This is a genomic window from Pseudoalteromonas sp. MMG007, assembly GCF_018100985.1.
GTDB lineage: Bacteria > Pseudomonadota > Gammaproteobacteria > Enterobacterales > Alteromonadaceae > Pseudoalteromonas.
In genome coordinates this window covers 1-115,343 of the sequence record NZ_JAGJEI010000010.1, presented here as the reverse complement: position 1 = coordinate 115,343, position 115,343 = coordinate 1, and the positions used below count along the sequence as shown (strand labels likewise).

Below are 115,343 nucleotides of genomic sequence, written 5' to 3'. Positions count from 1 at the left end.
GTATTTATATCTCAGCTACACGTCGACACAATTATTGGAGTGTACGACTTTGAAAAAGAAAGTAAACAAAGCCTTTATTTTGATATTGAAATGCTCAGCAATATAAAACCTGCAGCTGCAAGTGATGACATTAATTTAGCGCTCGATTATGCAAAAGTAAGTGAGCGTGTAATAGAGCACACAACAGCTAAGCCCGTTGAATTGCTCGAAACGTTAGTTGAGCAATTAGCTAAAATTATACTGACTGAGTTTAATACGCCGCAGGTAACAATTAAAGTGAGCAAGCCCGCAGCTGTTGCCCAAGCCAATACGGTGGGTGTTGAAATTACTCGCACTAAGGCCATGAGCTAAATGGCGCAAATTTATATCAGCTTAGGCTCAAATATAAATAAAGCACATTATATTCGCTGTGCGCTTGTGGCGCTTGAACAGCACTTTTCTGATTTAGTGCATTCTTCTGTTTATGAAAGTGAGGCAGTCGGCTTTGCAGGCAATAACTTTTATAACTCGGTAGTTGCTGCGTCTACGTCAATGCCACTTGAAAATGTATGTAAGTTATTAAAGCAAATAGAGCGAGATAATGGGCGTAACGCAGATGATAAAAAGTTTAGCCCTCGTACTCTCGATTTAGACTTATTATTTTACGATGATGTTATTTGCGACTCTCCAGCACAATTACCACGTGACGAAATTACAAAAAATGCATTTGTTCTTCAGCCATTGTCTGAAGTGGCGCCAAACTTTTATCACCCTGTAGCTAAGCAAACCATAGCCAAGCTTTGGAGTGAGTATAACAACCCTAAACAAAAGCTATGGAAGGTGGAGTTTTCTAACCCATGAGTATTATAGAAATAATTGTTTTAGCCCTGATACAAGGGTTTACTGAGTTTTTACCTATCTCAAGCTCAGCACATTTAATTTTACCTTCGCAAATATTAGGCTGGGAAGATCAAGGTTTAGCTTTTGATGTGGCAGTACATGTAGGTACATTAATCGCCGTAGTCATTTATTTTAGAAAAGAAGTTGCCGATATACTGGGTGCTTGGTTTAAATCGTTTGGTGAACAAGGTACTACAGATGATAGTAAATTAGGTTGGTGGATTATTCTTGGTACTATTCCTGCTGCTATATTGGGCTTGCTTTTAAAAGACTTTGTTGAGCTTTATCTTCGCAGTGCTTGGGTAATAGCAACCACCACAATCGTATTTGGTTTATTGCTTTGGTACGCAGATGCTAAGGGCAAGCAAATTAAAACGATTTATCAGCTTAACTGGAAAACGGCACTTATTATCGGCTTTGCACAAGCTGTTGCCATGATCCCAGGAACTTCTCGCTCAGGTATCACCATGACTGCTGGTTTAATGCTAGGCATGAATAAGCAAAGCGCTGCGCGCTTTTCATTTTTATTAGCAATACCTATTATTTCTATGATGGGCCTTTATTACACTGCTGAGCTTGCACTAGGTGACCACGTAGTTGATTGGAGCACATTATTACTAGGTGTAGTGCTTTCGTTTTTATCAGCTTATGCATGTATATTTATGTTTTTAAAAATAATCGAGCGAATGGGAATGTTGCCATTTGTGATTTACAGGTTGTTACTTGGTGTAGGGTTAATTGTATTTTTAACGTTATAAAAACATTAATTGAACTGGTATAAACCAACCAAATTAGTAAACCAAAAAAGCACCTAAGGTGCTTTTTTAATTGGCGGATTTTAGTTTATAAATTTAGTAAATAAGATTTGATAAACTCGCCTTGGTTAGGGGCTTTTGGGGCTGTTTTAAATATTATTGTATTACCATTTTTTCGCAGCTTTAATTCATCTGTGAATTTGCATTCTATGTTATTAAATTGTGCTATATCGTTTTTAAAGTTTTTAAAGTTTTTACTGTTCTCACACATATAGGCCATTTCTTTAGCAACTTGTGCGCAATAGGACCCAACTGCATATTCCTTAAGATTAGCATCACTAATGCTTTCCCAATTAAGGTTTGTTTTTATCTTTAGCCCGCATTGTTTATTTACCAGATCATTAGCAGCAGAGATATTTTTCTGCTGGTATTTTAGATGTTTTTCACGATTAAAATTAGCTAATTCCACTTGAATGCCTTTAGTTAACTGTTGTTCGTATTGGGCTTTTAAATCTTCAACTATTGCAGGATTTGATTCTTCTTTTTTTGATAAATATGTACCATCGCGTGTATCTGGAATATAAAGAGTATAGGAGCAACAGCGATACCCATCATCAACACTAACTAGACTTCGCTCTGTACCATCAAATGTGTATTTATAGGCACTATTACTGCCATGAGGTTTTAAGTCGGTTAGGAAAACAATGCCATCAATATCGTGATTTATACCAGTAACCTTCACTAAAGCTTGTTTTTTATCTGTTGTAGGAGCGATGATTACATTAGTGCCTTGCCCGGAACTCAGTTCAATAGGGTATTTAGCAAGCTCTAAAGAAAAGCTTTTATGTGAAATAAAAATACAGGCTAAAAGTAATAGTTTATTCATTATAAGTCCTTTTAAAAATTAAATGGTTTGGTGATTTATAACATTGATAATAATTGAATAAAAGTAATACACAGTCAATATATGTATTCGCTGTAAAGATTTACAAATAAATATAGATTTTCCGTATTTAGGCATTAGTGAATTGTGTATACGTGCATAGTAACTAAGCGCGAAGTTTGGCATTATAGCGCCATTAAATTTGCAGACGTGCAAAGCAGTGAAGGATTAAATAAAAGTTATGCATATACATATTTTAGGCATTTGCGGCACCTTTATGGGCGGTATAGCAGCTATAGCTAAATCACTTGGCCATAAGGTAACTGGGTCGGATCAAAATGTTTATCCGCCAATGAGCACGCAACTTGAAGAGTTAGGTATTGAGCTGACTCAAGGTTACAACGTAAACCAGTTAGAGCCCAAGCCAGATATGGTGGTAATTGGTAATGCAATGAGCCGTGGTAACCCGTGTGTAGAGTATGTGTTAGATAAAGGCCTACCTTATACATCAGGACCTGAGTGGCTTAAGCATAACTTACTGCAAGACTCTTGGGTGCTTGCGGTTGCTGGTACGCATGGCAAAACTACGACAGCGAGTATGCTGGCGTGGATACTTGAATATGCAGGTTTAAAACCAGGTTTTTTAATTGGTGGCATAGTTCAAAATTTTGGTGTGTCGGCCAAAGTGGGCGAAACTCCATTTTTTGTAATTGAAGCCGATGAATACGATACCGCCTTTTTTGATAAGCGTAGTAAGTTTGTTCATTATTTACCGCGTACGCTAATTTTAAATAATCTAGAATTTGATCACGCAGATATTTTTGAAAATTTAAATGCAATTAAAAAACAATTTCATCACTTAATGCGTACATTACCCCAAAGCGGCAAAGTTATTTGGCCACAGCAAGATGTAGCACTTAGCGATGTTATTAACCAAGGCTTATGGAGTGAAAGTGAAACACTTGATGGCGATTGGACGTACGAGTTATTAAAAGCTGACGGTAGTGAATTTAATGTATTGTTAAATAACGAAAGCCAGGGCACTGTTAATTGGCAGGCAATTGGCGAGCATAATGTAAAAAATGCGATTATGGCTATCGCTGCTGCGCGCCATGTAGGTATTGCTATAGAGCATGGTATTGCAGCGCTTGGGGAGTTTATTAGCCCTAAAAGGCGAATGGAGCTCAAAGCAGATATAAGTAACATTAAAGTTTACGATGATTTTGCGCATCACCCAACCGCCATTAAGACCACACTTGCTGGGCTTCGAGCAAAAGTAGGCGATGAAAAAATTATCGCTATTTTAGAGCCCCGTTCAAACACCATGAAAATGGGCGTGCATCAGCATACATTGCTAGATTCGCTACGCGATGCTGACGATGTGCTTTTATTTGAGCCAGATAACTTAAGTTGGTCACTGAAAGAGCAAGCAGATAAAGCGGGTATGCAATGCATTAACAGCACAAAAGCAATTGTTGATATAGCGCTTGAAAACATACAGCCTAATCAACACATTTTAATTATGAGTAACGGCGGTTTTAATGGTTTACATCAACAACTAGTTGACGGTTTATCCAATAAATTCAGCGGAGAATAGTGTGCAATTTAAAGATAAAATTACCCTCGCATTTAGTGGTGCCTCAGGTGCCCCTTACGGTTTAAAATTGTTAGAAGTATTGATTGAACAGCAATTTCAAGTATATGTACTCATATCAAGTGCAGCGCGAGTGGTACTTGATACTGAATCAAACATTAAATTATCAGGCAACGAAGACAAAGCAACAGAGCAGCTAAGCACGTTATTTAACGCTAAAGCTGAGCAATTAAAAGTATTTGGTAAAGATAACTGGTTTAGTCCGGTAGCCTCCGGCTCTGCAGCACCTAAAAAAATGGTAGTATGCCCATGTAGTGCAGGCTCTGTTTCGGCAATTGCAGTAGGCGCATCAGATAACTTATTAGAGCGTGCTGCCGATGTGGTTATTAAAGAACGCGGACAGCTAATTTTAGTACCTCGCGAAACGCCATTCAACGAGATCCATTTGGAAAATATGCTTAAGTTATCTCGTTTAGGAGTGACTATTATGCCCGCTGCGCCTGGTTTCTATCATAAACCGCAAAGCATTGAAGATTTAGTTGATTTTATGGTGGCGCGAATTTTAGATCATTTAAACATTGAACATAACCTAACAAAACGTTGGGGTTATGGTGAGGGTAAATAATGAGTAAGCAAAATATTGCTTTAAATATAGAAGGCCTGACCAAGGTTTATAAAAATGGCGTAGAGGCTATTAAAGGTGTTGATTTACAAGTTAATGAGGGCGATTTTTTTGCTTTATTAGGCCCTAATGGCGCGGGTAAATCGACCACCATAGGTGTTATATCGTCTTTGGTTAATAAAACAAAAGGCAATGTTGAGGTATTTGGGCACAATATTGATACAGACTTAGAGGCAGCTAAAGCGCATTTAGGGCTAGTTCCGCAAGAGTTTAACTTTAGCCAGTTTGAAACGTTAGGCCAAATACTGGTTAACCAAGCCGGTTATTACGGTGTTACTCGCAGCGAGGCGCACAAACGTGCTGATAAGTATCTAAAGCAACTAGGCTTACTTGAGAAAAAAGACAAGCAGGCACGCACGCTTTCAGGTGGCATGAAGCGCCGATTAATGATTGCTCGCGCACTTATGCACGAGCCAAAGTTACTTATACTAGATGAACCAACAGCGGGGGTTGATATAGAGCTTCGTCGTTCAATGTGGGATTTTTTACGTCAAATTAACGAGCAAGGCGTTACCATTATTTTAACAACCCATTACCTTGAAGAGGCAGAGCTGTTGTGTAAAAACATTGCCATTATTGATACTGGTCGCATTGTTGAAAACACGACGATTAAAGCGCTGCTTGCAAAGCTTGATAAAGAAACCTTTATTTTAGATTTAAAAATGCCAGCCAACCCAGTAACGCTTGCAGGTTATAAATTTACAATGACGGACGATCATACAATGGAAGTCGAAGTAGCTAAGTCACAAGGCTTAAATGCAGTATTTAGTGCGCTTACTGAGCAAGGTAATACGGTATTAAGCATGCGTAACAAAGCAAACAGATTAGAAGAGTTATTTGTAGGATTACTAGAGCAAGGGCGGGGCGAATAAATGTTTAAGTATGGCGTAGCGCTAAAAAGTTTATGGATTAAAGAGTGTATTCGTTTTTTACGTATTTGGGTGCAAACCCTAGTACCGCCAGCAATTACGATGAGCTTGTACTTTGTTATTTTTGGTAATTTAATTGGCTCACGCATTGGCGACATGGGCGGCTTTAGCTACATGGAGTTTATTGTACCTGGGCTTATAATGATGTCGGTCATAACTAACTCGTACTCCAATGTGGCCTCTAGTTTTTACTCCACTAAATTTCAAAAAAGTATAGAAGAGCTACTTGTTGCACCTGTACCTAATTATATTATTGTACTTGGCTATATGGGCGGCGGTATGACACGAGGCATGATGGTTGGCTTTATAGTGACCTGTGTATCGCTGTTATTTGTTGATATTCAAATACACAATATATTCGTAATTATGGCGACGGTTATTTTAACGTCAGCTGTATTTGCATTAGGTGGTTTAATTAACGCGATTTACGCAAATAGTTTTGATGATATCAGCATTATCCCCACCTTCATACTAACGCCATTAACTTACTTAGGCGGTGTATTTTATTCGATTACACTATTGCCTGAATTTTGGCAAAATGTGTCACAAATCAACCCCATTATATACATGGTTAATGCGTTTCGTTACGGTTTTTTAGGTGTGTCAGATGTTGATTTAAGCGTAGCACTTGGGGTTATTTTAGTGTTTATTACGGTGTTATTTACTTTAGCGCTTACTTTAATTAAAAAAGGTGTGGGGCTAAGACACTAATGAGCGATGCAAATTCACGCAGTATTGTATCTAACCAAGCGGGTATTCACGAAAAGCTTGATGAAATAGTAAATAAACATTTAAACGCTGAGTTTAAAAAGCCAATTGCTGAGCATACTCAAAAAGCGTTTGACGAAGTAAACGCCAAAGTGCAGGGCTTTAATGGCCCGCTTATTTTAGACTCGTGTTGTGGAGTAGGTGAGAGTAGCGCGAACTTAGCTAAGCGCCACCCCGATGCACTGGTTATTGGTATTGATAAATCGTCACACCGATTAGATAAGCACGATGTAGAATACAAGCAAACAGATAGCGGGCAGTATATTTTAGTGCAAGCCGATTTGAACGACTTTTGGCGTTTAGCGGTTGCAGCTCACTGGCAGCCTACACATCATTATTTGCTTTACCCTAACCCATGGCCTAAATCTAAGCATATCCAGCGCAGGTGGCATGGTGCGGCTATTTTTCCGTTTATTGTTAAACTAGGCGGACAATTAGAAGTACGCAGTAACTGGGATATTTATGTTAAAGAATTTGCAAGGGCCCTTGCATTAACTGGCAACCCTTGCGATGTAACATTGTATGAGTCAGATGATGCAATTACACCCTTTGAGCGTAAATACTGGGCCAGTGGCCAACAAAGTCACCGCTTAGTTATTGGCCTTTAGAGTATTGTTTCTTCTTCCGTTATAGTATTAACGTGTGGCGCTGGTTGAGCAAAGTAATTACCTTGCATCAGCGTCACATTTGCTTTTTTAAGTGCTGTGACTATCGTGGTGTTTTCAACAGACTCAGCGACTAGTTTTAGCCCTAATTTGTTTGCAAAACTTGCTATATGTTCGATGAATAAGTAAATATCTTTATCGTTCACTATTTGCTTTATTAATGCACCGTCTAACTTAATGCCATCTACTTCAAGTTTTAGTACATTTGATATATTTGAATAGCCGCTACCAAAGTCATCAATAATTACTTTTACACCTTTTGCTTTAACCATACCAATAAACGCTTTTACTTCTGAAAAGTTAGCAATAGCTTGGGTTTCTAAAAGCTCTAGGGTGATATTGCCTGGATGCGGATAACGTTTAAGTTCATAAGCAATGAATTCGCTTAAATTAGGGTCAAGCATATCTTGCGCGGTTATATTTAGGCTCCAGCAAATGTTGGTTTTTCTAAAGCGGCTAATGCACTGAGAAAATATAGTACGAGTTAGTAAGCCATCCATTCTTGAGCGAGTAACTACATTCAAAAATGCATCTGGTTTTAGTATTTCTCCCTGCGCCGTTACCATGCGTGCTAAACATTCATATTGGATAACTTTATCTGTAGTTGTATCAACTATTGGCTGAAAGTGCGGCACTATACGGTTGTTATCAAATGCTTCGCGTACTTCTTTTGCCATTTCTACATTGTACTGATATTGAGTTTTTACATCGTGCAGGGCTTTTGAGTAATTAACGATACTGTGTCGGCCCTGTTTAGCTTGTAGTGCTGCAATATGGGCATTTTCAAGTAGTAATGATTTGTTACCGCTGGCGATCCCAGCACATAAAGTTATATAAATAAAAGGGTCGGTTAAAACGGGCGTATTAAAGTTATAGGTTTTAACAAATTCAGTGAACTCGTCATTGCTCATCTCTTTAGGTGCAAGTAGTACAATTTTATTGGTAGCTAAACGATATATATAGCAATTTGCAGAGCTGCGCAGTTTAAAGTGAGTGAGCAAGTTTTTCATCACTCTATCACCCACTTCGGTGCCGTAAAAACTATTTATATCTTCTATTTCATTAACCCAAATTACGGCTAATTGCATGTGATGAGCATTGCTTTTTTTTATGTAGTATTCAAGCGCTATATGGTTTGAAAAGCCAGTACTTGAATCCGTCGCTAGCGAGCGTTTAAGTAAATAAACATATATAGCGGCCACTAAAATAGCGATAAAAAAGAAAAAACTCGCCATAGCAGCGGCTTTCGATACACTTTCTTTAAGTTGTTGGTTTAAGTTATAGATAGTTATATCGGCACCGGTCAGGTAGGTTTTGCCGTTAACTGGGTCAACAAAAGGGATAAAAATGGTTTTGAAATGTCCCCACTGGTCGCTCGAAATTTCAAACACGGGTTCAGTAGAATAAAAAGCGCTAATGTTAGCGTCGGTAGCTTCAGGGTAGAGATCTAAAAGTTGAGTTACTTTGCCGTCATTTTGATCGTCTTGGGTATAGCTTGATGAGCTAAAATATACTTTGCCGTCTTTTAGTATCATTGAATAAACATAGGCAATATCAAGTGCGCGAGAAAATTCAGAAAGCTGTTTACTTTTAGTTTGGTACTCAGCAAAACTTATATTAGCACCTTCGTTTACAGCAATTAAGTATTCTTCGCCTAGAATATGTTTAACGCTGGTGGCTGCATTTAGTAAACGATTATCGACCGATTGCATTATTTCAGCACGTGTAGTTTGGTAGGTGTAGTAAACATAGGTAAGCAAGCTTATTAAAAATAAGCTAAATCCGGCCATAATCCAACTAACTTTCACTCTTCCTTTAAGCATACGTGTCCCTTTTTTGTTATCAAATTTATTATACGCAAAATGAAAAAATGCCCAATAAATAATTCGCTTTAGTAGGATATTAATTAAATTATCATTTTTTTACCTCCGCTTTGATTGCTTTTATGGGTTTAAACGAGACATTTTAGTTATATTGCAGTAAAGTTAGCGCAATTTTTAAAGAAACACTGTTGCTTAAAATAACGTCTCAGTTTGACATTTTTAATAGATAAACACGTGTTTTAGCTACACACACACTAGGTATAAAGATGGATCAAAAGCGTTGTGCCGTCGCCTCTAAAGAAAGCCTTAAGCGTATATTTACTGTACCTGAAGCGCCAGACTCAACTTTAAGCAAAATTGAGCTTGAAATTTCGAGTAATTTAGCAGGATTTCTAAACGAAAATATTGCGGCAATTGAGAAACCATTACACGAGATTGAAAAAGACTTTCAATCGGCAGTGATCCCAGAAGATCCAACGTTTGTATCTGCCTATGCACAAGACATTATGGAGCAATTAGTTGCCCATTCTGTGCATACGGCTGCGCCAAGCTTTATTGGGCATATGACCTCGGCATTGCCGCACTTTTTATTGCCCCTTTCAAAATTAATGGTTGGTCTTAATCAAAATTTAGTAAAAATAGAAACTTCAAAAGCGTTTACACCGCTTGAACGACAAGTACTTGGGATGATGCACCATTTAGCTTACGGGCAAGATGATAGTTTTTATTCTAAATGGATGCACAGCGCTAAAACATCCTTAGGTGCTTTTTGCTCTGGTGGCACAGTAGCTAATATCACAGCGCTTTGGATTGCACGAAATCGCTTATTAAAGCCTGAAGGTAGTTTTAAAGGAATTGGTGCGCAGGGCTTAATTGCTGGCATGCTACATTATGGTTATAAAGGATTGGCGGTATTAATTTCTGAACGCGGACATTACTCTCTCGGTAAGTCGGTTGATTTGCTGGGCATTGGCCGTGAAAATTTAATTGGTATTAAAACCTGCAAAAATAACAAAGTTGACGTTGCTGCTATGCGTGAAAAAGCTTTAGAGCTTGAAGCGCAAGGTATTAAAGTCATGGCAATTGTGGGTGTAGCTGGTACTACCGAAACCGGTAATATAGATCCACTTGATGATATGGCCGACTTAGCACACGAAATTAATTGCCACTTTCATGTGGACGCTGCTTGGGGTGGGGCGACGCTTTTATCACAAACACACCGCCCACTTTTAAAAGGGATTGAGCGCGCAGACTCTATTACCATAGATGCACACAAACAAATGTATGTACCCATGGGCGCGGGTTTAGTGCTGTTTAAAGACCCTGCGGCTACCGATGCAATTGAGCATCATGCTGAGTATATATTGCGTAAAGGTTCGAAAGATTTAGGTAGCCATACGCTTGAAGGTAGCCGACCAGGTATGGCTATGTTAGTGCATGCTTGCTTACGCGTTATTGGCCGTAAAGGCTATGAAATGCTAATTGATCGCAGTATTAAAAAAGCGCATTACTTTGCCGATTTAATAAAAGCAGATGAAGATTTTGAGCTTATCTCAGAGCCAGAACTGTGCTTGTTAACCTATCGTTATGTGCCTAAAAAAATAAAGCAAGCCATTACACAGGCTGATGAAAAAACACGGATTGATATTTTTGCATCGCTCAATCGTTTTACTGCTAGTATGCAAAAACGCCAGCGTGAATCGGGTCGCTCGTTTGTATCGAGAACGCGTTTAACACCCGCTCAATACGATAATCAGCCTACAGTTGTATTTAGGGTGGTACTTGCTAACCCACTTACCTCAGGCAAAATTTTGAAAGAAATTTTAGCTGAGCAAAAAGAGTTAGCAAAATCAGATCCGGTTTTTAAAAAGTACCTAAGCAAATATATGCAGTAACTTTTAGAAGTTGCTAAAACAAAGGCGCCAATTGGCGCCTTTGTTATTTTTAAAGCGTAATTATTTTAATCGTTAAAGCAATTAGCCTTTATAATATCGGTGATAATCTTTTGCGATGGGTTTATTTTTTCCATTGCTAAAAACTCATCAGGTTGATGGGCTTGATTAATTGAGCCCGGCCCCATAACGATTGTTTCACAGCCAAGCTGTTGTATAAAAGGTGCTTCAGTACAATAGTTTACTGCAACCGCTTTTTGTCCCGCTATTTTTTCTGCCATTTTAACTAGGGCGCTGTCGGTGCTGCCGCTAAACGCAGGTATAGGATCGTGTAAATCTATAACGCTCACTGCATTAGGGTATTGATCATTAATCTCTTTAGTTGCATCTATAAGCAGTGCTTGTAAGTCTTTTATACTTAACCCTGGTAGTGGGCGCATGTCTATGTGCATTTCGCAGCAGCCACAAATTCTGTTGGCGTTATCGCCACCATGTATATGACCTAGATTTAATGTAGGGTAAGGGATTTCGAAGTGCTCAACTGAATATTTATTCTTTAATTGCTCTTTTAAATTTAGTAATTTTGTAGTTACTTTATGCATGACTTCAATGGCGTTAAGACCACGTTCGGGATCGGAGCTATGACCAGAGCGACCAACCACTCTTATTGCAGTACTCATGTGACCTTTGTGCGTAAATACTGGCGTCATATTAGTAGGTTCGCCAATTATACAGCGTGCAGGTTTTAAATTTGGGTGCTTACAAATTTGCTGTGCCCCTGCCATTGTGGTTTCTTCATCGGCAGTGGCAAGTATCAAAATTGGCTGTGTTTGTTGCTTTTCATCAAGTTCACTAATCGCTTGCAGTACGAAAGCAAAAAAACCTTTCATATCAATACTGCCTAGTCCATACAGTTTATTATTATGCTCTGTTAATTTAAATGGATCGTGGTTCCAGCGGCTGTCATCAAACGGTACTGTATCGGTGTGTCCTGCAAGCATTAAACCGCCATCACCTTGTCCGCGTTTGGCTAATAAGTTATAGCGGCCTTTACCACCTTCTAACTCTATAATTTCACAAGTAAAGCCTAAGCTTTCACACCACTGTGCAAGCAGTTCAATTACGTTTTTATTACTCATACAAAGCGTATCTTCTATTGCGCTAATAGAGGGAGCTGCAATGAGCTGTTGGTACATAGAAATAAACGAAGGCAAAGGCATAAAAAAATCCAAAATTATTATTCAATTTAATTGCATAACAATATAAAAGTATTTATGATGAATATCAATTCACTTTTTAAGCATAAATATATTAAAAGTAACGCCATGATAATAATGCGACGATAATCTACAAATTCATTAAATTAAGTCTTAATTTAGCGTCTAAGCTAATTTAAGCGAACAACATATTTATTAATCACACATTTTAAAATAACGAGTAATCAATGAATGTAGTAATTATTGGCGCAAGCGGTTACAGCGGCGCAGAGTTAGCAAGCTTAGTTGCTAATCACCCACATCTTAAATTAGCAGGTTGTTATGTATCTGAAGGTAGTTTAGATAAAAATAAACTACTAAGCGATCTTTATCCTGAGCACCTAGGTTTACTCGATAAGCCTTTACTTCCTCTTAGCGCTTCAGCATTTGATGACATTAATAATAGCGCTGACTATGTCTGTTTATGTACAGATCATAAGGTTAGTGTAGATTTAGCCCCCCAATTTTTAGCTATGGGCAAAAAGGTATTTGATTTATCAGGTGGCTACCGCCTAGCAAGCAACGACGATTACGTTACTTACTATGGTTTTGAGCATCAACATCCTGAACTATTAAACGAAGCGGCCTACGGCTTAGCGGAATGGAATAGTGATGCTATAGCAAATGCACAACTCGTTGCAGTTGCAGGTTGCTATCCAACTGCGGCACTTAATGCACTAAAGCCTCTTAAACAAGCCGATTTATTAAGTGATGAAAATATTATTATTAATGCTGTATCAGGGGTAACGGGAGCAGGGCGTAAAGCAAGCGTAGGCACTCACTTTTGTGAAGTATCACTGGCTCCTTATGGGTTATTCAACCACCGCCATGGTCCAGAGATTGAACAGCACTTAGGTCATAAAGTGTTATTTACTCCGCATTTAGGTAATTTCCCGCGCGGTATTTTAGAAACTATTTATGTACAACTTAAGCCAAACGTTACCAAGGAAAACGTTTTAGACGCTTATAAAGTACTTGCTGATGAGCCATTAATTCGTTTGTTAGGCGATAAAATACCGTCTATTAAAGGTGTTGCAAAACAACCGTATGTGGATATTGGTTGGCAACAACAAGGAACGCAGTTAATCGTTATGTCTGCTATTGATAATTTATTAAAAGGCGCAGCAGGCCAAGCATTACAGTGCATCAACTTATCAATGAATTTAAAACATACTACTGGTTTAAAAGGAGCGTTTTAAATGAGCAAAAAAACGTGGGTAATTAAATTGGGTGGTGCTGTACTTAATATAGAAAATGCAGCTAAAGCTTTATTTGATGTTTTAAATGAACAGCAAAATGATGAGTTTGTCATTGTGCATGGAGGCGGCTCTTTAGTTGATACATGGCTAAAGCAGGCAGGCTTTGCTAGTGCAAAACATCAGGGCCTGCGTATTAGCCCAAAAGAGCAAATGCCGTACATTGTAGGCGCACTTGCTGGCTGTGCTAATAAACAACTTGTAAGCCAAGCAATAAATGCTGGGCACAAACCAGTTGGGCTAAGTCTTTATGAAGCTGGGGTTATGGCCTCGCAAAAGTTAAAAGCACTTGGCCAAGTAGGCAAATGTAAAAGTAATGATGACTCTATCGTTACCGATTTACTCAAAGTTGGCCGTCTACCTATTGTGAGCTCAATCGGATTTGACGAGCAAGGTAATTGGTACAACGTGAATGCCGATGAAGCTGCAGCAGCGATTGCCAGCAACTTAAACGCAGAACTTATATTTATGACAGATGTAGAAGCAGTGCTTGATAAAAATAAGCAGCCGTTACATCAACTTGACACAAAACACATTGATACTTTAATTAATGAAGGAGTAATTTTGGGCGGAATGGAGGTCAAAGTGAAGACCAGCCTACACGCTGCCCAACATTTACGACGAGGTGTGTATATTTCCAGTTGGCAAAAGCCAGAAAACTTAACTGCTTTGCTACAAGGCGAGCATGTCGGAACAAAGATTACACCATAGGGTTACCATGTTAGATAATTTTTTAACGGGTCTAGAATTAGACCAAGAAGGCGCACTTAACTTACTAAAGCTAGCGCGTGATTTAAAAGCAAATCCAGAAAAATACAGCCAAGTATTAGCGGGCAAGTCAGTTGTTACGTTATTTGAAAAACAAAGTTTACGTACGCGTTTATCGTTTGATATTGGTATTAATCGTTTAGGTGGTCACGCTGTATATTTAGATCAGCAAAACGGCGCTATGGGCGCACGTGAGTCTGTAAAAGATTTCGCACTTAATATTTCTACATGGGCTGATGGTATTGTCGCGCGTGTTAATCAGCACAGCACGTTAACAACACTAGGTGAATACTCTTCTGTACCTGTGGTTAATAGCTTATGTGATTTATATCACCCATGCCAAGCATTGGCTGATTTTTTAACGCTTCAAGAAGTACATGGCGATGTGAGCGAGCTTAAAGTCGCTTATTTAGGTGAGGGCAATAATGTAACTCACTCACTTATGCTATTAGCGGCAACGCTTGGTACTGATTTTGTGGCAGTAACGCCAAAAGGCAGCTCGCCTGATTCGCAAATTCTTAAAAAGGCTGAACAAATAGCAGCAATGAATGGCGCATCAGTAATGGTAAGCGACCGAGTTGAAGCGGCTGTTGGCGCAAACGTTGTTTACGCCGATACGTGGGTTTCAATGGGGGATGACACGCCACTTGAGCTTGTAAAAGAAAAGTATATGCCTTATCAGTTAAACCAAGCATTGCTAGATCAAACAGGTGCGACTACGGTATTACATTGCCAACCGGCACACCGTGAGTTTGAAATTACCTCTGAGGTAATGGATGGCCCAGCATCTAAAATTATTCAACAAGCAGAAAATCGCATGCATGCGCAAAATGCTCTGCTAGTTACATTACTAAATCCAAATTTTGTTAAGGAACACCTATGAGTTCAATTAAAAAAGTCGTTTTAGCCTATTCAGGTGGTCTTGATACGTCGGCTATCGTGCCATGGTTAAAAGAAAACTACGGCTGTGAAGTAATCGCGTTTGTTGCTGATGTAGGCCAAGGCGCTGAAGAGCTTGAAGGCGTAGAAGCTAAAGCAATCGCATCAGGTGCATCTGAGTGTTACGTAGTTGACTTAAAAGACGAAATGGTAAGTGAATATATTTACCCAACGCTTAAAACCGGTTCTATTTACGAAGGTACTTATTTATTAGGTACCTCTATGGCGCGTCCAATCATTGCTAAAGCGCAAGTTGAAATTGCACGTAGAGTAGGTGCCGATGCCCTTTCTCATGGTTGTACTGGTAAAGGTAACGACCAAGTACGTTTCGAATCGTGCTTTGCAGCACTTGCACCCGATTTAAAAGTAATTGCGCCATGGCGTGAGTGGGACTTATCGAGTCGTGAATCATTACTAGATTACTTAGCTGAGCGTGATATTCCGTGCTCTGCTTCTGCAACAAAAATATACAGCCGTGATGCTAACGCATGGCATATTTCGCACGAAGGTGGCGAGCTTGAAGACCCATGGTGCGAGCCGAGCGACCAAGTATGGACTTGGACTAACTCTCCAGAGCAAGCACCTGATAAAGCAGAGCATGTAACGCTTACTGTTATTGAAGGTGAAGTGGTTGCGGTAAATGGTGAAGAGCTTAAACCTTACGACTGTTTAGTTAAGTTAAACGATATTGCAGCACCACATGGTGTTGGCCGTGTAGATATTGTAGAAAATCGTTTAGTCGGCATGAAATCGCGCGGTTGTTACGAAACACCAGGTGGCACCGTTATTATGGCGGCACTGCAAGCCATTGACGAGCTAGTACTTGATAAATCTAGCCGTAAGTGGAAAGAAGTACTGGGCGGTGAGTTTTCACACTTAGTTTATGATGGTCGTTGGTTTACACCTCTTAAAGATTCTATTTTAGCGGGCGCAGAAGCACTGTCTACACTAGCAACGGGTGAAGTTGTACTTAAGCTTTACAAAGGCCAAGTGACAGCTGTCCAGAAAAAATCACCTAATAGCTTATACAGCGAAGACTTTGCTACCTTTGGTGAAGATGATGTGTATGACCAATCGCACGCTGAAGGCTTTATTCGTTTATTCTCGCTTTCGAGCAGAATTTCAGCAATGGCTAAAAAGTAAATTATTTATAGCCCCTTGTAAAAGGGGCATTACAGGGTTTGGAGAGATTTCATGGCATTATGGGGCGGACGTTTTTCTACGGGTCCAGATGAGGCGTTTAAACAATTTAACGACTCACTTCCGTTCGATTACCAGTTAGCAGAGCAAGATATTATTGGCTCTGTGGCATGGGCAGGCGCACTTGAGCAAGTGAATGTGCTTTCAAGTGACGAGCATACAAAATTAGTAGCAGCATTAAGCGAACTACTTGAAGAAGTAAAAGCAGATCCACAAGCTGTAGCAACCTCAGGTGCTGAGGATATTCACTCGCACGTTGAAGCTGCACTAATCGAAAAAGTAGGCGATTTAGCTAAAAAGTTACACACAGGCCGAAGCCGTAATGACCAAGTAGCCACCGACTTTAGATTATGGTGCCGCGATACTGCCGATCATTTGCTTGGTTCTATTGCCGGATTAAAAGCTGAATTTGTTGCCCTTGCAGAGCGTGAACTGGGTACTATTTTGCCTGGCTACACTCACTTGCAACGTGCTCAACCTGTATTGTTTAGTCATTGGTGTATGGCCTACGTAGAAATGCTTGAACGTGATGAAAGCCGCCTACAAGATGCCAAAGCACGTTTTAATTTTTGCCCGCTTGGCAGTGGTGCATTAGCCGGTACAGCTTACCCAATTGATCGCCAAGCTTTAGCGCATGGCTTAGGTTTTACAGGCGCGACAAAAAATAGCCTTGATGGTGTATCTGATCGAGACTTTGTAGTCGAGCTTTTAAGTTGTGCGTCTATTTCGATGATTCATTTATCACGTATGTCTGAAGATTTAATTTTTTATAACTCGGGTGAAGCCGGCTTTATTGAGCTTGCAGATAATGTTACCTCAGGCTCATCTTTAATGCCGCAGAAAAAGAATCCAGATGCATTAGAGCTTATTCGTGGTAAAACTGGCCGTGTATTTGGCGCTTTTAGTGCCATGATGATGACCCTAAAAGCACTCCCTCTTGCGTACAATAAAGATATGCAAGAAGACAAAGAAGGCTTATTTGATGCTATGCCAACATGGCTTGCATGTATTCATATGGCACAAGCATGTATTAAAGGCGTAAAAGTAAACGGCGATAAAACGTTGGCCGCGGCAAAAGGTGGCCACGCTAATGCAACAGAACTCGCTGACTACTTGGTTGCTAAAGGTGTGCCATTTAGAGAAGGTCATCACATTGTTGGTGTGCTGGTGCAACTTGCCATTAGTGAAGGTAAAACCTTAGAGGAGCTTTCACTTGAGCAGTACAAATCGGTTAATGACGTATTTGAAGATGACGTTTACCCAGTACTTGAAATAGATGCCTGTATTAAAGCACGTCAAGCGCTTGGCGGTACCTCTATTGAACAAGTAACGAATGCTGTTAAAGAAGCCAAAAAAAAACAGCAAATAACGGTTCGTGATGCAAATTTAGATGATGTTGAAGATATTGCTAGGCTTATTCAGCACTGGGCAACCGTAGGTGAAAACCTACCTCGCGCTAAAAGCGACATGGTGCACTCTATTAACGAGTTTGCGGTAACTGAAATAAATGGAAAGGTGTCTGGCTGTGCGTCGTTATATATTTACGACACTGGCCTTGCTGAAATACGCTCTTTAGGTATAGACCCTAAAAGTGCTGTATCTGGGCAGGGCAGGCAGCTTGTAGATCACTTATTAACAAAAGCCAAAAAATTGGCGCTTAATCGCGTGATTGTATTAACGCGAGTGCCAGACTTTTTTGAGCAGCAACGTTTTACTTTCTGTAGCAAAGAATCATTACCTGAAAAAGTAATGAAAGATTGCGAGCTTTGCCTTCGTAAAGAAAACTGTGACGAAGTTGCGATGGAATATATTTTGAAGCCAAGTACACGTGCGGAGATCCCGTGTAAATACGTGGCTTAAACTCCCTGGATACAAAAAACGTACGGTTACCCCTGTGCGTTTTTTTATGTGTATAACGCGTTGGTCAGGTTGGATTGGGGTTTAATTAAGGTTTTAGATTAGTTTTAATAAATGGATGTTATTAGCGTGTTTTTTTAGATGTCAAAAAATATTGGCACGTTGGTTGCTTTTTATTAAGTAGATAGCAAAAAATAGCTATCACCGCTTAAAACAGGTAATGCAATTACCTACATGATGGCGTGACTATAAGTTGCACCAAAAGATATTAAAAATTTATAAGGAACAATTACATGCAAATTTCAGCTAATAACCAACTGCAAATGCAAGCATACAATAAAACACAACAATTACAGCCTGCAACGGAACAAACTGCTAGCCCTAAAACCCTGCAATCTGATACAGTGAGTATCTCTCAAGAAGCAAGAGCCGTTAGTGGTGCTGAGTTAGAGCGTGGCAATACAATTTTGAAACCTCGCCCTAAATGATTATTAAGGTAATAAATGTTTTTAGCTGAATTTTTTGGTTACTTCTCTCTATCAGCCCTCGTTACGTGGGCTTTTTTGATGGCTTTTTTCTTTAATTTATTCGTTTATAGCTTGGGAGTTAAAAGAGAAACTACTTTATTATTTAGCTCATTTATAATGATGGCTTCATATACTGCCACCGATTATTTTTTTACTTGGATATCTTACTATAATACGACATATCTTGATTGGGCATTACATGATTTTATTACTATTTTATCTCTTATATTTGCTTTAAAGATATTTAGTAAAACAACAGCTTCTTTTTTGTATTTAATTCTTGGTTTATCGATAAATATGATTTTAGCTGCGTTTATGTATTTAGATGTATTTATATATAATAACCAAAAACCTTGGCTTTTTTGGGATATATATACATTTTCTGTAACAGCAAATGACTTACTAATGGTTGTAGCTCTTATCGTTGATAGAGACTTTCTTGGTCTTCACAAGTTAAAAAGCAAAGTCCTCAACTACTTCAAGTCAAACGATACCCGCAAAGCAACTTAGCTCAAATGTACTTATCTGAAGCCCTGATGGATTATGTAGCGGCTTTCTCTCAATGGGGCTTTTTAATGGCCTTCCTTTTTTGTTTAGTCTCCAGCATAAACAAAGAAAATAAGTATCCTGTTTATTTGTCTGTGCTAATGCTCTGCTCATATATTGTTAGCAGCTATGTAAAATTGTTAGATAACTTATATCTTAATTGGGCTTTATACGACTTTGTTACAATTATTGCGCTGTTCACTTTACAACACTTTATTGTTTTACAACGTACTAAAGTTTTTCAGTTCCTCGTTCTGGCTTTAATAAGTAATGCTGTACTTACATTGATTTTGTATTATGACATATACGTTTTGTATACCTATGAGCCATGGTGGTACTGGAGTGTCTACTCCATCGGTGTGAATATTATTGATGTTTTAATGATGCTTTCGCTAGTGTTCAATCAACTAAAGATTAATCGATTTAGTGAGAAGCTATAAGTGTGGTTGAGCTTTAATAACAAGGCTATTTTTGATGTAACCTCTAACTTCGATTTCGCTTATGTATTAAGCTTCATTGTGCAGTGGGGGTTTCTTATGGCCTTTTTATACTCATTCGTATCCTCAATTAATAATTCCTTCAAAGACTTTGTTGTACTTTCGAGTATAATGGCTATGGGTTGCTTACTTTGGATATTCACAAACTTTCAAATGGTTACTTATTTAGATTTTGCCCTTTAACATATAGCTATTTTAGTAGCAGTTTATGTAACCCTTCGTTATTTTATTAAAGAGAAAACGACAGCTTATGCTTACTTAATCATCGGCCTTAGCGTTAACACCTTTTTAGCCCTAAGCATGTATCTAGATACCAATATTTTATATAATTAAACCTATTGGTGGCTTGGGAGGTTGTATTCATCAGTTGTGGCCATCTCTGGCTTAATCATGATTTTAGTACTGTTTATAAATAAAGATTTTTAAAAATTATTTATTTCAAAAACTTTATCCGCTTGCTATGTGCTGAGGAATTACACTGATGGATAATCTTTTAATCTCTCCAGAAGTATCAATTTATATCGGTGTGTTTGTGCAGTGGGGTTTTTTAATGGCTTTTTTGTATTCATTAGCCACTAGCATAAATAATCCACAAAAACAGGCTGTGTGGCTATCTTTAGTTATGGTGGTTTCTTACTGCTTAAGTACAACTATAAATATTTACAATTTTAGTTACATAGAGCTATTTTGCTATGATGTAATCACTTTATTTTTTATTTTATTTCTGCGGTATTATCTACCTGAAAAGCGCATATCTACTTACCTATTATTTGGCTTGAGTATCAATTCGTTGTTATTTTTAGCTATGCACATAGATGTGTTTGTACGTGGTAATTACACACCTTGGTGGTTTTGGTCTTTTTACACAGTTGTTATCAATATTATGGATGTCATTATGGTTAGTATTTTTTTTATTAAAAAAGATTTTTTAATGTTAGTGCATGTTACTGATAAGTTGGTGAGCCGTGTTATGAGATTCGAACAAAGTGACTGATATTCTTTGGGGGCATAAGATTTAGGGTACAACGTAGGTGGTTTTTTCTTATTGTCTTTTTGTACAACTTATCAACCAGTATTAATAAGCCGGATAATAGTAGGCACAGCTTTCATTTATTATGATGGTTCACATACATTAAGTATAGTTATGGACCCTCTAACAGAAACACCTCACTTATACCTTTTAATGCCGCTGCTATATCCACTTTGATGATATGAATGATTTTCTTACCAAAAGCTAAATCAACTGCTTTTATTACTTAATATTGGGCAAGTTATTAGCGATTCAATAATGGTGATTGTTTTATTTACAAACAAAGATACTTTAGGCTTAGCAAAGCTTTAAGGTATTCAGTTTAGCCGTAGTGGATTAAAAACCATGGCTAAAAAGTAGTTATGTATATTAGCGCACCAAAGTGCGCTTATTATGTTTAATTAGCTTATGTCGCCGCCTAATTTTTGCTTTAAAGCATCAACTACAAGTGGGCTTACAAATTCGCTCACATCGCCATTATGGCGGGCCACTTCTTTAACCAGTGTTGACGATATAAATGAATTACGCTCTGAAGGTGTTAAAAACACACTCTCTAAATCTGGATTTAGGCGACGGTTCATGTTTGCGAGCTGAAACTCGTAATCAAAGTCAGACACTGCTCTAATACCACGAATAAGCACGTCAGCTTTATGATCGAAGGCTAGATCAGCAAGCAACCCCGAAAAACCAATTACTTTTACGTTATTTAAATGACCTAAAATGTTGTTGGCTAAATTCACTCGCTCTTCAAGGCTAAAACATGGTTGTTTAGATGGATTGTGAGCAATTGCTACAATCACAGTGCTAAACATTTTAGCTGCGCGCTGAATAAGATCAGTGTGGCCATTAGTTAAAGGATCGAATGTGCCAGGATAAATTGCCGTAACGTTCATAAGTTTCACTAACTATTATTTTTTCAGTAGTCTATCAGTGTTTGCAGTACAAATCAGCTTAGCTCGTTTTTAAAATAGTAAATTATGATGGTATTTAAACCAGCCCGATTTGTTTATACTGCAAAGATTGTATTTATCGTAATGTAGTTTATAAGTTAATTTGAGTAATCGTATATGAATACTAAGGAAAAAATAATACACACCAGTATTTCATTGTTTAATGAACATGGTGAGCGTGCAATATCAACAAATCATATTGCATCGCATTTAGGGATGAGCCCAGGTAACCTTTACTATCATTTTAAAAATAAAGAAGACATTATTCGTCATATCTTTGCGCTTTACAGCGAGCATTTAAATACTCACTTTAAACCGATACATGCAAACGATGATGCGTTTGAGCACCTAACAGCGTATTTAGACTCGTTATTTGAATTGATGTGGCGTTATCATTTTTTTTACGACAACTTGGGCGATATTCTCTCAAGGGATGATAGCTTAAAACAAGCGTATATTGGTTTTCAGTCAGCATTATTAGAGCAGGTTCGCCAAGTTATATTGGGCCTGCGTGATAACGAAATGATAGCAATAGAGGAGCAAGATGCGTTAGAGCTTGCCCATACTCTCAAACTTACCGTGAGTTTTTGGACACCTTACATCAAAGCGCGTAGACCTAGTGGCGCACTTGCCGAGCAAGATATCTACCATGGTATTTTAAAAGTGCTGACTTTATTCAGAGCTTATAGTACTGATAAAAGTCTCAATAAAATGAATCAACTGCGTGAAAAGTACACCGAGCTTGCACAACACGCCCCAAGTGTTGCTTAGCGCCATTTTTCTGGTTAGTTCCTAGACGCAAAATTTTTTGATATAATCGCGCGCCCAATGCCTGGGAGCGCGAATTCCCGCAGTCTAAGAGTGAACTATGCTTAAATTTATCGTCAAACTACATCCTGAAATTGCCATTAAAAGCCGTTCGGTACGTAAACGCTTTACTAAAGTGTTAGAAAATAACATTAAAATTGTATTGCGCCGTGTTGACGAAAAAGTACAAGTTAGAAATAACTGGGATAACATTTCAGTTGTTACTAAATTGGTAGATGATCAAACGCGCCTAGACTTTATTGACAGCCTCCAGCGTATTCCTGGCATTGTGCAGTTTATTGAAGTGACCGAAACTGACTTCACTACGCTTGACGATATCTATAAAAAAACCGTAGACCTAGTAGGGCATACCATTGTTGGCAAAACATTTTGTGTTCGCGCTAAACGTATCGGGCAACATGATTTTACTTCAACAGATTTAGAGCGTTATGTGGGTGGTGGTTTAAACCAGCACGTAGAAGGTGCGCGCGTTAAGCTAAGCCGCCCAGAAGTTACTATTCGCTTAGAAGTAAAAGATGATAAAGCTTACATAGTTACGCAAACCCATCTGGGTATGGCGGGCTTCCCACTGCCAACTCAAGAAGACGTGCTTTCGCTTATGTCGGGCGGTTTTGACTCTGGTGTAGCAAGTTATCAAATGATCCGTAAAGGCGCTCGTACGCACTTTTTATTCTTTAATTTAGGTGGTGCAGCCCACGAAATTGGTGTTAAGCAAGCAAGTTACTATTTATGGAAAAAGTTTAGCTCTACTCATAAAGTTAAATTTGTAACTGTTGATTTTGAACCTGTTGTTGCTGAGATTTTAGAAAACGTCGAAAACAGCCAAATGGGTGTTGTACTAAAACGTATGATGATGCGTGCAGGCAGCCAAGTGGCTGAAAAACTAAACATTCAGGCACTTGTAACAGGTGAAAGTATTGGTCAGGTTTCAAGTCAAACACTGGCTAACTTAAGTGTGATTGACCGCGTAACCGAAACGCTTATTTTGCGCCCGTTAATTCAGCATGATAAACAAGAAATTATTAATATTGCGCGCCAAATTGGTACCGCAGAAATGGCCGAAACGATGCCAGAGTACTGTGGCGTAATTTCTAAAAAGCCAACGGTTAAAGCTAAAATTGATGTTATTAAAGGCGAAGAAGAAAAGTTCGACTTTGATGTGTTAAATACCGTAGTAGAAAATGCCCGTATTATGGATGTGCGCGACATTGACGTAGAGGCTAAGCAGGAGCTTAAAGAAGCTGAGTCGGTTGCTGATTTACCAGCTGGCGCAGTGGTTGTTGATATTCGTTCTCCAGAAGAGGAAGACGCAGCACCACTTGAAGTTGATGGCATTGAAGTTGTGCATTTACCGTTTTTCCGACTAGCGACTAAATTTGGTGATTTACCAAAAGGCAAAGATTACTACCTATATTGCGATAGAGGTGTAATGAGCCAGTTACAAGCGCTTATTTTGCATGAGCAAGGCTTTGACACAGTTAAAGTTTATCGCCCATAAACAACAAACCTTAAGTAAAATATTTATGTAGGCGTGGTTTATACCACGCTTTTTTTTGCCTCAATTTTAGCAAGTAGCTCATTATTATAAGGTGTTTTAATATTATAAAGTTTGCCTTGCTGAGCGATATAGCCACAAATGGCTCTAATTTCGGTTGTTCTGTTATGAACAACATCTTGTTGCATAGATGAGTAATTATCGCAGGTTAGCTCCATTATTTTATAAGCGGTGTTTAAAGCTTTAATTAATGGAATATTAAGACCTTGGGCCCTAGCTATGTTGCAAGCTTCATTGAGAGCGTTAAAAATTACAGCATTGAATTTGGGTGCACGTAGCTCACCATTTTTAACATTGTTTAGGGCGCTCAGGGGATTAATCGCAATATTAACAAGTAGTTTTTCAAAACGAAGCTGATGAATGTTATCAGTCCATTTAACGTTAGGTACTGCTTTGAATGCATTAGTGATGACTTCGTTATCTTGAAGCGCTAGGTTATTACAACCGCCAATAATACTTTGCCCCTCACCGGTATGTTGCACAATATACTGGTTAGATTTATACCCAGCCATGCTGGTGGTTAAAAAGTAGAGTGCTTGGTTACTATTGAGCTGATTACTTATTTCGTCAACATTTCCCATTCCATTATGCGAAAGAACGACAGAGCAACCTTTAGGTAAAAAAGGTTTTACTTGAGCAAAGGCATCGGGTACCTGAAAGGCTTTAACCGTAAATAATACAAGATCAAATTCACTGTTTTTATTTAGCTGATTTAAAGAAATAAACTGTGCGTTGATTTTTTTAGACGCATTATTGCCACGGCTATAAAAACGTGTGTTTGTAGAGGGGTTACGAGTTAATACCGTTATACGGTTAGATGCGCTTAAAAAATGGCTCAGTAATAAGCCTATAGCGCCATCACCAACAATTAAAATATTAGCCATAAGGATTCTTTTTTCGAGGGGTAAAAATAATACGAATTAAAAAGTAGCTAGCGGCACCAGCGAAGTCAGCTAAAAAATCTCCCAGTGATGCTTGCCTGTAGGGAAGGGCATCTTGCATAATTTCTATAGAAGCACCATAACCCGCCAATAGCATTATTTGGACGTATAAAGGCAGTTTAAACGCTTTATCCATAATGATCGCTAAAACGAAAAAAATCCCGAAGTGGGCGACTTTATCAACATGTGGAAATAAATTAACTACTCCCCCTTTTACTTCCTTTGCAAATAAAAAAGTAAAAGCCACTATGCTGATTAGAAAAATTGCTTGATAAACACGCCTTGTCACGACAGATCCTAAAATCGCTTAAAAAAGAATCGCCAGTATATCAAACTAAATTAGTATCGCACCTGAACAACACGCAGAAAAATGTAAAGATTTATAATTTTAGCGTTATAATTGCCGCATTAAATTAAGATTAAATAGTTAGGAGAAATCAATGCCTTCATTTGATATTGTATCTGAAGTAGAAATGAACGAAGCAAAAAATGCGGTTGACAATGCCAATCGAGAGCTAGAAACGCGTTTTGATTTTAGAGGCGTAGACGCATCAATAGAGCTAAATGACAAAACAATCAAACTAAAAGCAGAAGCTGATTCACAAGTTATGCAATTGTTTGATATTTTAGCCGGTAAAATATCTAAACGTGGCATGGATGTAGCGAGCTTAGAGCTTCAAGATATTACACGTGCGGGTAAGAATGTTTTTCGTAACGTTGCCCTAAAGCAAGGTATTGAAAAAGACATGGCAAAAAAAGTAGTTAAAGCCATTAAAGATTCTAAAGTAAAAGTACAAGCTGCAATTCAAGGTGAAGAAGTACGTGTAACAGGTAAAAAGCGCGACGATTTACAAGCAGCTATGCAAGTAGTGCGTACTGCTGATTTAGGTCAGCCTTTTCAGTTTAAAAACTTCCGTGACTAATTATTTAAAACGTTTTTGTTATAAATAAATCCTTTCTAACCTGAGCTAAATATAAGCTCAGGTTAAACAAACTTTTAAAATTTCTCTAAAGCCCTTAAAAACCTACTGTTATAAACAATTAAGTGACTATACTTATTAGTATTATTAATGTTTTGGTTTGGATGTATTGATGAATTGTTACAAATTTTTCTTATTTATTGTTTTTGTACTTTTTAGCAATTCGAGCCTAAGTAAAGCAATTGATGTAAACGTATTAGTTGAAGATGGCTACTTTCCTATCATTATTAATGCTGAAAAACAGCAAGGTCTGGCGCCAGAGTTTATTAAAATATTAAATAGCACGCAAAATGATTACAACTTTATACTCACGTCATTACCTGTAAAGAGGTTAAGCAAGTCAGTTGAACAAAGTAAATTTGATGTTTTATTTTTAATGGCACTGCAATGGCTTCCGCCAGAGGCTCGAGAGGGTATTACTCAAAGCAAGTTTTATGTCATTACTAAAAATGAATTATATGCACTTAAAAAAAACGCAAAAGATCAAAGCTACTTTGATGATTTACAGTCATTATCTAAAGCGGGTGTATTAGGCTATTCGTATCATTTTGCAAAGTACAATACCGATGCATATTACTTAAGCCAAGAGCATAATGCTAGCCTCACAGTCGATGAATTCAATGTAGTAAAAATGCTGTTATTGCAGCGATCAGATGTCGGTGTTTTAAATAATATTGCTTATCAATATTTTAAAAATAAAAAAATCTTCGATATGAGTTTGTTATATAAAAGCGAAACACCCGACGCCGTGTTTGACACTCATTTTTTAGTAAGTCGCAAGCAAAGCAAAATATCTGCATCTAAAATAGATTCAATACTTAATTCAGCAGCTACAAAGCCCCGCATTATTGAGTTACTAAATAAATATTCTGTATCCTCTAGTATTAATACCTCTCAATAATAATTGTTTTTAGCTATATAGACGTCCGTTGACATTTGTAAACAAAATGCTCACAATAGCGGCATATTTTTAAGGTGCTTGCTTAGTGCTTATGCATTGGTTTTAAGGTATTGAAACTAACAGCAAGATAATCGGGAAGTTGGTGCGTATTTATGACAAAAACAATCCCAACACTGCCCCCGCAACGGTAAAGTACTTACACTTTTTAAAGGTGTTTACTGAGTCCGGAGACCGGCCTTAAAGTAATCTTAATTACTTAAATCTTTGCGGTGGGCAAAGATAGGGAACATCATGCTAAATAAAACTACTTTGGGCCTTGCTATTACTGCTGCGCTGTCATTTTCTGTGTCTGCTGCAGATAATTCAATTGAAAAAATTACCGTTACCGCCAATAAATTTGAGCAATCAATCAATGATGTTTTAGCAAGCGTAAATGTTATTGATCGTGCTGAAATAGATGCAAGCAACATACGCGACTTACCAACACTGTTAAGCAAACAGGTTGGTTTTCAGATTAACCCTAATGGTGGTTTTGGCCAAAACACGGGTGTATCTTTACGTGGTACAGGTTCTGGTGATACGTTAATTTTAATTGATGGTGTAAGAACAGGCTCTGCAACACTTGGCCAAAAAGCACTAAGTAACGTTCCTTTAAATAGCATTGAGCGTATCGAAATTATTAAAGGCTCACGTGCTGCTGTTTATGGCTCAGACGCACTAGCGGGTGTTATTAATATAATTACGCGAGAAGCTGATAATTTATCTTTAGATGCTACTTTTGGCTCAGACGCATACCAAAACTATCAAGTTGCGGGTTCTGTTAAATCGGCTGATGTGACCACCGCTTTTAATGCAGGTTTTGAAAAAACAGATGGCTTTGATGCATTACAAGGTGTAGCGCCCGATGACGATGGCTATGAAAATAAAAACCTTGGTTTTAAAGTAAATTACGCCGACGCGCATTACGGCGACTTTAAGTTGCTTGGTCAATACAGCGAAGGTTACGCAGATTACGATAGCCGCTTTAGCCCTGCAACGAGTACTGTGGAAACTAGTGATTTTAAAAATTATCAGCTTTCTGCTGGTTGGAATAAAAACTACATTAGTCAATCACACAGTATTGATATTGCTATTTCAACAGATGATTCACACGATATTTCAGCATATGGCGAAAATGATTTTATAACTAAGCGTGTGCAATTGGATTATAACGGTCAGTATAATTTATCAGAAGTACTTAATATTAGTGGCGGTGTTAACTGGTATAATGATGATGTAAGCCACAGTTCAACACAATATGATGTACAAGAACGTGATGTGTTAGCTGTATTTATTGGTGCATATTACAACGCTGAGAAAGTGTTAGCTAATTTAACTGTACGCCAAGATGATGATGAGCAATTTGGTGACGAAACGACTTACACTGTGGCAGCCGGATATCACTTATCTGAAGATGCAACCTTTAGAATAAGTCAAAGTACTGGTTTTAAAGCGCCTACCTTTAACGATTTATATTTTCCAGCCTTTCCAGGTTTTCCACCTTCATCTAACCCTGATTTAGAGCCTGAAAAATCATTAAATCGAGAGATCGGATTAAATGTAGATTTTGATGTAGCAAGTGTTGACGTTGCTATTTTTAGAAATGATATTGAGGATAAAATTTCTTTAGACACTAATTTCTTTCCTATTAACTTAAACGAAGCACGCTATGAAGGGGTTGAGTTTAGCCTTTCTCAGCAGTTTTATGGGTTTGATAGCAATATTAACTTTGCTTACTTAAGTGCAGAAAACAAAGAAACAGGCGCAGAATTACGTAACGTTGCTAAACGTACATTCAATTGGGAAGTAGCAAAACAGTTTGGTGCATTTGATGCAACACTAGATATGCAATACCGTAGTGACCGCCAAGGCGCTGTGACACGTTTAGGTTCTTACACACTTTGGAACTTAGCGGGTAATTACCAAGTAAATGAGCACATTGAAGTATCACTTCGTGTAGAAAATTTATTTGATAAAGAGTACAACGCAGTTGATTCAAACACCGATTTCACAACAGGTGAAGTGTATTACTACAACACGCCTGAACGTCGCTTTTTTGCTGGTGCTAGCTATCAGTTTTAATGGCGTTTTTTAATATACGAAAGCCCGATTTATATCGGGCTTTTTGCTGTGTAGCCAAGTTTAACTACTCAAATTAGCTAGTCAGTTAAAAATTCTTTAAATACAGTTTCAAACTTGTGTAATTTAGGCGCAATTAAGATACTACAGTAACCCTGCTGTGGGTTTTCGTTGTAGTAATCTTGATGATAATGCTCTGCGGGGTAATACGTTGTAGCTGGGCTAACCTCTGTCACTATTGGCTTGCTAACATGGTCTTGTAGCTGGGCTATCATATTATTGGTTTGCTTTAACTGTGCGTCGCTATGGTAATAAACAACGCTTCTGTATTGGGTGCCTATATCGTTACCTTGGCGATTTAATTGCGTTGCATCATGCAAGGTAAAAAACATTGCTAAAAGTGTTTCAAAGCTCACTATAGCGCTGTCAAATTCAATCTTAACAACTTCTGCATGCCCGGTAGTACCTGTACAAACTGATTGGTAAGTTGGCGTGTTTGTTTCGCCGCCAGTGTACCCAGAGCTTACGCTTAATACGCCATTTACACGTCTAAATGCAGCATCTATACACCAAAAACAGCCGCCACCAAATGTTGCTACTTGCTTTGCTGAGCTCATAAATTATTCCTAAATGTGTATGGAGTTTAAAGGCGAGCATAAAATGAATGCGCCGTAACAACAAGGTTACGGCGCAATTAAGTGGTTAGATCTCTTCTAAAGGTTTAGCTTGTGCTTGTTTATCAAGTTTTTGTTGTAAAAACTCAGGCGATTGTGTGTTACGTGCTAATGCATAATATGCAGCTGGCACTACGAAAAGCGTTAATAGCGTTGATACTATAACGCCGGTAAATACAACAACACCAATTACCATTCGGCTTTCAGCACCAGGACCTGAGGCAAGTACTAAAGGTACTGAACTCATAACCGTGGTTAGCGAGGTCATAATAATAGGGCGTAAGCGCTGAGTTGCTGCTTGCAAAATAGCTTCGCTAAATTCAACGCCTTTATCACGCAGTTGGTTAGTAAACTCGACTATTAAAATACCGTTTTTAGCGCTTAAGCCTATGAGCATTACAATACCAATTTGGCTGTAAATATTCAGTGTAAGCCCTGTAGACCATAAGCCAAACATCGCACCCATTAAGCCAAGCGGTACAGTTAGCATAATCACAAACGGGTGCATAAAGCTTTCAAATTGCGCAGCAAGTACCAAAAAGGTCACTGTTAGTGCAAGTATAAATACGTAGGTCATCGCGGATGCACCTTCGTAATAAAGCTGGGATTCGCCTTTATAATCTATTGCGCCATCAATATCATTTTCCTGCGCAGCAACTTCATTTAAAAAACTAAGTGCTTCCTCTAATGTGTAGCCTTCAGCTAAATTAGCGCTCAATGTAATAGCACGCATACGGTTATAGCGGTTCAAACGCGATGCAGTTGCTTCTTCTTTTAAACTAATCAGGCTATCTAATGGCACGAGCTCGTCGCTTCGCGATTTCAGATAAATATTTGAGATGTCTGTAGGATTCGTAAAGTCTTCTTTAGTACCCTTTAAGATTACATCGTATTCTTCACCACGGTCAATAAAGGTGGTAACACGACGCTGACCGAGCATCGTTTCAAGGGTTGTGCCTACATCTGATACAGACACGCCTAAATCAGCCGCCTTATTTTTATCAATACTGACTAAAAACTGTGGAAATGTTTCTTTATAATCGTGATCGAGTTTTAGTAATCCAGGGTTTTGTTCTGCACGTTTAATAATACGGTCACGCCAATCAGCAAGTTGGTCGTAGTCATTGCCTTGTAATACAAATTCAATTGGCTGAGATATACCTCTGCCGCCAATACCACGTCGCATAATGGCAAATGCGCGTACATCGGTAACTTCTTGCATTTTACCGCTTATTTCATCCATTACTTCCCAGGTAGAGCGTTTGCGTTTATCCCAATCAGCCATACCAACAATTGCGACACCACCGCTGCTACCAAAACCGGGTACTCGAACAAGTACACGGCTTAGTTCACCTGCTTCAGAATAGGGCATTAAGCGTTCTTCAATTTTTGCCATGTTAGCGGCATTGTTTTCGTAGCTTGCACCCTCTGGACCATTCATAAGTACAAAGAAAGTTCCACGGTCTTCTTTAGGTGTAAGCTCAGAAGGAACTTGTAAAAATAACGAGTAACTTACAAAGCCTGCTAATAATAGGCTTACCATTAAGCCCCATTTACGGGTTATATTGGTAGATAACGATTTGCGATAGCTAGCCTCTATTTTTGTAAACTGACGGTCCACCCATAAGTTAAATTTATTTGGTTTGTCAGATACTTTAAGTACTTTAGAGCAAAGGGCTGGGGCAAGGGTTAACGCGGTCACACTTGAGAAAAACACTGCTGCACTTACCGCCATCGCAAACTCTGTAAATAAAGCACCTATACGGCCATCCATAAATACCAGTGGCACAAACACCGATATAAGTACTAACGTGGTTGCTATAATTGCAAAACCTACTTCACGCGCACCTCTAAATGCAGCCAACAATGGTGGTTCGCCAAGTTCGATACGACGGTGAATGTTTTCAAGCATTACGATGGCGTCATCTACCACTAAACCAATTGCCAATACTAATGCAAGTAGGGTTAGTAGGTTGATTGAATAACCCATCGCAAGTAAAAACATAAAACTACCAACTAGTGCAACAGGTACAGTTACCGCCGGAATAAGTGTTGCTCTTATATTGCCTAAAAACAAAAATATAACCAGTACAACTAGCCCCATAGATATAGCTAGTGTGCTGTAAACTTCACTAATTGATTCTTTAATAAATACAGACGAGTCGTAGCTGTCCTGAATAGTTGTACCTTCGGGTAAATTACGCTTTATTTTTTCAAGCTCGCTGCGCGCATTATCAACTACTGTTAATGTATTTGCTTTGGCTTGTTTTACAATGCCTAAGCCAATCATGTTGCGACCATTACCGCGAAACAAGCTCTCGTCATCTTCAGCTTCTAGTTGTACGTCAGCAACTTCACCTAAACGTACTAAGTAACCTTCTTCACCGCGTTTTATTACAAGATTTTTAAAGTCGCGTTGATCTTTATAACTACGCGCAGTACGCACGGTAAAGTCGCGATCTATCGATTCAATTTCACCTGCTGGAAGTTCAACGTTTTCAGTACGTAGCGTATCTTCAATGTCGCTTGAGGTAATGCCGCGTGCAGCCATAGCTTGGCGATTTAGCCATATTTTCATGGCGTATTTACGTTCACCACCAATACGTACATTTGAAACACCATCAACTACAGCTAAGCGGTCAACAATAAATCGTTGTGCGTAATCAGATAGCTGCAATGAGTCCATTGAGTCACTATTTAATACAAACCATACAATTGGGCTTTCATCACTATTTGACTTAGATACCTCTGGTGGACGTACTTGATCAGGTAAGCTATCTAGTGCGCGCGCAACACGCTCACGTACATCGTTAGATGCAGCATCTATGTCGCGATTAATATCAAATTCAATTGTAATGTTTGAGCTTCCATTACGACTCGATGAATTAATACTTTTTATACCTTCAATGCCTGATATACGGTTTTCAATAATTTGCGTTATTTTAGTTTCTACGATTTCAGCGGAAGCACCTGTGTATTCAGTACTAATGTTTACAATAGGGGTTTCAATATCTGGGTACTCTCGAAGTGGCAGCATAGAAAAAGCAACCAAGCCAAAAGTTAACAGCAGTAAGTTAATTACAATGGCAAAAACGGGGCGTTTAACGCTTGTATCAGTAATCTTCACGTATTACCCCTTTATGCTTACTTTACTACCAGAGCGAATTTTTATTAGCCCTTCAGTAACAATTTGCTCGCCATCCGTTAAGCCTTCGTCGATAGCCACCCAGCCATTGTTTCTACCGGCAACATGTACTTCAACTCGATTAGCTACACCATCAGTAATTTGAAATACAAAATGCTTGTCTTGAAGTGGTATCACGGCCTTTTCTGGTACCATTAATGCTTGATTACTACTCAACTCAAGAGCTGTGTTAAGTAACATACCCGGTCTAAGCAGACCTGATTTGTTTGCAAAGCTTGCTGTAACTTCAACGCTGCGTGTTACAGAATCAATACGCGAGCTAATATGGGTTACTTTTCCCGTAAAAGTTTGATCCGGGTAGGCATCATTTTGAGTAAGTACTTTCATACCTACGTTAAGTTGAGATAAATATTTTTCTGGTACTTTAAAATCAACCTTAATGATGCTGATATCATCAAGAGTGGTAATAATCGTATCGTTATTTACATACGCACCCACTGATATTTCACGTTTACCTAGTAAACCTGAAAAAGGCGCTGTGATTGTCATTTCGTTTAGTTTAGTTTTTGCGCTTTCTAGCTGTGCTTGTGTGGCATCAACACGAGAAAGCTGCTCTTCTAATAATGACTTCGCTGTAGATTGCGTACGTGAGAGTTCTGTGAGACGGTCCAATTGGCGTTTTTCTTCACGCAGGTTTATACCAAGCTCTTTAACTGCAAGTTGTTCTTGTTGGTTTTGTAATTGTACTAATTTTTGACTTTTACTGACTAAGTCACCATCTTTAAAGTATATATCTGTAACATAGTCGTTTTGTGCACTTTTGATATAAATAGCTTGGTTTGCACGAGCACTACCAATAGCTTCTATCATCACTGCGTTTTCTTGAGAGGTAACTGTGTGCGCTGTTACCTGAGTTGACATTTTTGATAAATCGGCCTGTTCACCGTGGCTAGCGGGTAAATATAAGTAAACGCTAAATATTAAAAGTAGAGTAATAATAAATGGAAAGAGAGCTTTGCCTGATTGTCTTGAGTGCATTGATTTCATACCTGAAAATGAATTGTAAGTATTGTACGAAATAAGACCGGGAAAAGACGGTTATGTATCTCATAAATTTGTGCGTTAAGCGTAAAAATAAATAAGATTTATTCACTGTTCCTATTTTGTTTTGAAAAAACGGTAAATCTATGAAATTTAAAACCACTTGTAGTTTTTGTTTAACCACCAGAAAGGTCATTCTTTGGGCCGTTATTATGTTTGTATTTTATATGGTGTTTTATCAATATGGCTAAACCTAATAAAGCAATTAAATATCGTGCTCAGGGCGCCCGATATGCAATAGAAATTCTTATAGTAGGCGCAGTAGGGCTTGCCTTTATTATGCTGTTTAATTTATTGCGGCCGGTCGAAATTAGCATACTTGAAATATTTTTAGTCAGTTTGTGTATAGCAGCTATTTTTGTTGGTTTTTTAAAGACTCAAGAGCCTTATTATAGCCTTGTTTTAAGTGACTCTGAGCTAACATATCACCATAAATATGGTCAGTGGAGTATGTCTTGGGGTAACTTTCATCACAGTGGGATCCCAAAGGTCGAGGATGGAGTTGATTACTTAGAGCTTAATGCTGTTGGCGTTAAAGTAAACGATATAGATGAGTTTTTATCAAACATAGCCCCGCGAATTGCAGGCAAACTATTAATAGAACAGCGCAATTTATTTATGCAAGTTGTTCAAAAGCATTGCAAAAATGGCAATTGCCCGTCAGAATGGTTGATAGAGGATACACATTATATTTCCTTAAAGGGAAAGAGCTATACTGGACTTATAGCTATGTTTGCTAATAGAACTAAGCACCTTCAACTGTTAACAGGTTATGATTTATTATTACCTGCCAGTGTTTTAGATAGAGATATTTGGGCATTTAGTGCTAACTTAAATAAATGGAAGCGCCAGCCAAGTCAGTTTATAGCGTCGCAAATTAATAATTAAATTGCGAGTGTAGGAAAGAAGATGAGCCAAGACAGAGCCTTTTTAAAAAGTGGTCGAAATACCATTATACATAAAGACAAAAAACTTGATTTAGTCGTAGTTAACTCTGAGATACACCCTAAAATCAAAGTTACTCAAAGTGGCCTAGAGCCGTTTAAAGAGGAGCTTCCTAAAAATCGTCGTGATGCAAAAGACCGCTATCTCGAAATGGTTTATGTAGGAAGCCCCGATGTCTTTGGTGAAGAAAAACAGCTGCTTTTTATTCAGGCTTTAGATGGGCGAGAATATAAAGTAGATTACAGTAAAATAGGCACTAAGCTATTTGTGCGTATCCATCAGGATACTTATATGTAGCTATTTAATGGCATCTTTATTGCTTACGATTACACTATAGTAATTATTTGACACAAAAGGTGCTTTGTATGAAAGCGTTTGCTTTAATCCCTCTCATTTCTTGCAGTTTATTGAGTGCGTGTGGAGGCGGTGGTGGTAGCGATGATACCGGTATAGAGTCATCTGTAAATGCCGGTTCTGATTTACAAATTATCGAAAAAACTGAATTTACTGTTACAGCTCAGGGCTCTCCTGCAGACGGTACATTTACGTGGCAACAAGTAAGCGGTCCAAGCTTAGATGGGTTCCCGCTAGATGGCGCCGAGCAAACTCTTACTGCACCCGATGTTAAAGGTGACAGCGATATTATTTTAAGAGTTAGCTATCAAAGCACAGGAAGTAGTGCTGTTAGTGACGAGATTACAATTTCTGTTAGTTCTAATAATCAGTTACCTCTTGTGGTAGTTACACAAACCTTGCCTGAAACACTTCCCTCCGTTTACAAAGATACAATCACTCTTAGTGCGCTTGAATCCACCGATCCTGATGACAATGGCCAAATAGATACTTATTTATGGGAACAGTTAACAGGTCCAGATCTTGATATAACAAGTTTTGATGAATCAACGCTCAGCTTTTCTCATCCGTTACTTGAAAGTAATACAAATTTATCTTGGAAATTAACAATTACCGACGATGAAGGTGGGCAAGCAAGTACGCAATACGATATGACACTCAACAAAACAAATGAGCTGGTGGATGCCAATGCTGGGGATGATCAAACTGTGGAAGAGTTTGAGTTAGTTACCTTAGATGCAACTAGCAGTGAAACAGTGACAGATACGTATGCGTGTAGCTGGCAACAACTTACCGGTAATGCCGAAACGCTTAGTAGCACCAGCCAATGCACAACCACATTTACTGCATCTGATGTAGATACAGATACGACATTAAGCTTTGAAGTGACAGTAACAGATTCAAAAGGGCGTACCGATACTGACTCTTTATTTGTTGATGTAACACCTAAAGCGCTAGGACTTATAAACGATAGCGGCGTAGGTGAGTGTTATAACAATACCCAACGAATAAACTGCGCCAGTGACGACTTCCCAGAGCAAGATGCTGAGCTCGGTCGCGATAGTTACGCTAATAGGCTGGATAAAGTTGGAAAAGGTAATTTGGCATTTGATTATACTAAGCTGAATAAGTTTGCCGATGAAGTCGCTGATGACAGCAGTGACTTTTCCTGTGTTCGCGATAATGTGACCGGTCTAGTGTGGGAAGTAAAAAGTGCGCCTTCAGGTGTTGTGCCAGACACCTCATTGCGAGATGGGCAAAATCATTACTTTTGGGATATAGGAGAAACTACTTTTACAGATACAAGTACGGCCAATAGCACGTGTCCTAACGATACAAGTTGTGGTGTTCAAAGTTATATAAACGAAGTGAATGCGTTAGATTTTTGTGGTGGTACTAATTGGCGCTTACCAACGTACACTGAGCTTTTAGGTTTAATTGACTATGGCAAGCAAGGACAAAGGGTACTGATAGACGAATCGTTATTTCCTTACATTCCTCAAGCGGGAGAGATAGAAGATGTAGATTTACCTTATTGGACATCGCAAACAGCTGCTGATGGGACAAGTCTATCGCAAGCTTATATTATAGATATGAGTAGCGGGAATGACCTTGCTTACCCTAAAGAAAACACCGCTTATGTACGCTTAGTTAGAAGTCGTTAGGAGAAAATGATGAAATTAAAATTACTCTATGTACTCGCTGCTACCGCGCTTAGCTTTAATGTTGTAGCTGAGCAAACATGCTACGCAGGTGCAGACACAACCACCGCAACAGATAGGTTCACTATAAATACAGACGGTACAGTTTCTGACAGTGAAACAGGCTTAATGTGGCAACGATGTAGTTACTCGCAAACTTATAACGCAGAGAATGAACTTTGCGAAGGGTCGACACCTTCAATTACTTGGCAAGAGGCACTTCGTGGTGCAAAAAATGATACAACTGCTGATTACGATGATTGGCAAGTGCCTAATATTAAAGAGTTGGCCAGTATTTTAGAACACAGCTGTACAGAGCCCAGTATTAATGAAGAAGTCTTTTTAGGCACTGAGTTACAAAACTATTGGTCTAATACATCAGGTGTAAGCACAATGAGCTCAGCGTGGGTATATCAGTTTGATAGCGGGTTAAATAGTTTACATGCTAAAACAAGCAATGTGTATTTACGCTTAGTTCGTTACGAAAAATAATATAAAGCACAATTTAAATGATGCAGTATTTGCTGCTACTGTAATAAAAAGCACAGCTTTAACGCTGTGCTTTTTTGTTTTACATAAATTTACGTTATTTCACCAATAAAGTGCTTATAAGATTGTTACTTAGCGTGTTTTTTTGCCATTATAGGCCGTGATTTAATTACGAAGGAACATCACGGTGTATTTAAGCTATTTTGGCCTTAGCGAAAAACCTTTTTCGATCTCGCCTAACCCTCATTACTTATTTTTAAGTGAACGCCACAAAGAAGCATTAGCACACCTAACCTATGGATTGGGTGAAGATGGCGGCTTTGTATTATTAACGGGCGAAGTAGGCACAGGTAAAACTACAATTACGCGCAGTATGTTAGAGCAGCTGCCAGAAAATACGCAGGTAGCAATGATCCATAACCCTGCGTTATCAGAGCTTGAACTTTTAGCGAGTATTTGTGATGAGCTAAAAATTAGTTACGACTCGCAAAATGCCACACTAAAAAGCCTAACCGATATTATTAAACGCCATTTAGAAATGAATAATAAATCGGGTGGCCACACCATACTTATTATTGATGAAGCCCAATTATTAGCACCTGATGTACTAGAGCAGCTGCGGTTATTAACTAACATCGAAACTGATCATAAAAAGTTACTGCAAATAGTGCTCGTAGGCCAACCTGAGTTGCAAGAGCTATTAAAACGAAATGAATTAAGGCAACTAGCTCAGCGTATTACTGCTCGATATCACTTATTACCGTTAACGCCAGGGCAAACTGTGGCCTATATTAAGCACCGTTTACATATTGCAGGCTGTGATAAAGGAATATTTTCAATGGATGCCATGCAAACAGTCCATCAGTTAACTGGCGGAGTGCCTCGCTTGATGAACTTAGTATGTGAGCGGGCATTAGTAGGAGCTTTTGCAAAGCAAAAGCTAATAGTTGATAGCGATATAATAAAAAAATCAGCGCAAGAATCATTACCTATGGATTTTATAGCAACTGATGATAACGCTTCAAAACCAAGTGGATACACCTCTTACGGCTTTGCCTTTGTTGCATTGTTTGCAGCAGGTGTTGGCCTTTCATTTATTATATAGTTAGGTGATTAATGTCTTATTTATTAGATGCATTAAAGCAATCACAGCAAGCAGATATGAGCGCTGAGCAGTACGACATGCAATCAGAGCAATTAAAACAACAAAAAGCACTCAAGCGCTATCGTAAAATAGCTTGGGTACTAGGTAGTAGTATTGTTGCTTTTATAGCTGTCGCTGGTGGGTTTGCCACTGGTAAGTGGCTACAAAGTAGCACTTTGCTTGAAAAGCCGGTACTTAGCGAAGCTATGAAAACGAAAGCGGATATTAAAGCGCCTGTAAAAGTAAGCGAAGAAGAGCAAACCGCATCTTTGAACTCAGTAAATAAATCGGCACCTTCGGAGTCTACTAAAACTTCAGACGGCACTAATAAGGCGTCTATTGAAGGTCAGCTTGTATATGTACAAACACAAACTGGTGTGCAAAAAATGTTGCTGACCCCACAAGGGCAGTATATTCCAATGATTGACAGCCCAGTACAAACTCAGCAAGGTTATAATGTTCAAATGCCTTTAAATGCAAATGGATATAGTCAAAATACGTTTAATCAGCCTGTGCAGAACTACAACCCCAATGCGTATAATGCACAAGGGCAAAGCTCATCGTTTATGCAGGCCCAAGCGCCCAATACAAGCTCTGCAGGGCTCGATATGAGCAAATACAAAGTGCTGGGTAAACCTGTTAATAGTAATGTAGGGCAAAATACATCAACGGCTCAAAGCGATCCTGAGTTAGATGCAGTGCCTACTAAATTAAAAGACGCGTTTGCACAAGCAATAAAAGATTCTGAACAGGAGCAAGACTACGAAGTAACTCAGGGCTCACGTACATCTTCTCGCGTTGACCCTATAGAGCTGTTACCTGATGGTCTGCAAGCGATGCTGCCAAGTATAAAATATCAAGCACACATTTATTCATCAAGCGCAGATAAGCGCTGGATAAAATTAAATGGACGAGAGCTTTATGAAGGTGAAAGTATTGGTGCTCTAACAGTTATAGAGATCACGCCTGAGCAAAGTGTCCTTGATTTTGACGGGTATGAATTTAGTTTAAAAGCACTTCAAGATTGGCCTCAATAATGTGAGGTTTGTAAATATAAAGCCGCATAATGCGGCTTTATATTTGATTAGTAAAAATTAAGACCTTTAAGGTAAAATAGAATTTTTATAAAAACGTTCTAAATCAATATTATATTCTTTTGGTTTTATGGCCGACTCCAAGGTGTCAGACGTTTTTTTATTCGATAAATCTATATCTTGTACTTCGGTGTAACGGCCGTGTTTAGCACTATAAAATGTTTTAACAATCGGTTTTAACGGTGTTTCGGGATTACTTTCGGTTACTAAGCCCACTTTTTGGCTCGATAACCGAACAAGTGTGCCTACCGGGTGAACGCCAATACATTGGATAAACTTAGTTAATAGCTCAGCATCAAAGCTATCAGGGCATCCGTCTTTAAGTATTTTAAAAGCTTTAATTGGCTCCATCCCCGATTTGTAGACTCGCTCTGCGGTTAGTGCATCATATACGTCAACAATAGAAGCCATGCGAACGTATAAGCTGATTTCGTCGCCTTTCTTGCCAAACGGGTAACCTTTGCCATCTAATCGCTCGTGATGCATACCTGCTATATCTACAGCAATACCTGTTAGCCCAGCCTCTTCTAGTATTTGCTTAGAATGGAGCGCATGCAACTTCATCACTTCAAATTCAGCTTCTGTTAAACGTCCAGGCTTATTGAGCACTTCATCAGGAGTTTTTATCTTTCCAATATCGTGCAATAGTGCACCAGTGGTTAGTTCAACGATAATATCTTTGTCTATACCTAAGTGTTTCGCAAAAATACCCATTAAAATAGACACGTTTATTGAATGTTCGAGTAGGTAGGCATCTTTTTGGCGCATCTGTGTTAAGCATGCAAGAGAGTCTTGGTTTCTGAAAACAGAATCCATAAAGCCACTAGCGAGCTCCCTAAATGGCGCTATATCTATATCGCGACCCGCTTTTATCTCTTTAAATGCTTTTAACTGTAAAGTTTTAGCTTCATCGTAAAGCTTTTTGGCTTTTCCCATCTCTTGTTCACTGCTGTGGGTTTTTTGCCAAGGATTACGTTTTTTTGCTACAGAAGGGGGAGCTGATGATTCCTTTTCAGGTACTGATTCAACAAGGGTCTTATCCGGATCTATTTCGACTTCTAAAATACCGGCTTTTTTAAGTTTATCAATACCGACCTGAGTTTTAACCCAGCCTTGGTTTTTGATTTTTATCCGTCCAGTTTGCTTAGTAACGCTTTGTACAAACATACCTGGGAGCAGCTTTGAAATGGGGATAATTTTCAATTTTAAGACTTCTGTTGTTAACCTTTAAATAAATTAGCAAATATATACGTCACTGACTAATAAAAAAGGCACTTTACAGTGCCTTTATTTTATTACTTACTGAAAAAGTATGTGTTAATTATTCATCATCTTCAACAAGCGTCATAAGTGAAGTATTACCACCAGAAGCAGTTGTATCAACACTAATGGTCTTTTCAGTAATCAAGCGTTTAATTAATGTATCGTAATACTCAGAACTGATTACCGGCAAAATAGCACCTTTACGCTGTGCAAGTTGTTGGCTGAAGTAGCCTAAACGAGACGAGCGAGCTGCAACTACGGCACCTGCTAAATGAGGATGCGCCAAAATAGCTTGTAACTGGTTAGGTTTAGCTACTTGGAATACGCCTTCAGCAACACCTGTAGAGATAAACTTATCTTTAAAGGCAACTGCTTCATCATAAAACAGTTCAGACGCTACAGTAATTACTGTATTACCGGCTGCAATAGCTGTAATTATTGAAAGAGCCCAAAAGTTAAATGAAGTACTCTTATCGGCGTAGCATACTACACAACCACGTGCTTCTAGGTGAAGGGTATTTGATTCACCTGTTGGCCCCGGAAGGGTAGTAAATTTACGCATGTGTTTTTCAAGGCGATTCAGCTGAGCGCGCGCTTCTGATAGAGTTAATGCTAAATCATCAGCTAAATCATCAATAATTTCTACTGTTGCGACTTTAGCTAACAGCTGACGCACAGCCGAAACTCTGTCATTTAATGGTGTTGCACGCCAAATTTTTTCATCGCGCATTGAATTAGCCATTAGCTTTTTAACTTGCTCATTTGCACCACTGTAATGGTGTAAATCAAGCTCGTCTGGCGTCAGGTTAGTCATTTGCACGTTATCTGGCGATGCTTTTTCTTTCACTAAACGTTGAAGGTAGTTAGGACCACCTGCTTTAGGACCCGTACCTGATAAACCACGGCCACCAAATGGTTGCACACCAACAATAGCGCCAATCATGTTACGGTTTACGTACACATTACCTGCGCGTGACATTTTGGCTAGGTACTCACAGCGCTCTTCAATGCGTGAATGTACACCCATTGTTAAGCCGTAACCTGTGTTATTTATTTGGTCAATTACGTTATCAATATCGTTTGATTTAAAACGTACAATATGAACACATGGTCCAAATACTTCACGCTTAAGTACTGATAAATCTTCAATCTCGTATAAACGAGGCGCGAAGAAGTAAGCACCATTTTGCGTGTTATCCGAAATTTTACACTCGTAATGAAGTATAGAATTACCTTTTAAGTACTCAACGTGGTCGTTTAAGTTTTTAAGCGCTTTTTCGTCAATTACTGGGCCAACATCAGTTGAAAGTAATGAAGGATCGCCAATGTGTAACTCAGCTAATGCGCCTTTAAGCATTTCAATAATGCCATCAGCTACGTCATCTTGAATAAACAGCACACGAAGAGCAGAACAACGTTGTCCAGCACTTTGGAAACCCGAACTAATTACATCATCAACAACTTGCTCAGGGAGCGCTGTTGAGTCAACAATCATACAGTTTTGGCCACCTGTTTCTGCAATTAACGGTACTTGAATATCGTTACGTGCAGCAAGTGTTTGAGAAATAAGTGTGCCTGTTTCTGTAGAGCCGGTAAACATAACAGCTTGAATACGCTCATCAGGAACAATTGTTTTACCCACTTCTGAACCACGTGCGATAACAGGTTGCACAACATGCTCAGGCAAGCCAACAGATAACATTAGCTCTATAGCGCGAAGCGCAATTAAGCTTGTTTGCTCAGCTGGTTTTGCAATGACAGTGTTACCAGTAACAATCGCAGCAGCCACTTGGCCTAAGAAAATCGCTAGAGGGAAGTTCCACGGGCTAATACATAAAATAACGCCACGGGCTTCAAAACGCTCATCTTGAGAAAGCTCTTCAGCGCGGGCTGCGTAGTAACGACAAAAATCAACGGCTTCACGTACTTCATCAATACCGTCTTGCGCAATTTTACCCGCTTCTTTAATACAAATAGCCACTAGCTCATCGTGATGACGCTCTAAAATATCAGCAACACGGCGTAATAGGTTAGCACGCTCTTTTACTGATGTTTGCGACCATGACTCAAATGCAGCTTCTGCATTTGCCAGTATATCTTTCATTTCATCGCCAGACTGTAACTTAACGTGGCCAATGATTTCTTGATGATTTGCAGGGTTTTTAACTGCAAGTGAGCCTTCAGGTACTTGGCTTTGCTCAATTAGATGTTCATTGAACCAGCTTTCAAGATTTTCTTTGAATGGAGTAATAACGTTTATATCCGTTAAATCCATACCTTTAGAGTTAGCACGCTCTTCGCCGTATAAGTCAATTGGCATTTTAATTTGCGTATTGTACTTATTTCGTAGGCCTTGTAGCGTCTCAACAGGGTCAGGTAATAAAGATTCAACCGGTTTCGTTGTGTCTACTATCGCATTCACAAATGACGAGTTAGCGCCATTTTCTAATAAACGACGAACAAGATACGCAAGTAAGTCTTCGTGCTGACCTACGGGGGCATATACGCGACACTGAATTTTTTCTTCATTTACGATTTGGTCAAATAGAGATTCACCCATACCGTGCAGGCGCTGAAATTCAAAGCCTGTGTTATCGCCTTTAGCTACTTCTAAAATAGTCGCCGCAGTGTAAGCATTGTGAGTAGCAAATTGTGGGTATAATACATCGCGTGCTTCAAGCATTCTAATCGCACACGCTTTGTAAGAAACATCGGTTGTTGCTTTACGCGTAAATACTGGGTAGTGGTCCAAACCATCTTGTTGAGTGGTTTTGATTTCTGTATCCCAATAAGCGCCTTTTACTAGGCGAACCATCATCTTACGCCCTACACGGGTAGCAAGTTCGGTAACCCACTCAATGACGAAAATAGCACGCTTTTGATAAGCTTGAACCGCTAAGCCAAAACCTTGCCAGTTACCTAATTCTTCATCGCTAAATACGGCTTCAATAACATCTAAAGAAATATCTAAACGGTCTGCTTCCTCAGCATCTACTGTAAAACCGATATCGTACTTTTTAGCTGCCAGCGCAAGTTCTTTAAGTTTAGGTACAATTTCTGCCATTACACGTTCTTTATGAGTGAACTCATAACGAGGATGAATAGCAGATAGTTTAACTGAAATGCCTGGACTTTTTATTGGACCACGGCCATTTGCTGCTTTACCAATAGAATGTATGGCGTTCATGTAGCTGTCGAAGTAACGCTTAGCATCTTTCATAGTGCGCGCACCTTCGCCTAGCATATCGTAAGAATATACATAGCCTTTTTGCTCTGTCTCGGCAGCACGTTCAATGGCTTCGTCAATGGTACGGCCCATTACGAATTGCTTACCCATAATTTTCATAGCAAAGTTTACAGATTTACGAATAACAGGCTCGCCTAAGCGACCAATGGTCTTTTTAAGCATGCCAAACTGTTGTTCTTTCGTTTTGTCTGTGTAGTTAACCATTTTACCGGTAACTAATAATCCCCAAGAAGATGCGTTTACAAATAATGAATCGCTGCTTCCTAAGTGAGAGCTCCAATCGCCTTTAGCTAGCTTGTCGCGAATAAGCACATCTTGAGTTGCTTTATCTGGTACGCGAAGCAATGCTTCGGCCAAACACATTAGTACAACGCCTTCTTCACTTGAAAGTGAAAATTCGTTTAAAAGTGCATCAACACCGCTTTGACCATCTTGGTCTTTACGTATGTTTAAAACAATCTGACGGGCCCTTTCCCACGCACGGCTTCGTGCTTTTACGCCAACCTCAGCAAGCGGTAAAATATGATCAATAACCGCATTTTCATCGATGCGGTAAAAGTCACGGATTCTTTGTCTAATAGGACAAGTCGTTGTTAAATCGCCGTTGAATAACATAAGCAACCCTCAGGAGTGTTAAGATTTAAAGTAAAGTTAATTACCAATAAATTACCAGTGATATTGTGAGTGCATTCTAAATAAAATTCAGCAGAATATGCTGGTTAAATTTCACGATTTACGATAATTTACAGGGTATAAATTTAACTTATCCGCATAAAATTCTGTTATGAGCATTCCAAATAGATTACGCATGCTTGATCGTATCGATTTAGCAATATTAGACGTTCTTCAAAAGAACGGCAGAATTTCTAATGTTAACCTCGCAAAACAGGTTAATTTAAGTGCCAGCCCATGCCTTGATCGTGTAAAGCGTTTAGAGCAAGAAGGCTATATTGAAGGCTACTATGCTAAGCTTAGCGAAGCGAAGCTTAATCAGAGCTTAGTGGCCCATGTTCAAGTATCACTTGTTGCTTCAAATACTCCTGTATTTAAAGTATTCAGAGAACATATATTAAAGATAGAGCAAGTCGTCGAGTGTGACATGGTTGCTGGGGGCTATGACTACCTTTTAAAAATTCGTGTGTCGAACATGGAAGAGTACAGGCAAGTACTAGGTGACTTAGTTGATATACCAGGAGTAGGGACTCATCACACATATATGGTTATCGAAAAGATCAAAAAAGATAAAGGCTTAATAATAGACTTATAAGCCTCATAAATAAAAAACCGCTAAATGCGGTTTTTTATTATCAGCATTTTAAGCTAAATATCGTTTTGATTTATGGTTACTACGCGTTGTGGGAACGGTATTTCAATATCAGCGTTATTAATAGCTTTATAAACCCCGCCGTTAATAGCGAGCTTTGTTTCTATTATTTTTGTGGTAGGCACCCAGTAGCGGTAGCTAATAGTGACGCCGCTATCGGCAAAGCGCTCTATACCTATTTGAGAATGAGGGTTTTTAGCTACTAATTCATGTGCCTTAAGTACGTCTTCAATAAGGCCAATTGCAGTATCAGCACATGCACTATAGGCAATATCTATCTCACCTTTAACTAACGAATAACTAAATGAGTTATGAATTATCTCGCCCATTATATGTTTATTAGGAATAGTGATTTCTACTTTTTCTTCATCTATTAAAATGGTGTAACCAAGCTCTATGGTTTTAACTTGGCCACTTACATTTTTAACTTCAATGGTATCGCCAACCACAAAAGGGCGTGTGGCTATAATGGCAAGACCAGCACCATAGTTTGATAGCATGCCTTGCAAAGCTAAACCTGCGCCTAAAGAGGCCGCACCTATTGCAGCTACAAACGGGGTAACACTTATCCCTATTTTGCCAAGCGCTATAATAACGACCATTACTATAAGTAAAACTTTAACAAGATTGCTTACGAAGTTAGTTAACGTGACGTCAATATTATGGCGAGTCATTAAACTCGCAACCACATTAGCTATTTTTTTTGCTATCCAAAGGCCTAATAATAATATAAAAATAGCGCCTACAATTTGCATACTGTAGGTAACTAAATACTCGGTGAGCATGGTGTAGTATTTTTCAAATTGTTCTATTTCAGAACTGATCATAATAGGCTCTTTAAATATAGGTAATGCGATTTTTGCTAACTATAGCAAAGTGTTGACTAAAAAAGGATACAGTAGAGGGACTATAATCGCTGTTAGTAAGGCGCTTAACGCCATAGCAACAGACGAAAATGCGCCTGTCTTTGGGTGTTCAGCAAGTGCGGCTGCGGTTCCAATTGCATGACAGGCGGTACCCATTGCAACACCTTGTGCTTCGTGATTATAAATTGTAGCCAGTTTAAATAGCATAAAACCAAACAAGCCTCCAAGTAAGCCTATAAAAATAACTAGGACGGCGGCGAGTGAACTTATTCCTCCTAAGGAGTCCGTCACGATTAAAGAGATGGGCGTTGTAACACTTAAAGCTGCAACCGATGCACTCAAGTGGGTAGGTGCGTCGAATAATATACTCAGAACAAATGCAACCACCGTGGCGTTAACAATCCCTAAACTGCAGGTACTCACTATGAGTAGTAAATTTTTTCGTACATGAACAAATTGTTGATAGAGAGGCAGTGCTAAGGCAACGATTGCAGGCTCTAACAACCAGCTAAGTAGTTGACTGTGAGAAGCAAATTGAGAGTAGGGTAGATTTAAATTAACGAGCAGCAAAGCAATAATAGCAATACTTAAAAATACTGGGTTAGTAAGTGATTTTAAAACACCATTTTGTACTTTCTTGTTAAAGGCTCTAAGCACTAAGAACAAGACAACAATAAAGGGGATGCTCAACCACCATAAATCAGGGGTTAGTTCAGTCATTATTTTCTTTGCCTTTAAAGTAAGCCATAACCGCACTTACCAGCAGTAAAGTAGTAGCAGGGACAAGTAATACAACAGAGGCTAAAAAAGGCCAGTTTGATTTTATAAGGCCTATATGCTCAATAAAGCCGACGCCAGCCGGAATGAAAAATATTGGCATAATATTCAATATGGGTGATGCGCAAGGTTTTACATGATGCTCTTTTAAAGCGCCAGAGAGTAATAAAATAAGTAAAAAAACCATTGCAAGAAGTGGCGCAGGAAAGCTGCCACCAATAAAATGTATAACTAATTTTGCTAATGCTAAACACAGTAAAATAATAGCGCTGCTGAGTAAGTACTTCATTTAAGTAACTTAAAATAAAATGAGGATATAACTTTAACAAATTTTTGTATGCGGTGCATAGAGCATTAGTATTACCAAGGCTTGGCATTATTGTAGGTTATATCCGCTTTACCCTTAGCTTTAGCTATTGCTTTTTTAGTGTTGGGGCTTAGCAGTAATCGCACTTGGCTAAATGTTTCTTTAGCTAATATTTTACGTTGATTAAGCTTATAGCTTTGCTGTGTTATACGTTTAATTGCAGCTAATGTATCTGGCGAGCGCTCAAGTAATGTGTTTAACATATTGTGTGTTGTTGCGTGTGTATCGTCGGTGAGTTGAGTAACTAACCCTAATTGTTTCGCTTGTTGAGCACTAATAGGGTTTGCATGACTTGCAAGCCATTGCGCCTGATCGCGTTTTACAAGCCCGCTTAGTACTACATTTGCGCCCATATCAGGGCAAAGTCCCCAACGAGCTTCCATAATTGCCAGTTTTGCATTGTAATTAACAATTCTGTAGTCGGCTCCTAAGGCTATTTGTAATCCCCCTCCTAAGCAGTTGCCATCAATTTGAGCAATAACCGGAATACTTAACGATTGCCAGCCAAGGGTGACCTTTTGCGCTAAATTTTGATTACCCGGCAGCCACTTAAATAGTAGTTTTACAATGTTAAAGGGGGATGCCATAACAGCAGCTACATCAAGCCCTGCACAAAAGTGGTCACCTTCGCCTTTAATAACTACAGCTCTAATGCTGCGATCTTGTTTGATGTTATTGATTATTTTTTTTAACTGTACAAACATCTCAAAGCTTAGAGCATTTTGTTTATCTGCTCTGCAAAGTGTGACAGTCGCAATATTATTTTGCTTTTCTAATTTTATCATCGTGTACTCCTCTGACCTCTTTTGAGCTTAAGTTGTTATAAACGCTAAGTACATATTTATAAAAATTAAATTGAATTATTTAGTAATCTTTTAGTCATAATGAGCTGATTTAGCATGTATTAATTTTTTACCGAGACCAGAGTTAATAGGTTACTGTTAACAATAAATATAGTTAACGTTTTTATTCAAAGGCTTAGCAGATTCACCAAGTGGTGAAGTTGTTAGATGCTGAATTAAGTATGACTCGGTAACAAAAAAAACTGTTTTTTAAGCGTATTTTTCTCAAACTTGTTTCTAGTTTTGATATTATGACACCACTTTAAAGCTTAAGGTTAAGCACTATGTCGGGTCCACGTTTATATACAGAAGAAGAAGCTACTCACCAAGCCTATGATATTTTTTTAGAGTTGGCGCCAAATAACCTTAGCGATAAAGACGTTGAGGACTTTAACGAATACCGAGAAGAGCTTGGTTTCATTGAAGAAGGTGAACCTGACGAACAATGGCAAGACTTTGTAGCACTTGAAATAGAGCCTGAACACTTTATTCAAGTATTAGTGGGTTTAGAGTTTGAAGCCGACGATGTGCTATTTGCAAAAATTTTAATCAGCCGTGATAAAGATGCACCGTTTTGTCATATTTTATGGAAAGAAACAATGTAAGCATTACGCTTACTTGTTCTAATTGTGTATCAGAGAGAGTTCTGTGCGTAAGTATTTACTTTTAATTCTTTTGATGATTAGTAGCTCAAGTTGGGCGGTTGATCCATTTGAGGATTTTAATGAATATGGCAAGCTTTCAGATGAAGAAATTCATGAGTTACACAAAGGTGAAATGTTTTATGGTGATACCGAATTTGGCTTAATTTTGAGCAAAGGTAATATCAACTCTACAAGCTTTAAATTCAAAGGTAATTTATACCAAGACTTTAAGAAGTGGCGAAATCAATTCAAAATAGATTCCCTTTACAAACGCGATGATAATGACGAAACGGGCGAGACAGATGTTACTGCAAACCGTATATTTGTATCAGCTCAAGGTAATTACAAAGTAGGCGTAAAAAACTCTTCACTTTTTATTTATGGCGATTACGAAGAAGATGAATTTAGTGGCCTTGATTTTAAAAGCACGCTAGCGACCGGGTACGGTGCTCGAGTATATCAAGGGGTTAAAAACAAAGTTGATATTGATATTGGTCCTGGCTTGTATCGCTCAGTTGCTGATGATGAGTCGCAAGTGAGCGAAGATGAAAAAAATAAGACCGGTTATCTGGTGCGGGTAGCAATGCAATGGGAAAGGTTAGTTTCCAAACGTACTCGTTTTAACCAATACTTGAGTATTGAACAATCACTTTCTGGGTTAAACTCACGTTTAAAATCAGAAACCTCACTGATTAGCCAAGTGATTGGTGCCGTATCACTTAAATTTGCCTATATGTATCGTTATAATTCAAAACCAGAAGACGATAACCTCAAGCACGATACTGAGTTGAGCGCTACCTTAGTATACAGCTTTTAATATTTTTTAATTTAGAGATAATTATGTATCAGCATAAGCAGTACGCAGTGTTTATATTTTTTGTATTGGCGTGGATTGGTGGTTTTGTTTCACTGGCATGGAATTTAATAGGGGCTGATGCTCCTTTAATGATATTTGCCGGTATATTAGTGCTGGTGGGTTTTTTATTTCATGGCTTAACAATTAAAGTAAATGATAACGCTATTAGTTGGGCGTTTGGCCCAGGCGTTGCAGGGCAAAGTGTTCAGTTGAGCGAAATTATAGAAGCGAAAGCAGTTCAAAATTCTTACAGACATGGTATTGGTATGCGTATTACGCACGACGGCTGGGTATATTCTGTGTCGGGGTTTAGTGCAGTACAATTAACGCTTAAAGATGGCACTATGTATCGTTTAGGAACTAACGATCAACAAGGTTTATTAAGTGCCCTTAAACAAAATAATGTATCAATGGCAGAGCCTAAAAAGCAACAAAGCGAGCCCAAAGTGGTCAAGCGTAATAATATGATATAAAAAAAGCGCCTTAGGCGCTTTTTTTATAGGTGTTTATCTAGTGGTCGTGACCACAGCCACCTTCACCATGAACGTGTCCATGTGATAATTCTTCTTCACTTGCATCACGTACTTCTAAAATCTCTACATCAAAGTTAAGTGTAATACCTGCAAGCGGGTTGTTACCATCTACAATCACTTCTTCATCTTGAATATCGATGATCATTACAGATTGGTCGCCATCATCAGTTGATGCACGAAATTGCATACCTACTTCAATTTCCATGCCTTCAAACATTGACTTAGGTACTGCTTGCATTAAGTGGTCGTGGCGCTCGCCGTAACCATCTTCTGGTTCTACTTTTACGCTTAGCGTATCGCCAGCTTGTTTACCTTGTAACGCGTTTTCTAGGCCTGAAATTAAGTAGCCAGTGCCAACAATAAAAACTAACGGTTCACCACCGAACGAGTTATCAATACTATTGCCATCATTATCCATTACTGAGTAATGCATTTTTACTACTTTATTTGCCGCAACGATCATAGTCATTCCTATTTATTCATCTTCAAGAGAGTATGGTAGAGGCAGAATGCTTAGCTCTACCTGAGGTGTGTGTTTTGCACGAAGTACCTGAGTTACATCGGTATCGTTAGGCAACACAACAAGGCCCGTTAATTTATTAGATTGCTCATCAAAGCTTTGTGCAATCAGTTTACCTGCACGTCGCCAGTTTTCACCTAACTGAGTTTCTAAATCTGGCTCATCCAGCAAGCCTTCGCTCTGCCCAGAAACGATATACATAGCACGTTTGTTTTTACCTAAGTATTTCATACGGGCTACGGTTTCTTGGCCTGTGTAACAACCTTTTTTAAAACTAATACCGCCAATAGCTTGTAAGTTCACCATTTGTGGTACGTACTCACCTACCGCGTCACTGCTTAATTGAGGCTCGCCAGCGAGCATTGCTGCTTGCTGCCAAAGTGCCTCGTTATCAAGGGTTGATACGCTATCAGGCATGCTAAATTGGCTATCTACCATTAACAACACACGATTAGTTTCTAATTTAAGTGCTTTACCGTTATCAAAATCGCATGCGTTCGCATCGCCTTCAAAATGAATACCAAGCTGTGTAAGTATATTGGTAAGGTCATCGCCAATTAAACCAATTAAGCGTTTAGAGCATTCGCTAATTTCGACTTTAGCAAACACAGCATACTTTTTAAGTTCAGCTAACGATTTTTCTACTTCGGCTTCGCTACCAGCTAGGTAATAACTATCTTGATAAGAAAATAATTTAAATACGCCCCAAAGTTTACCTTTAGCGCTGCAATGGCCAGCCCATAAATAGTTATTGCTGGTTAATTTATTGAGATCTTGAGTGATTTGCCCGTGCAAATAAGATAATTTATCAGCACCTGTAAGGCTAATAAGCTGATGAGATAACGGACATGCATAAACGCTCGACATAAAAACCTTCTTTGCAATACAAATGAAGTGACATAATAACGCAGTTGTTACGTATGGTACAGGCAAGCAACTATAACGATTAGTTTATTATTTAATGAATGATTAATAGCTGCTAAGTACACCTGATTTTGGTAAACTCAGGTTAATTAAGTATGAGGTTTAAAATGGTTGAAATTCATAGTAAAGCACGTATTCGTTGGGCCTGTCGTCGTGGCATGTTGGAGCTAGATGTTTTGTTTATGCCGTTTGTAGAAGAAGCATATGACTCGCTGAATGCAAAACAACAAGCTATTTTTCAGCGTTTACTAACGCAAGAAGACCCTGATTTATTTGCATGGTTTATGGGCCACGAAGAATGCAAAAATGAAGAGCTTAACAGCATGGTTACTCTTATCTTAGACCGAGTTCGTGTATAGGTTTTTAGTTACAAATAATAAAGCAGACCACAAACCGATTGTGGTCTTTTTTTGCGTGCTCACTTTACTATTTTGTTTGTTTTTAGACACGGTATTAGCAGTACTGTTTTGTGTGATAGTAAACGCGATGGCTGCTTATATTTTTTGGCGAAAAATTTTAGAGATACACCCTATAAACGGTGTAATAATTTTAGAACCTAAGGTTTTTAGATTTGAAGGCGAAGCGCTAAAAGTGCAGGGTGAAATAACTCAAAAAAGTCGTTTTTATGGCAGTAGTATATGGCTGCATATAAAGGGCTTTAATGAGCACCATTGGCTTGTAATTTCAGCCAATGGTGTTGATGAGCAAAGTTATGCGCGTTTAAAACGCGCTACTTTAAGCGCAATTAATTGCGCTTTGGAGTCAAAATAGTGGGTGTTGGGCTTTCGTTTTGTTCAGGATAGTCGATTGTATAGTGAAGGCCTCGGCTTTCTTTTCGCTCCATTGCACTTCTAATGATAAGTTCAGACACTTGCACCAAGTTACGAAGTTCAAGTAAGTTGTTACTTACTCTAAAGTTTGCGTAGTAATCGTGGATTTCTTGCTGTAGTAACTCAACTCGGTGCAGCGCTCGCTCTAAACGTTTAGTTGAGCGCACAATACCTACATAATCCCACATAAATAAACGCAGTTCATGCCAGTTATGCGTTATCACTATTTCTTCATCAGAGTTACTAACGCGGCTTTCATCCCAGCTAGGAAGCGCCACAGGTTCTGGTGCTGTTTTAATTTTACTTAAAATATCTTTGGCAGCAGCATGGGCAAACACAATACACTCTAATAACGAGTTACTTGCCATACGATTTGCGCCATGAAGGCCTGTGTAGGCAACTTCGCCCACAGCATATAAGTTATCAAGGTCGGTTTTACCGTTAAAGTCGGTCATTACACCGCCACAAGTATAATGCGCTGCAGGCACAACCGGAATTGCCTCTTTAGTTATATCAAGGCCAACACTTAAACATTTTGCGTAAATAGTTGGAAAGTGCTCAATAATAAAGTCTTTATCTTTGTGGCTTATATCTAAATAAACACAATTAGCACCAAGGCGCTTCATTTCAAAATCGATTGCACGAGCGACTATATCACGAGGGGCAAGCTCTTCACGCTCATCAAAGTCTTTCATAAAACGGGTGCCGTCAGGGCGTTTTAAATAAGCACCTTCGCCGCGCATGGCTTCGGTGATTAAAAAGTTTTGTAGCTCAGGATGATAAAGGCTAGTAGGGTGAAATTGGTTAAACTCCATATTGGCTACTTTACAGCCCGCGCGCCATGCCATTGCAATACCATCACCGCTTGAAACATCTGGGTTAGAGGTATATAGGTATACTTTACTTGCACCACCGGTAGCTAAAGCCACAAATTTAGCCGAAATAGTTTCTACTTTTTTAGCTTTTTTGTTCCATACATACATGCCATGGATATGTGATCCCGGTTTATTGGCACTTTTATCAGTAATTAAATCAATCGCATTATATTGTTCAAGCAATGTTATATTTTTATGCGCTTTTACTTGGCTAATAAGGGTGGTTTGCACTGCTTTACCCGTTGCGTCGGCTGCATGCAAAATACGGCGATGGCTATGACCGCCTTCGCGAGTTAAATGAAATCGCTCTTTGCCTTTACTGTCAAACTCCATATCAAAAGGTACGCCTTGGTCTATTAACCATTGAAGGCAGTCGTGTGCGTTGCTTGCTGTGTAATGAACAGCATCGCGATCACACAGGCCGCCGCCAGCGTCGAGAGTATCTTCTACATGGGATTCTATACTGTCATTTTGTTTATCAAAAACCGCGGCTATACCACCTTGAGCATATAAGGTAGAACCTTCGGTAAGTGCTCCTTTACTGATCACGGTAACGTTACAATAATTAGCTAAAGACAATGCAAGTGATAAGCCTGCTGCGCCGCTACCGATAATAGCGACATCTGCAATGTGATGTTTATTTTGGTTCATGTCAGAGGTACTTTGCGGTTACAATGCTCAAATAGAGCAATATTTGTTTTTAATATCTGTAGTTGTATCATATTTGTCATATTACTACGTAGTGATTTTAAAGGCTTAGCGCCGTTATTTATCAACTATTTTATAAAAAAATAATATTAAGCAGAACTTTTTATTCATAAAGGGGTCAGAGTATTTGTGAACAATGACGACAATATGAATAACAAGCAAAAATCAGACATAGGAGTACCGGCTCGAATGAGCGAGCAGGAATTAGATTTAGTGCTAGTAAAAAGGGTCCAGCAAGGAGATAAAAACGCCTTCAACCTATTAGTAAAGAAGTATCAAAACAAAATTGCAGGTTTGATCTCACGTTATGTATCTAACCAAGGTGATATTGCAGATGTAGCACAAGAAGCGTTTATTAAAGCTTACCGTGCACTTCCTAATTTTAGAGGGGACAGCGCCTTTTACACGTGGTTATACCGTATTGCCGTTAATTGTGCTAAAAATTACTTAGTAGCCCAGGGGCGTAAGCCGCCAGCAAATGATATAGACGCCGAAGATGCCGAATTTTACGATGGTGCAGATTCAATGCGTTCTAATGCATCTCCTGAAAACCTACTTTTAAGCGAAGAAGTACGCGCTGTTATTTTTAATACGATTGATAGTTTGCCTGAAGACCTTAAAACCGCGATTACCCTAAGAGAAATTGAAGGGATGAGCTATGAAGAAATAGCCGTGGTAATGGATTGCCCCGTTGGCACTGTACGTTCGCGTATATTTAGAGCCCGTGAAGCAATAGATAACAAATTAAACCCATTAATAGGCGAGTCTTAGTATGACAAAAGCACACGTTAGCAAGTTAGATAACGAAGCGTTATCAGCATTACTTGACGGCGAGCAACATTTAGTTGATGCAACAATTGCAGAGCAAGATGTAACTACGTTCGGTCGTTATGCGTTAATTGGTGATGCGATGCGTGCTCAAAAAAATAACAACGACATCCATATTGATATTAGCGAACGCGTTGCACTAGCGCTAGAAAGTGAGCCTGTATACGCTGATTTTTCTCAGTCTAAAGCAGCAAATAAGCCGCAAAGCGTAACTGAAAAAAACAACAACGTAGTTGCTTTTAATTGGCGTAAACCTGTTGCACAACTTGCTATTGCAGCAAGTGTAGCGATGTTTGCCATTGTAGGTGTAAACACCTTGCCACAAAGCAATAACGAGCAACAAAGTGAAATTCCATTACTGCAAACGACTCCGTTAACAGGTATGGCATCTCCGGTAAGTTACTCATCAGAGCCTGCTTTAGAAAATGCAGAGCAAGGTTTACGTGAGTTACAGCAGCAACGTATTGGCGCGTTAGTTTTAGAGCACCAACGCCAAGCTCGAGTTGCGAATTCTTTAGAAACAGCGCAAACTAGCACCAAAGCGTCTGAGGAAAAAAACTAATTAAATGAAAGTAATCACTTTTGTTCTGTCGTTGGTAGTAAGCGTAAATGCCTTTGCCAACGACACAAATCCTGCCAAAGATTTATTACTTAAAATGGCGAATGCCGTTCACACCCGTAATTTTGACGCCTCGTTTGTGGTTGTTAAAGGTAAAGCAATGGAACCCTACCGATGGGTACATGCGCTTCAGGGCGAAACAGAACTTGAGCATTTAAGCCTGCTTAACGGCGCCGGCCTCGAAATGGTTCGTGTTGATAACCAAGTGACTTACTTTGAGCCGCAATCTCAGCCTTACTCTTTAAAAACAGACTCAATAGCGGGTCCAATTCCTGAAGTATTATTTAAAGATATTGAGCGCTTAAGTGCACACTATGACTTTGTTTTAGGCGGAAAAGGGCGAATAGCTGGGCGTGCTGCGCAGCTTGTGCGAATAGAATCTAAAGACGAGTACAAATATAACTATTGGATTTGGCTTGATATGGAGTCGTCGCTTTTATTAAAAGCAGCGTATGTTAACCATCAAGGCGAAGCACTTGAGCAGTTGCAGCTTACGCATATTAGCGTAACAGAGCAGCCTGCGGCTATATTACTTGAAGTCCTCAATCGTAATTTTCCAACGCCTTTGCCAAATGATGCATTGAGTAATAACGATAGTACGGCTACAAACTGGAAAATTAGTTGGTTGCCAGATGGTTTTGAACTTTTAAAATCAGACCGACATAAGCTCGATTTAAATAACGAACTAACAGACTATTACCTGTTCTCAGATGGCTTTGTTGAAGTGTCGGTATTTATACAGCGCCCATTACCGGGCAAGCGCTTAAGCGGTGCATTAACTTCTGGTGCAACGACTGTATATGTGCATAATGGCGGTAATTTCGATGTATCCGTTGTTGGTAATGTGCCAAGTATGACCGCAAAAGCAATAGCTGAGTCAGTAACCCGCGCATTATAAACGATTCGTAAGGATTGTTATGATAGAACAGACCCTCACAGTTGTGGCCCTCGATGGCCACACTGCGCATTTAGAAGCCCAGCAAAAACAAGCTTGCGAAGGCTGCAACGGACGTTGTGGTTCACAAGTGTTTGGTAAGCTTTTTGGCACGGCTAAAAAAACATTCCCCTTTAAATTCGAATCTCCAGTAGAGGTCGGTCAAAAAGTCACTCTCTCTCTTGATGATAGCCATATGGTTAAACATGCTTTTGCTGTTTACATGCTACCGTTATTATTAAGTCTGATTTTTGCCTTTATTGCAGCTCAGTTATTTATGGCTACTGAAGGCTGGCAAATTTTAGCTGCAGCTTTAGGTGGGATAAGTGGCTATTTTATTGCTAAAACACGTGTTAAATCTCTTAAGCACGATATAAAAGTTATAAAAATTCATCCAATTAGTATTCCTTTAACGCAAATAGATGGTGATTGACGCCAATTAAATGTAAAATTGCCGTTTTATGCCAAAGTAACTTGGAAATACAAGGAGCCGTGGTTTTTATAATTGTTTTACGCGAGGAAAGTTATTTAGGCTATTTTGCTCTAAATCAATGTTATTCAAGCAATAAAATAATTTTAACCCACCTTAAAAAGCGTAAGTTTAGTGTGAAAGTTATAAACTAAACTTGTGACATCCTAAAGCAAGTATTTTCAAGTCACTTAGGTGTATGTACTTAGTCCATTAAAATAGAAGTTTAGAATCCAGTTTATGAAGCATATCCGTAATTTTTCGATCATCGCCCACATTGACCATGGTAAATCGACCCTTTCTGACCGTTTGATCCAAGTTTGTGGCGGTTTAACCGACCGTGAAATGCAGAAGCAGGTTTTGGATTCAATGGACATTGAGCGCGAACGTGGTATTACCATTAAAGCGCAAAGTGTGACGTTGAACTACAAAGCAAATGATGGTGAAACATACCAACTTAACTTCATCGACACGCCAGGGCATGTTGATTTTACTTATGAAGTATCTCGTTCATTAGCCGCGTGTGAAGGCGCATTATTAGTAGTAGATGCAGGTCAAGGCGTAGAAGCGCAAACATTAGCAAACTGTTATACCGCTATCGAAATGGACCTAGAAGTAATTCCTGTACTTAACAAAATTGATTTACCGCAAGCCGATCCGCTTCGTGTAGCTGAAGAAATTGAAGATATTATTGGCATCGATGCCCTAGACGCTGTGCAATGTAGTGCTAAAACAGGTGTAGGTATTGCCGAAGTACTTGAAATGATAGTTAAAGATGTTCCGCCACCAGAAGGCGACAAAGAGGCACCTTTACAAGCGCTTATTATTGACTCGTGGTTTGACCCATACCAAGGTGTTGTATCACTTGTACGTATTAAACATGGTGAACTACGCGCGGGCGACAAAATAAAAATAATGTCAAACGAACACGTTCATACAGCTGACCATGTTGGTATTTTTACTCCTAAGCAAACAAACACCGGTATTTTACGTACTGGCGAAGTGGGTTTTGTTATTGCGGGTATTAAAGAAATACACGGCGCGCCAGTGGGCGATACAATTACTCATAATAAAAATGCAGCGCCAGAGCGTTTACCGGGCTTTCAAAAGATTAAGCCACAGGTTTATGCAGGTATGTTCCCAATTGCATCTGATGAATATGAATCGTTCCGTGATGCACTGAATAAATTAAGCTTAAACGATGCGTCGTTATTCTTTGAACCAGAGAATTCAACTGCACTTGGCTTTGGTTTCCGTTGTGGCTTTTTAGGCATGCTACACATGGAAATTATTCAAGAACGTTTAGAGCGCGAATACGATATTGATTTAATAACTACGGCACCTACTGTAATCTACGAAGTAGTTACCAAAGAAGGTACTACTCAGATTGATAACCCATCTGATCTACCAGCGGTAAACGATATCTTAGAAATACGTGAGCCAGTAGTAGAGGCAAATATTCTTGTTCCTCAAGAGTATTTAGGTAGTGTTATTACGTTATGTGTTGATAAACGTGGTGTACAAACCAAAATGAGTTACCACGGTAAGCAAGTAGCAGTGACGTATGAGCTACCGATGGCTGAAGTGGTAATGGACTTTTTTGATAAGTTAAAATCAACAAGTCGTGGTTTTGCCTCGCTTGATTATAACTTTAAGCATTTTCAAACCTCAGACATGGTACGCGTAGATATACTTATTAACGGTGAGCGTGTTGATGCGTTAGCAATTATTGTACACAGAGATAGTGCGCAATCACGTGGTCGTCAGCTTGCTGATGCGCTTAAAGAGCTCATACCTCGTCAAATGTTTGATATTGCGATTCAAGCAGCTATCGGACAGCATGTTATTGCGCGTACAACGGTTAAGCAGTTACGTAAAAACGTAATAGCTAAATGTTACGGTGGTGATGTGAGTCGTAAGAAAAAGCTACTGCAAAAGCAAAAAGATGGTAAAAAACGTATGAAGCAATTAGGTAATGTTGAAGTGCCTCAAGAAGCGTTTTTAGCTATTTTGAAAGTTGGTAAATAAAAACAAAGGATTATAGATGGCTGGTTACTTTTCAGTTTTATTGGTGTTATTAACCTTAGGCTCAGGTTTAATATGGTTAATAGATCACCTGTTATATGCACCAAAAAGGCAAGAGCGTTTGGCTGTAGCACAAGCCTCTGCTGGCAGCCAGCTAGATGAAGAAACAGCTGCACTAATAGCACCAGAACCAGTAATAACTGAAACTGCAAAGTCGATTTTTCCGATGATTGCAGCTATTACTATTTTCAGGTCATTTATTTTTGAACCGTTTCAGATTCCATCGGGTTCAATGATGCCAACTTTATTAGTTGGTGACTTTATCTTAGTGCAAAAATATTCTTACGGAATTAAAGACCCAGTTTGGCGTACTCAATTAGTTGATATGAGTGAGCCAGAGCGTGGTGATATTGTTGTTTTTAAATATCCGTTAGATGAAAGAGTTGATTATATTAAACGCGCAATTGGTTTACCGGGCGATAAAATTGTTTATCGCGATAAGCGTTTATATATTCAGCCAAACTGTAAAGAAGGTGAAACCCAACAGGGTGAACTTCTATGTAACGAATTCAATAAAATTGATTTTAAACTAATTAATGATAACGAATTTAAACAAGGCCAAATGTCGCTTGCACGTGTAAACGAAAATTTAACTACACTTAAGCACGACATTTTAATCAACCCACGCGCACCTGAAAGAAAAGGGCGTTACTATCAGCAACCAGGCACACCTTCAGATGAATGGACTGTACCTGCTGATCATTATTTTATGATGGGTGATAACCGCGATAACAGCCAAGATAGTCGCTTTTGGGGCTTTGTACCAAAAGAAAACTTGGTGGGTAAAGCTGTCTTTATATGGATGAGTTTTGAATTTGAAAATGGCCCAGATGATGTTTTACCAGGATGGGTTCCAACTGGTGTTCGTTTTGAACGCCTAGGTAATATTCAGTAACAATGAAAAAAAATGTAACAGAATTATATAACAGAATAGGCTATGTATTTGCTGATCAAGGTTTACTTGAACAAGCAATGACGCACCGCAGCCACAAAGGTCAACATAATGAGCGACTCGAATTTTTAGGCGACTCAATATTAAGCTTTGTAATTGCTAATGCACTTTATGCTAAATTTCCAAAAGCACGCGAAGGCGATTTAAGCCGTATGCGTTCTACGCTTGTGCGTGGCCAAACTCTTGCTGAATTTGGTCTCGAATTTGGCTTAGGTGATTACTTGCGCTTAGGGCCGGGTGAGCTTAAAAGTGGCGGATTCCGCCGTGAGTCTACACTTGCAGATGCAGTTGAAGCCATTATTGGCGCAGTATTTTTAGATTCAGATATTGATCGCTGCGGAGAACTAATTTTAGCGTGGTACGAGTCTCGACTTGATGCTATTTCACCAGGGCTTAATCAAAAAGATCCGAAGACCCTGCTGCAAGAGTATCTACAAGCCCGTAAATTATCTTTACCGGGCTACACTGTTGTTGACACTAAAGGCCAAGCACATAATCAAACATTCACGGTTGAATGTATTGTTGATGGAATGGATAGCATAATTTCTGTTGGTAGCTCGCGCCGTAAAGCCGAACAAAAAGCTGCCGAAAAAGCATTGAAGATACTTAAAAATGAACCTTGATACCTTAATACAACCTCATGAAGGTGATGTAGATACATTTTGTGGAATGGTTGCTATTGTTGGTCGCCCAAATGTAGGTAAATCAACTTTACTTAATGAAATCATTGAGCAAAAAGTAAGTATTACCTCGCGCAAACCGCAAACTACACGCCACCGTATTATGGGTATTCATACCGAAGATAAACATCAAGCGGTATACATAGATACACCAGGCCTTCACGTTGAAGAAAAGCGTGCTATTAACCGTTTAATGAACCGTGCAGCGTCTAGTTCAATTGGTGATGTAGAGCTTATTATTTTTGTTGTTGAAGGCACTCATTGGAATGCTGATGACGAAATGGTGCTTAATAAAGTATCGCAAAGTGGTAAGCCGGTATTATTGGTTATAAATAAAATTGACCAAGTTAAAAACCGCGATTTAGTGCTACCTCACATGAAAGAGCTTGGTGACAAGTTTGATTTTGTTGGCATTATGCCAGTATCGGCAACACAAGGTAAAAATGTTGATTTGATCAAAGCTGAAGTAACTAAACGCTTACCTCCGTGTGAGTTTTACTTCCCTGAGGATTACGTTACCGATCGTTCTATGCGCTTTATGGCAGCAGAGGTTATTCGTGAAAAGCTAATGCGCTTCATGGGTGAAGAACTTCCATATTCTGTAACTGTTGAAATAGAGCAGTTTAAATGGCAAGAAAACGGTGTATGGCATATCAACGGATTAATACTTGTTGAGCGTGAAACACAAAAGCGCATGGTAATCGGTAATAAAGGCGAAAAGCTAAAAACGATTGGCCGTGAAGCCCGTAAAGACATTGAAGAAATGCTCGACAACAAAGTATTTTTAGAACTTTGGGTAAAAGTTAAATCTGGTTGGGCTGATGACGAACGAGCACTAAGAAGCTTAGGTTACGGTGAAGACTAAACCAATAAGTAGCTTAATGAATGGATAGCGACTTCTACACAGCGTATTTGTTACATCGGCGTCCTTATAGTGACTCCCAAGTAATGCTTGATATGCTGGTAGAGGGCGTGGGCCAGTTAAGAATGCTGGCGCGAATTAGTGGTCGCCAGGCCACTAAGCATAAAGCACAACTTCAGCCGTTTCAGGCATTACTTGTTCACTACAGCGGCAAGTATGATTTAAAATATATTAATAAATTTGAATTACATGGTAACCCGCATTATTTAAAAGGTGACGAGTTATACTGTGGTTTTTATTTAAATGAATTAACTAATCGTATTGTGCCTGTTAATGAACCCATTGAACAAGTATTTGAACTTTACAAATCTCACCTTGGTAACCTTAATAGCGGTGCTAATTTGCAAGCGGTACTGCGCTCATATGAGTTTCAATTGTTAGAGCTTTTAGGCTACGGTGTTGATTTTAGTTTTGACGCAAGCGGTGAGCCAATAGACGAAGCACTTACGTATAGCTATTTCCCTGAGCTTGGTTTTTTAATGCAAGACGATGTACGCTCAGGATTTAGTGGTAAACAGCTTAATGCAATTGCAAATCATGACTTTAGCCAAAGCGATGTGCTATATATGGCAAAGCAATTAAGTCGCTATTTATTAAAGCCCTTACTAGGTAGTAAACCATTAAAAAGCCGTGAGCTATTTATGGCCTCTCAATAAACGTAATTTTACAGGTAGAACAATGAAAGATATTCTTTTGGGTGTAAACGTAGATCATATTGCAACACTTCGCCAAGCACGTGGAACAAACTACCCAGATCCAGCTCACGCAGCCAGTGTAGCTGAGCACGCAGGTGCTGATGGCATTACGATTCATTTACGTGAAGACAGACGCCATATTCAAGACCGTGACGTTTATGTAATGGCTAAAACGATTCAAACACGTATGAACCTTGAAACAGCCGTTACCGATGAAATGATAAAAATAGCGTTAGACGTTAAGCCTGAATATGTGTGTTTAGTACCTGAAAAACGTGAAGAGCTAACGACTGAGGGTGGCTTAGATGTAGCTGGCAATATAGATAAAATTAAAGCTGCGACTAAAACTCTTAGTGACGCGGGTATTAAAGTATCGCTATTTATTGATGCAGATAAAGCGCAGTTAGACGCAGCAAAAGAATGTGGCGCTCCGTTTGTTGAAATACACACTGGCGCATATGCCGACGCTACTAATGACACTGACTTACATAAAGAGCTTGAGCACATTCGCGAAGGCGTTAAATATGCAGCAAGCATAGGCTTAATTGTAAATGCAGGACATGGCCTTCATTATCATAACGTTAAGCCAATTGCTGAAATGCCCGAAATATACGAGTTAAACATTGGCCATGCTATTATTGCTCGCGCAGCGATAGATGGGCTCGATAAAGCTGTTCGTGACATGAAACGATTAATGATTGAAGCAAGAATGTAATACGAATCTACATAAGTATTTAAAAAAGCTTAATAAAAAACGCGGTAAATACCGCGTTTTTTATATCTAACATTTAAGGTTATCTTTGTAGCTCAGTCACATTTGCATCAGTAAGTAGGTTTTCAAGCTCATCCTGTAACTCAAATAACTCAGGCTCAATATTCTCTAGTATGCATTCACTTTTAAGTGACGTTTCAATAGTTTCTGCAAGTGATTTAAGCTTAGGTACGCCAGTGTAACAACATGCACCATGAAACTTATGCACTATGCTAAGTATTTGCTTACAATTATTACTTTCAATAGCTTTAGCAAGGAGAGTGAGTGTTTCAGGCACACTTAGCAGTAGCATATTAAGCATCTCGAGTGCTAACTCGCTTTTGCCACCAGCACGTTGCAATGCCTGCGCCCAGTCAATTCGAGTACTCTGAAATGGAGCAGGGCTTTGTGGTGTATCTATTTTAGCTTTATCACGGTTTATAGGTGTTTGTGGGCTATGATCGCAAATAATTTGGCTCAGCATATCTTCATCAATAGGCTTAGTTAAATAGCCTTTAAAACCATCTTTTAAAAGTTGTTCTTTTTCACTGTGAAGCGCATGAGCTGTTACAGCAATAATAGGTGTGTCTTCATTTAGTGATGATTCACGAATAAGCTTACATGCGGTAATGCCATCCATTATTGGCATTTGTATATCCATAAATATCACATCGTACTTATGACTTTTACTTAAGCTGTATGCTTGAGAGCCATTATGAGCGGTTTCTACTACCTCTACTTGCTCTTTTAATAACGTACAAATAAGTTTTAAGTTAGCGTCGTTATCGTCAACAACAAGCACCTTTAATGGTAACAAAGCTTGCTCATTTTGCTCAATATTATGAGTCGGATGATCAAGCCTATAAGGCGCAGCAAGTACTTCACATAACTTACGGTGATTAAGCGGTTTACTCAAACAAGCGTCAGCACCACTGCCTATAAACGCTTCTCGCATGTTGTGCGATACAGTATTAAGCATTAAATATAAGTAGTCGGTTGATTCGCGTACGGCTTTTACATAGCTTTTTAGCTGCTGCATATCATCAACAGACGCCATATGGCCAATTAAACAAATATCATATTTATATTCGCTATTTTTTATAGCATCTAAAAAGCTAGTCTCGTTAAAGCACGCTGTTACGCTTGATTGCCACTGAGTTAATAATGAAAGCACTGCATGGTGTGTATGTTCATGCGGCTCTAAATATAAAATACGCTTACCGATGAGCGATTTAGATGGTAAGTCGTTAGTAAATATATGATCAGGTAAATTAAATACGCTATTAAATGTAAAACAGGTGCCGTTACCTGGTGCTGAGTTGAGGGTTATGCGACCGCTCATCGCCTCAACTATATGCTTGGTAATAATAAGCCCCAGGCCTGTGCCACCAAATTTACGTGTAATACTTGAATCTGCTTGGCCAAAAGGGGTAAACAGTGAATCTTGTTTATCCATAGGGATGCCCACACCAGTATCGGTTACCGAAACCAATAAAGAAGCGCGCTCGTCATCAAGCAATCGATGGCTTATATCAACTTTAATTGAGCCTTTTTCAGTAAACTTAATTGCGTTGCTTAAAAGGTTTATTAATATTTGTTTAAGGCGCGTTGGGTCGCCGGTCAAGTCATCTGGCACGTGCTGGTTTATGTATATAGATAACTCTAATTGCTTTTCATGCGCGCTAGGTGCTAGTAATGTCATTACCTCATTAACAGCATCACGCAGTTGAAACTGAATTGACTCAAGCTCCATTGCTCCTGCTTCAAGTTTAGAAAAATCTAAAATATCGCTAATGATAGTCATCAAACTATTTGCCGAGAGCATAATTGTATCAAGGTAATCTTTTTGATTTTTATTAAGTGGCGTTTTATAAAGTTGGCGGGTAAAGCCAATAACACCATTAAGCGGGGTGCGCAGCTCGTGACTCATTTTTGCTAAAAAATCTGATTTAACACGGTTAGCATCTTGCGCTTCTTTTTTAGCAAATGAGAGTTCTATATTTGAAGTCTCATATTGCTCTAGTGTTTCACGGTAGTCACTGGTTGCTTGGTCGATATTTTTTTGCATTTCATCTTTTTGCATCACCATAGTATGAGCAATGGTGTTTAAACCTTCTCGTAACAGCTCAAATTCACCAATCATGCTGTCGGTTAAGCCTGTGTTTCTTTTTCCTTCAACAAGTTTGTCGGTGGCAAGTACTAACTTATTAAGCGGATTCATAAACATGCGGCTAAGTCTTAATGCTAAAATAGCGGCAAATACCAGCGATAAAATAATAACAATACCGCTAATTAACAGTGCTTGTTGTTGGCCTATAACGGCTTGGTCTTTATTTAATTGTAAAACAACAGTCCCTAGGGATGACTGAAAAGCTGAAGGGGCCCATTTGGAGTCATGACTTGTATGGTTAACTATAGGGGTAAAGAATGTAACGAGCTCATCTGATTTTTGCACATGGGTTGTTTTTAAGTTTTGTAATGTTTGCTGGTTAATGAGCTTTTTAAATGAACGATGATAATTACTGGTCATCAACAGCTCATTATTTTTATTAAAAATGGTTATAGATTTAATGGTTGGGGAATGTTTATTGTGCGTATAGCTAATAAGGCGGTTTAGTAATTGTTTATTTTTTTCGAGCATTGGCTGCTCAAGTGCAATAGCAAGCGGCTCAGAAATAGTTGCGCCTTGCTGATATAAAATTTCATCAAGCTCAATGTAACGATTTATTGTAAAATAGCCACCAAGTAGTAATCCTATGATCACCGTGGGGATCAGGGTCAGTGTTAAAACAGAATCGCGTAAGCCTAATTTGGTCATAATGGGAGCGTTATTATCATTATTAGTATGATTTGAGTATATACGGTTCAACTCGCATTCTAAAGCATCTAAAGATAGGTGCATTACAAATAAAGTGAAGGTAATGCCTAATGGCGCAAATTTTTAAAGCGAAAAAAAAACCGCTTAAGCAACAAACACTAGAATTAAATATCACAGGTATGGACCATCAAGGACGTGGTATTGCTAAGCATAAAAATAAAGTGTGTTTTGTAAGTGGTGCATTACCTAATGAAATGGTTAAAGCAACACTTGTTGAAGATAAAGCTAAATACAGTAGTGCTAAAGTAATAAAAGTAATAAACGCCAGTGAATTTAGAACAGATGCATATTGCGAACATTATAACCATTGTGGTGGTTGCCAGTTACAGCACCTAGAAGTTGCTCAGCAAGTTATTGAAAAGCAAACAGCGGTTACTCAATTATTTAATAAATTTGCTAAATTAAAAGAGCTGAATTGGCAAACACCGCTATTGAGTAAATCAACTCATTACAGGCGCAGTGCTCGGATTGCCGTTATGTTTGATAAAGCCGCTAAAAAAATGCGTGTAGGCTACAGAGCCAGTGGCTCTAAAAACATTGTAAGTATTAATAAATGCGCGGTACTTAATGATGTTTTTGCAAATGTATTTACTCTTTTTGATGAGTTAATTAATCAGCATAAAGCGCTTTACAGTATAAGTCACCTGCAGTTATGCCAAAGTGATGAGCAAAACTTTGTGGTTATTCGTCACACAAAAACAATTAACGATGAATATAAGGCAATAGTTGAGCAAGCTGCATTTAACCAGCAATATACTATTGTATGGCAAAGCGAGAGTGACGTTATTGATCACTCGCATTTAGCGATGCCATTTTATTACCTTCAAGACTTAGATCTAAAATTTGAATTTGGTTTAAGTAATTTTATTCAGGTTAATGCGCAAGTTAACCAAGCTATGTTAAAGCAAGCTGCAAATTGGCTTAATTTAAATGGGGACGAAAATCTCTTAGATTTGTTTTGTGGTATTGGTAATTTCTCATTAGTGTTGGCAAAACAAGCTAAATCGGTAGTTGGCGTTGAAGGCGTCACTTCAGCTGTTGCAATGGCTGCTCAAAATGCGCAAACTAACCAAATTACTAATACGCAGTTTCATAGTTTTGATTTAACGCAAAATATGCAAAACGCGCCGTGGTTTAGTAAAGATTTAGACGTACTTGTGCTTGACCCTTCTCGTACAGGTGCAATGGCTGTTTTGGAGCAATTACCACTGAGGCAGTTTAAAACTATTTTATATGTGTCTTGTGACCCTGTTACTTTAGCCCGTGACAGTGCAATTATTTCGCAAGCTGGCTTTGATCTTAATAAAATTGGGCTAATGAATATGTTCCCTCATACTGGGCATATCGAAACTATGGCGTTATTTCAACGGAGGTAAAACGCACTATGGTAGCTACACGACAATCACATCAACAAGATGAAAGTACGGACTTTAGCACGCGGCTTTCGTTACTTGGCTTGTCTGAGGAAAAAACAGAGCTACTAAATCAAGCCCAGGCCCTGTGCGGTAAATGTGATAACCAAAGCAGGCAAAACACAGCAATCGAAATGGTAGAAATTTTAGCTGAGCTAAATCTTGACCCTGAATCGTTAGCTACTGCGTATTTAACACCGTATTTTTTAAATGATCTTATATCGCTTGAAACCATAGAAGAGCAGCTAGGTAACAACATTGCTATGCTGCTAACGGGTGTAGCGCAAATGGCCACCATTAGTACTTTATCGCACCAAGGTAAAGGCACTATGCAGGTCGATAATATCCGAAAAATGCTATTAACCATGGTTGAAGACGTACGCGCTGTTGTTATTAAACTTGCTGAGCAGGTATGTCATTTACGTAATGTAAAGGATGCCGACGAAGAAGAGCGAGTGATTACGGCAAAAGAAACAGCCGATATTTTTGCACCGCTTGCAAACCGTTTAGGGATAGGGCAATTGAAATGGGAGCTTGAAGATTTATCGTTCAGGTATTTACACCCAGATACCTACAAAGGCATAGCCAAACAGTTAGATGATAAACGACTTGCTCGCGAAGCCTATATGGAAGATATGGTTGAGCAGGTAAAAAACCGCTTAAGTGAAGCCGGTATAGAAGCGCAAGTGTACGGGCGACCTAAACATATCTACAGCATTTTTAAAAAAATGCAGCAGAAAAACTACGAGTTTGATCAGCTTTTTGATATTCGCGCAATGCGTATTGTGGTTGAGCGCCTACAAGATTGTTACGGCGCGCTTGGCATAGTACATACAAACTGGCGTCATCTTAATAAAGAATTTGATGACTACGTTGCCACACCAAAGCAAAATGGCTATCAGTCTATTCATACTGTGGTATTTGGCCCTGAAGGTAAAACAGTTGAAATACAAATTCGCACCAGCGATATGCATCAAGATGCTGAGTTAGGTGTCGCTGCGCACTGGATGTATAAAGAAGGCGCATTACCTGGACGAGGCTCAGGTTACGAGCAAAAAATTAGTTGGCTGCGTAAATTACTGCAATGGCAAGAAGAAGTGGTTGATGGTGGTGATTTAGCCGAAGAGCTAAAAAATCAAGTAGTCGAAGACCGTGTGTACATCTTTACCCCAAGTGGCGATATTATTGATTTACCATTAGGTGCTACACCGCTTGATTTTGCCTACTACATTCACTCAAACGTAGGTCACAGGTGCATCGGCGCTAAAGTATTTGGCAAAATAGTGCCGTTTACACATCAGTTATCAACAGGGGATCAAGTAGAGATACTGACTCAAAAGCAGCCTAATCCAAGCCGAGACTGGCTAAATCCATCATTGGGTTATATTAAATCATCACGTGCAAGAGCTAAAATACATCACTGGTTTAAGCAGCTCGACCGCGATAAAAACCTAAGTGCGGGTAAAGAAATACTTGACAGCGAGCTTCAAAAGCTTGATTTAACCTACAAAGATTTAGACCCCGCCATTAAGCGCTTTAATTTTAAGGAGCTTGATGACTTAATGGTTGCCATTGGCGCAGGTGATGTACGGTTAAACCAAATGCTTAACTTTGTTAGCGACCGTACAGAAGATGAACCGGTTATTCGTTTTAAAGCACCAAGTAAAGTAACGGGCGATAAAAACGGCATTGTAGTGGATGGTGTAGGTAGTTTAATGAGCCATGTAGCTAAGTGTTGTCGTCCTGTACCGGGCGATCAAATAATTGGCTATATAACGCAAGGCCGTGGTATTGGTGTTCATAAAGATGACTGCGACTCATTTAATAACTTAAAAACACAGCATCCAGAACGCGTGATCTCAGTAAGTTGGTCTGACGATATTAATGGCTCTTATGCGCTTAGCATAAAAATTGAAGCCAGCGATCGTTCTGGTTTAATTCGCGATATAAGCTCTGTGCTTGCTAACGAAAAGGTCAACGTATTAAACATGAACGTCAATACGGTTGGCGCAGATCAGCTTGCCGTATTTACTATGCAAATAGAAGTACATGACTTATCAGGTACTAATCGTGTACTTTCAAAACTACTTCAGATTGAAGGTGTTCACGATGCTAAGCGCAGCCAATAAACATGACAGATAAAAACGCATTAACTGAGCTTTTAAATATTATGCAAACCTTGCGAGATCCTAACGGCGGCTGCCCATGGGATCTTAAGCAAGATTTCAAATCAATTGTTCCTCATACCCTAGAAGAAGCGTACGAGGTTGCCGATTGCATAGAGACTAATAATTTAGGTGAGCTTAAAAATGAGCTTGGCGATTTACTTTTTCAAATTGTGTTTTATGCCCAGTTAGCTAAAGAGAAAAATTTATTTGATTTTGATGATGTTATAAAGCAGCTCAGTGCTAAACTTGTGCGCCGCCACCCTCATGTATTTAACGAGCAACAAGCGTTAACTGACGAGCAGTTAGCAAAGCAGTGGCAAGCAATTAAAGCACAAGAACGTGCTGAAAAAGCTTCATCGGTTAATACTTCGCTTTGGCAAGATATTCCGGCAAATATGCCAAGCCTTAGTAAAGCTAAAAAAATTCAGCAACGTGTTGCTGGCTTAGGGTTTGATTGGCCAAGCTATCATGGCGCACTTGATAAAGTGAGCGAAGAAGTATTAGAAGTAAAAGAGGCGCTCGAACACGATCCTCGATCTGAGCATACAGCAGAAGAAATAGGCGACTTACTGTTTGCCACAGTTAATGTTGCTCGCCATGTTAAACGCGATCCAGAACAACTTTTAAGACAAGCAAATGATAAGTTTTCAGCGCGGTTTGAAAAGGTACAAGCGTACTTAATTGCTCAAGGCAAAAGTTTGGATACTGCAAGCCTAGAAGAAATGGACAACGCGTGGGATGCCATTAAAAAAGTGAAATAGGTTTAATGTTAAAAAGTGCACATTTTTTGTGCGCGCTTTTACTATTTTTAGCTGGATTGCGCTGGCGTGTTTTGGTACAATTTCGCCCCGTCTTGATGATATACCCAGAGTCTCTTTCTCGGGTGTTATATTCCTTTTAATTCCTGATATTCTAGGGTTCGCATGAGTACAAAATTTATCTTCGTTACTGGCGGGGTTGTTTCTTCGTTGGGTAAAGGTATTGCAGCAGCATCACTAGCCGCTATTTTAGAGGCCCGTGGTTTAGACGTTACCATTTTAAAGCTGGATCCTTACATCAACGTTGACCCAGGCACAATGAGCCCAATTCAACACGGTGAAGTATACGTTACAGAAGACGGCGCAGAAACTGACCTTGACTTAGGTCACTACGAGCGTTTTATTCGTACCAAAATGACTAGTCGTAATAACTTTACACAAGGGCGTGTATACGAAGACGTGTTACGACGTGAGCGCCGTGGTGAATACCTAGGTGCAACTATTCAGGTTATTCCACATATTACAAATGACATTAAGCAACGCGTATACGACGGTGCTGAAGGTCATGAAATCGCGATTGTAGAAATTGGCGGTACAGTAGGTGATATTGAATCACAACCGTTTATTGAAGCAATTCGTCAAATGGGTACTGAAATTGGCCGCGAACGCGCGCTATTTATTCACTTAACGCTAGTGCCATTTTTAGGCCCTGCGGGTGAAGTGAAAACAAAACCAACTCAGCATTCTGTTAAAGAGTTGCGCTCTGTAGGTATTCAGCCAGATATTCTTATTTGTCGTTCAGACCGTAAACTGCCTAACAACGAGCGTGCAAAAATTGCATTGTTCACTAATGTTGAAGAGAAAGCGGTTATTTCACTACCAGACGTAGACAGCATTTATAAAATTCCTGCGCTATTAAAATCTCAAGAATTAGATAACTTTGTATGTCGTCGTTTTCATTTAGATGCGCCAGAAGCTGATCTTGCTGAGTGGGAACAAGTACTGTATCAAGAGTCTAACCCTACTGGTGAAGTAACAATTGGTATGGTTGGTAAGTACATTGAATTACCAGATGCATACAAATCAGTTAACGAAGCACTAAAGCATGCGGGTCTTAAAAATCGTTTAACAATTAATATTGAATACGTAGACTCACAAGATTTAGAAAGCAAAGGCGTAGAACTACTATCTCATTTAGATGCTATTTTAGTTCCAGGCGGGTTTGGCGGACGTGGTGTTGAAGGTAAAATTTTAGCGGCTAAATACGCACGTGAAAACAAAGTTCCATACCTAGGTATTTGTTTAGGTATGCAAGTAGCACTTATTGAATACGCACGTAATGTTGCAGGTTTAACTGATGCAAACTCTACAGAATTTAACGCCAACTCAGAAGCGCCTGTCGTTGGTTTAATTACTGAATGGTTAGATGCTGAAGGTAAGGTTGAAGTACGTGATGAAAAATCTGATTTAGGTGGCACTATGCGTTTAGGCGCACAAAAATGTCATTTAACACTAGGTTCTAAAGTACATGAAGTATACGGTAATGCTGAAATTGTTGAACGTCATCGTCATCGCTACGAAGTAAACAACAATTTTGTAGAAGCGCTTGAAAAAGCAGGCTTGAGCTTTACTGGTTTATCAGAAGATAAAAAATTAGTAGAAATTATCGAAAATAAAGATCACCCATGGTTTATTGCCGCGCAATTCCACCCGGAATTCACGTCAACCCCACGTGATGGTCACCCGCTATTTGAAGGGTTTGTAGCTGCGGCTCACATTCACCAAAAAGCTAATTCGTAATTTTAAAAGCCGTGCATATTGCACGGCTTTTTTGTTTTAAAGGCTGACTGATACCGATCTTATTAAAAACATGAGCATTGTATCGGGTTAAATAACTTACTAATTGTGTTAAAAATTACTCATATAGAACAACTATATGTCATAATTTGTGCCTTGTTATTGAGTTGTTTTCTTAGCGTTATGATAGCTCACTAATTAAATGCAATTGGTATAAACTATACAAAACGTAGTAAAGTTAGCTGAACTCACCATTTTGGGAATATAGAGGAATCAAGATGTCAGAAATCGTAAAAGTAATCGGTCGCGAAATTATGGACTCGCGTGGTAACCCAACTGTTGAAGCAGACGTACATTTAGCAGATGGTTCTTGGGGTCGTGCAGCTGCACCTTCAGGCGCATCTACTGGTACTCGCGAAGCATTAGAGTTACGCGACGGTGATAAGTCACGTTACTTAGGTAAAGGCGTATTAAACGCTGTTGGTTTTATTAATAATGAAATCGCAGATGCGCTTAAAGGCCAAAATGCATTAGAGCAAAGTGCTGTTGATAAAGTAATGCTAGATTTAGACGGCACTGAAAACAAAGAAAAACTAGGTGCAAACGCAATCTTAGCAGTATCACTTGCAACTGCAAAAGCAGCTGCACAGTCTAAAAAAGTAGAGCTTTACGAGCACATTGCTGATTTAAACGGCACACCGGGTGTTTACTCTATGCCACTTCCAATGATGAACATCATCAATGGTGGTGAGCACGCAGATAACTCTGTAGATATTCAAGAGTTTATGATCCAACCTGTTGGCGCTGCAAACTTCCGCGAAGGCCTACGTATGGGCGCAGAGGTATTTCATAGCCTTGCAAAAGTACTTAAAGCAGACGGTCATTCAACAGCGGTTGGCGATGAAGGTGGCTTTGCGCCAAACCTTGCATCTAACGAAGCGGCACTTGCAGCAATTAAAGTTGCGGTAGCAAACGCAGGTTACGAGTTAGGTAAAGATATTACTTTAGCGATGGATTGTGCTGCATCTGAGTTTTACGACAAAGAAGCAAATATTTACGATCTTAAAGGTGAAGGCAAAAAATTCACTTCAGAAGAATTTAACTTCTTCTTACAAGAGCTTACTGAGCAATATCCAATTGTGTCTATTGAAGATGGCTTAGATGAGTCAGATTGGGATGGCTTTGCACACCAAACTAAACTAATGGGTGATAAAATCCAATTAGTAGGTGATGACTTATTCGTAACAAATACTAAGATTTTAAAACGTGGTATCGACAACGGTATTGCTAACTCAATCTTAATTAAGTTTAACCAAATTGGTTCACTAACTGAAACGTTAGCTGCAATCAAAATGGCAAAAGATGCAGGCTTTACAGTTGTTATTTCTCACCGCTCTGGCGAGACAGAAGATTCAACAATTGCTGATTTAGCGGTAGGTACTGCTGCAGGTCAAATCAAAACAGGTTCATTGAGCCGTTCTGACCGTGTAGCTAAGTACAACCAACTTCTTCGTATTGAAGAAGCGCTAGGTTCAAAAGCACCTTACAACGGTCTTAAAGAAGTTAAAGGTCAGTAATTCTATTTTATATAGAATCTAATATTTAATTTTAGATGATAAAATCCTCGCTCAGGCGGGGATTTTTTATATTAGATACTTTTATCCAAAGAGTTGGGAGCAAGGCACGAAGTTTGTTAATGCGTACACTTAGCCAACAGCAGGACTATAAAAACCTTATGCTTTACGCTTATTACCATATAGTACAATTATAGATTTGCTAGTCGACCCTTTAACTTACTCCCAGTGATGCAATTAACTCATTTTTAGGTGGATTACAGCGGTGTTCCCCAGCCATGTTTATTCAATGAGTCTGTACAATTCGTTATTGGCGCCTGTATGGCAAGGCCTCTAGGTTAATACGACAGTGTAAACTAGCGTGACGCAGCATCTATTTTAATGTGGGATAAAAAAGACTCACTTTTTTGTTTATTGGTTTACGGTTAAGCGAAAGTATTTGGGGTTTTACACCCATCCCTCGATATGAACCCTAGTTGATGTAAGTCTTGTTCAGAGTAAATATATCTATGGGGTACTTTATGCATTGATATACATAACTGCAATCTGGGAAAAACAGTCACAGGTTGGCTTTATTATTTTAATTTTTATGGCCCACAACAAGGTAATTTCTTAGTTTCATCAAGCTTAATTTCGTCTCCTAGTTACTGGAACGATTCAATTTACATTCAATAAATTTATAATGTTAAAGCATAAATTAATACATTGTATTTATGCTTCAACATTGATTTTAGGGGATAATTGATATCCATCATATTCATGAAGCACATCAAGGAAATCTGACCATTGTTTTTCTGATTTTGTATCTCCTATACTTTTTGCAAAATCTCGACTGTTTTTTATTTGAGCAATGAAATCTTTACTCTCCACACCAACGAATGAGCCGTTTTCAAATTTAAAGCTATCATATGGGAGAACAAGCAATCGACCATCACCAGTTTCTTTGATAAGTGCGTTTAATTCATCCATCCCAATGTTGTGCATGTCTACAGTTCTTGGTTCAGTACTTTTTCCTGTGACGTCAGGCAGTTCATTGCCGCCTTTTTGGGGGGCTTTGGGCTGTTGAGCTGACTGGTATTGACTGTAGGTAGCTGTTTGATTGCCGATAATCATAATTAACATCCATTTGCTAGTTCTAAGTCTACAAAATTTGCAATAAGGATGCCGTTTTTAAGAAGAATAACTCTAAAGTAGAGTTTTTATAATTATCCAAAGTTAAAGCAAAGCTTTTAAATAAACTATATTAAAGTGAAATACTGGGAGCGAGATTGATACAAATATGAGGGATATAGAAATTAATATCCATTTAAATTTTTTGAGACCCTTTGAGTGATTGGCACTTTTAAGCGATTCATTTAGCCGCTGAATATTTAATTCAACTTCGCGTATAGTTTCCTAAGTGACATGGGCTAAACTTTCAATGCTATAACAGGGCTTTTTAAATTTCTCTCTGTTGCTAGTATATGGGTATCAACGCCCTCACTTTCCAGTGTTCTCTTCACATATTCAGATATAGAAATACCTTGCTTTTGCGCCTCACTATTTAAAGACTCTTTTAATTTATCGTAAATTCGGATGCTTAGAATGGCCATTCTAAAATGCCCCTGTTGTATACGGGTGTAAGCAAAGCGTATACGCCTACAAATCCGGGTGACGGAGAGGTGCTAATTACTGTTGCAAAGCCTGTTTGGATGAACCAAAGACAGAGGTAAAGGTTTCGCTAAACTACTTATGAGTTAGAGTTTAACCCTTGCGTACTTAAAGCTGAAACTGCTGTTTTAAAATCTCACCCGTAAAACTGGTTTTTAAATAAAAACCACGTGGTAAGGTTTTGATAATTTGACCATGTGGACCAATAGCATCAGTAACAACTTTGCTGTTTGCCGCCTTAGGCCTAATTTGTATAGCATCCCCTAAATGGCCTGATATTTCATCTACTCGCCCGAGTGCGATTAACTCCATTTGTTCTTCCCAGTCACGCTGTAATAGCGCATCTTGCTCAGGTGTTGGTTGCCACAAAAAGCCGCTGCCTATCGTTCTGTCAAACGGGGCTATATCTCGCTCACTTAGTATGGGTAACCATAAAACATGATTTAGCTTTTTACGCACAGAGCTTGTATGCCATGCCATACCGGTGACGTTTATTAAAGGTGTTACCGATACAAACGTAGTCTCTAGTGGTTTACCCTTGTAAGAAATGGGGAGTGTTTTTAGCTCTATCCCTAAATCTTCAAAATCGGGTAGGGGTTTTGAACCTGCCGTAGCCCCAAGTACATACTCAATTAGTTGCCCGGTCCAGCCTTTTTCACGGAGTAAATCATCAGGTGTTTTAAAATGGTACTGGTTTGCAAGTTGGCCAAGTGTTAATCCAGCAATGTTATTCACGCGCTGCATTAGGTCGTTAATTGAGTGTGGTTTTGATGGTCGCATACTATTAATTTCGGTTGAATAAATACCATAGCCATGATAGCAAATTGGCTAAGCCGTGGATATCTTTAGGGTTGTTCGTTTTTTGCTCGCCTGTTGTTTGGGTTAATTTTGTACATGTATAAAATTGGGCGGTTTACTTTAAGTTACTGAGCTAGCTGGTTTTTTTTAAGTTATGCATTCATTTTTGATTAAGGCTGTTAAAAGTTGCTGGGATAAATACAACTATATAAACATGTTTATCCACAGATTCTGTGGAGAACACGAGTTTTTAGATCTTATATTGTGGATTTGTTTGCAAAACGAGCGTGTTTTATAAAAGTTATGCACAAACTGTGAGTAAGTAGAGTAAAACAATAACCGCAATAGCTTTGGTGGATTATTTTTAAAATTTTTACTCACACTTCATTATTTTATGGGGTATGCAAAAGCGTAAACTTAGCTTACAAATTAGCTTGGCTATAATAGTGTTTGCCGTATTGCAGCTAATGTGGAACAATCATTAAAAATCGACTTACAAATGAGGCACTAAGGTGATTGATGCCGAAGGTTTTCGTGCCAATGTCGGAATTGTAATTTGCAATAATCAGGGACAGGTTTTTTGGGCTAGACGTTATGGTCAGCATTCTTGGCAATTTCCCCAAGGTGGTGTTGATGATGGCGAGACAGCAGAACAAACCATGTACCGCGAGTTACACGAGGAAGTAGGGCTGCGACCTGAAGATGTAGAAATAGTCGCAAGCTCAAAACATTGGTTACGCTATAAATTACCCAAACGATTAATTCGCCGCGACTCTAGTCCGGTGTGTATTGGGCAAAAACAAAAATGGTTTTTATTAAAACTGCGTTGTAAAGATGAAGATGTAAACTTGCTTAAAACCCATCATCCAGAGTTTGATGATTGGCGCTGGGTAAGTTACTGGTATCCTGTAAGACAGGTAGTATCGTTTAAACGGGATGTTTATCGACGTGTAATGAAGGAGTTTGCTCCTTTCGCCATGCCTTTTAATAAAAGAGAACAACACAAAGATCATTGGCGAAGTAAAAGGTAGTAATTTCTCGATAGAATAAAGGAGCAGGACATGCTGGCTACACTTAGGTCTATTGCTGAGTCTGTATCGCAACAAGCGAATTTAGACAGTGCTTTAGTGTGCTTTGTGCAAATGGTTAAAGATGCCATGAAAACCCAGTGCTGCTCCATTTATTTTGCAGATTACAGCCAAGACAATTTTGTACTTATGGCTACCGAAGGGTTAAATCCTGATGCGGTGGGTAAGTTTAGAATTGGCTTTACCGAAGGCTTAGTAGGCTTAGTTGCCCAGCGCGAAGAGCCAATTAATATAGCATTTGCTAAATCACACCCGCGATTTAAACTCTCCCCCGAAGTGAATGAAGAAGGCTACAATGCTTTTTTGTCAGTACCTGTGGTGCATCAAAAAAAAGTATTAGGCGTTATTGTTGTTCAGCAAAAAATGGCCCGTGTTTTTAGCCAAGATGAAGAATCGTTTTTAATTACGCTCTCTGCTCAACTTGCATCACAATTAGCGCATGCTGAAATAAAAGAAGTACTGCGACAAGATGAATCATCTCATCAAACATCTGTTTTAAAAGGGGTATCGAGTGCGCCGGGCATAGGAATTGGCCAAGCATTTGTCGTGCTGCCAAAGCTTGATTTTAAGTCTATAGAGCTTTTAAAAGACAGTGATGTAACAGAGCAACGCCGCTTGTTTACGCAAGCCGTAGCCGCGACCCGAAAAGAATTTAATACGCTTTCTATGACGCTAAGTGACTCGATACCGCATGAAGCGTTGGCTGTATTTGATGTTTACCAACAATTACTTGATGCAAAAAGCTTAGGCCATAATGTTGAGGTACAGTTACAAGAAGGTTGGTGCGCTAAAAGTGCATTAAAAATTGTAATAGAGCGCTTAATCTCTCAATTTAATGCCATGCAGGACCCATATATAAAGGAGCGTGCGGTTGATGTTAAAGACATTGGTTTACGCGTGCTACATCATTTAGTAAACACCGAACACGCTATAAAAGATTACCCACCAAATACTATTTTAATTGCTAATACATTAACTCCGGCCATGCTTGCAGAAGTGCCAAAAGGGCATTTAGCGGGTGTAGTTAGTGTTAATGGTTCAGCTAATAGCCATGCGTCTATTTTAACGCGTGCAATGGGTATTCCTGCTATTTGGGGTATTGAAGATTTACCACTCTTACAGTTTGAGGGTAAACCGCTCATTCTGGATGCATTTTCTGGGCGTTTATATATTTCTCCATCGCAAATGCTAATAGATGAGTACACCGAGCTTCAGTACCAAGATGGCTTATTGAATAACCGTTTTTTAGCCGAGCAAACATCAGAATCAATAACGCTTGATGGTGAGCATATTAGCTTGCTGTTAAATGCCGGGCTTGAGCTAAATACAGAACAAAGCAGTTCACATATCTGCGATGGTGTAGGGCTTTACAGAACAGAGGCTTGGTTTATGCAAAAAGGCCAGTTTCCTTCGCAATTAGAGCAAGAAAACTGGTACCGCGAAGTGCTTACTAGCTACCACCCAAACCCTGTAGTTATGCGTACGTTGGATATTGGTGGGGATAAAGTTTTAGATTATTTTAATATTACCGAAGAAAATCCCTTTTTAGGATGGCGTGGTATTCGTATTAGTCTTGATCACCCAGAGCTGTTTTTAGATCAGCTTAAAGCAATGTTAAAAGCAAATATTGGTTTAGGCAATTTAAAGATTATGCTGCCAATGATCAGTGGCACCGATGAAGTAGATGAATCTTTAGCATTATTTGAGCAAGCGTATTATGAGCTAAGTGAAAAGTACCCAGAGCAAAGTATAGAAAGACCTGATATTGGTATAATGCTTGAGGTGCCTTCGAGCGTATTTATGTTGCCTGAATGGTCAAAAAAAGTCGATTTTTGCTCAGTCGGTAGTAACGATTTAACGCAGTACCTATTAGCTGTAGATAGAGCTAATGCACGTGTTGCTGAGCTGTTTAACCCTTATCACCCAGGCGTATTAAGAGTGTTAAATAAAGTGGCTTGTGAATGTGAGCAGTACGAATTGCCTTTTAGTTTATGTGGTGAACTTGGTGGCGATCCCGAAGGTGCGATTTTACTTATTGCAATGGGGTATAGGCGCTTAAGTATGAATCTATCATCACTTAATAAAGTTAAGTGGGTGATCAGGCGCTTAAATGTGAGTGACATGGAGCAGCTACTTAGTGAGTGTTTAACTCAATCCACCGCTAAGCAAGTACTGCGTTTAACACGAAACTTTATGATAGAGCATCGATTAGGCGATTTGTTTTACACGCCTAAATAGTATCAATCCGCAGATGCTATTGGCTTTATAATCCTTTAATATACACACATTAATAGGTATTTGAGATAACTATGTATGACTTAGGGCTGTTAGTGGCAAGCTGCGCACTACTAGGCTGCATTGTCGGTTTTTTAGCTGGATTGTTAGGTATTGGCGGCGGTTTAATTATTGTCCCTGTGCTTAGTACGTTACTGTTATCGTTTGACGTTACATCTTCAAGTCACGTTTTAGTGATTGCTATAGCAACTTCACTTGCTTCTATTTTATTTACTTCAACCTCTTCAGCGTTAGCTCATCATAAAAATGATAATGTGCCATGGGAAATAGCTCCTTGGGTTATGTCGGGTGTTGCGTTAGGGGCATTAATTAGTGGCTTTGCCGCAAGCCTCATCCCTGAGAAAATTTTACGAACTGTGTTCGCTATCAGCGTCGTGTTTATTGCAACGAGAATGGTGTTGTCGACCCGAAAAAAATCAGTTGTGGAGCAGCCTTTACCAGCAGGCCCTATTTTGGGAGCTATATCGGCTCTAATGGGGGGCTTATCTGGTTTAATTGGCATTGGTGGTGGGGCGCTTATTGTTCCAATGCTTAATTATTTTTCGGTAGATATAAAAAAAGCCATAGGTTGCGCCGCTGCTTGCGGCATTGTTATCGCCTTATTTGGTTCTATTGGGTATATTAGTGCAGGTTGGCAAGTTACCGATTTAGAACATGGTTTTGCAGGGTTTGTTTATTTACCTGCGTTATTTGGGATTGTTATTACATCATGGTTTGTTGCGCCTATAGGCGCTAAAGCAACTCATTATTTACCTGTTAATACAATAAAGAAAGTTTTCGCGGTATTGCTTGTTGTTATCGCACTTAAAATGGTTTTTAGCTAAAGGTTTATTTTTTATGGCACTTGAGTTTCCTCAAATTGATCCAATAATTTTTTCTGTTGGGCCGCTAAGCGTACGTTGGTACGGGTTAATGTATTTAATTGGTTTTGCGTTTGCGATGTGGTTCGCTAATCGCCAAGCTGCAAAACCTAATTCAGGTTGGACAAAAGAGCAGGTAAGTGACTTACTATTTTATGGCATGCTAGGGGTAATTCTTGGTGGGCGTATTGGTTATGTATTGTTTTATCAGTTTAGTTACTTTATAGAAAACCCGCTTTATTTATTTAGAATAGATCAAGGTGGTATGTCTTTCCATGGCGGCACGCTAGGAGTTATAACAGCGGTAGCCATTTTCTCGTGGACACGCAAAAAATCATTGCTTCAAGTAGGCGATTTTGTTGCTCCGCTTGTACCTGTTGGTTTATTAGCTGGAAGAATAGGTAACTTTATTAATGGCGAGCTGTGGGGTCGAGTGACCGATGTGCCTTGGGCTATGGTATTTCCTACAGGCGGGCCACTTGCGCGTCATCCATCACAATTATATGAAGCATTTTTTGAAGGCCTAGTACTCTTTTTAATCCTGCAATGGTTTATTAAAAAACCGCGTCCAGCGGGTAGTGTAGCAGGTGTATTTTTACTAGGTTATGGCGTATTTAGGTTCTGCATTGAATACTTTCGCCAACCAGATGCGCAACTAGGGCTGTTTGCTGACTTTATTTCGATGGGGCAAATATTATCACTTCCTATGATTGTGGGTGGTTTAGGTTTATTAATTTGGGCATACAAACAACCACAACACGTTAAAGCAGCTAAGGCATAATAAAACAGCATGAAACAATATTTAGAATTATGTCAGCGTATTGTTGACGAAGGCCAGTGGGTAGAAAATAAACGTACAGGTACTCGCTGTTTAACAGTTATAAACGCTGATTTAGAGTACGACGTAGCGAATAATAAGTTTCCTATGATCACCACACGTAAAAGCTACTACAAAGCAGCGATTGCTGAGTTATTAGGGTATTTACGTGGTTACGATAGTGCAGAGCAGTTTCGTAATATTGGTTGTAAAACTTGGGATGCAAATGCTAACGACAACGGCGCATGGCTTAATAACCCTAACCGTAAAGGTGAAGACGACATGGGCCGCGTCTATGGCGTGCAAGGCCGCGGATGGCAGCGACCAGATGGTTCAACGCTCGATCAGCTTGCTAAAGTTATTAATAACTTAAAAAATGGTATTGATGATAGAGGGGAAATCGTTACTTTTTATAACCCCGGCGAATTTGAGCTTGGTTGTTTGCGCCCATGTATGCACACGCATACTTTTTCACTGCTTGGCGACACGCTATATTTAACATCGTATCAGCGCAGCTGTGATGTACCACTGGGCTTGAATTTCAATCAAATTCAGTGCTTTGTTTTACTTGCATTGGTAGCTCAAATTACCGGGCATAAAGCAGGTAAGGCGTATCATAAAATTGCTAACGCCCATATTTACGAAAACCAACTAGAACTAATGAGAGACGTGCAATTAAAGCGCGAACCGTTCGAGTCGCCTAAACTAGCAATTAACCCAAAAATAAAAACGTTAGAAGATATAGAAACGTGGGTAACGCGTGACGACTTTGAAGTAACGGGCTATCAAAGCCACGAACCGATTCAGTATCCATTTTCAGTATAAAAAGATTAAGGAAAACTAAAATGAAAGCAGTGATCCCAGTAGCGGGCTTAGGTACTCGTATGTTACCTGCCACAAAAGCAATCCCTAAAGAAATGCTACCAATAGTAGACCGTCCACTTATTCAATATGTAGTAAATGAAGCGGTAGCAGCAGGAATTAAAGAAATAGTACTTGTAACTCACTCAAGTAAAAATTCTATCGAAAACCATTTTGATACAAGCTTTGAGCTAGAAGCTACATTAGAAAAACGTGTTAAGCGGCAATTACTTGCCGAAGTGCAGGCTATTTGCCCTAAAGACGTCACTATTATTCACGTACGCCAAGGTGAAGCTAAAGGCTTAGGCCACGCAATTAACTGTGCGGCGCCAATTATTGGTAACGAGCCGTTTGTTGTAATCTTGCCAGATGTAATTATTGATGACGTTGAAAGCGACCTAAAAAAAGACAACCTAGCTGAAATGATTGCGCATTTTGAGCAAACAAAGCACAGCCAAATAATGGTTGAGCCAGTGCCTATGGATGAAGTAGACAAATTTGGTGTAGTTGATTTAGGTGATGTTGACTTACAACAAGGTGAAAGCTCACCTATTACAGACATGGTAGAAAAACCGCCTGTTGATCAAGCTCCTTCTAACTTAGCTGTTGTAGGGCGTTACGTACTAAGTGAAAATATTTGGCCATTACTTGCAAAAACACCTCAAGGTGCAGGCAACGAAATTCAGCTAACTGATGCCATTGCAATGCTAATGGAGCATGAAAAAGTTGATGCTTATGCAATTAAAGGCCGTAGTCACGATTGTGGTAGTAAAATAGGTTACTTAAAAGCAACGATTGAATTTGCACTACGCCGCGATGAATTTGCCGGTGAACTCAAATCATTTATTAAAACACTAATTTAATTAGTTATTTTATTTAATACCTTAAGGCGCCTATTTGGCGCCTTTTATCTATTTATTCATTAAAATAAATACACATTAATAAGAAAGCACAAAATCAGAAATGTTTTAGGGACATTACAGACATATTGTAATTCATGTTGTAAGGTTTAAGTTAATTGGCATTAATTTTGTATTAAATAATGCTCTCAAGGAAGGAGGAATATGCAACATTGTGTTTTTATGAAACATGAAAAAGCATACTAAGAGCTAAGTTAATAGCTTAAAGCTAATAAAGTTAAACGCTTTCTTGTGAGAATGTTTAACTGAAATGTAAGTGTAAAGGCACTACTTTCAGGACAACAAATACATGCTTATACGTAAAAAAAATAACATTGGGCTAATACTTAGCTTGCTGATGCTTTTATTTGGAACAGCATGTAGTGTTGCACCTAAAATAAAGACAAGCAACGTATCGCAAACTAACGCGCCAGACTACGTATCTATAACAGCCCTTGAGTTTGCTCAACTAAAAGATGCCGCCATGCAATGGCAACAAGCTCGAGCAGGTATTGAGCGCATCTTAAAATTAGAAAAAGAAATAACCTACCTAGTAAACCATATAGACATTATAAATAGTAAAGCGATAGCTCAGTCTAACCAAGGCTATAGCATTAAAACAGCCCGCTCTCCACGTATTACGCAATCCCGTCTGCCACAGGTTAAGCAAAATTACAGTAATAAAAAGCAAGCCGTTACATTACGCGCGCCTAAACATGTATTTGCATTACAGGTTGCGTCTGTTGGCTCGCAAAACGGTGTAGTAAAAGCATGGAAAGAGCTAAATACTAAAGCAGCCCCATTATTTAGAGACAAAATACTGACAAATGTTGAAACCGCAAAAATAAATAATAAAATATTTTACAGGCTAAAGTTAGGCTCTTACCAAAACTTTAAAAATGCAAAAGCCGACTGTGATGTATTTAAACTGTATAAGCTCGATTGCATCGTAAGTAACTACACAGATAAGCCTATAAAACTATAGTTGAATATTTGGCTTAATTATTGCTTTGAAATTAAAGTTGTTTTTTATGGATGTCTAAAATTGAAACCTAGATTCGGAATATTATTTTTGTTATTGATGTTAGCTGCTTGTAGTAACCAGCAAGCACCGGTTTCGTCGCCTAATGAAAAGTTTGTGCTTGTAGAAGATATAAAACCTTATTTAGAGCAATGGGATAACAGTAAAGAAAAAATAGCTAGTTTAAGCGACATGGAAGAGGATTTGCTATTATTGATTCAGGCTCTTTCTGCACAAACCGATATTGATGCAGTACCCGAACCACTTAAAGGTGATGTTAAGCAGATAAAGTACGGAAGTGAAAACAAAGCTTCATTATCAGCAGAATCCACAGAAAGCAAAAGTATTATTGATTCGAAAAAAATAAGCTACACGATTCAAATTGCTAGGTATATGAGTGCGAAAAGGGCTGAAGCACAAGTACAGCGTTTACAAGAGCAATACCCGCAATTAAGTACAATTTTGCACTATCAAATAAATGCACAAACTAAAAATTCAGTTACGCTTTATAATCTGGTAGCAGGGCCCGTTGAGACTCAAAAGCAAGCAGCGCAGCTGTGCATGTTTTTTTCCAGACTAGGTAACAAGTGTAAATTGGCCACTTTTAAAGAAGGTTAAATTACAAAAGCAGTTTACTGGCTTAGAGTATTTAATAAAAAATGTATTTTTTCTAAATATTTCATGGACTCGGCCGATACTTAATGTAACCTGACTAAAGGTTAATTAAATATATTAAGGGATAAATTATGAACAACTTTTTTACTAAAGTAGCTTTGGTGACATCTATAGCTGCACTTTCTTTTGGTGCTGTTGCTGAAACTGTTTCGTTTCAAGCTGGTGTTACAGTGCAAAATGCTTTTACCTTGACTAATGATTCGGCGCTAGATTTTGGAACGATTCGAGCCTCAGCTGATTTAGTAGCAACTGAGACAGCTACGCTTGTTTTAGCAGCAAATCCAGCGACCTCACCTACAACTACCTCTACATCAATTGCAGATGCTGAAATCGCAATTTTAGTAGCAGGTGTACCCGCTTCATTCTCTGTTTCAGGGGTGTCTCCTTTTGGTTCACTAACCATTACAGATCCGACAGAAACTGCAATTTCACCTGATGCAGCACCTGCAGGTACTGCAGCATTTACTTTGGGTAATCCAACGTATTATGTGCTAACTGGCGCAACGCCTAACAGTGCAGCGACGACAGCCATTCAGGTAGACGCAAATGGTGAAGCGACATTTAACGTTGGTGCAGAATTAACGACAGATGCTACTACACCTGCGAGTGACTATATTGATGGCACCTACAGTGGCTCATTCACATTAGAATTAAACTATTAATGAGCAAAGCCTGCTTTATTATAAAGTAGGCTACTTTATGAAATTAATTTTATTCATACTAGCAGCTTTCTTAACTACGGATTTATACGCCCAAGTTACAGCGCTTGAGCAATTGAATTTTGGTAAAATTGTTATTAGTGATAATCAAAGTGTTAGCTCTATAACTTTGTTACCTAGTAATACAAACACCTTAACTAACAGCATATATTTACTTGAAAAAGGCCATGCCGCCGAATTGTTGCTCGAAGGGTATCCTGCGCGTATTCAAGTAAATGTGAGTGATTTTATAAACGACCAACCTTTAAATAACATTTTCGGTGGTGCATCACTGATTTTAAATCAGCTCATATACAATGCGACCATTACAACCGATACCACAGGGACTGCGTTATTGAGAGTGGGGGGGCAATTAAGTACCTCCGGTGACGGAAATACTTATAAAGATGGTACCTTTGATACTACAATTGAAGTGACGTTAAATTATTAGACAACTAGAGATGTTGATTAAATGACAATAATAAAAATCTTTTTTATCTTAGTAAGCTTTATTTTAACTAGCTTCCATTCTTATGCAAACTTACTCATTTCTCCAACAAGAATCAATTTTGATGAGCGTCAACGTGTTGCTAAAGTCATTGTTGTTAATAACTCTAATGAACCTAAAACTTATAGGTTGGAGTGGCAAGAAAAAGTTGCACTTGCTGGTGGAGGGTATTCTAATTTAGCGGCGACTCAAGAAAGTTCAACTTCACTTAAAAATATGGTCAGGATCAGTCCGTCGCAAGTTAGATTAGCACCAGGAGAAAGGCAAATTGTTAAGCTTGCTATTCGAAAGCCGAAAAGTTTAGCAAAGCAGGAGTACCGTTCTCATTTAGCGTTTAAAGCACTCCCTAATGAAACTCAAGCTCAGCAACAGAGACTGGGTATTAAGATAAACTTACTCTTAAGCTACACTATTCCTGTTATTTTGCGACATGGCGCTGAAAAGCCTAATGTTAGTATTAGCAATTTACAGCTTATACACAGCGCAGAAAAAAAAGCGTTTGAGATTGAAATTAAGCGAGAGGGTGGCTTTAGCTCTTTTGGCAAGTTAGAAGTTTTTTTTAAGCAAAAAGGAACGGATACGGAGAAAAAGATCGCTATGTTAAACGATTTTAGTATTTACCCAGAACTAACAAAAACAATAGCGACGATACCAATATTTGCAGAACAAAAGATCCCGGAAAATGGCCAAGTTCGTGTAACTTACACTGGGCTTAAAGAATATCGCAATACTATTTTTAGTGAAAAGTTAGCGCCAGTCAATAATGCAATTATCGGTAAATTGAAATAGCCGATGCACTACTTTAAGCGGTTTATGTGGTTGCTGATCATTTTTTTATCATTTAATTCATTATCAGCAGTAGAAGAGCCTGACACACAGGCTATTTTTGCGAGCATAAAAAAAATAGATAAAAAATGGCAGCAATACAACATTGATCAGGCTGTAAATGAGAGAGCCGAGTCTAAGCTTAATGTGCAGCAAGGTGAGGGCATCCCCGAAGGGGAGTTATTGTTTTTTTCATCGTTCGTGAAAAAAAATTACCTAGGTGAAATGCTCGGGGTGAAAAGTAAAACCGGTGTGTTAATAGATTTATTAAGTTTTTCAGAAAACTTGGATTTTGCTATCGATATAAATAGCGATGACTTTATTGCTCAAGGCTGGTTTATTAGTGAAGATAATCAGTTTTATCTAGACTTAAATACAAATACAGCACAAATTAACGGCGCTAGATATTCATTTAGTAGCGAACAAGCTTATGCCGATAACGGCGATATGTTTGTTGATAGTAACTTGTTAGGGCAATGGTTTTCGTTAGATATTGATATTGAGTACTCAGCACTTGAGCTAAATGTAAGCTCCCCCACCAAATTGCCTATAGAATTAAAACGCGAAAGAGAGCAGCGAGAAACTGTAACTAACGGAGAGTCTCGTCAAGCAATATTGCCGTGGAAGGCCAGTCCATACAGTGCAATTTCATCTCCTCTTGCTGATGTGCAGCTTAGTGCAACCAAGAGTAATACGGATTCAGCGATAGGGTACTCTGTATTAGGATCAAATGACTTGGCCTATTTTAATACTCAGTATTTTTTTGCAGGGCGAAAACAAGATTTACTATCAGATTCAAGATTATCATTTAGCCGTCAAAGTAAAGATGCACGGTTATTAGGCCCTTTAAATGCGACAACTGTTCAATTTGGAGATGTACTAGCAACTCAAGTCGGTAAACAATTTAATAGTAGTTACGCCAGAGGAGTAAAAGTGGATAACAAACCACTTTTTAAACAGGTTAATAGTAATCAAATTAACTTAACGGGTGCTATTCAACCAGGATGGGATGTTGAGTTATATCGTAATGATGTACTGCTAGCGCAACAATTTAGTTTAGCTGATGGGCGTTATTTATTTGAAGACATTGATTTATTATTTGGCGCTAATAATTTTGAGCTGATTTTTTATGGTCCACAAGGGCAAGTAGAGCGAAAAACAGAGCAATATTTTATAGATGGTAATAGTTTGTCGGCAGATGAATCGTTTTATGAGCTGTCAATTACTGAGCAAGGTGAGCAGTTATTCAATCAGTCACTTTATTCGCCAGAGAGTAAAGGTTGGCAGCTAGCGGGTCGTTATGAAACGGGATTAACTGATTATTTATCGGTTTATGCTGGTACATCAATATTAAATAATAGTAATTCTGGGAACAATGTTAGCAATTATGCCTTTGGTTCAAACCTGAGTATATTTGATAAGGTATTACTTAATTTAGATTATGAAAAAAATAATAACGATGAAGATAAATTAGAGGTAGCTGCTAGAGGCGAGTTAATTGGTCAATCGGTACGGTTAAGCCTGTCTCAAAACAATGAGAAAATAGTGGGGGATACTGAAACAGCGAAAACTCAAAATTATAGACTATATACGGCAGGAAAATTGTTTGATAAATCATTTGGAAGTTTGAGTTATCAAAATACCCTTGGATATAACAACAGAGAATTTAGCGACTCATATTTAAGTGTTGATAATACCTTATCTTACAATTTTGACGGTACTGTTGTTAGTAACAACTTAATTTGGCGAAAATTTGATTCTTTAGAGGATTCAATAACACTTGGCAGTATGCGTCTTCAACATCGGTTTGGTAAAACATACACGCGTTTTAGTGTTGACTACAGCGCAGACTCCGGTTCAACTATATTAGGTTATCAAGCAGAATTAAGTCGTAGTTTATCTCAGAATTTGCAATCTGAATTCACACTAAGAAACTCCCGTATAAATGATTTAGTTTCTATGGAGCTGGGTCTAAATTGGCAAAGCGATAGTTTTAACTTAAATAGCACAATGAGTTACGATGATGATGATAATTGGCGGCTAGGTTTATTTAGTCGCTTTAGTATTGGTTTTGATACGAACACTGATGAGTACTTTTTAAGTAAAAGAAGCCTCGCAAACTCCGGCACTTTAATGGTTAGAGTCTTTCTTGATTCAAATAATAACAATATTCAAGATGATGGAGAAAAGGGAATTGAAGGCGTTAAGGTAAAAGGAGTTCAAAACTATCGCCGAGCTGTAACCAACGAAAATGGTTTAGCTATACTTAAAGGTATGCCAGCAAATAGAACCACCGACATAGTGATTGATTCTGACAGTATTAGTGAGCCTTTTTTAGTTGCTGCCAATGATGGCTTTTCTATAACACCGCGTGCCGGCTTTGTTGAATATATGGAAATACCGCTTAATAATAGTAGCGAGGTTGAGGGTACTGTTTATAAACAAGATGAGCAAGGTACCAGTGAGGTGCAGCCGTTCGCCACGATTAAATTACTCGACAAACAAGGTAAACAAGTGGCGCAAACACAAGCTGCTTACGATGGGTACTACTTATTTACAGATTTAAGGCCAGGCCAATATAAAGCGGTAATAGATGATGAGTTCAAAGAGCGAAAATCTTTAAAAAACACACAACAAGTAACTGTAAATTTACCAGCGCAAGGCGAAGTGGTGATGGGCGTAGACTTTGAACTTAAAGAAAAAGCACAAACGCCAGCGTATATTGCTAATGCAGGTGATTTTTCCTCGTTGTCAATTATGAAAGCGTATTACCAATTGATAAAGCGCCATTTGGATGAACAATCAAGGCGTGATGCGTTTTATATCAAAGATAACGAGAAAAATCGTTATACTTTAGCCGTTGCTTATGCCGCTTCAGAGCAAGAAAAACTTGAGCAGGTATGCAATAAATTAACTGCTAAAGGGCTAAACTGTAAAATTCAAGCGCAACTTATCAGCCACTAATACTAACAAGGTTTAACCATGTATCTCATTAGTTTATCTAAACACAATTTAGTAGTTATCACCTCTCTCGTAATGATTGTTTTATCGGGTTGTAGTAGCACAACAAAACCAAGCGAACTAGCAGCGATAAATCAAAAAGATACACGAGTTTCTGCAGACGAATTGGCGCAGTTAAAAGCTTCTTCTCAGCAATGGCAGTCTGCAAAAGCAGGGGTTGAGCGGTTGTTAATAATAGAAGAAGATTTAAGGTTATTAATAAGCCAACTTAATGCAGTGGTAAAGGAAGAATCCAACTCAAATGAGGCAGAGAAAACACCAATAGTTAGTCCGCTAAAAAAAATAGAAAAAACACCCCAAATGCTATCGTCTTCAGTAATAGCACAAGCAGAAAAACCAGTATTAAAAACTGAAGTTGATAAAACCAATAAGGTAAAAAAAATAACACCAGCCAGCAGCGGTAAAGCTGTATACATACCTGCAACAGCACGGTACGCACTACAAGTTGCAGCTGTTACAGATAAAACGCGCTTAAAGCAAAGTTTAAATGAAATAAGAAACAAAAGTCCAGAGCTATTTCAGGGTTCATTTATCGCCAATATAGAGAACATCGACATTGGTGGTGTGACCTTTTATCGTTTAAAGCTGGGCGCCTATGAAACCCAAGCTAATGCAAAAGTGGGTTGTGATAAACTTAAAAAACGAGAGATTAATTGTGTTGTAAGCCATTACACGCAAGCGCCATTAAATAATTAGGCATAATAATTGCTTCGTCTTAGTTATATTTTAATGAGGACGGCAATTATGCGCCTTTTACTGCCCTTAATCTGTTTAAATTTAGTTGCATGTAACTTGGTTCCACAGCCTGAGCCTAGTGTACCCACTGATGCGACACGTCCAGCTTTAGCACCTTACACAGTGAGTGACTATGTTAGTAACTTAACGGCACAGCTCAACTTTAAAAATGGTGCGTTTAATAGCAATGCCCGTATAGGTGTTAGTAGCTTTTATTATGCAAGTGCGCCTGATACAAAGCTGATCGCAGGGCAAGCCTCAGGTTTAAGCTTACAAGTTCAAGAAAGCTTACTCACCCAGTTTACTCAACTTGGTTATCAAACCGTTGAATACAAACTAGCGAACAGCTTAACGCTATCGACGAATGCTGACAGCATATTAACCCGCGATATCAAAAAGTTAAATAATCGCCAAAATATTGACTTAGTGATCACCGGCACAGTAACTCGCCAGCAGCATGCCTATATAGTAAATGCACGCCTTGTTAATATAGAAAACAAGCAAATACTTTCAGCAGGTACAACCGAGATCCCCATAAACGTAATGTGGGGAAGCGAAAAAATTCAGCAGCGAGACGGCAATCTGTACCGCAGCGAATATTAATCAGGAGCATACAATGAGAAACCTATTAATTACCCTATGTTTACCACTAGGCTTTGGCTGTTCACTAATGGATGATTCAATTGACGCTGAGCCTGAAAAAAACATGCAAGTTAACAATGCGCCACTTATATCAAATCAGCGCACAATTAAATCACCACAAGAGAATATTGATCTTTTTCAGGCTCAACTTAATCAACGGGGCAACTACACTAAGAAAGCCCCAGTAACACGTAGAAACATAAACCACTACGTTCGCGGCATTATGCAAGACATAGTAGATAATTTAGAATATGTAAACGATAAAACGCCACTGGCTGTATCTAGCTTTGTATTTTTAGATGATGACTATAGTGATGGTAGCTTACTTGGCAATCAAATAGCTGAAAGCTTTATGCACGAACTACATAGTTTTGGTGTGCCGGTTATCGATTTTAAAACAACCGATTACATGCGTGTAACACCCGAAGGTGACTTTGTATTCAGTCGTGATTACTTGGAGCTAAACCAAGATCAAAACTTTAGTTATGTATTAGCAGGCACGTTAGTAAGCCATCAAGGTGGCGTACTCGTAAATGCGCGTGTAGTGGGCATACAAAGCAAGGCCGTGGTAGGTACTGCGCAAGGGTTTATCCCTCAATCAGTTGTTGATGCACTAAATAGTAGCTATCGTACTGATGGAATAATGCTTAAACAAGCTAGTAAGTGAGGCCAAAATGTATTTTAAATATTTGAATGGCGTAATAGGCTTAGCCACACTTTTAACTTTAGCAGGTTGCTCAATTATTCAAAATAATGAACCTGTAGAGGCGGTTACATCGGTTGATAACACCCCAAATTACGATTTGACCAGCATGCTACAGTCAATTGAAACCGATAAAAACTCAGAGCCTCAAGATAGCAGTGCGTTTGTGCCTCTTAAACATCATAAAACGCTTGTTAATTACGTTGAACAAATGGCACTTGATTTAGTCGACACGCTTGAATCTAACGCACAAGATAACAACAGCATTAATATAGCGGTAACAACCATTGTAGATTTAGATGCATCGCTCAATAAAAGTAATCAACTAGGTAATCAAATAGCCGAGAGCTTTATTCATCAACTGCAAAAGTTTGGTTACGGTGTTGTCGACTTTAAAGCTATGAACTCTATTGATGTATCAAACCGAGGTGACTTTGTATTATCTCGCGATATAGAAAAGCTGAGTGAAAGTAGCATGGCCAATTACGTATTAGCTGGCACGTTAATTTACCGTCCAAATGGCGTAGCAGTGAATACCCGCATTATAAACGTGCACAGTAAGCATGTGGTTGCCACTAGTAGAAAGCTCATCCCGCTTTATGTACTAAACAAAGAAGATATATATTTATCAAGCAATTAAGTTAATTTTAGCTTGATATGAAAAACAAGATGCCGTTATAATTTTATTCTCATTTAGTACACCACATTTTGTGGCCTCTTAGTTAAATGGATATAACGGCCCCCTCCTAAGGGGCAGTTGCAGGTTCGATTCCTGCAGGGGCTACCAATAAAATCAAAAACCTAAATTAATATTAATGACTCTTTTTTGCCTGCGTAGGTCGGATAAAAGAAGCGCCATCCGACACAGTAAAGTACCTTACCAATTATTATTAATATTTTATGTTGTCGAGTGGCTAGAGAGTGCCATGTATAGTCTTTGAACCTTAATAATCTATACTTTGAATTGTTGAGGTTATGTGCTCTTTGCTTACGAATCTTGTGCTAGCTTCATTTAATGATCACCGCTTTTCTTTCGAAGAGCAAAGAATACATAACAAATTTCAAAAATCGGAGATTTGGCATGCATACTAAAAATGATAACTTTTCTGCATATGTTGGCCTTGATTGGGCTGATAAAAAACATGATATTTGTGTGCAGGTTAAAGACGAAGAGTCTCGGGCGTTCAGCGTAATTTCTCACTCACCTGAATCAATTAATGATTGGGTTAAGGCATTACATAAAAAAGTAAAAGGTAATATTGCTGTTGTTGTTGAGTTAAATAAAGGACCTATAGTATACGCCTTACAAAAATATAGCTTTGTTACAGTTTATCCTATTCATGGATTAACCCTTGCTCGATACAGACAAGCTATGTTTCCTAGCGGTTCAAAAGATGATCCTTCAGGCGCTGAATTAGCATTAGATATGATGCTCAATTATCCAAAGAAGATTACCCCCTAAAACCAAGCAGTGAGAACACGAGAACATTAGCCCTCGCACAGGCAGGCCTCAAAAGGAATCGTTGAAGGACTAAGCGATACCAAGTACTCACTAAATTGTTGCAGTGTCATCTCATTATTTGCAGAGCTACAAACTTGTATTAATTTATGAGCTAAATCGACACCAATTCTTAACTTATTCATAATTGAACTCCGAAAAATAATTTCTACTTCAATATAGAAGTTGGGAGTCCAATTATCTTGTTAGAGCAATTTTTCTCTATAACTTTGAAGGTTGATCGGCGGTAACTCAAAACATTTTTGATGATACTGATATAAAAACCTGTTTTCAGTGACCTCTGGATTACTGGTTTTGTAAACATCAACAGTAAAGCCTCCATACTCTGAAATAATATGGGAATACCTATTCCAATACTCTTTGAGCTCGTGAGATATATTACTTTTATAACGATCGTAAAAACTATATTTAGCTTTACCTATGTAAAAAATTGGACTACTACCTTTTAATCGAGGAATATCTTTCAGGCACCTCCAAACATAAACTATACCTGACGGCTCTTTCAGCTCCTCTAATAAACTTTCAAATTGAAGTTTAAAGTCATATTCTGTTTTTGCAGAAATAGTTATTTGACTTGAGATTACCTCTTCAACATATTCACAACGCATGATCATCCTTGTTGCTCTAACAGCTTTATCAGAGGACACTTTCCCTATTTTTAGCGCTAAAACGTCCTTATTTTATGGACTTATATTAATAGCAAATAGCGTAAACTATTGCCAACTACAAATATCACTCTTCCTGCTGCCTATATAAACATGTAAAAAGAGGAGAGATTCCTCTTATTCTGAGGGATTTAATGACGACCGTCCGTTTATCGCTCAAAGACACCCATAAAAAGCTTAAGATACCAATAATTATTGAGTAAAAGCGTTAAGGAAGCAGTAATTTTTTATAGCTAAAAATTTATAACTAAAGTTAAAAAGCGAGTAAATATACACCTACTCGCTTTACAATCTTGATAGCTGATAGCTAGCCCTTAACCATCACTTGTAATCTTATCAATCAATTCACCAAGCACTGCTTCGGCTTTGCTAGTTTCTACTTGGCAAGTACCTGCATTTAAATGGCCACCACCGCCATACTTAAGGCACAGTTCGCCAACGTTGGTGTTTGAGCTGCGGTTGGTGATTGATTTACCAATGGCAAATACTACGTTTTGTTTTTTAAGGCCCCACATTTTATGAATCGATATATTGCAGTCGGGGTACATAGCGTAAATTACAAAGCGGTTGGTGGCGTATATGGTTTCTTCTTGTGTTAAATCTAGTACCACTAGGTTTTTATGTACCATTGCACATTGTGTTATTTGTGCTTTTGCTTTTTCGTTGTGCTCGTTATACAGCGCAACACGTTCGGCTACGTCTTCCATTTGTAGGATTTCTTCGATGCTTTGATCTTTACACGCGTCAATGAGTTTCATCATTAATTGGTAATTTGAAATTTTAAATTCACGGAAGCGGCCAAGGCCTGTGCGTGCATCCATTATAAAGTTCATTAATACCCAGTCGGTTGGGTTGAGTATTTCGTCTTTTGAAAACTGTGCGGCATCGCCTTTATCTACTGCGTCCATCATATCACAGCTAATGTTTGGAAACTTTTCAGCGCCGCCGTAATAATCGTAAACAACGCGCGCAGCAGAGGGGGCTTTTGGGTCAATTACGTGGTTTTTTATGTCGCTTGCGTTACGTACTGTTTCGCTTAAGTGGTGGTCAAATGCAATATGGCAACCTGCAACGTACGGGAGGTTAGTGGTGATATCGTTTGCTGTTATGTCTATTTTTCCATCTTGCATATCTTTTGGGTGCACAAATAAGATGTCGTCAATTAGGTCTAAGTCTTTTAACAGTATGGCGCACACTAAACCGTCAAAATCGCTGCGGGTGACTAGTCTAAATTTATTATTGGGCATAGCTATTCCATCTTTTTTAATTGAGTTATCAATTGAGTGTAACAGCTAAAATTTTTTTTGAGAGATTATACCAATCGAATTAAACATTTATTCATTCTAGCGTGGTAAATAATGCGCTTGCGGTGTTGTTGATTTGTTAATTAAAACAAGTGCATACCGAAGTTATGCCTTGTTTTCACTCTATTTGTCTGTCGCTATAAATAACGCATAATTTAACACAATTGGTATTAGCTTAAAAAACACATAAAAAAGCCAAAACAGATGTTTTGGCTTTTTGTTAGCAAGTATGTATTTGTTTTTGTGCCATATGAACGTTAAGCGCCTGGGCCACATTCCATACAGCTGTTAATAATATCTGGGCCAAATTTTAGTTTGGCGTTTAAATCACGCAGTGCGGTACGTAGGCCTTCTTCAATTACTGGGTGGTAAAATGGCATATCTAGCATTTCTGGTACGGTCATTTTATTTTGCACAGCCCATGCCAGTAAGTGAGCTATATGTTCGGCTTGTGGGCCAATAAATTCTGCACCTAAAAATAAGCCTGTGCCTTGCTCTGCATAAACGCGCATATGGCCTTTATTTTTTAGCATTACTCGGCTGCGGCCTTGGTTTTCAAAGCTTACTTCGCCTACTTCAAAACAACCACATTCACCTAGTCGATCTGTAATTTGCTTGTAGCTTTCACCAACCATTGCTATTTGTGGGTCGCTAAATACAGCTGCAATTTTAGCTCTGCGAAGCCCGATACGTACATCCGGGAAGCGCCCAGCATTTTGACCGGCAATTGTGCCTTGATCAGATGCTTCATGTAGTAATGGGATCATGTTACTGGCATCGCCCGCTATAAATATATTTGACTCACCACATTGCATTGTATGTGGATCGGCGTGCGGCACACCGCGTTCATCAAGTTCTATACCTGTGTTTTCTAGGCCTAATTTATCTACGTTGGGTACTCGGCCTGTGGCTGCAAGTACGTAGTCAAATTGCTCTGTATGCTTAGCACCTTGTTTGTCGGTGTAAGTTAGTTGGGCTTTATCACCCACTTGCATCATGTCAGATACGTTTGAATCGGTATCTACAAAAAATTCTTCTGCAAAGACGGTGTTTGCATAGTCTCTTACTACAGGGTCTGTAAGTGGGCCAATTGCGCCGCCTACACCAAATAGTTTTACGTTTACGCCTAGTCGGCTAAGCGCTTGGCCAATTTCAAGGCCTATTACGCCAGGGCCAAATACGGCGACTGATTCTGGTAGGTCGTCCCAATCAAATACATCGTCGTTAATAATTAGCTTGTCGCCAAAGTTATTAAATACACCAGGGTATGAAGGGCGAGAGCCTGTGGCAATTACAAAGCGCTTAGCTGTAATAATTGTATCGTCGTCTATTTGTACGCGGTTGGCGTCTAAAAATTGTGCGTAACCACGAATTTTATCAACATCTGGTAGTTCATCTACGGCTTCTACTACAAATCCTGCAAAGCGATCTCGTTCACTTTTAACACGCGCCATTACTGCTTTGCCATCAATTTTAGGTTTTGAGCTATGCACACCAAATGCTGGTGCCATTTCAATTGAGTGAGCGGCTTCAGCTGCGGCAATTAATAATTTACTTGGCATACAACCAACACGTGCGCATGTTGTGCCATATGGGCCTGATTCAATCATTAATACGTTTTGTGTGAACTGTTTAGCGTTACGGTATGCACTTAAACCTGCAGTACCAGCACCTATAACAACAACATCGGTTTGCAATTCTTTCATAGCGTTTTTCCTCTAATAAATAGGGGCGTGTATGCCCCTATTTTTACCTACTTCTATTAGGTTTTTTTATTTACTTATTAATTAAGCAAAGAATTTTTCTAAATCGTCTGAGCCGCCAATGTGTTGACCACCAATAAATATTTGTGGAACAGTATCACGGCCAGTGATTGCTTTAAGGCTAGTTAATGTTGCGCCTGCACCCATTACAACTTCTTCAAATGCGTAGCCTTTTTCAGTAAGAAGCTCTTTTGCTTTTTTACAGAATGGGCAACCAGGTTTAGTAAATACTGTCACAGGCTCCGGTTTTGCTTGTTTAGGGTTGATGTAATCAAGCATTGTGTCTGCATCAGATACTTCAAACGGGTCACCTGGTAAATCTGGTTCGATGAACATTTTGTCAATCACGCCATCTTTAACCAGCATAGAGTATCTCCAGCTACGCTTACCAAAGCCTAAGTCGTTTTTGTCTACTAACATGCCCATGCCGTCAGTAAATTCGCCGTTGCCATCTGGTAATAATGTAATGTTTTGCGCTTCTTGATGCTCAGCCCATGCATTCATTACAAAGGTATCGTTAACTGATAAACATACAATTTCGTCAACGCCGTTTTGCTTAAGTACGCCAGCTAACTCGTTATAGCGCGGTAAATGTGTTGATGAACATGTTGGTGTAAATGCACCTGGTAGTGAAAATACGACAACTGTTTTACCTTTAAAAATTTCATCTGTAGTTACCGATTTCCATTCGTCGTTTTGACGAGTTGCAAATGTAACGTTTGGGATTGTTTGGCCTTCAATATTCTTTAACATAGTTTGTTCCTCTTGATTTGTTGGAGCCATTATGGCGAATAAATAAATATAGTTCCAATCGTTTGTTTGTATTAAACTAATAGGCATAACCTATCAGGTGTAGATGAATATGAACTTAAAAGATTTTGAATACGTTAAAGCAATAGCGCACTACAAGCATTTTCGCAAAGCGGCAGATGCATGTTTTGTAAGCCAACCTACATTAAGCGGACAAGTTAAAAAACTTGAGCAGGAGCTAGGTGTGGTATTGTTTGACCGTTCAACAAAGCAAGTAACGTTAACAGCTAAAGGTGAACGTTTGTTGACACAAATAGAAACTATTTTAGAGCAAACACAAATCCTAAAGGAGCTTGCTGCAACCTCTAATGAGCCTCTACAGGGCAAAATTACTATCGGTATTATTCCGACCATTGCTCCATACCTGCTGCCAGCTTTACTTACTTCAATGAAGGAAGCCTTTAAAGACAGCCAATTTGCGTTTATTGAAATGCAAACGGCAACAATTTTAGAAGCACTTGATAACGGCGAACTCGACTTTGCAATACTGGCCGACGTACCGGAACTTAAAAATTACCATACGATTAATTTGTATAAGGAAGATTTTTTAGTTGCTGTTTCTCACGATAATGCGTTATCTAAACATAAAAAAGTGGCTCTAAGTGATCTACAAAATTACAGCCTACTAATGTTAAGTGATGGCCATTGCTTTAAAGATCAAGCCCAAAAGTTTTGTTTTTCAGCTGGGGTTGATGTATCTAATCAATATCAGGGCAATAGCCTTGAAACTTTACTCGCGCTGGTGGCTATGGATGATGGTATTACATTTGTACCTAAACTTGCGTGTACACAGCGCATAGGTATTGATTATTTGCCTATATTTCCTAATCAGCAACGCAATGTAGTGTTTGCATGTAGAAAGCATTACCCGCACTTGTCGGGTGTTGAGCAATTAGGTGAGTGGTTAACTAAGCACCCAAATTTGAAAGCTAAATTGAATAAAAAACTTAATTAAAGCTCTTGGCTGAGTATCTCAACAACATCATTAATTTGTACACCAGGTAGTGGTTTGTCATCGATGCTCATTGCAATCGCGCTTTGCTGATAAAGCTGCTCTACACGAATAGTGTTAAGTGTTGTAATAGTGTGGGGCATGGTATTGCCTTGTGCATCAGTTAAATAGTTATGGTGCGCAATACTTAGCATCTGGCCTTTTTTGAGCCCGTGTGCTTTTCCTAGGTTAATCACTATTTTGCTATTTTCCATGTGCATAATTTTGCCCTGAGTAGGTAAACACGCCATAGCTGCTTGAATATCGTAACTTACTGACTGATTGAGTTCGGTTATGCTTTTCCCATAAGGTGATTGCCAAAACCTATCAGAATTCACATCTACAATCGTGGTTTTTTCAAAGGGCCAAATTGCTTTAGTGTGGTAGCTATTTTGCCAAAGTTGCTCATACGTGGTGCCATCAAATAATACAAATTCTATGTTGTAGCCCCGCTGGTATGTTTCGTCTTGCCAAAATGCGTAATCGTTATTTAGTTTATCGCTGGTTGATAAATCAGTTATTTGGCTAAGTAATACGTATTGAGCGTTACTTCGGGATGCGATTTCTTCTAGTTGAGCATTTGAGTAGTCATGTTGCTGTGAAAAGTATTTATCTACATTAATCGCGTTATTGTAATAAGCGACAGGAATAGCACTCATTTTTGATTTTTGCAGTGCGGTAAATATGTTTTTACTAATTGCTTTATTTACGTCAAATATTTGACCCATCATGGCATGCTCGCGATGTACAAGGCGGCTTTGAGTGACCGCTATAAATTTATTAAAGCTATTTTGTGGGCATTGCTCAGCTTGAGCAAAAATATCTAAACGTAGGGTAATTGCAAATTTACTGCTGTGGCGGTCTTCGCTTACTAACTCTATTTTTTGAATTTCCCCATGGCTGCTAATTTTTAGCTGGTCTTGCATTAAAACGCCATCTACCAAGGTTTGCACTGAGCTTACACGAGCACCTGAAAACACAAGAGCTTGTGTTATAGCATCTTTAATAGCGGCTGATTTAGCTGCTGCTATATCGCCATTTTGTATTTGTGCATGGCCGGTAGATTCGTACCACTGCGCTTGAGTAAAAGCCGAAAACGTTAATAAAGCAGTTGCACTTAAGCCTGCAAATGCCAATGATAAAAACGACTTCATACTCTTACTCCAATTATACTTTTGTTAATGATGACACTAGAGCAAGGACTGTACCAATGTTATTTTAGCGCATTGTTTAACTTATAAATGGCATTAAACGTGCATAAGTTGCTGTAACTAGTTTTTAAGGGTCATGTGCTATGCGAGCAATTTCATTATTAATTACACTTGGGTGTTTAAGCTTAAGTGGCTGTAGTAGTATTTTTGATAAACATGTTGAGTATAAGTACGTAGAGCCAAATAACTACCCGGTTTTAAAAGCTGTGGGTTATGCACCTATTAGTTTACAAAGCGGCGCTAATTTATCGCAAAAACAGCTAATGGCCATTAAGGCATCAAAGCTAGAAGCGTACCGAGAGCTCACTGAGCAAGTGTACGGGCAAAAAATTACCGCTGGTACCACAGTGGCAGGTTCAATTGCACAAGATGATTATTTACAAAGCCAAGTACAAGGAATTATTAAAGGCGCACAAATAATTAAAACTTATGCTGTAGATGATACCTACATTACAGAGCTTGAGCTAAATATGAAGCGTGTACACGATTTATATATTGGCGAGGTAAAACCCCGTGAAGTTAAAAAAGTAACTTACTACTAAATCACGACTGCTATTAAAAAACTCCTACAAAATATCTCATCCTCTTATATTGAGTGCTATGCTGTTGTTACGAATAATATTTAAACAAGTAGTGTAGCGCTTAGTGTATGTTTCTAATTTTTTATCCTTTGGCCTGTGAATGACTCTTAGGCCTATCCTCTGCAACGGTAAACTACTTTTTTGGTGCAAAAATAATTCGCGCTACTTACTGCTGTTTTTTTTACTTTCAAGCGGTGTGTTTGCAAGCCGATTAAACATTCAATTTAATACGTTTATTGAGCTTATGGGGAAAAAATATGGTCCAGCACGTGTAGCTGTTGCCCGAAGCTGGCAAAGCATGTTGGTGCAAACACAAAATAAACCAGAACAACAACAAATACTGATAGTAAACGATTTTTTTGCCCGCAACCTACGTTATCAAACCGATATTTTACTTTGGAAACAAAATGACTATTGGGCCACACCGCTTGAAACACTAGGACGCGGCTTAGGGGATTGCGAAGATTACGCAATTGCAAAATACATTAGTCTAAGAGCATTAGGTGTAAGCGACGATAAGTTGAGGCTCATTTACGTAAAAGCAAAGCTAGCGGGCTCCAATAAAACACAAGCACACATGGTACTTGGCTATTTTGCGACACCGAACGCTCAACCACTTATTTTAGACAGTTTAATTACAAAGGTTTTACCTGCTGCAAAACGTGTAGATTTAAGCCCTGTTTTTAGCTTTAACAGCCAAGGTTTATGGGCTAATAATTCAACCAAAAGTGTCGCTAGCCCAACAGCAAGGCTTTCTCGCTGGCGTAAAATTTTGGAGCAGACAACCAATGAAGGAGTTTTGTGGTAATGGCATCATTTTCCTTATCTAACTATTTTAAAAAGCGCAAAATAACGCTTAGACAAGAGCTTTGGATTGCATTGCTGATTGTTATTTTTGTTGGGTTTGTTAGCAGTGTTTTAATTAGCACCAATTCGGCCAAAAGTTACTTTTCTACTCAGTTGTATTTAAAAAATGTAGATAACGCAAGCTCACTTGCATTAATGATTAGCCAATTAGATAAAGACCCAGTTGAGCTTGAGTTATTGGTATCTGCCACGTTTGATACAGGGCACTATAAACGTATTGAGCTTCAAGACCCTAATGGCGAGGTAATAATTAAACGCACTTTTACTGATGAGCTCGAAGCGTCTGTACCAAACTGGTTTAGGGCAATGTATGGTTTAGATGTACAGCCCGGGGTAGGGCAAGTAAATAATGGATGGCAACAATTTGGTACGTTGTTTATAGAAAGCCATAGCCAATACGCAGAGCAAGCCTTATGGGAAAGTGCTCTTAAGCTGTTTTTTAGCTTTTTAATAGTCGCTTTTTTTGCTTGTATAGTTAGTGCTTACTTTTTAAGTAGGATTTTAAAACCGTTGGATGATGTGGTTTATCAGGCAAATGCATTCGGAGAAAAACGCTTTATTAAGTCAAAGGTGCCGCGCACATTTGAATTTGCTCGATTAGTACAATCAATGAACCAGTTATCTACTCGTTTTAGTCGTATTATAAAAGAAGATAGTAAGCGATTAGAGGAGTTAAGATTTAAGTCGCAGCATGATGAATTAACCGGTTTGGCTAATCGTGAATATTTTGGCGCCACACTTGAAGCGCATTTACAAAAGTCGAAAGATCATGCGCATGGGGCTTTGTTTTTATTTAGAATCGTAAACTTAGATCAAATAAGTGAGCAAATTAGCCGGGTCGAAATGGTTAATTTTTTACGCCGTTTTTCGGATATGTTAATTGGATTTTTAGAGTTAAACCAAGAGCACTTTTCTGAAAATTACATTGCGCGTATCTCTCACAGTGACTTTACCGTTTTATTTAGCGATACAGACGATATAGAACTACTGAGTGAACGAATTAAAACTTTGCACCAAGCTTTTATTGAAGAGTATAAAAGCGTTAACTTAGCAATACCTCACAGCTGTACATACATACTAAAAGAGGACTCGAGGTTTGATGTATTAAAACGCGTTGACGAATTATTAAAATCAGGCAATACGAAGCAAGTTGCAGTGCGTGCTAAAGAGGCTGACAGTAAACAAAAAAGTGAGCTATTTGACGACGCCACAAGTTGGCAAAGTGCAATTGAGTCTGCTTTAGATAACCAAACACTCGAAATAAACACTTTCCCGGTAATGAGTTTTACAGGTCAGTTAATGCAAAACCAGTTAGGGTTGAGTTTAGAGCTTGGCGGGCAGCTGTATCGTGCAAGCTATTATTACCAATGGGCTAACCGTTTAAAATTATTAGCGCGACTAGATTGGGGCTTAATTAAACAGCTAGTTAACGAATACAATGTTGAGCCGCCAGGTGAGCTTATTTCGGTTGAGCTCTCTGCGCAAACTTTATTAGATGATACGGCAATCGCTTCTATATTGACTTACTTATCGGCATTTCCTGAACTAGCTTCAAAGATTTGTTTTGATATACGTGAAAGTATTGCTGTTAGCGAAATCGAAATATTTAAAGATTTTTGTGAGCAAGTTAGATGCATGGGGGCAAAAGTTGCTTTAAAACGGGTTGGCCCTGAGTTTACTAAAATTAATAAAATACAAGAATTTGGCTTAGAAATGATTAAAATTGATAGTGTGTATGGTCACAACATTAGTTACAGCCAAGATAATCAAACCTTTTTACGTGGCGTATGTACACTCGCACATTCTATTGGTATTAAGGTGGTGGCTCAGGGGGTTACTAGCCAAGATGATTTAGACACACTTGTGAATCTTGGCTTTGATGGGATTATTAAAGAGTCGTAAAGGTCAACTTCCTTTTACGACTAACATTAATTGAATTCGGTCGCGCACTTTTAGTTTATTGAATATAGAGCCCATATGCTCTTTAATCGTTCGCTCTGTAATATTTAATGACTCTGCGGCTTGTTTGTTGGTGGCGCCTGTAACAACAATATCAACTACTTGGCGCTCTCGCTTTGTGAGCAATTCAAGGTTGCATGAGTGTTTGTAGTTAAACTGTGTTTGTGACAAAGCACCTACAAGGTTTGACAGTAACTGCCCAGGTAGCCATATGCCTCCTGAGCAGGCAGTCTCTAGTACTTGTTCAATAATAACTTTGGTTGCTAAGGCCTCTACATAACCTCTTGCCCCTGCCTCTAAGGCCGCTCTGAGTTCGTTAATTTCAAGCTCGTTGGTCATAACTATAACGAGTAAACGCTGCTGCGAATATTTTTTTACAAGCTCAAGCCAGTTAGGTGTGCCAGCTAAAATCCAAATAACGTTGGATGCGGTTACTCTTTTTGGCTCTTTAGTGCATATTACACAATCCGCAAATGCTGTATGCCAGTGCTTTGACTCAAACTCAGGCTGTGTAATAAAAATACTTTGACGCATTACTTCTCCATTTATATAAATGCTTTAACGCTCTGTCATTGCTTGCGATGTTGCGCGAAGAACTGGCTTTAAAAGGTACTCAAGCACGGTTTTTTTACCGGTAATAATGTCAACTTGTGTGGTCATCCCAGGAATTATCGTTAGTTCTTTCGAAAAGTTATTTTTGGTGGTTTTTAACTGCACTAAATAAAATGTGTTTTCTCTATCATCTGTGATTGTATCTGCACTTATGTGCAGTACTTCAGCTTCTAAGCCGCCATAAACAGCAAAGTCATAGGCGCTAAATTTAATCATTGCGGGTTGACCAGGGCGTAAAAAGGCGATGTCTTTTGGCGGAATTTTTGCCTCTACAACTAATTGGTCGTCCAGTGGTACTATTTCCATCACGTCACTGCCAGGTTGTAAAATACCGCCAACTGTATTGACTAATAAACGTTGTACAGTGCCTTTAACTGGCGAGCGAATTTCAGTTTGAGTAACTTTATCGGCAAGACCAGATTCCGTTTCTTTAATCGACTCTAAGCGAAGAAGTGCCTCAGACAACTCATTGTTCCAGCGATTAATCATCGCAAGCTCAACTTCGGTAACCTTATTTTTAGCTTCGTTAATTGCCGACAGACTTCGATTAATAACGGCTTTAGTTCGGTTTATTTCACCAGTAATATCAACTATTTCTCGCTCTAACCTAATAATATCTATATCAGATACTGCACCTGTACGAAGTAATGGACGCGTTACTTTAAGCTCTCTATTGGTGAGTCTTAATGCATTGGTATGTTGCTGCAATGCGGCTTTTGCTTCTATATGATCTTGTCGACGTTGCTCAAGTTGGCGCTTGTGAATTGCTACTTGTTGTTCAAGTTCTCGTCGGTTACTTAGGTATATAGATTGCTCATGTAATACGGCTTCTGGTACGTCCTCAGCTAAACCTTCAGGGAAAATAAGTTCTTCTTTTTTAGTTAGTGCGTTTAAGCGTGCAACTTTAGCTGTAAGAGACTGCACCTTTGATTGATTTTCTCTAAAGCTAGAAATAAAACGAGTCGGATCGATTTTAATCAGTACGTCACCTTCACTGACTATTTGACCTTCACGTACATTTATTTTTTCTACCATGCCGCCATCGTAAGATTGAATTAGCTGTAATTTATTAGAAGGAATAACTCGCCCTTCACCACGAGCAACTTCGTCTAAATTAGCAAATCCAGCCCACACAATAAGGCTTATAAAAGCTACGCAAATTAAATAAAGTAAAAATCTTGCGCTAGCTGGCTCTTGCTGCATTTTTTCCCATTGGGCATCAACTACCCAGTCTTGCGTGTTTGGTGGCGAGAGCCATCCACTAAATAATTTATTGAAAACTGATGGCTTGCCTTTTTTTCTGGATTCAATAGCCCTACTTACAGATTCGAAGGAGCGTTGCTCTAGAGGCTTTTTGTCATTACTCATGATGCTTGCTCCACTGTTTTATTATTTAAAGCAGCAATTACTTTTTGCTTAGGACCATCGGCAACGACTTTGCCATTGTCTAGTACAATAATACGGTCTACTAATTCAAGTAATGATGAGCGATGTGTCACTACAATTAAGGTTTTATCTACAGAGCATTTTTTTAAGTTATTAATAATCTTGTTTTCGCTGTTGTGATCAAGTGATGACGTTGGCTCATCTAATAGCAAAATCGGCGGGTCGTTAATTAATGCTCTTGCCATACCAACGGCTTGGCGTTGGCCGCCCGAAAGTTGTCTGCCAAGCTCGCCTACTTGTAAATCAAAGCCGTCAGGGTGTGAATTTATTAAATCGAATAGCTCGCTTCGTTCACACGCTTCTATAATTTGCTCATCCTTGGCGTGCCATGCGCTTATAGTTAGATTGTCTTTTAAGGTACCAAAAAATAATGCAATAGTTTGCGGCACATAACCAATATTGTGGCGAAGTTCTGCAGGGTCTATTTGGTGAATATCGTTATTGTCCACTAAAATGCTGCCTGAACTTGGATCGTAGAGCCCTAAAATAAGTTTTTCTAAGGTGCTTTTACCTGAGCCGTTTCTACCTAAAATAGCGACCTTTTCACCCGCTTTTATTTTAAAGCTAACTCCGTTGAGTGCATTATGTGATTCATCAGAGTACTTAAAGCAGACATCTTTAAATTCTATATCGCCTTTTAAAATAGGGTGGCTCAACCAGTGTTTACCGGCAGGGCGCTCTACCTCTTTTTCCATTATTTCGTTAAGAGATTGCATAGCAATAGCTGCATGGTGGTACTGAGCTAAAACTGCAGCAGACTGACCAATCGGGCCCATCGCTCGAGATGAAAGTAAATAGGCCGCTATTAAGCCACCTTGAGTAAGCTCACCTTCAATAACTAAATGAACACCAATTATCATGATGATCACACCCACACATTGTTGTATCCACGATGCAGTATTAGATATTGAACTTGAGACTAAGCGGCTTTGTGCATTTACTTGGGCAATGTATATGGTTGATTTTTCCCACGTTGATTGTGTTTTACATTCAGAGTGAAAGCTTTTTACATCTTCTATGTTTGTTAGGCTCTCTACTAAGACAGCGTTTCGCATTGAACTTGCCTTCATTGTTTGCTCTGAAAGCGCTTCAAGTTTGCGGTGCGCCGCTATGGCATACATTAATAATATTAGTGCGCCTGCAATGATAGGAAGGCTAAGAGGGACGCCAATAATTGCTATAACAACTAAGTATAAAATAACAAAAGGGAGGTCAACTAATGCGACGAGCGTTATTGAGCTAAAAAAGTTTCTTACCGCTTCAAAGGATTGAATGTTGCTAGCAAAAGATCCTGCTGATGACGGGCGATTTTCAAGCTTCATACCTAAAACTCGTTCCATGATCACCGCAGATACTTTTACGTCAATTCTGCTGGCCGCAAGCTCTACAAAATAACCTCTTACTAATCTAAGCGCAAAGTCGGCGGTTAAGGCTATTAAAATACCTATAGCAAGAACCCATAGCGTTTCAGTGGCATGATTTGGTACTACACGGTCATACACGTTCATTACAAATAAAGGCATTGCCACTGAGAGCACACCAAGCGCAATGGCTGATATAATTACATCTTTATAAAGTGAGCGGCACTCTTTAATTACACCCCAAAACCATCCATCTTTAGAGAGCTTTTCGAGTACGGGGGTACGATCGTCAAAAATAAATTCGGGTTGAGCGTAAATAACCATATCAGCGGTTGTTAGTGTCAGCTCCTCAATGCTTTGCTCAATAACAGATTCGGTTAACTCTGGGTAAATAACACTCACAAGATTGTTACTAAAATCAATTTTAGTAACAATACATGCTTGATTATCTTTTAATATTAAAATGGCGGGTAACAGTGCTGTATTTATTTTTTGTAGCGGCTTATTAACTACCTTTGATTTAAAACCAATACGTTTAGCCGCACGTGAAAATCCAGATGGCGTGAGATTTCCATCATTTAGTGGTAAGCCATTTAATAGAGCTTCTCTTGAAAAATCTTTACCGTGGTGGCGACATAGTACTGCTAAGCAGTCAACTAATATTCCACCATGATCAAGTACATCATTTAATTCCATAAACCATCCAATGTTATGAAGAACTACAAGCGGTTGTTACAACTTAACTTAAACTTCATAAAAATCTTTAAACAAGTTCTTAAACTAAGTTTAGGTTATTTACATAACGCTAATTGCTTTTGTATATAAACTGGTTGGTGTCAGTTGTCAGTAATAACGGCTTCTATACGTCTATTTTGTGCATTTGCCCTTACTGATATCTCGTTTACTCGAGGTTTATCAGTGCCGTAGCCAAATGACTTAACGCGGTTTGGCTCTATATCAAATTGTTCAATTAGCATTTGTGCAACGCTAAAAGCACGTTGTTCAGATAGTTTTCGGTTGTAAGTTTTATCGCCATCTAAAGAAGCATGACCTTGAATTTCCACCATTTTATTTGGATTTTGTTTCAAAAAATCAGCTAGCCTTTCGACTTCACGCACATACTCAGAACGAACTTCACTAGAATCAGCTGAAAAAGGGATCCCTATTTCTACAGAGTCTGTTTCGGCGCTGTATAAAGTACATCCAGACAAATCCACATTCGTTGCCGCTGGCGTACTTGGGCAGGTATCTTGCTCATTTGGTACACCATCTGCATCGTCATCTAAGAACTCGCTGCTTGAGGTTGTATTAGTCTCTAGTGGGATATCAAGATAACGAGGCATAGCGGTTACGCTCATGTAGGCATTATCTTGCTTGGCTTTTTTTTCTAAAAAAGCTTTGCGACTAAATGTTGTGGCTACATCGTAAGTAGGGCAAATATTTTTTGCATCGTGAACAATAGGATCGTCGGTTAAATCTTCTATAGAAGGGTATTTATCTGACATTACATTAAGTGCGGGTAGTAGTTTCCCCATTTCTTTGAGCATCGTTAAAATAGCCGATTGACGGTCATATAATGCAACTATGTAAGAACGGGTAGACTGGAACGATTCATTTTCTGCATCTAGTACGTCTAGTAGAGTACGTTGGCCTATATCAAACTGGTCTTTGTAAGCTATTTTTACTTTGGTTGAAGAGGCTCTGTGCTGATCTAATGCGGGTAGTTTCTGCTCAAGTATAGTTACATTATGATATGCAATTTGTAAGCTTTGGCGAATATCTACGCACGCTTGATCTCGTTGATATTTAGCTATATTTACATCTTGGTAGGCTTGTTCAAGATTAGCGCTATCCAACCCGCCGTTATATAAATTGTAACTTATATCAATACCTACCCGAGCTTCAGTTCGAGTTTCGTTTTGGCCTAATTCATCTCTATCTTGGCTGCCATAGCGAGCTGATAAATCTACATTAGGATGAAACGCTGCTTTTTGTGCTTCAGCATTGGCTTTTTGCGCCTCTATATTATACAAAGATGCATAAAAAGTTGGGCTGTTTTTATATGCTATGCTTAGCGCCTGATTGACAGATATTGGAATATTATCTTCGTTGAGGTCTGCTTGTTTAATCTCTTGCAATGGAAGTTCACCAACAACTCGTAAATAACGAGCGCTTACATCGTGTAAATTTGCATACTCAGTGAGTACGTTAGATTGCGCAAGTGACAAACGTCCACTTATTTGCTCTAAATCTGCGGCTCTTGCAACACCTGCGTTAACGCTTTGTTCGATTTGTTGGTATACAGATTCATGCTCTTGCAGATTTGCTTCAGCAAGTTGTACTAACTCTTTAAATTTTTGTACGTCAAGTAGTGCAATTGACGCTTCAAGTGCCGTTTGTTCTGTTTGTGTTATAAGTTCAAAATAGCGAATAAGCTGAATTCGTTTAAAACGATCAACGGTATTAGATGTTCTAAAACCATCGTACAGCATTTGAGTAACGCTTATTTCTGCAGTGTTACGGTTATACTCTTCTTCTACTCCATAATTTCTTCTTTCATATCCTGCGCTGGCAGATACGTCAACACTTGGTAAATAGCCAGAACGTGCAGCATCAACTCCATAAATAGAAGATTTAAATGCATGCCATGCTTCTTGTACTTCAGGATTATTCTCTATGGCTTTACTAGATACGTAGGTTAGGGGCATAGCTGATTCATTATTAGCATAAGCTATGTTTGGTAGAGTAGCGGTTGAAATCGCCATTGCGATTAACATCGTTCCTTTGCGTTTCTTAAAAGTGTTTTTTGTAATCATTACTTCCCCTTAGATCCCATTACTACCGAAAATACTCCCTTAAATATCTAGTAAAGGAATATCAATTTTGCAAATAATCTTTCCGGGTAGCATAAAATGAGTTTTTTACCATTTTTTGTTGATTATTTTATTTTTAAATTTTTCTTTTAAACCTGTACTTGAGTCCAGTACCCAGATTGATTTTGTGTTCTACCTTTAAGTTATTAGAACGTAAATTTAAAAAGTTTGAGGGTACCCAAATGGAAGCAAATCAATTATTAGTTACCGATATTCAAGGCTCTGCGGGTGTAGTTTTACAAGATGGCTCAATAAAAGCTTTAAATGTTGGCGATTACATTAATGTTGGAGATTTAGTGGTAACGGCTGTTAAGTCTTCACTGCAAATTGATGTACAAGGTGAAACTCTCTCTATTCCTGCAAATCAAAAGGTAAAAATAACGCCAGATTTATTGGCAAAGGAAGCTAGGGACTCAAGCGAGACAACTATTTTTGATGAAAGCTTAGATGAAGCCATAGCTAGCTTAGATTTAGGTACTGAACAAAATACTACAACCGCTGCTAATTCGGATGTAACCGACTTTTTAGATGCCTTAGAGGGTGATGGTGATATTTTAGATAACTTAGAAGCAACAGCCGCTGGTGGCGGTGGTGCGGCAGGTTCAGGCGGTGGTAATTCGTTTGTACAACTTACTCGTATATCTGAGAGTGTTGATCCAAACAGCGTGGCGTTTGATTCATCGCTTGATCAAAGCAATGCTGATGCATTTGACTTACGTGATACATCAGATGGTGTAGTACCAGATGATAACACCGCGTCAATATCGCTAAATGAATTAGGTATAACTAACTCATCTCAACCTACTATTACTGGTACTAGTGAAAACCTAATTGGTGAAACAGTCAATGTAACAGTGACTGACGTAGATGGTAATTCGCAAGTTGTCTCTGCAGTTATTAATCCTGATGGTACATTTGAAATCATCTTACCAGACCCAATAGCTGATGGTCCCGTTAGTGTTGTAGTTGAAGCAACGGATCCTAATGGTAATGCGTTTAACGATACAATTTCTATTGAAGTTGATACTACGGCACCAGTAATTAATATTGACCCAGTTGCTGACTCTGCTTCGCAAACTTTAACGGTAACAGGCTCTGTTGCTGGTTTAAATACTGGTGACAATGTATCTGTAACGCTTACCGATAGCACAGGTACACAGCAAACTGTAGTTACACAAGTTGATGCGCAAGGTAATTGGAGCATTACAACTACATCGCCATTAGCCGAGGGCGAGTTTAGTGTTGATGCTGTTGCAGTTGATGCCGCAGGTAACCAAGCGATAGATCAAGCTCTTGCAAGTGTTGACTTAACAGCTCCTGAAATTGACGTAACGGTAGCTGGGGAGACAAATAATGTAACCCCTCCTTTAACCGGTACTACAAGCGGCGTACCACAAGGTACAGAGGTAACAATAACAGTAACGAATAGTGCGGGAGAGGTTCAACTTTTAACGGCCTTAACCAATGAAGACGGAAGTTGGTCTGTTGATGTGGGGGCAGCATTACCTGAGGGCGACTTTACGGTTGATGCACAAGTGAGTGATAGCGTAGGGAATCAGGCAGTAGCAAGTGATGCTGGCATTATAGATTTAACACTTCCTGTTGTTGAAATTAATACCATTGCAGATACACAAGATACAACGCCTATAATTACAGGTTCTGCTCAAGATGTGCCTGCGGGATCAGTAATTACGGTTGTTATTACTGATATTAACGGGCAAGCCCAAACACTTTTAACACAAACTAATGAGGACGGTAGCTGGTCTGTTAGTGTATCGACTCCTTTAGCCCAAGGTGAGTTCGATGTTAACGCAACGGTTACAGATAATGCCGGTAACGAAGCACAAGCTATCGAGCAAGGCTTAGTTGACTTAACAAGTCCTGAAATTTCAGTCACAGCAATTGCCGATACTAACGATACAACACCCACATTTGTTGGGCGTGTTGATGGTGCGCCTGAGGGCTCAGAGATTACTGTTTTAGTGACCGACAGTAATGGGAATTTACAAACGTTGACCACAACGCTTGAAGCAGATGGTACTTGGAGTGTTGAATCATCAAGCGCAATTTCTGGTGGTGATTTTAACGTTACTGCCACAGTTAGTGACCCCGCAGGTAATGAAGCATCGGCGCAAACAAGTGGTGAGGTAACCTTTGCCCCTATTTCAATCCAAATAAACTCGATTGCTGATACAAACGACACCACACCATTTTTAAGTGGTAACACCGCAAATGTACCTGCAGGTACTACAATAACGCTAACTATTACCGCAAGTGATGGCAGTACCTCTACTATTTTAGCGGTGACCCAAGAGGATGGATCTTGGAGTGCGCAAGTAACTCAGCCTTTACCTGAAGGTGATTTTACAGTAGTTGCAGCAGTGGTAGATGACTCTGGCAATGAGGCGCAAGCAAGCACGGTAGGCAATGTAGATTTAACTGTAAGTATAAACTTTATAATAGATACTAACGACACTACGCCTACAGTTAGCGGCTCCACTCAAGATGTTGATGCGGGGACGGTTGTTACCGTTACCTTTACAGGTAGCGATGGTGCAACAGAAACGGTGCAAGTAACTACAAATGCAGACGGTAGTTGGTCGATCGAAGCGACTAATGAGCTGGTAGAAGGTGAGTTTAGTGTTGTAGCAACAGTTACTGATGCCGCAGGTAATACAGCGTCTGCAAGTGAAATTGGTGAAATTGATTTAACTGATCCTACGATTACTATTAATCCAATTGATGATACAAACGACACTACACCGAGCGTGACGGGAAGTGTTGTTGATGTACCACAAGGCACAGAAATAACACTTGTAGTAACAGATAGTAATGGCAATGAACAAACACTTACCGCAGTCACTAATGCTGATGGAAGCTACAGCGCCAATATACTTAATGAGCTTAGCGAAGGTGACTTTACGGTAACAGCAAGTGTGAGTGATGAGGCTGGAAATAGTAGCACTGCAACTGTTACGGGTACCATTGATTTAATACCGCCTAGCGTTACCATAGATACTTTAGGTGATAACAACGATACAACGCCTGCGATTACAGGCTCAACTCAAGGGTTGCCAGCTGGTAGCGTAGTAACAGTTATTGTTACAGACAGTGCAGGTGCTGAACAGCAATTTGTAACGGCAATAAATGGCGATGGCACATGGAGTGTTGATGTGCCACAAGCGCTAGCCGAAGGTGAATTTAGTGTTGTTGCCAATATAACTGATAGTGCAGGGAACACAGCACAAGATTCTCAAACAGGGAACATTGACCTTACTGCTCCAACGATTAGTGTGGATGCTTTCACAGACTCTAACGACACTACACCTAGCTTTAGCGGTACAACCAACGATGTAGAACCGGGAAGTCTGATTACAGTACTCGTTACAGATTCAAACGGCGATTCACAAACTTTAACTGCTGTTGTTGCACTGGATGGCTCTTGGCAAGTAGGTGCCACAGATGACATTGCTGAAGGTGAGTTTACTATTACTGCTACAGCAACAGATTCAGCAGGCAATGAAGCATCGGCTTCAACTACAGGCATTATTGATACTGCTGCGCCAACAGTTACTGTTGACCCTGTAGGAAATACTAATGATGCTACGCCTACAATTTCAGGCACAGCAACGGGTGAGCCAGAAGGTACATTAGTTACGATTACAGTGACTGATGAAGCAGGTAACCCACAAACTATTACCACTGAAGTGCAAGCCGATGGCACTTTTTCGGTTGATGTGCCCAGTGAATTAAGTGAAGGTGAATTCACCGTTGAAGTATCGGTTGCCGATACCGCAGGCAATAAAACCACGGCAACCACAACCGGCGAAGTGGATACGGCTGCGCCATCAGTAATAATCGACCCTGTAGGTGATACTAACGATACCACGCCCACAATTTCAGGCAGTGCAACGGGTGAGCCAGAAGGTACCGTTGTTACTATTACAGTCACTGATGAAGCGGGTAACCCACAAACCATTACTACTGAAGTGCAAGCCGATGGCTCCTTCAGTGTAGACGTACCAAATGAGTTAAGTGAAGGTGAATTTACTGTTGAAGTATCCGTTACTGATACTGCGGGCAATGAAACGACTTCAACGACCACGGGTGAAGTGGATACGGCTGCGCCAGAAGTGAACATTGATCCTGTGGACGATACTAACGACACTACGCCAACTATTTCAGGCACTGCGACGGGTGAGCCAGAGGGCACCGTTGTTACTATTACGGTAACGGATGAAGCGGGTAATCCACAAACCATTACCACTGAAGTACAAGCAGATGGTACTTTTTCGGTTGATGTGCCTAATGAACTAAGTGAAGGTGAATTTACGGTTGAGGTATCGGTTACCGACAGCGCAGGTAATGAAACCACAGCAACCACAACCGGCGAAGTGGATACCACAGCGCCAATAGTGACTATTAACGCGCTAGGTGATACGAGTGATACAACACCGGTCATTTCAGGTACGGTTAGCGGTGAGCCTGCAGGGTCAACAGTTACTTTAACTGTTACTGATGCAAATGGGGTTTTACAAACAATAACAACGCAAGTTATTGCAGATGGGAGTTGGACAGTAGAAGTACCTGCGGCTCTGGCTGAAGGGAGCTACTCTGTAAATGCAAGTATTAGTGATAGCGCTGGTAATGAAGGTACAGCAAATGCCTCAGGTACAATTGATACAAGCGCATTGACTATTACCATAAATGTTATTGGCGAAACCAACGATCAAACACCACAAATCAGCGGTGAAACCTTTAATGCTCAAGCAGGTTCGTCAGTTGAAGTTCAGCTCACTGACTCTGCGGGGGCAATCATCACTTTAACTACAACTGTTGATGAAAACGGACTCTGGAGTGTGACTCCACCTGCCGATTTGGCTGAGGGCACCATTTCAATTAGTGCAACAGTAACAGACCTAGGTGGTGGAATTGCTGATGCAGAGCTTGATGCCGTAATTGATATTACACCTCCAACCATACAAGTAAATGAACTAGGAACAAGTAATGATACAACACCTATTATTTCTGGTAACACGACAGGCGTAGTTTCAGGCACAGTTATAACCTTAACGGTTACTGACTCTCAAGGCGTTGTGCGTTCATTTAGTGCAACAACAGATGCCGATGGTAATTGGAGTGTTGAGCTTTCTCAAGAGCTGGCCTCGGGAGATTACTCTGTAGAAGCTGAAGTGTCTGATGCTGCAGGAAATAGCGCTTCAACTATGGCTACCGGTAACATAGATACATCAGGGCCTAGCTTAACCGTTGACTTTGATACTGTAACCAACGACTCAACGCCTACCATTTCAGGTACTAGTGATGCAGAAGTTGGTACCAGTATCACGGTTGTTATTACAGATGAAAATGGAGTTGAACAAACACTTACCACCACAGTAGATGCAAGTGGTAACTGGGAAGTAACGCCGCAAACAGACTTAAATGAAGGTGATAACACCATAGAAGTAAGTGTGTCTGATGAAGCCGGTAATATAACAACAGTTATAGATACAATTACATTA

The 115,343-nt window shown here is 39.1% G+C and carries 102 protein-coding genes, 1 tRNA gene, 1 pseudogene and 1 riboswitch (1 of these 105 running past the window's edge); of the genes and pseudogenes, 72 read left to right on the top strand and 32 right to left on the bottom strand.

Annotated features, from left to right (window positions below; all coding sequences use genetic code 11):
* The 3 genes in view from folB to J8L71_RS12835 are tightly spaced (each overlapping or abutting the next) and all read left to right on the top strand, a layout consistent with a single transcriptional unit that may run on beyond the window.
* Window positions 1-351, top strand: the 3' portion of a protein-coding gene (gene folB, locus J8L71_RS12845) for a dihydroneopterin aldolase (protein ID WP_211000885.1). 9 nt of this gene lie to the left of the window's left edge; only the last 351 of its 360 coding nucleotides appear in the window; its start codon lies off the left edge, out of view; its stop codon occupies window positions 349-351.
* Complete coding sequence (gene folK / locus J8L71_RS12840) at window positions 352-840, top strand: 2-amino-4-hydroxy-6-hydroxymethyldihydropteridine diphosphokinase (protein ID WP_211000884.1); 489 nt, start codon at window positions 352-354, stop codon at window positions 838-840.
* Window positions 837-1,637, top strand: coding sequence for an undecaprenyl-diphosphate phosphatase (locus tag J8L71_RS12835; RefSeq protein WP_211000883.1), 801 nt, complete (start codon window positions 837-839; stop codon window positions 1,635-1,637). Before folK ends, J8L71_RS12835 begins: the two co-directional genes overlap by 4 nt.
* Window positions 1,638-1,722: 85 nt before the next feature.
* On the opposite strand, the gene J8L71_RS12830 is transcribed toward J8L71_RS12835, so the two are convergent.
* The gene (locus J8L71_RS12830) at window positions 1,723-2,520 is read right to left on the bottom strand and encodes a hypothetical protein (RefSeq protein ID WP_211000882.1); all 798 of its coding nucleotides are present in this window, start codon (window positions 2,518-2,520) and stop codon (window positions 1,723-1,725) included.
* A 238-nt stretch (window positions 2,521-2,758) separates the two neighbouring features.
* Between J8L71_RS12830 and mpl the strand changes: the two genes are divergently transcribed.
* From mpl to J8L71_RS12805, 5 genes are read left to right on the top strand one after another with little or no spacing between them, the layout of a single operon-like run.
* Entirely contained in the window at window positions 2,759-4,114 is a 1,356-nt protein-coding gene (gene mpl / locus J8L71_RS12825) for a UDP-N-acetylmuramate:L-alanyl-gamma-D-glutamyl-meso-diaminopimelate ligase (RefSeq protein WP_211000881.1), read from the top strand.
* Window position 4,115: 1 nt separating this feature from the next.
* On the top strand, window positions 4,116-4,736 hold the full coding sequence (locus tag J8L71_RS12820) for a flavin prenyltransferase UbiX (protein WP_211000880.1): 621 nt from the start codon (window positions 4,116-4,118) through the stop codon (window positions 4,734-4,736).
* Entirely contained in the window at window positions 4,736-5,665 is a 930-nt protein-coding gene (locus J8L71_RS12815; protein WP_211000879.1) for an ABC transporter ATP-binding protein, read from the top strand. The genes J8L71_RS12820 and J8L71_RS12815 overlap by 1 nt, the downstream gene beginning before the upstream one ends.
* Window positions 5,666-6,433, top strand: coding sequence for an ABC transporter permease (locus J8L71_RS12810; RefSeq protein ID WP_058548677.1), 768 nt, complete (start codon window positions 5,666-5,668; stop codon window positions 6,431-6,433).
* A complete protein-coding gene (locus J8L71_RS12805) occupies window positions 6,433-7,098 on the top strand; it encodes an SAM-dependent methyltransferase (RefSeq protein WP_211000878.1) in 666 nt (221 codons plus the stop codon). Before J8L71_RS12810 ends, J8L71_RS12805 begins: the two co-directional genes overlap by 1 nt.
* On the opposite strand, the gene J8L71_RS12800 is transcribed toward J8L71_RS12805, so the two are convergent.
* The gene (locus J8L71_RS12800) at window positions 7,095-8,978 is read right to left on the bottom strand and encodes a GGDEF domain-containing protein (RefSeq protein ID WP_211000877.1); all 1,884 of its coding nucleotides are present in this window, start codon (window positions 8,976-8,978) and stop codon (window positions 7,095-7,097) included. The two genes, J8L71_RS12805 and J8L71_RS12800, sit on opposite strands and share 4 nt — an antisense overlap.
* Window positions 8,979-9,244: 266 nt before the next feature.
* Here J8L71_RS12800 and panP point away from each other — a divergent pair, with 266 nt between their 5' ends.
* Window positions 9,245-10,873: a pyridoxal-dependent aspartate 1-decarboxylase PanP gene (gene panP / locus J8L71_RS12795; protein ID WP_211000876.1), complete on the top strand. Its 1,629-nt coding sequence runs from the start codon at window positions 9,245-9,247 to the stop codon at window positions 10,871-10,873.
* A gap of 65 nt (window positions 10,874-10,938) precedes the next feature.
* Here the strand turns inward: panP and argE are convergent, their stop codons facing one another.
* The gene (argE, locus tag J8L71_RS12790) at window positions 10,939-12,090 is read right to left on the bottom strand and encodes an acetylornithine deacetylase (RefSeq protein WP_211000875.1); all 1,152 of its coding nucleotides are present in this window, start codon (window positions 12,088-12,090) and stop codon (window positions 10,939-10,941) included.
* Between the two features lie 224 nt (window positions 12,091-12,314).
* On the opposite strand from argE, the gene argC reads away from it, so the two are divergent.
* The 8 genes from argC (at window position 12,315) to J8L71_RS12750 (ending at window position 20,710) form a co-directional block, all read left to right on the top strand.
* Complete coding sequence (argC, locus tag J8L71_RS12785; RefSeq protein WP_211000874.1) at window positions 12,315-13,325, top strand: N-acetyl-gamma-glutamyl-phosphate reductase; 1,011 nt, start codon at window positions 12,315-12,317, stop codon at window positions 13,323-13,325.
* Window positions 13,326-14,093 (top strand): acetylglutamate kinase, encoded by a 768-nt coding sequence (gene argB / locus J8L71_RS12780; protein WP_211000873.1) that lies wholly within the window; start codon window positions 13,326-13,328, stop codon window positions 14,091-14,093.
* A 7-nt stretch (window positions 14,094-14,100) separates the two neighbouring features.
* Window positions 14,101-15,033: an ornithine carbamoyltransferase gene (locus J8L71_RS12775; RefSeq protein ID WP_211000872.1), complete on the top strand. Its 933-nt coding sequence runs from the start codon at window positions 14,101-14,103 to the stop codon at window positions 15,031-15,033.
* Window positions 15,030-16,232: an argininosuccinate synthase gene (locus J8L71_RS12770; protein WP_211000871.1), complete on the top strand. Its 1,203-nt coding sequence runs from the start codon at window positions 15,030-15,032 to the stop codon at window positions 16,230-16,232. Before J8L71_RS12775 ends, J8L71_RS12770 begins: the two co-directional genes overlap by 4 nt.
* Before the next feature lie 51 nt (window positions 16,233-16,283).
* Window positions 16,284-18,149, top strand: coding sequence for an argininosuccinate lyase (argH, locus tag J8L71_RS12765; protein ID WP_211000870.1), 1,866 nt, complete (start codon window positions 16,284-16,286; stop codon window positions 18,147-18,149).
* A gap of 290 nt (window positions 18,150-18,439) precedes the next feature.
* Entirely contained in the window at window positions 18,440-18,634 is a 195-nt protein-coding gene (locus J8L71_RS12760) for a hypothetical protein (RefSeq protein WP_211000869.1), read from the top strand.
* A gap of 15 nt (window positions 18,635-18,649) precedes the next feature.
* On the top strand, window positions 18,650-19,183 hold the full coding sequence (locus J8L71_RS12755; RefSeq protein WP_211000868.1) for a hypothetical protein: 534 nt from the start codon (window positions 18,650-18,652) through the stop codon (window positions 19,181-19,183).
* A gap of 1,014 nt (window positions 19,184-20,197) precedes the next feature.
* Entirely contained in the window at window positions 20,198-20,710 is a 513-nt protein-coding gene (locus J8L71_RS12750; RefSeq protein ID WP_211000867.1) for a hypothetical protein, read from the top strand.
* Window positions 20,711-21,147: 437 nt separating this feature from the next.
* On the opposite strand, the gene coaD is transcribed toward J8L71_RS12750, so the two are convergent.
* Entirely contained in the window at window positions 21,148-21,639 is a 492-nt protein-coding gene (gene coaD / locus J8L71_RS12745; protein ID WP_211000866.1) for a pantetheine-phosphate adenylyltransferase, read from the bottom strand.
* A 174-nt stretch (window positions 21,640-21,813) separates the two neighbouring features.
* Here coaD and J8L71_RS12740 point away from each other — a divergent pair, with 174 nt between their 5' ends.
* A complete protein-coding gene (locus J8L71_RS12740) occupies window positions 21,814-22,467 on the top strand; it encodes a TetR/AcrR family transcriptional regulator (protein WP_211000865.1) in 654 nt (217 codons plus the stop codon).
* A gap of 97 nt (window positions 22,468-22,564) precedes the next feature.
* Complete coding sequence (gene thiI / locus J8L71_RS12735) at window positions 22,565-24,022, top strand: tRNA uracil 4-sulfurtransferase ThiI (protein ID WP_211000864.1); 1,458 nt, start codon at window positions 22,565-22,567, stop codon at window positions 24,020-24,022.
* Window positions 24,023-24,060: 38 nt separating this feature from the next.
* Here thiI and J8L71_RS12730 read toward each other — a convergent pair whose 3' ends face one another.
* A complete protein-coding gene (locus tag J8L71_RS12730; protein WP_211000863.1) occupies window positions 24,061-24,963 on the bottom strand; it encodes a 2-dehydropantoate 2-reductase in 903 nt (300 codons plus the stop codon).
* On the bottom strand, window positions 24,956-25,309 hold the full coding sequence (locus J8L71_RS12725; RefSeq protein ID WP_211000862.1) for a VanZ family protein: 354 nt from the start codon (window positions 25,307-25,309) through the stop codon (window positions 24,956-24,958). Before J8L71_RS12725 ends, J8L71_RS12730 begins: the two co-directional genes overlap by 8 nt.
* 151 nt (window positions 25,310-25,460) lie before the next feature.
* On the opposite strand from J8L71_RS12725, the gene J8L71_RS12720 reads away from it, so the two are divergent.
* From J8L71_RS12720 to J8L71_RS12710, 3 genes are all read left to right on the top strand, one after another.
* A complete protein-coding gene (locus J8L71_RS12720) occupies window positions 25,461-25,943 on the top strand; it encodes a YajQ family cyclic di-GMP-binding protein (RefSeq protein WP_004588518.1) in 483 nt (160 codons plus the stop codon).
* Between the two features lie 169 nt (window positions 25,944-26,112).
* Window positions 26,113-26,901: an ABC transporter substrate-binding protein gene (locus J8L71_RS12715; protein ID WP_211000861.1), complete on the top strand. Its 789-nt coding sequence runs from the start codon at window positions 26,113-26,115 to the stop codon at window positions 26,899-26,901.
* Between the two features lie 88 nt (window positions 26,902-26,989).
* Window positions 26,990-27,156, top strand: a riboswitch (cobalamin riboswitch).
* A 36-nt stretch (window positions 27,157-27,192) separates the two neighbouring features.
* Window positions 27,193-29,022: a TonB-dependent receptor gene (locus J8L71_RS12710; protein ID WP_211000860.1), complete on the top strand. Its 1,830-nt coding sequence runs from the start codon at window positions 27,193-27,195 to the stop codon at window positions 29,020-29,022.
* Between the two features lie 77 nt (window positions 29,023-29,099).
* On the opposite strand, the gene msrA is transcribed toward J8L71_RS12710, so the two are convergent.
* The 3 genes from msrA to J8L71_RS12695 form a co-directional block, all read right to left on the bottom strand.
* On the bottom strand, window positions 29,100-29,636 hold the full coding sequence (msrA, locus tag J8L71_RS12705; RefSeq protein WP_211000859.1) for a peptide-methionine (S)-S-oxide reductase MsrA: 537 nt from the start codon (window positions 29,634-29,636) through the stop codon (window positions 29,100-29,102).
* A gap of 85 nt (window positions 29,637-29,721) precedes the next feature.
* Window positions 29,722-32,820: an efflux RND transporter permease subunit gene (locus J8L71_RS12700; protein ID WP_211000858.1), complete on the bottom strand. Its 3,099-nt coding sequence runs from the start codon at window positions 32,818-32,820 to the stop codon at window positions 29,722-29,724.
* A 3-nt stretch (window positions 32,821-32,823) separates the two neighbouring features.
* A complete protein-coding gene (locus tag J8L71_RS12695) occupies window positions 32,824-33,876 on the bottom strand; it encodes an efflux RND transporter periplasmic adaptor subunit (protein WP_211000857.1) in 1,053 nt (350 codons plus the stop codon).
* A 246-nt stretch (window positions 33,877-34,122) separates the two neighbouring features.
* On the opposite strand from J8L71_RS12695, the gene J8L71_RS12690 reads away from it, so the two are divergent.
* The 6 genes from J8L71_RS12690 (at window position 34,123) to J8L71_RS12665 (ending at window position 39,608) form a co-directional block, all read left to right on the top strand.
* The gene (locus tag J8L71_RS12690; RefSeq protein ID WP_211000856.1) at window positions 34,123-34,827 is read left to right on the top strand and encodes a DUF2982 domain-containing protein; all 705 of its coding nucleotides are present in this window, start codon (window positions 34,123-34,125) and stop codon (window positions 34,825-34,827) included.
* A 21-nt stretch (window positions 34,828-34,848) separates the two neighbouring features.
* The gene (locus J8L71_RS12685) at window positions 34,849-35,181 is read left to right on the top strand and encodes a hypothetical protein (protein ID WP_211000855.1); all 333 of its coding nucleotides are present in this window, start codon (window positions 34,849-34,851) and stop codon (window positions 35,179-35,181) included.
* A gap of 68 nt (window positions 35,182-35,249) precedes the next feature.
* Window positions 35,250-36,902: a DUF1566 domain-containing protein gene (locus tag J8L71_RS12680; protein WP_211000854.1), complete on the top strand. Its 1,653-nt coding sequence runs from the start codon at window positions 35,250-35,252 to the stop codon at window positions 36,900-36,902.
* Window positions 36,903-36,911: 9 nt separating this feature from the next.
* Complete coding sequence (locus J8L71_RS12675) at window positions 36,912-37,430, top strand: DUF1566 domain-containing protein (protein ID WP_211000909.1); 519 nt, start codon at window positions 36,912-36,914, stop codon at window positions 37,428-37,430.
* 184 nt (window positions 37,431-37,614) lie between these two features.
* Window positions 37,615-38,532 carry an AAA family ATPase gene (locus J8L71_RS12670; protein ID WP_211000853.1) on the top strand — a complete coding sequence of 306 codons (918 nt, stop codon included), beginning with the start codon at window positions 37,615-37,617 and terminating at the stop codon, window positions 38,530-38,532.
* A gap of 11 nt (window positions 38,533-38,543) precedes the next feature.
* Window positions 38,544-39,608, top strand: coding sequence for a general secretion pathway protein GspB (locus J8L71_RS12665; RefSeq protein ID WP_211000852.1), 1,065 nt, complete (start codon window positions 38,544-38,546; stop codon window positions 39,606-39,608).
* Between the two features lie 66 nt (window positions 39,609-39,674).
* Here J8L71_RS12665 and J8L71_RS12660 read toward each other — a convergent pair whose 3' ends face one another.
* The gene (locus J8L71_RS12660) at window positions 39,675-40,868 is read right to left on the bottom strand and encodes an HD-GYP domain-containing protein (protein ID WP_211000851.1); all 1,194 of its coding nucleotides are present in this window, start codon (window positions 40,866-40,868) and stop codon (window positions 39,675-39,677) included.
* A 118-nt stretch (window positions 40,869-40,986) separates the two neighbouring features.
* A complete protein-coding gene (gene putA / locus J8L71_RS12655; RefSeq protein WP_211000850.1) occupies window positions 40,987-44,790 on the bottom strand; it encodes a bifunctional proline dehydrogenase/L-glutamate gamma-semialdehyde dehydrogenase PutA in 3,804 nt (1,267 codons plus the stop codon).
* Between the two features lie 169 nt (window positions 44,791-44,959).
* On the opposite strand from putA, the gene J8L71_RS12650 reads away from it, so the two are divergent.
* Window positions 44,960-45,442, top strand: coding sequence for a winged helix-turn-helix transcriptional regulator (locus J8L71_RS12650; protein ID WP_211000849.1), 483 nt, complete (start codon window positions 44,960-44,962; stop codon window positions 45,440-45,442).
* Between the two features lie 53 nt (window positions 45,443-45,495).
* Here J8L71_RS12650 and J8L71_RS12645 read toward each other — a convergent pair whose 3' ends face one another.
* From J8L71_RS12645 to J8L71_RS12630, 4 genes are all read right to left on the bottom strand, one after another.
* The gene (locus J8L71_RS12645; RefSeq protein ID WP_211000848.1) at window positions 45,496-46,326 is read right to left on the bottom strand and encodes a mechanosensitive ion channel family protein; all 831 of its coding nucleotides are present in this window, start codon (window positions 46,324-46,326) and stop codon (window positions 45,496-45,498) included.
* 39 nt (window positions 46,327-46,365) lie between these two features.
* Window positions 46,366-47,085 carry an LrgB family protein gene (locus tag J8L71_RS12640; RefSeq protein WP_211000847.1) on the bottom strand — a complete coding sequence of 240 codons (720 nt, stop codon included), beginning with the start codon at window positions 47,083-47,085 and terminating at the stop codon, window positions 46,366-46,368.
* Entirely contained in the window at window positions 47,078-47,431 is a 354-nt protein-coding gene (locus J8L71_RS12635) for a CidA/LrgA family protein (protein WP_211000846.1), read from the bottom strand. Before J8L71_RS12635 ends, J8L71_RS12640 begins: the two co-directional genes overlap by 8 nt.
* A gap of 71 nt (window positions 47,432-47,502) precedes the next feature.
* Window positions 47,503-48,294, bottom strand: a complete 792-nt coding sequence (locus J8L71_RS12630) for a crotonase/enoyl-CoA hydratase family protein (RefSeq protein ID WP_211000845.1) — start codon at window positions 48,292-48,294, stop codon at window positions 47,503-47,505.
* A 341-nt stretch (window positions 48,295-48,635) separates the two neighbouring features.
* Between J8L71_RS12630 and J8L71_RS12625 the strand changes: the two genes are divergently transcribed.
* Genes J8L71_RS12625 through J8L71_RS12615 form a run of 3 tightly spaced genes read left to right on the top strand, consistent with a single transcriptional unit; the run spans window position 48,636 to window position 50,324 of the window.
* Window positions 48,636-48,956, top strand: coding sequence for an HI1450 family dsDNA-mimic protein (locus J8L71_RS12625; RefSeq protein ID WP_211000844.1), 321 nt, complete (start codon window positions 48,636-48,638; stop codon window positions 48,954-48,956).
* Between the two features lie 43 nt (window positions 48,957-48,999).
* Window positions 49,000-49,812: a DUF481 domain-containing protein gene (locus J8L71_RS12620; protein WP_211000843.1), complete on the top strand. Its 813-nt coding sequence runs from the start codon at window positions 49,000-49,002 to the stop codon at window positions 49,810-49,812.
* A gap of 23 nt (window positions 49,813-49,835) precedes the next feature.
* Window positions 49,836-50,324 carry a hypothetical protein gene (locus J8L71_RS12615; protein ID WP_211000842.1) on the top strand — a complete coding sequence of 163 codons (489 nt, stop codon included), beginning with the start codon at window positions 49,836-49,838 and terminating at the stop codon, window positions 50,322-50,324.
* Window positions 50,325-50,361: 37 nt separating this feature from the next.
* Here the strand turns inward: J8L71_RS12615 and J8L71_RS12610 are convergent, their stop codons facing one another.
* Window positions 50,362-50,847 carry a peptidylprolyl isomerase gene (locus tag J8L71_RS12610; RefSeq protein WP_211000841.1) on the bottom strand — a complete coding sequence of 162 codons (486 nt, stop codon included), beginning with the start codon at window positions 50,845-50,847 and terminating at the stop codon, window positions 50,362-50,364.
* Window positions 50,848-50,859: 12 nt separating this feature from the next.
* Window positions 50,860-51,771, bottom strand: a complete 912-nt coding sequence (gene ygfZ, locus J8L71_RS12605; RefSeq protein WP_211000840.1) for a tRNA-modifying protein YgfZ — start codon at window positions 51,769-51,771, stop codon at window positions 50,860-50,862.
* A 164-nt stretch (window positions 51,772-51,935) separates the two neighbouring features.
* Here ygfZ and J8L71_RS12600 point away from each other — a divergent pair, with 164 nt between their 5' ends.
* Both J8L71_RS12600 and J8L71_RS12595 read left to right on the top strand, forming a co-directional pair.
* Window positions 51,936-52,187 (top strand): succinate dehydrogenase assembly factor 2, encoded by a 252-nt coding sequence (locus J8L71_RS12600; protein WP_211000839.1) that lies wholly within the window; start codon window positions 51,936-51,938, stop codon window positions 52,185-52,187.
* 127 nt (window positions 52,188-52,314) lie between these two features.
* Complete coding sequence (locus J8L71_RS12595) at window positions 52,315-52,599, top strand: hypothetical protein (RefSeq protein ID WP_247655294.1); 285 nt, start codon at window positions 52,315-52,317, stop codon at window positions 52,597-52,599.
* On the opposite strand, the gene nadB is transcribed toward J8L71_RS12595, so the two are convergent.
* Window positions 52,574-54,184, bottom strand: a complete 1,611-nt coding sequence (gene nadB, locus J8L71_RS12590; protein WP_211000837.1) for an L-aspartate oxidase — start codon at window positions 54,182-54,184, stop codon at window positions 52,574-52,576. The two genes, J8L71_RS12595 and nadB, sit on opposite strands and share 26 nt — an antisense overlap.
* Window positions 54,185-54,430: 246 nt before the next feature.
* On the opposite strand from nadB, the gene rpoE reads away from it, so the two are divergent.
* The 10 genes from rpoE to pdxJ all read left to right on the top strand — a co-directional run bounded on the left by rpoE (window position 54,431) and on the right by pdxJ (window position 63,140).
* Window positions 54,431-55,012 carry an RNA polymerase sigma factor RpoE gene (rpoE, locus tag J8L71_RS12585; RefSeq protein ID WP_058548740.1) on the top strand — a complete coding sequence of 194 codons (582 nt, stop codon included), beginning with the start codon at window positions 54,431-54,433 and terminating at the stop codon, window positions 55,010-55,012.
* 1 nt (window position 55,013) lies between these two features.
* Window positions 55,014-55,631, top strand: a complete 618-nt coding sequence (locus J8L71_RS12580) for an RseA family anti-sigma factor (RefSeq protein ID WP_211000836.1) — start codon at window positions 55,014-55,016, stop codon at window positions 55,629-55,631.
* Between the two features lie 4 nt (window positions 55,632-55,635).
* Window positions 55,636-56,586, top strand: coding sequence for a MucB/RseB C-terminal domain-containing protein (locus J8L71_RS12575; RefSeq protein ID WP_211000835.1), 951 nt, complete (start codon window positions 55,636-55,638; stop codon window positions 56,584-56,586).
* A 19-nt stretch (window positions 56,587-56,605) separates the two neighbouring features.
* Window positions 56,606-57,055: a SoxR reducing system RseC family protein gene (locus J8L71_RS12570; protein WP_211000834.1), complete on the top strand. Its 450-nt coding sequence runs from the start codon at window positions 56,606-56,608 to the stop codon at window positions 57,053-57,055.
* Window positions 57,056-57,331: 276 nt separating this feature from the next.
* Complete coding sequence (lepA, locus tag J8L71_RS12565) at window positions 57,332-59,119, top strand: translation elongation factor 4 (RefSeq protein WP_211000833.1); 1,788 nt, start codon at window positions 57,332-57,334, stop codon at window positions 59,117-59,119.
* Between the two features lie 16 nt (window positions 59,120-59,135).
* Window positions 59,136-60,071, top strand: a complete 936-nt coding sequence (gene lepB / locus J8L71_RS12560; RefSeq protein ID WP_211000832.1) for a signal peptidase I — start codon at window positions 59,136-59,138, stop codon at window positions 60,069-60,071.
* A gap of 2 nt (window positions 60,072-60,073) precedes the next feature.
* A complete protein-coding gene (gene rnc, locus J8L71_RS12555; protein WP_211000831.1) occupies window positions 60,074-60,751 on the top strand; it encodes a ribonuclease III in 678 nt (225 codons plus the stop codon).
* The gene (gene era, locus J8L71_RS12550) at window positions 60,741-61,673 is read left to right on the top strand and encodes a GTPase Era (RefSeq protein ID WP_211000830.1); all 933 of its coding nucleotides are present in this window, start codon (window positions 60,741-60,743) and stop codon (window positions 61,671-61,673) included. Before rnc ends, era begins: the two co-directional genes overlap by 11 nt.
* 20 nt (window positions 61,674-61,693) lie before the next feature.
* Complete coding sequence (gene recO, locus J8L71_RS12545; protein ID WP_058548617.1) at window positions 61,694-62,386, top strand: DNA repair protein RecO; 693 nt, start codon at window positions 61,694-61,696, stop codon at window positions 62,384-62,386.
* A gap of 22 nt (window positions 62,387-62,408) precedes the next feature.
* Entirely contained in the window at window positions 62,409-63,140 is a 732-nt protein-coding gene (pdxJ, locus tag J8L71_RS12540) for a pyridoxine 5'-phosphate synthase (RefSeq protein WP_211000829.1), read from the top strand.
* 79 nt (window positions 63,141-63,219) lie between these two features.
* Here the strand turns inward: pdxJ and barA are convergent, their stop codons facing one another.
* The gene (barA, locus tag J8L71_RS12535) at window positions 63,220-65,994 is read right to left on the bottom strand and encodes a two-component sensor histidine kinase BarA (RefSeq protein ID WP_211000828.1); all 2,775 of its coding nucleotides are present in this window, start codon (window positions 65,992-65,994) and stop codon (window positions 63,220-63,222) included.
* Window positions 65,995-66,104: 110 nt separating this feature from the next.
* Here barA and rlmD point away from each other — a divergent pair, with 110 nt between their 5' ends.
* The 5 genes from rlmD (at window position 66,105) to eno (ending at window position 73,766) form a co-directional block, all read left to right on the top strand.
* Complete coding sequence (gene rlmD, locus J8L71_RS12530; RefSeq protein WP_211000827.1) at window positions 66,105-67,430, top strand: 23S rRNA (uracil(1939)-C(5))-methyltransferase RlmD; 1,326 nt, start codon at window positions 66,105-66,107, stop codon at window positions 67,428-67,430.
* Between the two features lie 8 nt (window positions 67,431-67,438).
* On the top strand, window positions 67,439-69,595 hold the full coding sequence (relA, locus tag J8L71_RS12525; RefSeq protein WP_211000826.1) for a GTP diphosphokinase: 2,157 nt from the start codon (window positions 67,439-67,441) through the stop codon (window positions 69,593-69,595).
* 2 nt (window positions 69,596-69,597) lie between these two features.
* Window positions 69,598-70,395, top strand: a complete 798-nt coding sequence (gene mazG, locus J8L71_RS12520; protein ID WP_211000825.1) for a nucleoside triphosphate pyrophosphohydrolase — start codon at window positions 69,598-69,600, stop codon at window positions 70,393-70,395.
* 162 nt (window positions 70,396-70,557) lie between these two features.
* Window positions 70,558-72,192 carry a CTP synthase gene (locus J8L71_RS12515; protein ID WP_211000824.1) on the top strand — a complete coding sequence of 545 codons (1,635 nt, stop codon included), beginning with the start codon at window positions 70,558-70,560 and terminating at the stop codon, window positions 72,190-72,192.
* 275 nt (window positions 72,193-72,467) lie between these two features.
* Window positions 72,468-73,766 carry a phosphopyruvate hydratase gene (eno, locus tag J8L71_RS12510; RefSeq protein WP_058548611.1) on the top strand — a complete coding sequence of 433 codons (1,299 nt, stop codon included), beginning with the start codon at window positions 72,468-72,470 and terminating at the stop codon, window positions 73,764-73,766.
* A 708-nt stretch (window positions 73,767-74,474) separates the two neighbouring features.
* Here the strand turns inward: eno and J8L71_RS12500 are convergent.
* The 3 genes from J8L71_RS12500 to mutH form a co-directional block, all read right to left on the bottom strand.
* A complete protein-coding gene (locus tag J8L71_RS12500; protein WP_211000823.1) occupies window positions 74,475-74,876 on the bottom strand; it encodes a hypothetical protein in 402 nt (133 codons plus the stop codon).
* Window positions 74,877-75,172: 296 nt separating this feature from the next.
* Window positions 75,173-75,355 carry a ribbon-helix-helix protein, CopG family gene (locus J8L71_RS12495; protein WP_211000822.1) on the bottom strand — a complete coding sequence of 61 codons (183 nt, stop codon included), beginning with the start codon at window positions 75,353-75,355 and terminating at the stop codon, window positions 75,173-75,175.
* Window positions 75,356-75,521: 166 nt separating this feature from the next.
* Window positions 75,522-76,193: a DNA mismatch repair endonuclease MutH gene (gene mutH / locus J8L71_RS12490; protein ID WP_211000821.1), complete on the bottom strand. Its 672-nt coding sequence runs from the start codon at window positions 76,191-76,193 to the stop codon at window positions 75,522-75,524.
* 530 nt (window positions 76,194-76,723) lie between these two features.
* On the opposite strand from mutH, the gene rppH reads away from it, so the two are divergent.
* The 18 genes and pseudogenes from rppH to J8L71_RS12400 all read left to right on the top strand — a co-directional run.
* A complete protein-coding gene (rppH, locus tag J8L71_RS12485) occupies window positions 76,724-77,242 on the top strand; it encodes an RNA pyrophosphohydrolase (RefSeq protein ID WP_002958704.1) in 519 nt (172 codons plus the stop codon).
* A 30-nt stretch (window positions 77,243-77,272) separates the two neighbouring features.
* Window positions 77,273-79,537: a phosphoenolpyruvate--protein phosphotransferase gene (ptsP, locus tag J8L71_RS12480; protein WP_211000820.1), complete on the top strand. Its 2,265-nt coding sequence runs from the start codon at window positions 77,273-77,275 to the stop codon at window positions 79,535-79,537.
* Window positions 79,538-79,608: 71 nt separating this feature from the next.
* Window positions 79,609-80,418, top strand: a complete 810-nt coding sequence (locus J8L71_RS12475) for a sulfite exporter TauE/SafE family protein (RefSeq protein ID WP_211000819.1) — start codon at window positions 79,609-79,611, stop codon at window positions 80,416-80,418.
* Between the two features lie 13 nt (window positions 80,419-80,431).
* A complete protein-coding gene (gene lgt, locus J8L71_RS12470; protein ID WP_211000818.1) occupies window positions 80,432-81,235 on the top strand; it encodes a prolipoprotein diacylglyceryl transferase in 804 nt (267 codons plus the stop codon).
* 9 nt (window positions 81,236-81,244) lie between these two features.
* A complete protein-coding gene (locus tag J8L71_RS12465; protein ID WP_138681654.1) occupies window positions 81,245-82,096 on the top strand; it encodes a thymidylate synthase in 852 nt (283 codons plus the stop codon).
* A gap of 20 nt (window positions 82,097-82,116) precedes the next feature.
* The gene (gene galU / locus J8L71_RS12460) at window positions 82,117-82,995 is read left to right on the top strand and encodes a UTP--glucose-1-phosphate uridylyltransferase GalU (protein WP_211000817.1); all 879 of its coding nucleotides are present in this window, start codon (window positions 82,117-82,119) and stop codon (window positions 82,993-82,995) included.
* A 346-nt stretch (window positions 82,996-83,341) separates the two neighbouring features.
* On the top strand, window positions 83,342-84,016 hold the full coding sequence (locus tag J8L71_RS12455) for an SPOR domain-containing protein (RefSeq protein WP_211000816.1): 675 nt from the start codon (window positions 83,342-83,344) through the stop codon (window positions 84,014-84,016).
* A 60-nt stretch (window positions 84,017-84,076) separates the two neighbouring features.
* Window positions 84,077-84,670 (top strand): SPOR domain-containing protein, encoded by a 594-nt coding sequence (locus J8L71_RS12450; RefSeq protein WP_247655293.1) that lies wholly within the window; start codon window positions 84,077-84,079, stop codon window positions 84,668-84,670.
* Between the two features lie 128 nt (window positions 84,671-84,798).
* Window positions 84,799-85,389, top strand: coding sequence for a DUF4402 domain-containing protein (locus J8L71_RS12445; RefSeq protein ID WP_211000815.1), 591 nt, complete (start codon window positions 84,799-84,801; stop codon window positions 85,387-85,389).
* Window positions 85,390-85,426: 37 nt separating this feature from the next.
* Window positions 85,427-85,876, top strand: a complete 450-nt coding sequence (locus J8L71_RS12440; protein WP_211000814.1) for a DUF4402 domain-containing protein — start codon at window positions 85,427-85,429, stop codon at window positions 85,874-85,876.
* A 21-nt stretch (window positions 85,877-85,897) separates the two neighbouring features.
* Entirely contained in the window at window positions 85,898-86,722 is an 825-nt protein-coding gene (locus J8L71_RS12435; protein ID WP_211000813.1) for a fimbria/pilus periplasmic chaperone, read from the top strand.
* Between the two features lie 24 nt (window positions 86,723-86,746).
* Entirely contained in the window at window positions 86,747-89,722 is a 2,976-nt protein-coding gene (locus J8L71_RS12430) for a carboxypeptidase-like regulatory domain-containing protein (RefSeq protein ID WP_247655292.1), read from the top strand.
* Window positions 89,723-89,740: 18 nt separating this feature from the next.
* The gene (locus tag J8L71_RS12425) at window positions 89,741-90,475 is read left to right on the top strand and encodes an SPOR domain-containing protein (protein ID WP_211000811.1); all 735 of its coding nucleotides are present in this window, start codon (window positions 89,741-89,743) and stop codon (window positions 90,473-90,475) included.
* A gap of 48 nt (window positions 90,476-90,523) precedes the next feature.
* Window positions 90,524-91,117 (top strand): FlgO family outer membrane protein, encoded by a 594-nt coding sequence (locus J8L71_RS12420; protein ID WP_211000810.1) that lies wholly within the window; start codon window positions 90,524-90,526, stop codon window positions 91,115-91,117.
* A 13-nt stretch (window positions 91,118-91,130) separates the two neighbouring features.
* Window positions 91,131-91,823, top strand: coding sequence for a FlgO family outer membrane protein (locus tag J8L71_RS12415; protein ID WP_211000809.1), 693 nt, complete (start codon window positions 91,131-91,133; stop codon window positions 91,821-91,823).
* Window positions 91,824-91,830: 7 nt separating this feature from the next.
* Window positions 91,831-92,499 (top strand): FlgO family outer membrane protein, encoded by a 669-nt coding sequence (locus tag J8L71_RS12410; protein ID WP_211000808.1) that lies wholly within the window; start codon window positions 91,831-91,833, stop codon window positions 92,497-92,499.
* Between the two features lie 72 nt (window positions 92,500-92,571).
* Window positions 92,572-92,646, top strand: a tRNA-Arg gene (locus tag J8L71_RS12405).
* Between the two features lie 294 nt (window positions 92,647-92,940).
* Window positions 92,941-93,312: pseudogene (locus J8L71_RS12400) on the top strand (transposase); the annotation flags it as partial.
* Between the two features lie 35 nt (window positions 93,313-93,347).
* Here J8L71_RS12400 and J8L71_RS12395 read toward each other — a convergent pair.
* The 5 genes from J8L71_RS12395 to J8L71_RS12375 form a co-directional block, all read right to left on the bottom strand.
* Window positions 93,348-93,503, bottom strand: coding sequence for a hypothetical protein (locus J8L71_RS12395; protein WP_211000806.1), 156 nt, complete (start codon window positions 93,501-93,503; stop codon window positions 93,348-93,350).
* A gap of 60 nt (window positions 93,504-93,563) precedes the next feature.
* Complete coding sequence (locus J8L71_RS12390) at window positions 93,564-93,986, bottom strand: hypothetical protein (protein ID WP_211000805.1); 423 nt, start codon at window positions 93,984-93,986, stop codon at window positions 93,564-93,566.
* A gap of 371 nt (window positions 93,987-94,357) precedes the next feature.
* Window positions 94,358-95,290 carry an exopolyphosphatase gene (locus J8L71_RS12385; protein ID WP_211000804.1) on the bottom strand — a complete coding sequence of 311 codons (933 nt, stop codon included), beginning with the start codon at window positions 95,288-95,290 and terminating at the stop codon, window positions 94,358-94,360.
* 314 nt (window positions 95,291-95,604) lie between these two features.
* On the bottom strand, window positions 95,605-97,053 hold the full coding sequence (locus tag J8L71_RS12380; protein ID WP_211000803.1) for a dihydrolipoyl dehydrogenase: 1,449 nt from the start codon (window positions 97,051-97,053) through the stop codon (window positions 95,605-95,607).
* Between the two features lie 81 nt (window positions 97,054-97,134).
* On the bottom strand, window positions 97,135-97,863 hold the full coding sequence (locus J8L71_RS12375; RefSeq protein WP_138683506.1) for a glutathione peroxidase: 729 nt from the start codon (window positions 97,861-97,863) through the stop codon (window positions 97,135-97,137).
* A gap of 109 nt (window positions 97,864-97,972) precedes the next feature.
* On the opposite strand from J8L71_RS12375, the gene J8L71_RS12370 reads away from it, so the two are divergent.
* On the top strand, window positions 97,973-98,875 hold the full coding sequence (locus tag J8L71_RS12370; protein ID WP_211000802.1) for a LysR substrate-binding domain-containing protein: 903 nt from the start codon (window positions 97,973-97,975) through the stop codon (window positions 98,873-98,875).
* Here J8L71_RS12370 and J8L71_RS12365 read toward each other — a convergent pair.
* Window positions 98,872-100,065 carry a flagellar assembly protein T N-terminal domain-containing protein gene (locus J8L71_RS12365; protein WP_211000800.1) on the bottom strand — a complete coding sequence of 398 codons (1,194 nt, stop codon included), beginning with the start codon at window positions 100,063-100,065 and terminating at the stop codon, window positions 98,872-98,874. The genes J8L71_RS12370 and J8L71_RS12365 overlap by 4 nt on opposite strands.
* A gap of 140 nt (window positions 100,066-100,205) precedes the next feature.
* Between J8L71_RS12365 and J8L71_RS12360 the strand changes: the two genes are divergently transcribed.
* From J8L71_RS12360 to J8L71_RS12350, 3 genes are all read left to right on the top strand, one after another.
* A complete protein-coding gene (locus J8L71_RS12360; protein ID WP_211000799.1) occupies window positions 100,206-100,664 on the top strand; it encodes an LPP20 family lipoprotein in 459 nt (152 codons plus the stop codon).
* A gap of 139 nt (window positions 100,665-100,803) precedes the next feature.
* On the top strand, window positions 100,804-101,511 hold the full coding sequence (locus J8L71_RS12355; protein WP_211000798.1) for a transglutaminase-like cysteine peptidase: 708 nt from the start codon (window positions 100,804-100,806) through the stop codon (window positions 101,509-101,511).
* A complete protein-coding gene (locus tag J8L71_RS12350; protein WP_211000797.1) occupies window positions 101,511-103,472 on the top strand; it encodes a LapD/MoxY N-terminal periplasmic domain-containing protein in 1,962 nt (653 codons plus the stop codon). The genes J8L71_RS12355 and J8L71_RS12350 overlap by 1 nt, the downstream gene beginning before the upstream one ends.
* Window positions 103,473-103,475: 3 nt before the next feature.
* On the opposite strand, the gene J8L71_RS12345 is transcribed toward J8L71_RS12350, so the two are convergent.
* The 4 genes from J8L71_RS12345 to J8L71_RS12330 form a co-directional block, all read right to left on the bottom strand.
* Complete coding sequence (locus tag J8L71_RS12345) at window positions 103,476-104,063, bottom strand: response regulator transcription factor (protein ID WP_211000796.1); 588 nt, start codon at window positions 104,061-104,063, stop codon at window positions 103,476-103,478.
* Between the two features lie 24 nt (window positions 104,064-104,087).
* Window positions 104,088-105,509 (bottom strand): HlyD family type I secretion periplasmic adaptor subunit, encoded by a 1,422-nt coding sequence (locus tag J8L71_RS12340; protein ID WP_211000795.1) that lies wholly within the window; start codon window positions 105,507-105,509, stop codon window positions 104,088-104,090.
* Window positions 105,506-107,644 (bottom strand): type I secretion system permease/ATPase, encoded by a 2,139-nt coding sequence (locus tag J8L71_RS12335; protein ID WP_211000793.1) that lies wholly within the window; start codon window positions 107,642-107,644, stop codon window positions 105,506-105,508. Before J8L71_RS12335 ends, J8L71_RS12340 begins: the two co-directional genes overlap by 4 nt.
* Before the next feature lie 140 nt (window positions 107,645-107,784).
* Complete coding sequence (locus tag J8L71_RS12330) at window positions 107,785-109,764, bottom strand: TolC family outer membrane protein (RefSeq protein ID WP_211000792.1); 1,980 nt, start codon at window positions 109,762-109,764, stop codon at window positions 107,785-107,787.
* A 239-nt stretch (window positions 109,765-110,003) separates the two neighbouring features.
* On the opposite strand from J8L71_RS12330, the gene J8L71_RS12325 reads away from it, so the two are divergent.
* Window positions 110,004-115,343: retention module-containing protein (locus tag J8L71_RS12325; RefSeq protein ID WP_211000791.1), on the top strand; the 5,340-nt coding region annotated here is incomplete at its 3' end.

What these genes read in the sequence shown, in the direction of transcription:
- J8L71_RS12395 (WP_211000806.1), bottom strand. Translation starts at nt 93,503, where the DNA reads ATGAATAAGTTAAGAATTGGTGTCGATTTAGCTCATAAATTAATACAA.
- ygfZ (WP_211000840.1), bottom strand. Translation starts at nt 51,771, where the DNA reads ATGTCGAGCGTTTATGCATGTCCGTTATCTCATCAGCTTATTAGCCTT.
- J8L71_RS12455 (WP_211000816.1), top strand. Translation starts at nt 83,342, where the DNA reads ATGCTTATACGTAAAAAAAATAACATTGGGCTAATACTTAGCTTGCTG.
- argC (WP_211000874.1), top strand. Translation starts at nt 12,315, where the DNA reads ATGAATGTAGTAATTATTGGCGCAAGCGGTTACAGCGGCGCAGAGTTA.
- J8L71_RS12595 (WP_247655294.1), top strand. Translation starts at nt 52,315, where the DNA reads ATGGCTGCTTATATTTTTTGGCGAAAAATTTTAGAGATACACCCTATA.
- J8L71_RS12675 (WP_211000909.1), top strand. Translation starts at nt 36,912, where the DNA reads ATGAAATTAAAATTACTCTATGTACTCGCTGCTACCGCGCTTAGCTTT.
- J8L71_RS12425 (WP_211000811.1), top strand. Translation starts at nt 89,741, where the DNA reads ATGTATCTCATTAGTTTATCTAAACACAATTTAGTAGTTATCACCTCT.
- J8L71_RS12390 (WP_211000805.1), bottom strand. Translation starts at nt 93,986, where the DNA reads ATGCGTTGTGAATATGTTGAAGAGGTAATCTCAAGTCAAATAACTATT.
- J8L71_RS12350 (WP_211000797.1), top strand. Translation starts at nt 101,511, where the DNA reads ATGGCATCATTTTCCTTATCTAACTATTTTAAAAAGCGCAAAATAACG.
- J8L71_RS12465 (WP_138681654.1), top strand. Translation starts at nt 81,245, where the DNA reads ATGAAACAATATTTAGAATTATGTCAGCGTATTGTTGACGAAGGCCAG.
- nadB (WP_211000837.1), bottom strand. Translation starts at nt 54,184, where the DNA reads ATGAACCAAAATAAACATCACATTGCAGATGTCGCTATTATCGGTAGC.
- pdxJ (WP_211000829.1), top strand. Translation starts at nt 62,409, where the DNA reads ATGAAAGATATTCTTTTGGGTGTAAACGTAGATCATATTGCAACACTT.
- J8L71_RS12625 (WP_211000844.1), top strand. Translation starts at nt 48,636, where the DNA reads ATGTCGGGTCCACGTTTATATACAGAAGAAGAAGCTACTCACCAAGCC.
- J8L71_RS12650 (WP_211000849.1), top strand. Translation starts at nt 44,960, where the DNA reads ATGAGCATTCCAAATAGATTACGCATGCTTGATCGTATCGATTTAGCA.
- argB (WP_211000873.1), top strand. Translation starts at nt 13,326, where the DNA reads ATGAGCAAAAAAACGTGGGTAATTAAATTGGGTGGTGCTGTACTTAAT.
- J8L71_RS12800 (WP_211000877.1), bottom strand. Translation starts at nt 8,978, where the DNA reads ATGCTTAAAGGAAGAGTGAAAGTTAGTTGGATTATGGCCGGATTTAGC.
- eno (WP_058548611.1), top strand. Translation starts at nt 72,468, where the DNA reads ATGTCAGAAATCGTAAAAGTAATCGGTCGCGAAATTATGGACTCGCGT.
- era (WP_211000830.1), top strand. Translation starts at nt 60,741, where the DNA reads ATGAACCTTGATACCTTAATACAACCTCATGAAGGTGATGTAGATACA.
- J8L71_RS12720 (WP_004588518.1), top strand. Translation starts at nt 25,461, where the DNA reads ATGCCTTCATTTGATATTGTATCTGAAGTAGAAATGAACGAAGCAAAA.
- J8L71_RS12665 (WP_211000852.1), top strand. Translation starts at nt 38,544, where the DNA reads ATGTCTTATTTATTAGATGCATTAAAGCAATCACAGCAAGCAGATATG.
- msrA (WP_211000859.1), bottom strand. Translation starts at nt 29,636, where the DNA reads ATGAGCTCAGCAAAGCAAGTAGCAACATTTGGTGGCGGCTGTTTTTGG.
- J8L71_RS12330 (WP_211000792.1), bottom strand. Translation starts at nt 109,764, where the DNA reads ATGATTACAAAAAACACTTTTAAGAAACGCAAAGGAACGATGTTAATC.
- J8L71_RS12730 (WP_211000863.1), bottom strand. Translation starts at nt 24,963, where the DNA reads ATGGCTAATATTTTAATTGTTGGTGATGGCGCTATAGGCTTATTACTG.
- J8L71_RS12645 (WP_211000848.1), bottom strand. Translation starts at nt 46,326, where the DNA reads ATGATCAGTTCTGAAATAGAACAATTTGAAAAATACTACACCATGCTC.
- J8L71_RS12420 (WP_211000810.1), top strand. Translation starts at nt 90,524, where the DNA reads ATGCGCCTTTTACTGCCCTTAATCTGTTTAAATTTAGTTGCATGTAAC.
- mutH (WP_211000821.1), bottom strand. Translation starts at nt 76,193, where the DNA reads ATGCGACCATCAAAACCACACTCAATTAACGACCTAATGCAGCGCGTG.
- lepA (WP_211000833.1), top strand. Translation starts at nt 57,332, where the DNA reads ATGAAGCATATCCGTAATTTTTCGATCATCGCCCACATTGACCATGGT.
- rlmD (WP_211000827.1), top strand. Translation starts at nt 66,105, where the DNA reads ATGGCGCAAATTTTTAAAGCGAAAAAAAAACCGCTTAAGCAACAAACA.
- galU (WP_211000817.1), top strand. Translation starts at nt 82,117, where the DNA reads ATGAAAGCAGTGATCCCAGTAGCGGGCTTAGGTACTCGTATGTTACCT.
- coaD (WP_211000866.1), bottom strand. Translation starts at nt 21,639, where the DNA reads ATGAACGTTACGGCAATTTATCCTGGCACATTCGATCCTTTAACTAAT.
- J8L71_RS12815 (WP_211000879.1), top strand. Translation starts at nt 4,736, where the DNA reads ATGAGTAAGCAAAATATTGCTTTAAATATAGAAGGCCTGACCAAGGTT.
- J8L71_RS12475 (WP_211000819.1), top strand. Translation starts at nt 79,609, where the DNA reads ATGTATGACTTAGGGCTGTTAGTGGCAAGCTGCGCACTACTAGGCTGC.
- J8L71_RS12830 (WP_211000882.1), bottom strand. Translation starts at nt 2,520, where the DNA reads ATGAATAAACTATTACTTTTAGCCTGTATTTTTATTTCACATAAAAGC.
- J8L71_RS12835 (WP_211000883.1), top strand. Translation starts at nt 837, where the DNA reads ATGAGTATTATAGAAATAATTGTTTTAGCCCTGATACAAGGGTTTACT.
- J8L71_RS12635 (WP_211000846.1), bottom strand. Translation starts at nt 47,431, where the DNA reads ATGAAGTACTTACTCAGCAGCGCTATTATTTTACTGTGTTTAGCATTA.
- J8L71_RS12760 (WP_211000869.1), top strand. Translation starts at nt 18,440, where the DNA reads ATGCAAATTTCAGCTAATAACCAACTGCAAATGCAAGCATACAATAAA.
- J8L71_RS12680 (WP_211000854.1), top strand. Translation starts at nt 35,250, where the DNA reads ATGAAAGCGTTTGCTTTAATCCCTCTCATTTCTTGCAGTTTATTGAGT.
- J8L71_RS12710 (WP_211000860.1), top strand. Translation starts at nt 27,193, where the DNA reads ATGCTAAATAAAACTACTTTGGGCCTTGCTATTACTGCTGCGCTGTCA.
- J8L71_RS12770 (WP_211000871.1), top strand. Translation starts at nt 15,030, where the DNA reads ATGAGTTCAATTAAAAAAGTCGTTTTAGCCTATTCAGGTGGTCTTGAT.
- J8L71_RS12380 (WP_211000803.1), bottom strand. Translation starts at nt 97,053, where the DNA reads ATGAAAGAATTGCAAACCGATGTTGTTGTTATAGGTGCTGGTACTGCA.
- J8L71_RS12345 (WP_211000796.1), bottom strand. Translation starts at nt 104,063, where the DNA reads ATGCGTCAAAGTATTTTTATTACACAGCCTGAGTTTGAGTCAAAGCAC.
- ptsP (WP_211000820.1), top strand. Translation starts at nt 77,273, where the DNA reads ATGCTGGCTACACTTAGGTCTATTGCTGAGTCTGTATCGCAACAAGCG.
- folK (WP_211000884.1), top strand. Translation starts at nt 352, where the DNA reads ATGGCGCAAATTTATATCAGCTTAGGCTCAAATATAAATAAAGCACAT.
- rnc (WP_211000831.1), top strand. Translation starts at nt 60,074, where the DNA reads ATGAAAAAAAATGTAACAGAATTATATAACAGAATAGGCTATGTATTT.
- J8L71_RS12495 (WP_211000822.1), bottom strand. Translation starts at nt 75,355, where the DNA reads ATGGCCATTCTAAGCATCCGAATTTACGATAAATTAAAAGAGTCTTTA.
- J8L71_RS12335 (WP_211000793.1), bottom strand. Translation starts at nt 107,644, where the DNA reads ATGGAATTAAATGATGTACTTGATCATGGTGGAATATTAGTTGACTGC.
- J8L71_RS12810 (WP_058548677.1), top strand. Translation starts at nt 5,666, where the DNA reads ATGTTTAAGTATGGCGTAGCGCTAAAAAGTTTATGGATTAAAGAGTGT.
- relA (WP_211000826.1), top strand. Translation starts at nt 67,439, where the DNA reads ATGGTAGCTACACGACAATCACATCAACAAGATGAAAGTACGGACTTT.
- mpl (WP_211000881.1), top strand. Translation starts at nt 2,759, where the DNA reads ATGCATATACATATTTTAGGCATTTGCGGCACCTTTATGGGCGGTATA.
- J8L71_RS12575 (WP_211000835.1), top strand. Translation starts at nt 55,636, where the DNA reads ATGAAAGTAATCACTTTTGTTCTGTCGTTGGTAGTAAGCGTAAATGCC.
- J8L71_RS12355 (WP_211000798.1), top strand. Translation starts at nt 100,804, where the DNA reads ATGACTCTTAGGCCTATCCTCTGCAACGGTAAACTACTTTTTTGGTGC.
- barA (WP_211000828.1), bottom strand. Translation starts at nt 65,994, where the DNA reads ATGACCAAATTAGGCTTACGCGATTCTGTTTTAACACTGACCCTGATC.
- J8L71_RS12435 (WP_211000813.1), top strand. Translation starts at nt 85,898, where the DNA reads ATGACAATAATAAAAATCTTTTTTATCTTAGTAAGCTTTATTTTAACT.
- J8L71_RS12445 (WP_211000815.1), top strand. Translation starts at nt 84,799, where the DNA reads ATGAACAACTTTTTTACTAAAGTAGCTTTGGTGACATCTATAGCTGCA.
- panP (WP_211000876.1), top strand. Translation starts at nt 9,245, where the DNA reads ATGGATCAAAAGCGTTGTGCCGTCGCCTCTAAAGAAAGCCTTAAGCGT.
- mazG (WP_211000825.1), top strand. Translation starts at nt 69,598, where the DNA reads ATGACAGATAAAAACGCATTAACTGAGCTTTTAAATATTATGCAAACC.
- J8L71_RS12370 (WP_211000802.1), top strand. Translation starts at nt 97,973, where the DNA reads ATGAACTTAAAAGATTTTGAATACGTTAAAGCAATAGCGCACTACAAG.
- J8L71_RS12750 (WP_211000867.1), top strand. Translation starts at nt 20,198, where the DNA reads ATGGATAATCTTTTAATCTCTCCAGAAGTATCAATTTATATCGGTGTG.
- J8L71_RS12685 (WP_211000855.1), top strand. Translation starts at nt 34,849, where the DNA reads ATGAGCCAAGACAGAGCCTTTTTAAAAAGTGGTCGAAATACCATTATA.
- J8L71_RS12360 (WP_211000799.1), top strand. Translation starts at nt 100,206, where the DNA reads ATGCGAGCAATTTCATTATTAATTACACTTGGGTGTTTAAGCTTAAGT.
- J8L71_RS12500 (WP_211000823.1), bottom strand. Translation starts at nt 74,876, where the DNA reads ATGATTATCGGCAATCAAACAGCTACCTACAGTCAATACCAGTCAGCT.
- recO (WP_058548617.1), top strand. Translation starts at nt 61,694, where the DNA reads ATGGATAGCGACTTCTACACAGCGTATTTGTTACATCGGCGTCCTTAT.
- J8L71_RS12515 (WP_211000824.1), top strand. Translation starts at nt 70,558, where the DNA reads ATGAGTACAAAATTTATCTTCGTTACTGGCGGGGTTGTTTCTTCGTTG.
- lepB (WP_211000832.1), top strand. Translation starts at nt 59,136, where the DNA reads ATGGCTGGTTACTTTTCAGTTTTATTGGTGTTATTAACCTTAGGCTCA.
- thiI (WP_211000864.1), top strand. Translation starts at nt 22,565, where the DNA reads ATGCTTAAATTTATCGTCAAACTACATCCTGAAATTGCCATTAAAAGC.
- J8L71_RS12805 (WP_211000878.1), top strand. Translation starts at nt 6,433, where the DNA reads ATGAGCGATGCAAATTCACGCAGTATTGTATCTAACCAAGCGGGTATT.
- J8L71_RS12640 (WP_211000847.1), bottom strand. Translation starts at nt 47,085, where the DNA reads ATGACTGAACTAACCCCTGATTTATGGTGGTTGAGCATCCCCTTTATT.
- lgt (WP_211000818.1), top strand. Translation starts at nt 80,432, where the DNA reads ATGGCACTTGAGTTTCCTCAAATTGATCCAATAATTTTTTCTGTTGGG.
- J8L71_RS12695 (WP_211000857.1), bottom strand. Translation starts at nt 33,876, where the DNA reads ATGCACTCAAGACAATCAGGCAAAGCTCTCTTTCCATTTATTATTACT.
- J8L71_RS12755 (WP_211000868.1), top strand. Translation starts at nt 18,650, where the DNA reads ATGTTTTTAGCTGAATTTTTTGGTTACTTCTCTCTATCAGCCCTCGTT.
- rpoE (WP_058548740.1), top strand. Translation starts at nt 54,431, where the DNA reads ATGAGCGAGCAGGAATTAGATTTAGTGCTAGTAAAAAGGGTCCAGCAA.
- J8L71_RS12600 (WP_211000839.1), top strand. Translation starts at nt 51,936, where the DNA reads ATGGTTGAAATTCATAGTAAAGCACGTATTCGTTGGGCCTGTCGTCGT.
- argE (WP_211000875.1), bottom strand. Translation starts at nt 12,090, where the DNA reads ATGCCTTTGCCTTCGTTTATTTCTATGTACCAACAGCTCATTGCAGCT.
- J8L71_RS12630 (WP_211000845.1), bottom strand. Translation starts at nt 48,294, where the DNA reads ATGATAAAATTAGAAAAGCAAAATAATATTGCGACTGTCACACTTTGC.
- J8L71_RS12775 (WP_211000872.1), top strand. Translation starts at nt 14,101, where the DNA reads ATGTTAGATAATTTTTTAACGGGTCTAGAATTAGACCAAGAAGGCGCA.
- J8L71_RS12385 (WP_211000804.1), bottom strand. Translation starts at nt 95,290, where the DNA reads ATGCCCAATAATAAATTTAGACTAGTCACCCGCAGCGATTTTGACGGT.
- putA (WP_211000850.1), bottom strand. Translation starts at nt 44,790, where the DNA reads ATGTTATTCAACGGCGATTTAACAACGACTTGTCCTATTAGACAAAGA.
- J8L71_RS12740 (WP_211000865.1), top strand. Translation starts at nt 21,814, where the DNA reads ATGAATACTAAGGAAAAAATAATACACACCAGTATTTCATTGTTTAAT.
- J8L71_RS12615 (WP_211000842.1), top strand. Translation starts at nt 49,836, where the DNA reads ATGTATCAGCATAAGCAGTACGCAGTGTTTATATTTTTTGTATTGGCG.
- J8L71_RS12375 (WP_138683506.1), bottom strand. Translation starts at nt 97,863, where the DNA reads ATGTTAAAGAATATTGAAGGCCAAACAATCCCAAACGTTACATTTGCA.
- J8L71_RS12340 (WP_211000795.1), bottom strand. Translation starts at nt 105,509, where the DNA reads ATGAGTAATGACAAAAAGCCTCTAGAGCAACGCTCCTTCGAATCTGTA.
- J8L71_RS12365 (WP_211000800.1), bottom strand. Translation starts at nt 100,065, where the DNA reads ATGAAGTCGTTTTTATCATTGGCATTTGCAGGCTTAAGTGCAACTGCT.
- J8L71_RS12430 (WP_247655292.1), top strand. Translation starts at nt 86,747, where the DNA reads ATGTGGTTGCTGATCATTTTTTTATCATTTAATTCATTATCAGCAGTA.
- J8L71_RS12610 (WP_211000841.1), bottom strand. Translation starts at nt 50,847, where the DNA reads ATGATCGTTGCGGCAAATAAAGTAGTAAAAATGCATTACTCAGTAATG.
- J8L71_RS12410 (WP_211000808.1), top strand. Translation starts at nt 91,831, where the DNA reads ATGTATTTTAAATATTTGAATGGCGTAATAGGCTTAGCCACACTTTTA.
- argH (WP_211000870.1), top strand. Translation starts at nt 16,284, where the DNA reads ATGGCATTATGGGGCGGACGTTTTTCTACGGGTCCAGATGAGGCGTTT.
- J8L71_RS12715 (WP_211000861.1), top strand. Translation starts at nt 26,113, where the DNA reads ATGAATTGTTACAAATTTTTCTTATTTATTGTTTTTGTACTTTTTAGC.
- J8L71_RS12570 (WP_211000834.1), top strand. Translation starts at nt 56,606, where the DNA reads ATGATAGAACAGACCCTCACAGTTGTGGCCCTCGATGGCCACACTGCG.
- J8L71_RS12690 (WP_211000856.1), top strand. Translation starts at nt 34,123, where the DNA reads ATGGCTAAACCTAATAAAGCAATTAAATATCGTGCTCAGGGCGCCCGA.
- J8L71_RS12440 (WP_211000814.1), top strand. Translation starts at nt 85,427, where the DNA reads ATGAAATTAATTTTATTCATACTAGCAGCTTTCTTAACTACGGATTTA.
- J8L71_RS12415 (WP_211000809.1), top strand. Translation starts at nt 91,131, where the DNA reads ATGAGAAACCTATTAATTACCCTATGTTTACCACTAGGCTTTGGCTGT.
- J8L71_RS12580 (WP_211000836.1), top strand. Translation starts at nt 55,014, where the DNA reads ATGACAAAAGCACACGTTAGCAAGTTAGATAACGAAGCGTTATCAGCA.